This is a genomic window from Leclercia sp. 29361, assembly GCF_011290365.1.
Classification (GTDB): domain Bacteria; phylum Pseudomonadota; class Gammaproteobacteria; order Enterobacterales; family Enterobacteriaceae; genus Enterobacter; species Enterobacter tamurae.
The window spans coordinates 1,612,998-1,728,340 of record NZ_CP049786.1 but is presented as its reverse complement, the minus strand read 5'-3'; the positions used below and the strand labels follow the sequence as shown (position 1 = coordinate 1,728,340).

Annotated in this window: 93 protein-coding genes, 1 tRNA gene and 1 pseudogene (2 of these 95 cut by a window edge); 41 read left to right on the top strand and 54 right to left on the bottom strand. The window is 56.5% G+C overall.

What is annotated here, in order from left to right:
- The 5 genes in view from G7090_RS08080 to G7090_RS08060 are tightly spaced (at most 39 nt apart) and all read left to right on the top strand, a layout consistent with a single transcriptional unit that may run on beyond the window.
- Nucleotides 1-1,419, top strand: the 3' portion of a protein-coding gene (locus tag G7090_RS08080; RefSeq protein WP_166182064.1) for an iron ABC transporter permease. 405 nt of this gene lie to the left of the window's left edge; only the last 1,419 of its 1,824 coding nucleotides appear in the window; its start codon lies off the left edge, out of view; its stop codon occupies nt 1,417-1,419.
- Between the two features lies 1 nt (nt 1,420).
- Nucleotides 1,421-2,500, top strand: a complete 1,080-nt coding sequence (locus G7090_RS08075) for an ABC transporter ATP-binding protein (RefSeq protein ID WP_106992643.1) — start codon at nt 1,421-1,423, stop codon at nt 2,498-2,500.
- Between the two features lie 26 nt (nt 2,501-2,526).
- Nucleotides 2,527-3,630 (top strand): ABC transporter substrate-binding protein, encoded by a 1,104-nt coding sequence (locus G7090_RS08070; protein WP_166182063.1) that lies wholly within the window; start codon nt 2,527-2,529, stop codon nt 3,628-3,630.
- A gap of 39 nt (nt 3,631-3,669) precedes the next feature.
- On the top strand, nt 3,670-5,097 hold the full coding sequence (locus G7090_RS08065) for an inositol monophosphatase family protein (RefSeq protein ID WP_166182062.1): 1,428 nt from the start codon (nt 3,670-3,672) through the stop codon (nt 5,095-5,097).
- On the top strand, nt 5,087-6,139 hold the full coding sequence (locus G7090_RS08060) for a LacI family DNA-binding transcriptional regulator (RefSeq protein ID WP_166182061.1): 1,053 nt from the start codon (nt 5,087-5,089) through the stop codon (nt 6,137-6,139). The genes G7090_RS08065 and G7090_RS08060 overlap by 11 nt, the downstream gene beginning before the upstream one ends.
- A gap of 134 nt (nt 6,140-6,273) precedes the next feature.
- Here the strand turns inward: G7090_RS08060 and G7090_RS08055 are convergent, their stop codons facing one another.
- Nucleotides 6,274-7,653, bottom strand: a complete 1,380-nt coding sequence (locus G7090_RS08055) for a carbohydrate porin (protein ID WP_166182060.1) — start codon at nt 7,651-7,653, stop codon at nt 6,274-6,276.
- Nucleotides 7,654-8,100: 447 nt separating this feature from the next.
- Here G7090_RS08055 and G7090_RS08050 point away from each other — a divergent pair, with 447 nt between their 5' ends.
- Complete coding sequence (locus G7090_RS08050; protein WP_166185153.1) at nt 8,101-9,540, top strand: MFS transporter; 1,440 nt, start codon at nt 8,101-8,103, stop codon at nt 9,538-9,540.
- Nucleotides 9,541-9,603: 63 nt separating this feature from the next.
- A complete protein-coding gene (locus G7090_RS08045) occupies nt 9,604-11,283 on the top strand; it encodes a glycoside hydrolase family 43 protein (RefSeq protein ID WP_166182059.1) in 1,680 nt (559 codons plus the stop codon).
- Between the two features lie 47 nt (nt 11,284-11,330).
- Here G7090_RS08045 and G7090_RS08040 read toward each other — a convergent pair.
- Nucleotides 11,331-11,418: transfer RNA gene (locus G7090_RS08040), tRNA-Ser, on the bottom strand.
- Nucleotides 11,419-11,563: 145 nt separating this feature from the next.
- Nucleotides 11,564-13,192: an ABC transporter substrate-binding protein gene (locus tag G7090_RS08035; RefSeq protein WP_166182058.1), complete on the bottom strand. Its 1,629-nt coding sequence runs from the start codon at nt 13,190-13,192 to the stop codon at nt 11,564-11,566.
- Between the two features lie 267 nt (nt 13,193-13,459).
- Between G7090_RS08035 and yccA the strand changes: the two genes are divergently transcribed.
- Nucleotides 13,460-14,119 carry an FtsH protease modulator YccA gene (gene yccA / locus G7090_RS08030; RefSeq protein ID WP_166182057.1) on the top strand — a complete coding sequence of 220 codons (660 nt, stop codon included), beginning with the start codon at nt 13,460-13,462 and terminating at the stop codon, nt 14,117-14,119.
- 86 nt (nt 14,120-14,205) lie between these two features.
- Complete coding sequence (gene tusE / locus G7090_RS08025) at nt 14,206-14,535, top strand: sulfurtransferase TusE (protein WP_106992820.1); 330 nt, start codon at nt 14,206-14,208, stop codon at nt 14,533-14,535.
- Here tusE and yccX read toward each other — a convergent pair.
- The 3 genes from yccX to G7090_RS08010 form a co-directional block, all read right to left on the bottom strand.
- Nucleotides 14,532-14,813, bottom strand: a complete 282-nt coding sequence (gene yccX / locus G7090_RS08020; RefSeq protein WP_106992634.1) for an acylphosphatase — start codon at nt 14,811-14,813, stop codon at nt 14,532-14,534. The genes tusE and yccX overlap by 4 nt on opposite strands.
- A 61-nt stretch (nt 14,814-14,874) precedes the next feature.
- Nucleotides 14,875-15,603 carry an AraC family transcriptional regulator gene (locus G7090_RS08015; RefSeq protein ID WP_269469101.1) on the bottom strand — a complete coding sequence of 243 codons (729 nt, stop codon included), beginning with the start codon at nt 15,601-15,603 and terminating at the stop codon, nt 14,875-14,877.
- A 70-nt stretch (nt 15,604-15,673) separates the two neighbouring features.
- Entirely contained in the window at nt 15,674-16,231 is a 558-nt protein-coding gene (locus G7090_RS08010; RefSeq protein ID WP_166182055.1) for a kinase inhibitor, read from the bottom strand.
- Between the two features lie 175 nt (nt 16,232-16,406).
- Between G7090_RS08010 and rlmI the strand changes: the two genes are divergently transcribed.
- Entirely contained in the window at nt 16,407-17,597 is a 1,191-nt protein-coding gene (rlmI, locus tag G7090_RS08005) for a 23S rRNA (cytosine(1962)-C(5))-methyltransferase RlmI (RefSeq protein ID WP_166182054.1), read from the top strand.
- A 60-nt stretch (nt 17,598-17,657) separates the two neighbouring features.
- Nucleotides 17,658-17,975 carry a heat shock protein HspQ gene (hspQ, locus tag G7090_RS08000; protein ID WP_106992630.1) on the top strand — a complete coding sequence of 106 codons (318 nt, stop codon included), beginning with the start codon at nt 17,658-17,660 and terminating at the stop codon, nt 17,973-17,975.
- A gap of 37 nt (nt 17,976-18,012) precedes the next feature.
- Here the strand turns inward: hspQ and G7090_RS07995 are convergent, their stop codons facing one another.
- A complete protein-coding gene (locus tag G7090_RS07995; protein WP_106992629.1) occupies nt 18,013-18,426 on the bottom strand; it encodes a CoA-binding protein in 414 nt (137 codons plus the stop codon).
- 171 nt (nt 18,427-18,597) lie between these two features.
- On the opposite strand from G7090_RS07995, the gene G7090_RS07990 reads away from it, so the two are divergent.
- Nucleotides 18,598-19,260, top strand: coding sequence for a DUF2057 family protein (locus G7090_RS07990; protein ID WP_106992628.1), 663 nt, complete (start codon nt 18,598-18,600; stop codon nt 19,258-19,260).
- Between the two features lie 79 nt (nt 19,261-19,339).
- A complete protein-coding gene (gene mgsA / locus G7090_RS07985; protein ID WP_166182053.1) occupies nt 19,340-19,798 on the top strand; it encodes a methylglyoxal synthase in 459 nt (152 codons plus the stop codon).
- Between the two features lie 37 nt (nt 19,799-19,835).
- On the opposite strand, the gene helD is transcribed toward mgsA, so the two are convergent.
- On the bottom strand, nt 19,836-21,890 hold the full coding sequence (gene helD / locus G7090_RS07980) for a DNA helicase IV (protein WP_166182052.1): 2,055 nt from the start codon (nt 21,888-21,890) through the stop codon (nt 19,836-19,838).
- Nucleotides 21,891-22,013: 123 nt separating this feature from the next.
- On the opposite strand from helD, the gene G7090_RS07975 reads away from it, so the two are divergent.
- Nucleotides 22,014-22,460, top strand: a complete 447-nt coding sequence (locus G7090_RS07975; protein WP_106992625.1) for a YccF domain-containing protein — start codon at nt 22,014-22,016, stop codon at nt 22,458-22,460.
- 18 nt (nt 22,461-22,478) lie between these two features.
- Entirely contained in the window at nt 22,479-24,614 is a 2,136-nt protein-coding gene (gene yccS, locus G7090_RS07970) for a YccS family putative transporter (protein ID WP_166182051.1), read from the top strand.
- On the opposite strand, the gene G7090_RS07965 is transcribed toward yccS, so the two are convergent.
- Nucleotides 24,599-25,225: a TfoX/Sxy family DNA transformation protein gene (locus G7090_RS07965; protein ID WP_166182050.1), complete on the bottom strand. Its 627-nt coding sequence runs from the start codon at nt 25,223-25,225 to the stop codon at nt 24,599-24,601. The two genes, yccS and G7090_RS07965, sit on opposite strands and share 16 nt — an antisense overlap.
- 217 nt (nt 25,226-25,442) lie before the next feature.
- Between G7090_RS07965 and sulA the strand changes: the two genes are divergently transcribed.
- Complete coding sequence (gene sulA / locus G7090_RS07960) at nt 25,443-25,952, top strand: SOS-induced cell division inhibitor SulA (RefSeq protein WP_166182049.1); 510 nt, start codon at nt 25,443-25,445, stop codon at nt 25,950-25,952.
- A gap of 354 nt (nt 25,953-26,306) precedes the next feature.
- Complete coding sequence (ompA, locus tag G7090_RS07955; protein WP_166182048.1) at nt 26,307-27,362, top strand: porin OmpA; 1,056 nt, start codon at nt 26,307-26,309, stop codon at nt 27,360-27,362.
- Between the two features lie 66 nt (nt 27,363-27,428).
- Here ompA and matP read toward each other — a convergent pair whose 3' ends face one another.
- Nucleotides 27,429-27,884: a macrodomain Ter protein MatP gene (matP, locus tag G7090_RS07950; protein ID WP_106992620.1), complete on the bottom strand. Its 456-nt coding sequence runs from the start codon at nt 27,882-27,884 to the stop codon at nt 27,429-27,431.
- 186 nt (nt 27,885-28,070) lie between these two features.
- Here matP and G7090_RS07945 point away from each other — a divergent pair, with 186 nt between their 5' ends.
- Together G7090_RS07945 and fabA are read left to right on the top strand one after the other, a co-directional pair.
- Entirely contained in the window at nt 28,071-29,831 is a 1,761-nt protein-coding gene (locus G7090_RS07945; RefSeq protein WP_166182047.1) for a Lon protease family protein, read from the top strand.
- A 68-nt stretch (nt 29,832-29,899) separates the two neighbouring features.
- The gene (gene fabA, locus G7090_RS07940; protein WP_000227926.1) at nt 29,900-30,418 is read left to right on the top strand and encodes a bifunctional 3-hydroxydecanoyl-ACP dehydratase/trans-2-decenoyl-ACP isomerase; all 519 of its coding nucleotides are present in this window, start codon (nt 29,900-29,902) and stop codon (nt 30,416-30,418) included.
- Between the two features lie 73 nt (nt 30,419-30,491).
- Here the strand turns inward: fabA and rmf are convergent, their stop codons facing one another.
- The 6 genes from rmf to rlmKL all read right to left on the bottom strand — a co-directional run bounded on the left by rmf (nt 30,492) and on the right by rlmKL (nt 38,420).
- Nucleotides 30,492-30,659: a ribosome modulation factor gene (rmf, locus tag G7090_RS07935; protein WP_032617397.1), complete on the bottom strand. Its 168-nt coding sequence runs from the start codon at nt 30,657-30,659 to the stop codon at nt 30,492-30,494.
- Nucleotides 30,660-30,914: 255 nt separating this feature from the next.
- Complete coding sequence (pqiC, locus tag G7090_RS07930) at nt 30,915-31,478, bottom strand: membrane integrity-associated transporter subunit PqiC (RefSeq protein ID WP_166182046.1); 564 nt, start codon at nt 31,476-31,478, stop codon at nt 30,915-30,917.
- Entirely contained in the window at nt 31,478-33,115 is a 1,638-nt protein-coding gene (gene pqiB / locus G7090_RS07925) for an intermembrane transport protein PqiB (RefSeq protein WP_166182045.1), read from the bottom strand. Before pqiB ends, pqiC begins: the two co-directional genes overlap by 1 nt.
- A gap of 4 nt (nt 33,116-33,119) precedes the next feature.
- Nucleotides 33,120-34,373 (bottom strand): membrane integrity-associated transporter subunit PqiA, encoded by a 1,254-nt coding sequence (gene pqiA, locus G7090_RS07920; protein WP_166182044.1) that lies wholly within the window; start codon nt 34,371-34,373, stop codon nt 33,120-33,122.
- 18 nt (nt 34,374-34,391) lie between these two features.
- The gene (locus G7090_RS07915) at nt 34,392-36,299 is read right to left on the bottom strand and encodes an ABC transporter ATP-binding protein (protein ID WP_106992614.1); all 1,908 of its coding nucleotides are present in this window, start codon (nt 36,297-36,299) and stop codon (nt 34,392-34,394) included.
- Between the two features lie 12 nt (nt 36,300-36,311).
- The gene (gene rlmKL, locus G7090_RS07910; RefSeq protein WP_166182043.1) at nt 36,312-38,420 is read right to left on the bottom strand and encodes a bifunctional 23S rRNA (guanine(2069)-N(7))-methyltransferase RlmK/23S rRNA (guanine(2445)-N(2))-methyltransferase RlmL; all 2,109 of its coding nucleotides are present in this window, start codon (nt 38,418-38,420) and stop codon (nt 36,312-36,314) included.
- Between the two features lie 99 nt (nt 38,421-38,519).
- Between rlmKL and G7090_RS07905 the strand changes: the two genes are divergently transcribed.
- Nucleotides 38,520-39,629 carry a YcbX family protein gene (locus G7090_RS07905; protein WP_106992612.1) on the top strand — a complete coding sequence of 370 codons (1,110 nt, stop codon included), beginning with the start codon at nt 38,520-38,522 and terminating at the stop codon, nt 39,627-39,629.
- Here G7090_RS07905 and zapC read toward each other — a convergent pair.
- Nucleotides 39,626-40,162: a cell division protein ZapC gene (gene zapC, locus G7090_RS07900; protein ID WP_166182042.1), complete on the bottom strand. Its 537-nt coding sequence runs from the start codon at nt 40,160-40,162 to the stop codon at nt 39,626-39,628. The two genes, G7090_RS07905 and zapC, sit on opposite strands and share 4 nt — an antisense overlap.
- Before the next feature lie 168 nt (nt 40,163-40,330).
- Nucleotides 40,331-41,341, bottom strand: a complete 1,011-nt coding sequence (gene pyrD, locus G7090_RS07895) for a quinone-dependent dihydroorotate dehydrogenase (RefSeq protein WP_166182041.1) — start codon at nt 41,339-41,341, stop codon at nt 40,331-40,333.
- Between the two features lie 248 nt (nt 41,342-41,589).
- On the opposite strand from pyrD, the gene ssuE reads away from it, so the two are divergent.
- The 5 genes from ssuE to ssuB are packed head-to-tail and all read left to right on the top strand — an operon-like array spanning nt 41,590 to nt 45,830.
- Nucleotides 41,590-42,165, top strand: coding sequence for an NADPH-dependent FMN reductase (gene ssuE / locus G7090_RS07890; RefSeq protein WP_106992609.1), 576 nt, complete (start codon nt 41,590-41,592; stop codon nt 42,163-42,165).
- On the top strand, nt 42,158-43,120 hold the full coding sequence (locus G7090_RS07885) for a sulfonate ABC transporter substrate-binding protein (RefSeq protein WP_166182040.1): 963 nt from the start codon (nt 42,158-42,160) through the stop codon (nt 43,118-43,120). The genes ssuE and G7090_RS07885 overlap by 8 nt, the downstream gene beginning before the upstream one ends.
- Complete coding sequence (ssuD, locus tag G7090_RS07880; protein ID WP_106992607.1) at nt 43,117-44,262, top strand: FMNH2-dependent alkanesulfonate monooxygenase; 1,146 nt, start codon at nt 43,117-43,119, stop codon at nt 44,260-44,262. Before G7090_RS07885 ends, ssuD begins: the two co-directional genes overlap by 4 nt.
- Before the next feature lie 9 nt (nt 44,263-44,271).
- Nucleotides 44,272-45,063 carry an aliphatic sulfonate ABC transporter permease SsuC gene (gene ssuC, locus G7090_RS07875; protein ID WP_166182039.1) on the top strand — a complete coding sequence of 264 codons (792 nt, stop codon included), beginning with the start codon at nt 44,272-44,274 and terminating at the stop codon, nt 45,061-45,063.
- Nucleotides 45,060-45,830 carry an aliphatic sulfonates ABC transporter ATP-binding protein gene (ssuB, locus tag G7090_RS07870; protein ID WP_166182038.1) on the top strand — a complete coding sequence of 257 codons (771 nt, stop codon included), beginning with the start codon at nt 45,060-45,062 and terminating at the stop codon, nt 45,828-45,830. Before ssuC ends, ssuB begins: the two co-directional genes overlap by 4 nt.
- Nucleotides 45,831-45,931: 101 nt before the next feature.
- Here ssuB and pepN read toward each other — a convergent pair whose 3' ends face one another.
- Nucleotides 45,932-48,544 (bottom strand): aminopeptidase N, encoded by a 2,613-nt coding sequence (gene pepN, locus G7090_RS07865; protein WP_166182037.1) that lies wholly within the window; start codon nt 48,542-48,544, stop codon nt 45,932-45,934.
- Between the two features lie 264 nt (nt 48,545-48,808).
- Here pepN and pncB point away from each other — a divergent pair, with 264 nt between their 5' ends.
- Nucleotides 48,809-50,011: a nicotinate phosphoribosyltransferase gene (pncB, locus tag G7090_RS07860; RefSeq protein WP_166182036.1), complete on the top strand. Its 1,203-nt coding sequence runs from the start codon at nt 48,809-48,811 to the stop codon at nt 50,009-50,011.
- A gap of 56 nt (nt 50,012-50,067) precedes the next feature.
- Here pncB and G7090_RS07855 read toward each other — a convergent pair whose 3' ends face one another.
- The 4 genes from G7090_RS07855 to dpaL all read right to left on the bottom strand — a co-directional run bounded on the left by G7090_RS07855 (nt 50,068) and on the right by dpaL (nt 55,121).
- Nucleotides 50,068-51,231 carry a M20 aminoacylase family protein gene (locus G7090_RS07855; protein ID WP_166185150.1) on the bottom strand — a complete coding sequence of 388 codons (1,164 nt, stop codon included), beginning with the start codon at nt 51,229-51,231 and terminating at the stop codon, nt 50,068-50,070.
- Between the two features lie 18 nt (nt 51,232-51,249).
- Nucleotides 51,250-52,488 carry a Zn-dependent hydrolase gene (locus G7090_RS07850; RefSeq protein ID WP_166182035.1) on the bottom strand — a complete coding sequence of 413 codons (1,239 nt, stop codon included), beginning with the start codon at nt 52,486-52,488 and terminating at the stop codon, nt 51,250-51,252.
- A gap of 23 nt (nt 52,489-52,511) precedes the next feature.
- A complete protein-coding gene (locus G7090_RS07845) occupies nt 52,512-53,801 on the bottom strand; it encodes an aromatic amino acid transport family protein (RefSeq protein ID WP_166182034.1) in 1,290 nt (429 codons plus the stop codon).
- Between the two features lie 117 nt (nt 53,802-53,918).
- Nucleotides 53,919-55,121 carry a diaminopropionate ammonia-lyase gene (dpaL, locus tag G7090_RS07840; RefSeq protein ID WP_256367594.1) on the bottom strand — a complete coding sequence of 401 codons (1,203 nt, stop codon included), beginning with the start codon at nt 55,119-55,121 and terminating at the stop codon, nt 53,919-53,921.
- A gap of 218 nt (nt 55,122-55,339) precedes the next feature.
- Between dpaL and G7090_RS07835 the strand changes: the two genes are divergently transcribed.
- From G7090_RS07835 to aspC, 4 genes are all read left to right on the top strand, one after another.
- Nucleotides 55,340-55,801: an Lrp/AsnC family transcriptional regulator gene (locus G7090_RS07835; RefSeq protein WP_166182032.1), complete on the top strand. Its 462-nt coding sequence runs from the start codon at nt 55,340-55,342 to the stop codon at nt 55,799-55,801.
- Nucleotides 55,802-55,976: 175 nt separating this feature from the next.
- Nucleotides 55,977-57,377 (top strand): asparagine--tRNA ligase, encoded by a 1,401-nt coding sequence (asnS, locus tag G7090_RS07830; protein ID WP_106992603.1) that lies wholly within the window; start codon nt 55,977-55,979, stop codon nt 57,375-57,377.
- Nucleotides 57,378-57,983: 606 nt separating this feature from the next.
- Nucleotides 57,984-59,063 carry a porin gene (locus G7090_RS07825; protein WP_106992602.1) on the top strand — a complete coding sequence of 360 codons (1,080 nt, stop codon included), beginning with the start codon at nt 57,984-57,986 and terminating at the stop codon, nt 59,061-59,063.
- Nucleotides 59,064-59,247: 184 nt separating this feature from the next.
- Entirely contained in the window at nt 59,248-60,438 is a 1,191-nt protein-coding gene (gene aspC, locus G7090_RS07820; protein WP_106992601.1) for an aspartate transaminase, read from the top strand.
- Between the two features lie 97 nt (nt 60,439-60,535).
- Here aspC and G7090_RS07815 read toward each other — a convergent pair whose 3' ends face one another.
- The 7 genes from G7090_RS07815 to cmoM form a co-directional block, all read right to left on the bottom strand.
- Nucleotides 60,536-61,183 carry an MBL fold metallo-hydrolase gene (locus G7090_RS07815; protein WP_106992600.1) on the bottom strand — a complete coding sequence of 216 codons (648 nt, stop codon included), beginning with the start codon at nt 61,181-61,183 and terminating at the stop codon, nt 60,536-60,538.
- 19 nt (nt 61,184-61,202) lie between these two features.
- Nucleotides 61,203-61,751, bottom strand: coding sequence for a YcbK family protein (locus G7090_RS07810; RefSeq protein ID WP_106992599.1), 549 nt, complete (start codon nt 61,749-61,751; stop codon nt 61,203-61,205).
- Between the two features lie 177 nt (nt 61,752-61,928).
- On the bottom strand, nt 61,929-63,752 hold the full coding sequence (gene ldtD / locus G7090_RS07805) for a L,D-transpeptidase (protein WP_166182031.1): 1,824 nt from the start codon (nt 63,750-63,752) through the stop codon (nt 61,929-61,931).
- Nucleotides 63,753-63,935: 183 nt separating this feature from the next.
- A complete protein-coding gene (mukB, locus tag G7090_RS07800) occupies nt 63,936-68,384 on the bottom strand; it encodes a chromosome partition protein MukB (RefSeq protein WP_166182030.1) in 4,449 nt (1,482 codons plus the stop codon).
- On the bottom strand, nt 68,384-69,088 hold the full coding sequence (mukE, locus tag G7090_RS07795; protein ID WP_106992595.1) for a chromosome partition protein MukE: 705 nt from the start codon (nt 69,086-69,088) through the stop codon (nt 68,384-68,386). Before mukE ends, mukB begins: the two co-directional genes overlap by 1 nt.
- Nucleotides 69,069-70,391 (bottom strand): chromosome partition protein MukF, encoded by a 1,323-nt coding sequence (gene mukF, locus G7090_RS07790; protein ID WP_106992594.1) that lies wholly within the window; start codon nt 70,389-70,391, stop codon nt 69,069-69,071. Before mukF ends, mukE begins: the two co-directional genes overlap by 20 nt.
- On the bottom strand, nt 70,388-71,173 hold the full coding sequence (gene cmoM, locus G7090_RS07785; protein WP_166182029.1) for a tRNA uridine 5-oxyacetic acid(34) methyltransferase CmoM: 786 nt from the start codon (nt 71,171-71,173) through the stop codon (nt 70,388-70,390). The genes mukF and cmoM overlap by 4 nt, the downstream gene beginning before the upstream one ends.
- A gap of 124 nt (nt 71,174-71,297) precedes the next feature.
- Between cmoM and elyC the strand changes: the two genes are divergently transcribed.
- Nucleotides 71,298-72,077 carry an envelope biogenesis factor ElyC gene (elyC, locus tag G7090_RS07780; RefSeq protein ID WP_166182028.1) on the top strand — a complete coding sequence of 260 codons (780 nt, stop codon included), beginning with the start codon at nt 71,298-71,300 and terminating at the stop codon, nt 72,075-72,077.
- On the opposite strand, the gene G7090_RS07775 is transcribed toward elyC, so the two are convergent.
- The 13 genes from G7090_RS07775 to G7090_RS07715 form a co-directional block, all read right to left on the bottom strand.
- Nucleotides 72,054-72,947, bottom strand: coding sequence for a YcbJ family phosphotransferase (locus G7090_RS07775; protein ID WP_166182027.1), 894 nt, complete (start codon nt 72,945-72,947; stop codon nt 72,054-72,056). The two genes, elyC and G7090_RS07775, sit on opposite strands and share 24 nt — an antisense overlap.
- A gap of 131 nt (nt 72,948-73,078) precedes the next feature.
- Nucleotides 73,079-73,825, bottom strand: coding sequence for a 3-deoxy-manno-octulosonate cytidylyltransferase (gene kdsB, locus G7090_RS07770; RefSeq protein ID WP_166182026.1), 747 nt, complete (start codon nt 73,823-73,825; stop codon nt 73,079-73,081).
- On the bottom strand, nt 73,822-74,004 hold the full coding sequence (ycaR, locus tag G7090_RS07765; protein ID WP_106992589.1) for a protein YcaR: 183 nt from the start codon (nt 74,002-74,004) through the stop codon (nt 73,822-73,824). Before ycaR ends, kdsB begins: the two co-directional genes overlap by 4 nt.
- Before the next feature lie 45 nt (nt 74,005-74,049).
- Nucleotides 74,050-75,279 carry a winged helix-turn-helix domain-containing protein gene (locus G7090_RS07760; protein WP_166182025.1) on the bottom strand — a complete coding sequence of 410 codons (1,230 nt, stop codon included), beginning with the start codon at nt 75,277-75,279 and terminating at the stop codon, nt 74,050-74,052.
- A gap of 11 nt (nt 75,280-75,290) precedes the next feature.
- A complete protein-coding gene (lpxK, locus tag G7090_RS07755) occupies nt 75,291-76,289 on the bottom strand; it encodes a tetraacyldisaccharide 4'-kinase (RefSeq protein WP_166182024.1) in 999 nt (332 codons plus the stop codon).
- Nucleotides 76,286-78,034, bottom strand: a complete 1,749-nt coding sequence (gene msbA, locus G7090_RS07750) for a lipid A ABC transporter ATP-binding protein/permease MsbA (RefSeq protein ID WP_106992586.1) — start codon at nt 78,032-78,034, stop codon at nt 76,286-76,288. Before msbA ends, lpxK begins: the two co-directional genes overlap by 4 nt.
- A gap of 36 nt (nt 78,035-78,070) precedes the next feature.
- Nucleotides 78,071-80,335, bottom strand: a complete 2,265-nt coding sequence (locus tag G7090_RS07745; RefSeq protein ID WP_166182023.1) for a ComEC family protein — start codon at nt 80,333-80,335, stop codon at nt 78,071-78,073.
- Between the two features lie 215 nt (nt 80,336-80,550).
- Entirely contained in the window at nt 80,551-80,838 is a 288-nt protein-coding gene (ihfB, locus tag G7090_RS07740) for an integration host factor subunit beta (protein WP_032617358.1), read from the bottom strand.
- Between the two features lie 120 nt (nt 80,839-80,958).
- Nucleotides 80,959-82,632 carry a 30S ribosomal protein S1 gene (gene rpsA / locus G7090_RS07735; RefSeq protein WP_004860074.1) on the bottom strand — a complete coding sequence of 558 codons (1,674 nt, stop codon included), beginning with the start codon at nt 82,630-82,632 and terminating at the stop codon, nt 80,959-80,961.
- Nucleotides 82,633-82,743: 111 nt separating this feature from the next.
- The gene (cmk, locus tag G7090_RS07730; RefSeq protein ID WP_032617356.1) at nt 82,744-83,427 is read right to left on the bottom strand and encodes a (d)CMP kinase; all 684 of its coding nucleotides are present in this window, start codon (nt 83,425-83,427) and stop codon (nt 82,744-82,746) included.
- A 187-nt stretch (nt 83,428-83,614) separates the two neighbouring features.
- Entirely contained in the window at nt 83,615-84,898 is a 1,284-nt protein-coding gene (gene aroA / locus G7090_RS07725; protein ID WP_106992584.1) for a 3-phosphoshikimate 1-carboxyvinyltransferase, read from the bottom strand.
- 68 nt (nt 84,899-84,966) lie between these two features.
- Nucleotides 84,967-86,055 (bottom strand): 3-phosphoserine/phosphohydroxythreonine transaminase, encoded by a 1,089-nt coding sequence (serC, locus tag G7090_RS07720; protein ID WP_106992583.1) that lies wholly within the window; start codon nt 86,053-86,055, stop codon nt 84,967-84,969.
- 162 nt (nt 86,056-86,217) lie between these two features.
- Nucleotides 86,218-86,910 (bottom strand): DUF421 domain-containing protein, encoded by a 693-nt coding sequence (locus G7090_RS07715; protein WP_166182022.1) that lies wholly within the window; start codon nt 86,908-86,910, stop codon nt 86,218-86,220.
- A 139-nt stretch (nt 86,911-87,049) separates the two neighbouring features.
- On the opposite strand from G7090_RS07715, the gene ycaO reads away from it, so the two are divergent.
- From ycaO to pflA, 4 genes are all read left to right on the top strand, one after another.
- Nucleotides 87,050-88,810 carry a 30S ribosomal protein S12 methylthiotransferase accessory factor YcaO gene (gene ycaO, locus G7090_RS07710; RefSeq protein WP_106992581.1) on the top strand — a complete coding sequence of 587 codons (1,761 nt, stop codon included), beginning with the start codon at nt 87,050-87,052 and terminating at the stop codon, nt 88,808-88,810.
- Nucleotides 88,811-89,215: 405 nt separating this feature from the next.
- Nucleotides 89,216-90,073: a formate transporter FocA gene (focA, locus tag G7090_RS07705; protein WP_142488914.1), complete on the top strand. Its 858-nt coding sequence runs from the start codon at nt 89,216-89,218 to the stop codon at nt 90,071-90,073.
- 51 nt (nt 90,074-90,124) lie between these two features.
- Entirely contained in the window at nt 90,125-92,407 is a 2,283-nt protein-coding gene (gene pflB / locus G7090_RS07700) for a formate C-acetyltransferase (RefSeq protein WP_166182021.1), read from the top strand.
- Nucleotides 92,408-92,610: 203 nt separating this feature from the next.
- The gene (gene pflA, locus G7090_RS07695; RefSeq protein ID WP_106992578.1) at nt 92,611-93,351 is read left to right on the top strand and encodes a pyruvate formate lyase 1-activating protein; all 741 of its coding nucleotides are present in this window, start codon (nt 92,611-92,613) and stop codon (nt 93,349-93,351) included.
- Nucleotides 93,352-93,385: 34 nt separating this feature from the next.
- Here pflA and G7090_RS07690 read toward each other — a convergent pair whose 3' ends face one another.
- The 10 genes from G7090_RS07690 to lrp form a co-directional block, all read right to left on the bottom strand.
- Nucleotides 93,386-93,892: an anti-virulence regulator CigR family protein gene (locus G7090_RS07690; protein WP_166182020.1), complete on the bottom strand. Its 507-nt coding sequence runs from the start codon at nt 93,890-93,892 to the stop codon at nt 93,386-93,388.
- 124 nt (nt 93,893-94,016) lie between these two features.
- Complete coding sequence (locus G7090_RS07685; protein WP_166182019.1) at nt 94,017-95,165, bottom strand: MFS transporter; 1,149 nt, start codon at nt 95,163-95,165, stop codon at nt 94,017-94,019.
- Between the two features lie 274 nt (nt 95,166-95,439).
- The gene (locus G7090_RS07680) at nt 95,440-96,303 is read right to left on the bottom strand and encodes a dimethyl sulfoxide reductase anchor subunit family protein (protein WP_166182018.1); all 864 of its coding nucleotides are present in this window, start codon (nt 96,301-96,303) and stop codon (nt 95,440-95,442) included.
- A gap of 1 nt (nt 96,304) precedes the next feature.
- Nucleotides 96,305-96,922, bottom strand: coding sequence for a DMSO/selenate family reductase complex B subunit (locus tag G7090_RS07675; protein WP_166182017.1), 618 nt, complete (start codon nt 96,920-96,922; stop codon nt 96,305-96,307).
- Nucleotides 96,923-96,932: 10 nt separating this feature from the next.
- On the bottom strand, nt 96,933-99,377 hold the full coding sequence (gene dmsA / locus G7090_RS07670; protein WP_166182016.1) for a dimethylsulfoxide reductase subunit A: 2,445 nt from the start codon (nt 99,375-99,377) through the stop codon (nt 96,933-96,935).
- A gap of 209 nt (nt 99,378-99,586) precedes the next feature.
- Nucleotides 99,587-100,879, bottom strand: coding sequence for a serine--tRNA ligase (gene serS / locus G7090_RS07665; RefSeq protein ID WP_166182015.1), 1,293 nt, complete (start codon nt 100,877-100,879; stop codon nt 99,587-99,589).
- Nucleotides 100,880-100,972: 93 nt separating this feature from the next.
- Nucleotides 100,973-102,316, bottom strand: coding sequence for a replication-associated recombination protein RarA (rarA, locus tag G7090_RS07660; protein WP_106992571.1), 1,344 nt, complete (start codon nt 102,314-102,316; stop codon nt 100,973-100,975).
- 9 nt (nt 102,317-102,325) lie between these two features.
- Nucleotides 102,326-102,940 (bottom strand): outer membrane lipoprotein chaperone LolA, encoded by a 615-nt coding sequence (lolA, locus tag G7090_RS07655; RefSeq protein ID WP_106992570.1) that lies wholly within the window; start codon nt 102,938-102,940, stop codon nt 102,326-102,328.
- A 131-nt stretch (nt 102,941-103,071) separates the two neighbouring features.
- Entirely contained in the window at nt 103,072-106,944 is a 3,873-nt protein-coding gene (gene ftsK, locus G7090_RS07650; protein ID WP_166182014.1) for a DNA translocase FtsK, read from the bottom strand.
- A gap of 133 nt (nt 106,945-107,077) precedes the next feature.
- Nucleotides 107,078-107,572 (bottom strand): leucine-responsive transcriptional regulator Lrp, encoded by a 495-nt coding sequence (gene lrp, locus G7090_RS07645; protein ID WP_002439523.1) that lies wholly within the window; start codon nt 107,570-107,572, stop codon nt 107,078-107,080.
- A 550-nt stretch (nt 107,573-108,122) separates the two neighbouring features.
- On the opposite strand from lrp, the gene trxB reads away from it, so the two are divergent.
- The 6 genes and pseudogenes from trxB to infA all read left to right on the top strand — a co-directional run bounded on the left by trxB (nt 108,123) and on the right by infA (nt 113,949).
- Complete coding sequence (trxB, locus tag G7090_RS07640; RefSeq protein WP_106992567.1) at nt 108,123-109,091, top strand: thioredoxin-disulfide reductase; 969 nt, start codon at nt 108,123-108,125, stop codon at nt 109,089-109,091.
- A 113-nt stretch (nt 109,092-109,204) separates the two neighbouring features.
- Nucleotides 109,205-110,971: a cysteine/glutathione ABC transporter permease/ATP-binding protein CydD gene (cydD, locus tag G7090_RS07635; protein ID WP_166182013.1), complete on the top strand. Its 1,767-nt coding sequence runs from the start codon at nt 109,205-109,207 to the stop codon at nt 110,969-110,971.
- A complete protein-coding gene (cydC, locus tag G7090_RS07630) occupies nt 110,971-112,692 on the top strand; it encodes a cysteine/glutathione ABC transporter ATP-binding protein/permease CydC (RefSeq protein WP_166182012.1) in 1,722 nt (573 codons plus the stop codon). Before cydD ends, cydC begins: the two co-directional genes overlap by 1 nt.
- A 47-nt stretch (nt 112,693-112,739) precedes the next feature.
- Nucleotides 112,740-113,444: a leucyl/phenylalanyl-tRNA--protein transferase gene (aat, locus tag G7090_RS07625; RefSeq protein WP_166182011.1), complete on the top strand. Its 705-nt coding sequence runs from the start codon at nt 112,740-112,742 to the stop codon at nt 113,442-113,444.
- 173 nt (nt 113,445-113,617) lie between these two features.
- Nucleotides 113,618-113,803: pseudogene (locus tag G7090_RS07620) on the top strand (hypothetical protein); the annotation flags it as partial.
- Nucleotides 113,731-113,949 (top strand): translation initiation factor IF-1, encoded by a 219-nt coding sequence (gene infA / locus G7090_RS07615; RefSeq protein WP_001040187.1) that lies wholly within the window; start codon nt 113,731-113,733, stop codon nt 113,947-113,949. The pseudogene G7090_RS07620 and the gene infA, both read left to right, overlap by 73 nt.
- A gap of 79 nt (nt 113,950-114,028) precedes the next feature.
- Here the strand turns inward: infA and G7090_RS07610 are convergent, their stop codons facing one another.
- A protein-coding gene (locus G7090_RS07610) for a carbohydrate porin (RefSeq protein WP_166182010.1) crosses the window boundary here: on the bottom strand, nt 114,029-115,343 show its 3' portion. The gene runs 248 nt beyond the window's last position; the window shows 1,315 of its 1,563 coding nt (coding positions 249-1,563); the start codon falls outside the window, past its right edge — the gene reads right to left on this strand; its stop codon occupies nt 114,029-114,031.

Below are 115,343 nucleotides of genomic sequence, written 5' to 3'. Positions count from 1 at the left end.
ATCGTGCCCTTCATGCTGCCCTCCTGGACCTTTGCCCTGGCGTGGAGCACCCTTTTCAAGAACCACGCCATCGGCGGGCAGCCGGGATGGCTGGAGGCGATGGGGATCCAGACCCCGAACTGGATGGCCTACGGCTATTTCCCGATTGTGACCATTATGGTGCTGCACTACGCCCCGCTGGTGATCCTGATTGTCGGTAACGCCCTGAAGCGTATGGACAGCCAGATGGAGGAGTGCGCCCAGGTCCTCGGCGCGTCCCGCCGGGTTATCGCCTTTAAAATTATTATCCCGCTGGTCCGCCCAGCGCTACTCTCCGCCGCCCTGCTGATTTTCGCGGACTGTATCGGCGAGTTCGCCCTGCCCTATATTCTCGGCCTGCCGGTGCATTTCGATACGCTCTCTACCGGGCTGTACCGGGCCATCGGCACGCGCCAGTCCGGCGTGGCGGCGGTGATCGCGGCGGTGATCATGCTGATGGGCATGCTGACCCTGCTGCTGGATATGAAAATGCTGCGCGAGGCGAAACGCTTCGTGACCCTGGGCGGAAAAGGGGTGATGGAGCGCCGTCGCAGCCTGGGACGCTGGCGCAGCGCAGCGACCGCCCTGCCGCTGGTATTCGTCCTGCTGGGGGTGGCGATCCCGCTCCTGACCCTGTTCCTGTCGACGGTGATGATCCTTCCGGGCCGCTTCAGCGCCGATAACTTCACCCTCGATTACTGGATTGGTCGCAACCTCGATACCGTGGCCCTGCACAACGGGATCCTGCTGAGCGGCGAATTCTGGCACACGGTGTGGAACACCCTGGTCATTGTTGGCTCGGCCTCCCTCGCCTGCGGCGTGCTGGGGCTGCTGGTGGGTTACGCGGTGCTGCGCTGCCACTTCCGCTGGGTCGCCGCCTGCCTGCGCCAGCTGACCTTCCTGCCCTATCTGGTGCCGGGTATCGCCTTCGCCGCCGCCTTTCTGTCGCTGTTTGCCGTGGCCCGCGGGCCGGTTCCGGCGCTGTACGGCACCCCGCTGATTCTGATCCTCGCGCTAATTGCCGAAAAAATGCCCTATGCCAGCCGCTCCGGCATCGCGGCGATGACCCAACTCGGGAAAGAGGCCGAAGAAGCCGCGCGGATTGCCGGTGCTGGCTGGTTCGCCCGCCTCCGCCGTATTGTCATCCCGATCCAGGCCGCGCCGCTGGCAACCGGGATCCTGCTGCCGTTTATCTCAGGAATTAAAGGGGTCAGCCTGTTCGTTATCCTCGCCACCCCCGCCACGGACGTGCTGACTACCTGGTCCCTGCGCCTGATTGACTACAACTACCAGCAGGCGGCCAATGCCGTGGTGCTGATGATTGCCCTCATTTCATGGGCCGGAACGGTGATGATCCAGAAGATCACCGGCACCGGTCTGGCTGATGGTCTGGAGAAATAAGATGCCCACTATCCACTTAACGAATCTCAGCAAAACCTACCCTGGCAGCGATGCTCCGGCGGTTAATAACATCAACCTGACGGTGAAAGATGGCGAGTTTATGTGTTTGCTGGGGCCGTCCGGCTGCGGCAAGACCACCATCCTGCGGATGATTGCCGGTATCGAACACGCCAGCGGCGGGGAGATAAGCATTGGCGACAGGGTTGTCGACTCCATCGCCCGGGGCACTTACGTACCGCCGGAAAAACGCGGCATCGGGCTGGTCTTTCAGAGCTATGCGCTCTGGCCGCATATGACCGTCGAGCAGAACGTCGATTTCGGCCTGCGGTTGCAGAAAGTGCCGACCAAAACGCGTATCGCCCGCTGCCAGGACGTGATGGAAAAACTGCGCATCGCCGATTACGCCAAACGCTATCCGGCGCAGCTCTCCGGCGGGCAGCAGCAGCGCGTGGCCCTGGCCCGCATGCTGGCGGTTAATCCTGGCGTACTGCTGCTGGACGAGCCGCTCTCGAACCTCGACGCCACCCTGCGCCTGGAGATGCGCGCCGAGCTGCGTCGCCTGCATGAAACCTTTGGCACCACCATTGTGTTTGTCAGCCACGACCAGTGGGAGGCGATGACCCTTGCCACCACCATTGCGGTGATGAGCGCCGGGCAGATGCAGCAGGTAGGCACCCCGGATGAGATTTACGCCACCCCGGCCAACCGCTTTGTCGCGGAATTTATTGGCACCCCGCGCCTGAACATGATCCCGCTTCATCAGCCCTGTAGCGAGCTGGCGCAGCATCTTCAGCGGCGCTTTACCCTGCACGATCAGACCCAGCTCTGCGGCATTCGCCCGGAAGAGATCGTCCTGAGCGCCGAGTCGTGCAGCAACGCCGTTCCGATGACCATCGATAACATTATGCCCACCGGCGGAAGCTGGGTGATTGAGCTGGTAGCGGGCGAAGACCGGCTGTTCCACTCCACCCAGCTGAGACCGCGCTGGCAGGCGCGTCAGCAGGTGCATTGCCAGCTCCCAACCTCGTCCCTGCACTTTTTTAACCGCAACGGACTGCGTCACGACGTGACCGCGAATTAACCTCAATTGACTCTTAAGGAAATCCCATGAAGCGCAAGTTGTCCGCCGTCCTTATCGCCACAGCCCTGCTGAGCAGCGCCATCGCTCAGGCTGAAACCTTCGATCTGCAGAAGCTGATCGCTGCCGCAAAACAGGAGCAGCCGATTACCGTTTACGCCTCGACCGGTAAAATCGTGCAGCAGGCAAAAGCCTTTAGCGAGCAGTACGGATTACAGGCCGTGGGGGTTAAGGCCGATGCGCCGCAGATCATCGAGATCATGAGCCGGGAAGCGCAGGCCAAAAACGTCCGCGCCGATGTCGCTATTGTTGAAGACGCCCCTGCCGGGATGACGCAGTTACTCAAAAAAGGCTATGTTCAGAGCTGGGTCCCGGACGATCTGAAAGGCGACATTGCCCCCCGCTATCAGGATCCCCTCACCGTCGTGCTGGCCCCGAACGTGTTCGCCTATAACACCGATCATCATGCCACCTGTCCGGTGACCAATCTCTGGCAGTTGACCGAGCCGAAATGGCGGGGCCGCGTCGCGATGCAGGATCCTACCAGCAAACCGGCCTATACCGACTGGTTCAGCCAGATGGAAACCCACTATGACCAGCAGGTTCGCGATGCCTATCAGCAGGCGTTTGGCAAGCCGCTGCACACCGACGAGAAGTCTGCCACTGCGGCCTTTGTGAAGGCGCTGGCGGCCAACGGTGTGCTGCTCACCCACTCCGATAACGATGCCGCATCCGCTATCGGCGCGCCGGACAGCAAAACTGACTTTGTCGGCCTGGTGTCGACCGCCAAGTTCCGCGACAACAAGCAGGGGATGAAGCTGGGTCTGTGCAGCGGCCTGAAGCCGTTTATCGGCTGGAATTACCCGAGCCTCGGCGTGGTGGCGACCGGCAGTAAAAGCCCGAACACCGCGAAGCTCTTTACCCACTATCTGCTGACCGCCGAAGGCATCGCGCCTCAGGGGGTGGACGGCAAAATGTCCACCAACCAGAAGGTGAACCTCCCTGCCGATGAAGCCTCCGGCATTGAAAAGCATCGCGGCGAGCTGATGGAATACCTGACCGCCACCGCCCAGGGGGACTGGGAAAGCCGCCAGGACTGGCAGGACATCTGGAGCCTGAACTACAAAAAGTAGTTTTCAGCGTACATTTTCATTCTGAACAGGCAGCACACTTTGACTACTCATGATATTGAACAGCGGGAAGCCGCCCTGAAGCGCATTATTGTTGATGCCGGGGATACCGCCCTGCGCTTCTTCCAGTCACGGAAAGCGGGCGAGTATGCGCTGAAGGGCCATCAGGATATCCTGACCGAGGCCGATACTTTCGTTGAAAAGCAGATTCTGGAAGCCCTTGCCGGGGCGTTCCCGGGCGATCTGATCCTTGGCGAAGAGTCCGCCAGCCAGCCTGCCAGCGCGGAGAGCCTGTGGGTAGTAGATCCCATCGACGGCACCGCCAACTTCGCCCGGGGTATCCCCCACTTTTGCGTCTGTATGGCGTGGGTTCACCAGGGCGTGACCGAGTTGGGGGCGGTTTACAACCCGGTCAGCCAGGAGCTCTATCTGGCCCGTCGCGGCCATTACGCCCTGAAAAACGATCAGCCGCTGCGCTGCACCGCCATTATCGACCCGCAGCGGGCCGCCGTTGAGCTGGGCTGGTCTGCCCGTCACGGCCAGAATCACTATCTGAAGGTGCTGGGCTCGTTGCTCAGTCTGGGCACCAGCGTGCGCCGGGGCGGCTCCGGGGCGCTGGCGCTGGCCTGGGTGGCGGAGGGTCGTACCGACGGGTATCTCGAAATCCATATGAACGCCTGGGATTGCCTGGCGGGGCTGCTGCTGGTGCGTGAAGCGGGCGGCCTGACGGGGGTGGTGCCTGACAGTGCCGAGGGTATTTTCAACGGCCTGCCGGTGCTGGCCGCCGCGCCAGGCATTGCTGCTGACCTTGCGGCTGCGGCGGGTATTCCCCTGACCATCGAAACAGAGGCGAAGCCCGAGGCAGGCCACTACCCTCGCCCGCCCATCAGCCTGATCGTCGAGGATTTTCCCGGCTGGGACGTGGATATTTATATCGGTGGATCCAGCGGGGTAAGCGATGCGGCCCTGCTGGCTGAACACGATATCGGGATCGTGATTAACTGCGCGGTAAACCTCGATATCGACTGGGTGACGCATCCGGAAGCCAGCGCGCCTGTGCGGCTGCTTGCTCATGGTGCAGGCCCGGTCCGCTACTACAAGCTGGGGCTGGTGGACGGCGAAGGCAATGCTCCCGAGATGCTGCACGCCGGGTATCAGCTGATGCGTTCGGCCCTGCTCCAGCAGATCCCGGATAAAGCCTCTTACCGAAACCGTAAACGCGGCAATATCCTCGTCAACTGTCGCGGCGGACGCAGTCGCTCTGTCGCCCTGGTGGCGCTGTTTATGCATCTGGAGTGCCCGGAACGCTTCCCGACGCTCGATGCGGCCATCGATCTTATCCGCGACCGACGCCAGCTCCACCCGGACGAGTGGTATGAAACGCCGAAGCCGTCGCTGATCCGCCTGGCCGAACATGCCATTATCCGCGAACGGGCCTTCGCCGGAGTGGAACAGCGTCATGAGCAATAACAGCCTGAGGAAAAATCCCGGCTTCGCCAGCGCCACCGAGGTGGCGCGCCTGGCGGGGGTTTCCCGTTCTGCGGTATCGCGAACCTTTACGCCGGGCCGCAGCGTGTCTGAGGATACCCGGCGGAAGGTGCTGGCCGCCGCTGAGGCGCTGAATTATCACGTCAATCATCTGGCGCGGGGGCTCTCCCGGGAGGAGAGCCGCCCGGTCTGTATTCTTGGCGGCAATCTGTCGTACCCCTGGCAGTCGAGCCTGCTTGACCACCTGACCCGCCGCCTGCACCAGGCCGGACGCGCGGTAATGGTGATCAACACCGACGACGACGAAGCGAGCGCCAGAGAGGCACTGCAGCAAACCCTGAACTATCGTTCAACCGCCACCATCGTGCTGTCGGGCAAACCGCCCGCGTCCCTGATAGAGCTGTGCCTGCAGAGCGGACAGCAGGTGATCGCGATTAACCGCATGGGGCAGTTCCCCAGCGCGGACAATATTGATATCGACTATAGCTCGACGATGCAGGAGGCCTGTGACCACCTGATAGCCGCACATTGCCGCCGTCTGGCGGTTGTCTCCTCCTCCACCCGCTCCCCGAGCATGATTACCCGCGAAACGCGCTTTCTGGAGGCCGCTGCCGAAACGGGCACCGAGGTCACGCTAATCCGCCCCGGCAGCGCCAGCTATCAGACCGGCGTTCTCGCCGCCCGGGCGTTGCTCAGCCAGGCCTCACCGCCGGACGGTGTCTTCTGCGTCACTGACTTAATCGCCTGCGGATTTATCGATGCCGCACGCCACGAGTTTGGCCTGCGCATTCCAGAGGAGATCAGTGTTATTGGTTTTGATGACATCGAACAGGCCAACTGGCTGGGGTATCAGCTGACGACTTTCGCCCAGCCGCTGGCAGAGATGGCGGAGGCGGCCTGTGAGATGCTGCTCGCCGCGGATGCCGAACAACCCGCCAGCCGGGTGTTTACGGCGCGTCTGGTGGAACGGAGGACTACGGGTCCTGCCCGGCGGCGCTGCGCTTGCGCGGGCCTACAAAATTAGTAGGCCGGGTCAGCGCAGCGCCACCCGGCGCAGCAAGATGCGGTGCGGTCTGATGCCCTCACCCCGACCCTCTCCCCGTGGGAGAGGGCGCACACACTAAAAACGGCAACGTTGCGTTGCCGTTTTGCTTTTACCTAGAACCACGCCTCCCACATCGCGCCGACGTTGAAGTCGTCGAGCGTTTCATCCTTGGTATTGTTCACGCGGGCGGTGCGCTCGTTATCCACCTTGCCGCCGGTGGCGTAGAAGCGCAGCATCGGACGGAATTCCGGTCCCATGGCGATAGAGATGTTCTGCGACAGGGTCAGCTTCCAGCCCTTGTTATCCCCGCCGTTGTCGTAATCCACATGCTGCCAGCCCGCTTCCAGCCAGGTGGAGTGCACGTCGTTCCACCAGTGCATCGGACGCACGATGGCGTTGTAGTTTTTGCGGTTGTCGGTGCTGTCCCGGCTGTTGTCGTAGTCGTGGAAGGCCAGAATGTACTCCACCTGGGTCGCCTGGGTGAACTTGTGCAGCCCTTCGAAGCTGGCGTACACCGTGGTCAGATCCTCGGTTTTGTTGAACACGCTGTTGTCCGAGTTATCGGAGTAGCGGGCGATCACCTTGTTGACGCCGCTGTCGTTGGTGTGGCTCAGCACCACGCCGCCCTGCCAGGCGTTCATCCGCTCGTCGGTGTCGATGGCTTTCGAGTCAAAGCCGTAGTTGGCGTACAGCTCCAGGTCGATCGGGCCGAGCTTCATGCCGTGAATTTTGGAGGTGGCGGCGTAGTTGCCTTTGTCGCCGGTGCCGGAGCCGCCGGTACAGGTGATGCGCGACGGGTTAGCTTCGTCATCCATCACTTCCGGGCTACAGGATTCCACCGCTGCGACAGTCGCCACGTCAAACTGCACGCCGCCGATGTCGAAGTTCTTCACCCCGGCACCCTGACCGTCGTGGTTCATCCAGAAGTAGTCGTTGATGCCCTGCTGCGGACGCTGGTGGAAGTCACGACCCGCCCAGAGATAGGCGTTCGGATTGGATTCCAGAATGTTGGTCACCCCGGCGTAGGCTTTTTTCAGGTTAACCTCGTCGCCCCAGTGGTCGATCATCACGTTGACGTCCCAGATGGCCCCGTTTTCGCCCCTGAAGGCTTTGGAGAGCTGGAATTCGCCGCCGTTGCTTTCGTTACCCAGACGGCCAATCGCCGAGGCGCCGTTGTAGGAGCCGTCCACGGCGACGTATTTCTGATCGGCGGCCTGGAAGTGCGCGCCGTAGCGGGCATAGCCGGTAAATTTAATCCCGAACGGGATCGCCATATCCGGGGACTGGGCGGCGCTCTGGGGCTCGTTAATGACGTCGGCTTTTTTCGCCACCGCGGCATCCATTTTTGCCTGGCGATCCGCCAGGGCTTTATCCACCGCTTTGGCCACAATGGCGTCGATTTGCTCCTGCGTAAATTCCTGCGCGAGGACAGAAATTGGGCAAAGCGCGGCGAGAACCGCCATTGTTAATGGAAGTTTTTTAATCATATTCATGGTTATCTCAATATATTTAAATTTTATTCAGACAATAACCACCCCGTTCCGGACTGACAGAATATGTCGCTGGCATCAGAACAAGTTGATTTTTATTTTTTAGGGGCCAGAGGATTCACACTATTATCGTAAGGCTTTCTCCTTCTCTTAAATTTATTATTCAAAGCGCGCTTGTACCAAACGCGGAATGCGGCAAATAATCGACTGGGACATACCCTCCATTTTCCAGGCCGCTTGCTCAATTACGTTATTTCACTATCAGAGTAAGATAATGCTCAAACGTGAACCTCGTCGCAAAAATACCCTTATGCCTCGACGATCACAGAAATAAAAAAACATAATTACTTAATTTAAAAACGTAATGGATTCTCCCGTGCCACCTGTGTCAGAAAGAGCCTAACATTCATAAAACAAATCGGAGATCGGATTAGAATGAGTAAAACGATAATGCAAAGCCGGCATGATGAATATCATAAATTATCTCGCGGGGAGCGCATTGGTTACGGGATGGGAGACTTTGCGCAAAACCTGGTGTTTGGCACGATCGGGGGTTTTCTGGCGCTTCACATGCTGACGGTAAATACTATCGGGACAGCCACGGCGGGATTCATATTTCTTTTTGTCCGCATCATCAATGTGTTTTGGGATCCGATGGTAGGAACCTATGTTGACAAAAGAAGTTCAAAGGCCGGAAAGTATCGTCCCTGGATTTTAAGGGCGGGCGTGCCGCTGGTTATTCTTTCCGCTTTACTTTTCGCGCCTATTCCTGGCGTCAAAGGTTCCGTTCCCTTTGCATTTATCGTTTATCTGGCCCTGGATCTCGTTTATTCCGTTGTGAATATTCCTTATGGTTCACTGAATGCCTCCTTAACGAGAGATCCTGAATCTATTGATAAACTGACCAGTACGCGCATGATGCTGGCAAACAGTGCCAATCTTCTGGTCTATACCCTCTTTCCGATGTTTGTCCAGATGGCCTCGCCAAAAGATCGTAGCCTCAAAGATACAGGGTTTTTTGGGCTTGAACTCAATATGGGGAATTACACCGATCCCTCAGCGAATTACGCCTGGTTTGGTGTTTACTCGATTTATATGATAATCGGAGCGGCTGCACTTTTCATTTGCTACAAATTTACCAAAGAACGCGTTGTTGCCTCTGCTGAGCAAACGGCGAACGTTAAAACGACAGATTTATTCCTCGAACTCAAAAATAATCGTCCCCTGGTTATTCTCGGACTCTTTTTCATGCTGGCCTTTACATTCATGTTCTTTATGAACACGGTAAATGGCTTTTTCAATCAATATGTTGTCGGTCATTCTGAATGGATGGGTGCCGTTGGCCTTGTTGCTTCAATTCCGGGCATTCTGTTCCCCATTTTCTGGCCAAAGCTTAAGAAAATTTTTGGCAAAAAAGGGTTCTTCCACATTTTCCTGGGCATGTTTATTGTGGGGGAATTGTTGACTTACGTTTGGTCACGCGAGGGTATGCATGATGCACTCTGGCTGGCTTATATCGCTACGTTTATTAAACAGTGGGGCTTAACCTCGGCGACCGGATTTATGTGGGCACTGGTCCCTGAAGTCATTGCTTATGGTGAACTGAAATCAGGCAAGCGCAATGCTGCCATCATCAATGCCATTATGGGTCTTTTTTTCAAAATTGGTTTTACTATCGGCGGCGCGATTCCACTGTGGTTACTGGCTGTTTATGGCTTTAACGAAACAGGTGCGCAGCAAAGTGCGACTGCTATCGACGGTATAATTATCACCGCGGTCTGGATCCCTATCGTTTTAGCCTTTATCTCGATGATCGTTATCCATCTTTATCCAATCTCAGATAAACATGTCACAGATATTAATCGTCAGCTTGATGAGATCCGCGTCTGATTATATTTTCATTGAAAAGCCTCAGAACACGATAAGTCAGTAAAATTTAAAAGGTAGAATGCTATGTCTCTTATTCAGAACCCTGTACTCCCTGGTTTTAACCCGGACCCAAGCATTATCCGTGTTGAAGACACTTACTATATCGCAAACTCAACATTTGAGTGGTTTCCTGGCGTTCGTTTACATGAATCAAAAGACCTGCAAAACTGGAATCTGCTGCCCAGCCCATTGTCTACAACAGCGCTTTTAGATATGCGTGGCAATCCTTCGTCCGGGGGGATTTGGGCACCGGCACTCTCTTATGCCGACGGTAAATTCTGGTTGGTTTACACCGATGTGAAAATCACAGAAGGTGCTTTTAAGGACATGAAGAATTACCTGACCACCGCCACCGATATTCGTGGCCCCTGGTCAGATCCCATTAAACTTAACGGCGTCGGATTTGATGCGTCGCTCTTCCATGACGACGATGGGCGTAAGTATTTAGTTCAACAAACCTGGGATCATCGCGAATACCATCATCCCTTTAATGGCATCACCTTAACGGAGCTGGATACCCGCACGTTAAAATTAAAACCGGAGACCGCGCGGACTATTTATCGCGGCACTGCCGTTGCCCTTGTTGAGGGGCCGCATCTCTATAAACTGAACGGCTATTACTATCTTTTCGCCGCCCAGGGCGGGACTGTCTTTACCCACCAGGAAGTGGTGGCACGTTCAAAAACCTTAGAGGCCAACAGCTTCAAAACCGAGCCAGGCGACGTATTCTTAACCAATGTCGATACGCCAGATAGCTATATTCAGAAGCAGGGACATGGCGCTTTAGTTTCGACTCCGAGCGGGGAATGGTATTACGCCTCGCTTTGCGCACGTCCGTGGAATCGCCCAGGTGAATCAGTTTATGATCCGCGGGGCTGGTCAACACTTGGCCGGGAAACGTCTATTCAGAAAGTCTACTGGGATAACGATGGCTGGCCACGTATTGAAGGAGGTCATGGCGGTAAAACCTTTGTCGAAGGGCCATCTGATGCCATTTTTACCGAAAGCGCAAAAGATCATAGCCAGCACGACGATTTCAACACTGCGACACTGGATATTAACTGGAATACGCTTCGTGTCCCGTTCACCGAAAAAATGGGGACCACAGGCGATGGAAAGCTGACGTTAAATGGACAAGGTTCTTTGGCCAATACCCATGACCTTTCGTTGATTGCCCGACGCTGGCAGGCCTTTTATTTTGACGCGCAGGTTAAAGTCAAATTTAACCCGTTTAATTATCAACAGATGGCAGGTTTGACGAATTATTATAATGACCGCCACTGGAGTTTCGTATTCATCACCTGGAATGAAATCAATGGTTCTGTGATCGAAATAGGTGAGAATAACCGTGGTAAATACACCTCTTATTTGAAAGATAACGCGATTAAGATCCCCGCAGGGACAGAATACGTCTGGTTCCGCACCAAAGTTCGGAAGGAGAGTTATACCTATGAATACAGCTTTGATGGCGTAACTTTCACTGAGATCCCTGTCAAACTGGATGCCGCGGTTCTCTCAGATGACTATGTCCTGCAAAGCTATGGTGGGTTCTTTACCGGGGCCTTCGTTGGCCTCGCGGTGGTCGATTACTCGGGTTACGATGCCAGCGCAGATTTTTATAACTTCGTCTATCAGGAGCTGGGCGACAGGTTGACGGCGGATGATGCCTGGAGCTGGGAAGCGAGCGAATCGCGCTTTGATTAAATAAAAGAAAAAGCCCTGCGATATTGCTATCGCAGGGCTTTCAAATTTGGCGGAAGCGTAGAGATTCGAACTCTAGAACCCTTTCGGGTCGCCGGTTTTCAAGACCGGTGCCTTCAACCGCTCGGCCACGCTTCCTAAGTGAGGCGAACTATAAACACCTCCGTGTACGCTGTAAAGTATGAGCCCAATCGTTCGCCTGAAAAATAGCCAAAATGCGTTTAATCGGTTGAATAGACAACACTCTGGCCATTTTATCAGCACCAAATCTTACCGCCGACCCTTAGTGCTTTTTGATGTACATCTCTTTGGTGTAGTAGTACCCCAGCTTATCCGGCGTAAAGCCCCCTACCCACGGCTTCACCAGGTGGGTACGAACGTAGTGATAAACCGGGATCGCCGGTACGTCCCGGGCGAGCAGATCTTCAGCCTGCTGGTAGAAGGTGCCGCGCTCGGCGGTAGTCTTCGCTTTTGCCGCATTGACCAGCGCCTCGTCATAGGCGGGGTTGCTGTACTGGCTGGTGTTCTGACTGTCGCCGGTACGGAAGTTATTCAGGAAGGTGGCCGCATCGTCGTAGTCGGCGATCCAGGCATAGCGCACCGCGTCAAAGTTGTGGGTATGCATGGTGTCCAGCATCGTTTTCCACTCCTGGTTTTGCAGCTTCGCCTCCACGCCGAGGTTTTTCTTCCACATCGAGCTGGCGGCGATGGCAATCCGCTGGTGCGATTCCGAGGTGTTATACAGCAGCTTAAAGCTCAGCGGATGGCTGTCGTTATAGCCCGCCTCGTTCAGCAGCTTCTTCGCTTCGGCAATGCGTTTCTCCAGCGGCCAGCTGGCGTAGTCCGGGTTGTGTAGTTTAACACCGCCGATATCGGGCTGGCTGATGACCCACGCAGGACGTTGCCCCTGTCCTAACACTTTCCCGGCGATAATGTCTTTATCCAGCGCCAGATTCAGCGCCTGACGCACGCGCGGGTCGTTAAACGGCGGACGGGTGGTGTTGAATTCGTAGTAGTAGGTTGCCAGTTGCGGAGAGACATCCAGCTCGCTACCCATCGTTTTTTGCAGCTGGGCAAACTGGTTGATCGGCACGGTGTAGACAATATCAATTTCGTCCGCCTTGTAGCGGTTCACGTCGGCGGCTTCGGAGGTGATCGGCAGGTACGTCACCTTGTTGATCACCGTATGGGCGTTATCCCAGTAGCGCGGGTTACGCTCGGCAACGATCCGCTCGTTGACCACCCACTGGCTGAGGGTATAGGCCCCGCTGCTGACAAAGTGTTCCGGCTTGGTCCACTTATCGCCATAGCGGCCAATCAGCACCTTATCGACCGGCACCAGCGACGGGTGCGCCAGCATGGCAAGGAAGGCCGCGTTAGGCTGGGTCAGCGTCACTTCCAGGGTGGTATCGTTCAGGGCTTTAACCCCCAGAGTGTCGGGTTTTTTTTTGCCCTCAGCGATATCGGTGGCGTTCACCAGAAGCATGCTGCCGAGGTAGCTGGCGTACGGCGAGGCGGTTTTTGTATCCACCAGCCGCTGCCAGCTCCAGACGACATCCTGAGCGGTGATGGCGGTCCCGTCGCTCCAGGTAATGCCCGGGCGGAGATGGAACGTCCAGACGGTGTTGTCTTTGTTGTCCCATTTTTCCGCCAGTCGCGGCTGGATCTCGCCATTCGGGGAGACGCTGACCAGCCCGTCGAATAAATCGCTGATAATATTGAATTCGACATCGCTTTCGACTTTATGCGGATCGAGTGACGCCGGTTCATTGCCATTATTCCTGACCAGTTCCTGCTTCTCTGCCAGCTCAGTGCCTGCCGGTACGCTGGCGGCAAAGGCCGTTGCGCTTGCGCAAAGGATGCCTGCCGTCAGCACAGAGAGGGTAAATGTAGCGCGTGATGATGATTTCATGTCCTTCGCCTTATAGTGTAGTTGTGACGATGCAAAATAACTCTTAGCGTTGCGACAGGAATAAGGCAATATATTTCAGTGACCTATAAGAGCTTGATCTGATTAATCCCGACAAACCGCGGTTCGTTCTGCATAGTGGACGTTGTGGAACATTTCATGCTGGCTCTGACCCTAAGACGCTGAGTAAAGATGGGTAAAACCACTTTGTAACCGGCGCGTCGTTTCCTATTCTTGCCGTTAATTACATCTGTCATAAGAGAGTGACTCATGGATCGTATTATTAGTTCTTCACGCGACCGCACATCGCTACTCAGCACCCACAAGGTGCTGCGCAATACTTACTTTATGCTCAGCCTGACGCTGGCCTTCTCCGCGCTGACGGCAACCGCCAGCACCGTGTTGATGCTGCCGTCTCCGGGGCTGATCCTGACGCTGGTCGGTATGTACGGTCTGATGTTCCTGACCTACAAAACTGCTGACAAGCCGGTGGGTATTTTGTCCGCGTTCGCCTTCACCGGCTTCCTGGGCTACATCCTGGGGCCAATGCTTAACACTTACCTGTCTGCCGGGATGGGCGATCTGATCGCTCTGGCGCTGGGCGGCACGGCGCTGGTGTTCTTCTGCTGTTCTGCCTACGTGCTCACTACGCGCAAAGATATGTCTTTCCTCGGCGGTATGCTGATGGCGGGCATCGTGGTGGTACTGGTCGGTATGGTGGCGAACATCTTCCTGCAGCTGCCGGCCCTGCACCTGGCCATCAGCGCAGTGTTCATCCTGATCTCCTCCGGAGCGATCCTGATGGAAACCAGCAACATCATCCACGGCGGTGAGACCAACTACATCCGCGCTACCGTGAGCCTGTATGTGTCGCTGTATAACATCTTCGTCAGCCTGTTGAGCATCCTGGGCTTCGCCAGCCGCGATTAACCGCCAGTGCTGTATAAAAAGCCCCGCTTATGCGGGGCTTTCTTTTTTGGTAAACTGCCGCGGTTTTCGATAAACCTGTGATGATTATGCTGAACTTTGACGGTAAAGAGATTGAGACCGATAGCGAAGGCTATCTGAAAGAGACCAGCCAGTGGAGCGAAGGCCTGGCGGCTATTATTGCCGAAAAAGAGTCGATTGCCCTGACGCCGGAGCACTGGGAAGTGGTGCGGTTTGTGCGCGATTTCTATCTGGAATTTAATACCTCCCCCGCCATCCGCATGCTGGTAAAAGCGATGGCCAATAAGTACGGCGAGGAGAAAGGCAACAGTCGCTACCTGTACCGTCTGTTCCCGAAAGGCCCGGCAAAACAGGCGACCAAGATCGCCGGCCTGCCTAAACCAGTGAAATGTATTTAATAGCGAATACCGAAATTAACGTAGTCCCGGTCGGGTTGATGCGGCTCTGACAGAACCTTTTCAACCCGGGCGATGCGCGGCCCGCCCGCCTTAAGCCAGGCGAGCAGTTTTTCGACCTGTTCCGCCTCACCGCAGGCCACTACCTCGACGCTTCCGTCATCCATATTGCGCGCGTACCCGGTCAACCCCAGATCGGTAGCTTCACGCTGCGTGCTGTAACGAAAGCCAACTCCCTGAACCGTGCCGTGAACCCACGCGATCGTGCAGACTTTTGCCATTTTTCTTCCCCTTATTCGTGCCTGACCCTGAACAAAAGAATAGCAAATTATGGCCGGGCAATTAGCGTAAGGTTTTGGGTAAGCAGCCGTAATGCTGGCGGAAACGGGCGGTAAAGCGCGAACTGGAAAGGTACCCGCACTGCAAGGCAATCTCCCCGACAGGCAGGCGGGTTGACTGTAACTGAGACAGCGCAACTGCCATGCGCACCTCCTCCACAATCTGGCGAAAGCTGTGGGACTCTTCGCGCAGTCGTCGGCGCAGGGTCGGCACGCTGACCGCCAGGCGACTGGCAACGTCCTGCGCGGTCCATGCCCGGGCGGGGGACATCATGATAAACTGCCGCACCTGCTCCGTAAGATTGACGTTGCGCTCAATAAGTAGCGGCCCTGCCACCCCGTCATGCAGTAACGCCAGCAGCAACCCAAAGGCCTGATGCTTTTGCAGTTCATCGGAAAAATTATGCCGCACCGCATGCAACAGATTGCCCCACATAAAGGCCAGCCCTTCGCTGAGCGGCGCACAGAGCGAGTCTGTTTTGCTCCGCGGCCAGGTCTGCAGATAGCGGGTTTTAAACTCCGCAATAATCTCCGGTGACAACAGCAGCAAATCCGAATGAAAAATGCCCTGCGCAGGCTGATTAATGATCTCCATCGGCGTATTCGCCGGGATGATGATTAACGCATCGGGCGTGGCCACCAGACGGCTATCCTCATGAATAATCACCTTGCTGCCGTGCGTAATATGACAGATGGCAGGATAAAAAAGCTTAACCTGATGCAGGCGATGCATTTTGCTGGCACTGACTTCAGCCGCAGTCAGATGTTTATGTTGCAAATGAAAATCCTGCACCGGGCCACCTCTATCTTGCGTATGTAGCGATTAATTGCGCTTTCGCCAGCGCGTGGCTGTTGAGCATGAAGCCGACCAGTGCGCCGCTGGCGCTCTTATCGATGGGCAGCGTATCCACATCCAGCGCCCAGACGGTAATCTGGTACGGGTGAGGCTTGTCCCCTTGCGGTGGACACGCACCGCCAAAGCCAGAGTAACCGAAATCATTACGTCCCTGCACCGCCCCCGCAGGTAATTTCTGGTTATTCTGGTCTCCGGCACCGGCAGGGAGTTCCCGCGTTTGTGATGGAATGTTTACCACCGTCCAGTGCCACCAGCCGCTGCCGGTAGGCGCCGCGGGGTCATACACCGTGACGGCAAAACTTTTGGTGCCCTGTGGCTGATTTTTCCATGTCAGCTGCGGCGATTCGTTGCCGCCATGACAGCCAAACCCGTCGAAGACCTGATTCTGCGTTAATTGTTTTTCGCCAGAGATATCCTGGCTGCTGATACTGAAAGGTAATGCCGCTGAGACCGTAAAACTTATCCCCGCCAGAGTGGCGGCTGCGATTGCCATGTGCTTTTTCATTAGAGTTTCCCTTTGCTGGACTGGAAACACCAATGTAAAACCCGCGGCGAATGCGTAATGTGCCTGAGCGATTTTAATTTGTGCCGAAACGCTCAACAGTGTCCGCAGATGATTGCCCCCGACCATCTGTGCTACTCTACGCGCCATTTCCCTGGAATCGACAGAAAAGTAAATTATGAGTGTACGTTTAGTGTTAACCAAAGGGCGCGAGAAATCTTTGTTGCGCCGCCATCCCTGGGTCTTCTCCGGCGCGGTTGCGCGTATGGAAGGCAAAGCCAACCTCGGTGAAACTATCGATATCGTTGACCATCAGGGTAAATGGTTAGCGCGCGGCGCATACTCGCCGGCGTCCCAGATCCGCGCGCGCGTCTGGACCTTCGATAAAGATGAAATCATCGACATCGATTTCTTCGTTCGTCGTCTGCAGCAGGCGCAGCAGTGGCGCGACTGGCTGGCAAAACGCGACGGGCTGGACAGCTATCGTCTGATCGCCGGTGAATCCGACGGTCTGCCAGGCGTGACCATCGACCGTTTCGGCAACTTCCTGGTGCTGCAGCTGTTAAGCGCAGGTGCAGAGTATCAGCGTGCGGCGTTAATCAGCGCCCTGCAGACCCTGTATCCAGAGTGCGCCATTTACGATCGCAGCGACGTTGCGGTGCGTAAAAAAGAGGGCATGGAACTGACCCAGGGTACAGTGACGGGCGAACTGCCACCTGCCCTGCTGCCGATTGAAGAGCACGGCATGAAATTGCTGGTGGATATTCAGGGTGGCCATAAAACCGGTTACTACCTCGATCAGCGCGACAGCCGTCTGGCGACCCGCCAGTACGTTGCCGATAAACGCGTGCTGAACTGCTTCTCCTACACCGGCGGCTTTGCGGTCTCGGCCCTGATGGGCGGTTGCAGCCAGGTAGTGAGCGTCGATACCTCTCAGGAAGCGTTGGATGTGGCCAGGCAGAACGTTGAGCTGAACAAGCTCGATCTGAGCAAAGCCGAATTTGTTCGCGACGATGTCTTCAAGCTGCTGCGCAAATACCGCGATCAGGGCGAGAAGTTTGATGTGATCGTGATGGACCCGCCGAAGTTCGTCGAAAACAAAAGCCAGCTGATGGGCGCCTGTCGTGGGTATAAAGACATCAATATGCTGGCGATCCAGCTGCTTAACCCCGGCGGCGTGCTGCTGACCTTCTCCTGTTCCGGCCTGATGACTACCGAATTGTTCCAGAAAATTGTCGCAGATGCCGCTGTAGATGCCGGGCGTGATGTACAATTTATAGAGCAGTTCCGTCAGGCGGCCGATCATCCGGTGATCGCTACCTATCCGGAAGGGCTGTATCTGAAAGGATTTGCCTGTCGCATCATGTAACTTGAAAAGTGGAATGTTGCCCACACCTATAGTGTAAGTAACGTTTCCCGGGAGGTGACTATGATTGCCAGCAAATTCGGTATCGGCCAGCAGGTCCGCCACTCCCTGTTAGGATACCTGGGCGTGGTCGTGGATATCGACCCGGAATATTCTCTCGATGAACCGTCAGTGGATGAACTGGCGGTCAACGCAGAACTCCGCGCCGCCCCCTGGTACCACGTGGTGATGGAAGACGACGAAGGCCAGGCCGTGCACACCTATCTTGCCGAAGCCCAGCTAAGTGGCGAGCAGCAGGATGAACACCCTGAACAGCCTTCCATGGATGAACTGGCGCAAACGATCCGCAGACAGTTACAGGCCCCGCGCCTGCGTAACTAACAAGAACCCGGTAGCCGATGGCTGACCGGGTTTTTTATTACTTCGCCATTCCCAGGCGTGGGATCTCAATCGCCGGACAGCGATCCATCACCACATTCATCCCGGCGTCACGCGCCAGCACCGCCGCCTGTTCATTAATCACCCCAAGCTGTAACCACAGGGTTTTCGCCCCAACCGCAATGGCTTCCTGCGCGACACCCCAGGCGGCTTCCGAATTACGGAACACATCCACCATATCGATTTTTTCCGGTACCTCCGCCAGGGTGCCGTACCCCTGCTGACCTAACAAGGTTTTGCCTGCCACTTTTGGCGAGACCGGGATCACGTGATAACCCTGATCGAGCAGATATTTCATGACCCGATAGCTCGGACGATCGGGCTTGTCGCTCGCCCCCACCAGCGCAATGGTTCGGGTGGTGGAAAGGATCTCAGCAATATCATTCTGTTTCATGAATTTCCTCCTGGCGTGTTCAACATCAATACCAATACAGTGAGCGCAATTTGGCATCCCATACGTCTGCATGAGGGCAAATTGCCCAATGATGTCTATATGTTAGTAAATATGATTAAAGAAAAATTTTGATACATTCTTCGTGGCGTGTGTCTTTTAAGAGGGCTTTTTATGAAAACCGGCATTGCCTGGAGTCTGTTTGCGCTGCTCATGCCGGTTTGCGTTTTTGCCACTACGCTGCGGCTCTCTACGGACATCGACCTGCTGGTGCTGGACGGAAAAAAAGTCTCAAGTTCACTGCTGCGCGGTGCGGACAGTATAGAGCTCGACAACGGCCCCCATCAGATTGTATTTCGGGTCGAGAAGACCATTCGCATCGGCAATCATGAAGAACGGGTCTATATCTCCCCTCCGCTGGTCGCCAGCTTTAACACCCAACGTATCAGTCAGGTTAATTTTAGCCTTCCCCGGCTGGAAACAGAAAAAGAGTCGCAACTTTTTGATCATTCACCGCATATTGAACTGCTGGATGGCGATGCGACGCCGATTCCGGTGAAGCTGGATATTCTGGCGATCACCGATACCCCGTCGGGCGTCAACTATGAATACGATACCGAGCGTTATAACAAAGCCGGCCAGAGCGCCTCGATACCGCAATTTTCCACCACCATGGCCGATGACAGCACGCTGTTATCCGGCGTGTCCGAACTGGATATGCCGCCACCGCAGTCGCAGAATCTGACCGAGCAGCGGCTCAAGTACTGGTTTGCCCAGGCCGATCCCGAAACCCGTAACCGTTTTCTGCAGTGGGCGAAGCAACAACCCTCGTCCTGAGCCGCATTTTTTAGCCCTTTCTCTTGCAGCGTCAGGTGCTTCAAGTAATCTGTAACCAGTTAACTAACGGATAGAGATTATGGAACTCACAACTCGCACCCTGCCGGACCGCAAACATATCGCGCTGGTGGCGCACGATCACTGTAAACAGATGCTGCTCAACTGGGTTCAGCGTCACAAATCCCTGCTGGAAAAACACCAACTGTCCGCCACCGGAACCACCGGTAACCTGATCCAGCGCGAAACCGGGCTTGAGGTCAATGCCATGCTGAGCGGCCCACTGGGCGGCGATCAGCAGGTGGGCGCCCAGATTTCGGAAGGGAAGATTGATGTGCTGATCTTCTTCTGGGATCCCCTGAATGCGGTCCCGCACGACCCGGACGTCAAAGCACTGCTGCGCCTGGCGACGGTATGGAATATCCCGGTCGCCACCAACCTGTCTACGGCGGACTTTATAATTGCCTCGCCGCAGTTCAACGACCAGGTGGAGATCCTGATCCCGGATTATCCACGCTATCTGGCTGAGCGTCTTAAGTAAGTGTTTCCTGCCGGGTGGCGGCTTCGCCTTACCCGGCCTACGGTTTCCGCGCTACCGGCACATCGATGTTTTTCAAAATGTCCACAAAGCGCGAAGGCTGCTCTTTATTAAACAGCAGCCAGACGCGGTGACGGGCGCGGGTTATCGCCACATACAGCAAACGGCGCTCCTCGGCATCGGGAAAATCTTCCACCGCAGGCAGCAACGCCTGTTCCATCACCGATTCGCGCGCAGGGGCCGGGAAACCATCGCTTCCTTCCTGCAACCCCACCACGATCACATAATCCGCCTGCTGCCCCTTGCTGGCATGAATGGTCATAAAATCCAGCTGCAGTTTCGGCCAGCGGGTGGCGGCTTTCTCCAGGCTGGCGGGCTTAAGATGGTGATAGCGCGCCAGCACCAGAATGCGCTCCTCCGGTCTGGCATAACCGCTCAGTTTATCCAGCAGAGCATCAAGCTGATCCTCTGCCAGCAGCGTGACCGCTTTTTTGTCACCGGCCGACAGGCTGTTCAACGGTTTTGCCAGCTGATGCGGGTTCTGCTGAATAAACTGGTTGGCGATCTCACCGATCCGGTTATTGAAGCGGTAGGTGGTGTCGAGGTCGCAGCGATCGCCTTCGCCAAAATAGTGGTGGAACGCGGTCGTCAGTGACAGCTGGGCACCGCTAAAGCGGTAGATCGCCTGCCAGTCATCCCCCACCGCAAAGAGAGTAGTATGTTTATTCTGCGCCCGCAGCGCCGCCAGCAGGGCCGCGCGCTGAGGAGAGATATCCTGAAACTCATCCACCAGAATGTGCTTCCACGGGCTGATAAAGCGGCCTTTCTCGAGAATAACGATCGCCTGATGGATCAACCCGGAAAAGTCGACGGCATTTTCGTCCTTGAGGGCGGTTTTCCACGCTTTTAACAGCGGGGCCATCAGCTTTACCCGCTTAGAAAACAGGGCCCGGACCTCTTCGGGCGCCCCGGCAATCATCTCAGCCTGCGCGCCTCCGTGCATCCGCATCAGGCTCACCCAGCGATCGAGCCGCGGAGCCAGTCGGCGGGCCAGCTTTTCGTTTTGCCAGAAACTGCCTTCCGGCACGCTCCAGTCCAGCTCCTCTTCCAGCCACTGACGCCAGCCTTTGGCATGCGCTTTTTTCTCGCTGCACTGCTGTTGCCAGGCCTCGATAAAAATCTGCTGCCGCGCCACGGTGTCATTCTCCAGTTGGCTGACGACCGGCACCTTTTTGCTCCCCTGCTGAATGATGTGCAGGGCCAGGGAGTGGAAGGTTCTGGCGGTAATGTCGCGGGTGTGCAGCCGGACCTCGATTCGCTCATCCATCTCCTGGGCTGCCTTGCGACCAAACGCCAGGAGCAAAATTTGCTCGGGAGCGGCTTCATTGCGGGTGAGAAGCCAACCTGCCCGCGCCACCAGGACTGAGGTTTTGCCGCTACCGGCCCCTGCCAGCACCAGCAGCGACTGCTCGCCGTTTACCACTGCCCGGGCCTGGGCCGGGTTCAGGGGAGATGACTCAATACCGGCAAAAAAGTCGGCGTACTGGCTGAGCATGGCCGTGGTCCAGGCCTGGTTATGCGCCAGCCGGCTCTGGTCAATATCCTCCAGCCAGGCCTGGCACTGACGCCAGGCATCCCGACAGTTATCAAACTCGTCCAGCCGCGAGACCGACAGCGGGAGCGCCTCTAGCGCCTGGGTGATTTTTTGCTGCAGGCCCAGCGTTTTCTCCCGGGTCAGCCAGCTGTTTTGCGCGTTGCTGGTGGCAATATCATTCAGCGCATTTTGCAGCACCTGCGCCGCCACCTCGCTCATTTCAGCACTCCATTGCTGCCAGAGCGTATTCAGATGGTGGTGAAAACGCTGGGTTTCCGCCCACTCCGTCCCGTGCAGGCGCACCACTTTCTCTTCGGGCAGGACAAACTCCAGCTCGCCCCAGACCAGGCCGCGCTTACAGTGAATGGCCAGCAGTTGGTTGAAGGGAATGAGATACTCGTGGCGTTCGCCGGAGACTTTCACCCCGGCGTTAAGCAGAACGACTTTGTCGTACGGATGTTGTGCCAGGCGTTTGCCTAACGAAGTTGCTTTCAGTTCCATGTCCAGCCCGATCCACGACGTGAATAATTGCCTGATAGTTTAACTGCCAGTTTTCAGGTGCTCCAGCGCAAAAAAACGTTACAATCAGCAGGGCTTCAACATTATGGAAAGAATTGAGGTTTTATGCGTACCGTTCTGAATATTTTGAATTTTGTCCTGGGTGGTTTTGCCACCACGCTCTCATGGCTGCTGGCGACGCTGATCAGCGTGGTGCTGATCTTCACCCTGCCGCTGACGCGCTCCTGCTGGGAGATCACCAAACTTTCGCTGGTCCCGTACGGTAATGAAGCGGTTCACGTGGATGAGCTGGAGCCTGGCAGCAAAAACGCGCTGTTGAATACCGGCGGGACGCTGCTCAATATTGTGTGGCTGATCTTCTTCGGCTGGTGGCTGTGTCTGATGCACATTGCGGCGGGGATCGCCCAGTGTCTGACGCTTATCGGGATCCCGGTCGGGCTCGCCAATTTTAAAATTGCCGCCATTGCCTTATGGCCTGTCGGACGCCGGGTCGTCCCGGTGGAAGTGGCCCGCGCCGCGCGGGAAGCTAATGCCCGCCGTCGTTTTCCGTAACAAGGATCCCGAGCGCTCATGCTAAGCCCGCTGCTTCGCCGCTACACTCTCAACAGCGCCTGGCTGTATAACGTCAGGATCTTTATTGCCCTGTGTGGCAGCACCGCCCTGCCCTGGTGGCTGGGCGACGTAAAGCTGACCATTCCGCTGACGCTGGGCGTCGTGGCCGGGGCGCTGGCCGATCTGGATGACCGTCTCGCCGGTCGGCTGCGCAATCTGGTCATCACGCTGATCTGCTTTTTTATCGCCTCGGCGTCGGTGGAGCTGCTCTTCCCGTGGCCGTGGCTTTTCGCCCTCGGGCTGATGCTCTCCACCAGCGTCTTTATCCTGCTGGGCGGACTGGGACAGCGTTACGCCACCATCGCCTTTGGCGCGCTGCTGATTGCTATCTATACCATGCTGGGGGTGTCGCTTTACGACCAGTGGTATCAGCAACCGGTGCTTCTGTTGCTGGGAGCGGTCTGGTATAACCTGCTCACTCTGGCCGGGCACCTGATCTTCCCCATTCGTCCGCTGCAGGACAATCTGGCCCGCAGCTATGGGCAGCTGGCGCATTATCTGGAGCTCAAATCCCGGCTCTTTGACCCGGATATTGAAGATGACGGTCAGGCACCGCTGTACGATCTGGCGCTGGCGAACGGCCAGCTGGTGACTACGCTGAACCAGACCAAAGCCTCGCTGCTCACCCGTTTACGCGGCGATCGCGGGCAGCGCGGCACCCGCCGAACGTTGCACTACTACTTTGTGGCACAGGATATCCACGAGCGCGCCAGCTCCTCGCATATTCAGTACGCCGATCTGCGCGAGAAGTTTCGCTATAGCGACGTGATGTTTCGCTTCCAGCGCCTCCTGTCCATGCAGTCGCAAGCCTGCCAGCAGCTGTCGCGATCCATCCTGCTGCGCACCCCCTATCAGCACGATCCGCGTTTTGAGCGGGCCTTCACGCACCTGGATGCGGCTCTCGATCGTGTCCAGGCCAGTGGGACCTCAGCTGAACAGATGAAAGCGCTGGGTTTTCTGCTGAATAACCTGCGCGCCATTGATGCCCAGCTCGCCACCATCGAATCTGAGCAGGCGCTCGCCATGCCCCGCAATGATGTGGAAAACCAGCTGGCCGACGACAGCCTGCACGGTTTCAGCGATATGTGGTTGCGCTTAAGCCGCAACTTTTCGCCGGAATCGGCCCTGTTCCGCCATGCGGTGCGAATGTCGGTGGTACTCTGCATTGGCTATGCCTTTATACAGATAACCGGGCTTAACCATGGCTACTGGATTTTGCTGACCAGTCTGTTTGTCTGCCAGCCCAACTACAATGCTACTCGCCACCGGCTGGCGCTGCGTATTATCGGCACGCTGGTGGGGGTCGCCATCGGGCTGCCCATCCTCTACTTTGTCCCCTCTCTGGAAGGCCAGCTGATCTTAATTGTGATCACCGGGGTACTGTTTTTTGCGTTTCGCAATGTGCAGTACGCGCACGCCACCATGTTTATTACCCTGCTGGTGTTGCTCTGTTTCAACCTCCTCGGGGAAGGTTTTGAAGTGGCTCTGCCGCGCGTCATCGATACCCTGATCGGCTGTGCCATTGCCTGGGCCGCGGTGAGCTTTATCTGGCCGGACTGGCGCTTCCGTAATCTGCCGCGGGTGCTGGATCAGGCGATGAATGCCAACTGCCGGTATCTGGATGCCATTCTTGAGCAGTATCATCAGGGTCGCGATAACCGTCTGGCGTATCGCATAGCCCGGCGTGACGCTTACAACCGCGATGCGGAGCTGGCGTCGGTGGTCTCGAACATGTCCACGGAGCCGCGGGCGACAGCAGAAACGCGCGAAGCTGCATTTCGCCTGTTGTGCCTGAACCACACCTTTACCAGCTACATATCGGCCCTGGGCGCACACCGCGAGCGGCTGACCAGTCCGGCTATCCTGGCGTTACTTGATGACGCCGTTTGCTATGTCGATGATGCGCTTCATCAACGTCCAGCGGATGAACCTCGTGTTCAGCAGGCCCTGTCCGAACTGGCGCAACGCATTTCGCATATTGAACCGGGTGCCGAGAGCAAAGCTCCGTTAGTGCTGCAGCAAATCGGTCTGCTTATCGCGTTGCTACCAGAAATTTGTCGATTACAGCAGCATGTTAATCAACTGCCGGAGTGAGGGCTGTTCTCCACGGGCAGCCTTTTGTACCACTCCACCAGCTCCTGGCGTCTGATCTCCGGGAGGGCCGCTTCGTGCAGCCCGACGATGGCCCCCTCCAGCGCAAACAGCACCTTGTAGCTCAGATGCCGGTTAAGTTCTCTGATCTTCAGCCAGCACTGCTCGGCGCCGAGGGCGCGTAACGCCTCTTCGTCGGTGATGCCCGCTTCGTTCAGCAGGATCTCAAGCTGAAAGGTGAGATTGGGTAAATCTTTCAGCCTGTCGCGCTTGTACCGCTCGCGGCGCTCCCGTCGTGCGGCTTCGAGGGCAAAGGAGGAGAGCTGCAGAAGCTTATCCTGATCCTGCCAGAGCGCCTCATCCACGCGGTAGTAATTCAGCAAAATCGGGCGCCCCCTCTTAACCAGCGTTAAGTAAGAGGAGGTATTTTTGACGCAATACTGTGCGCTCTCTTCACAGGCGCGCAGGTATAACTCACCGTCAGATACCATCGCAAAGACCGCGTCATCCACCGCCAGGGTATACCCGCCAAACAGCGCGCGATGCTGGACTTCACCAAGGGGTGAAAGATATTTCGTAGATTGATAGATCCGTTCATAAGATAACTTTTTCATGATATTTCCCTTTTAAATCATGTAGTAATAGTGAAGTTATTGGTTAACGGATCCGTTAGTCAAAAAATAGGTAACTTATGATCGAACGGCAAGATGATTTTTCAATCCGCCTGAATAACAACCCAAATTTGCGAGGAGCTTTCCGAAATTGAGGTTGATCTTTAGACGTACAGGGGTTACTGTATATCCATACAGTAACTACAGGGCTGGATTGATTATGTACTCTTCAGGCTATGCAAAGCGTTCCACAACTTTCTCTTCTTCCGCCGGCAAAAGTGCACGGAGTTCCGCTGCTTACATGTCTACCGGGTTGATCAGTGAAGTGCTTTACCGTGAAGACCAGCCCATGATGACGCAGCTGTTATTGCTGCCGCTATTGCAGCAGCTTGGTCAACAGTCTCGCTGGCAGCTGTGGCTCACGCCGCAGCAGAAATTGAGTCGGGAATGGGTGCAATCCGCAGGTTTACCGCTCACTAAAGTGATGCAGGTTAGCCAGATGGATCCCTGCCATACTGTAGAATCTATGGTGAGGGCATTGCGTACCGGCAATTACAGCGTGGTGATTGGCTGGTTTACGGAAGAGTTAACCGAAATGGAACAACATCGCCTGGCCGAAGCGGCAGAAGAAGGTAACGCATTGGGCTTTATTATGCGTCCCGTTCGGATGAATGTTCTGGGCAACGGACACCTATCTGGGCTAAAAATTCACTCAAATTTGTATCACTAAGTAAAAATAAGAGTTTTCCTGGAATTTTTTTTGCAAGCGCTGTACGCCGTTGGTTCCATTTCTAAAAGCCGCGACAAGTCTTGTCTGCCGCGGCTTCCTCCAGTTTAGCACGCCTAAAACTTCGCCCTAAATGTTAAATATTGTGTATACAAAACTTTTTTTTTCATATGCCTGACGGAGTTCACACTTGTAAGTTTTCAGGTACGTTGTAGACTTTACATCGCCAGGGGTGCTCGGCCTAAGCCGAAGATATCGGTAGCTTTACTCTTTGTCCCCGCCCCCCGGTGAAGGATTTAACCGTGACTCTCATTGAGATTCTCATGGCGATTTTTGGATGATAACGAGGCGCAAAAAATGAAAAAGACAGCTATCGCGATTGCAGTGGCACTGGCAGGTTTCGCTACCGTAGCGCAGGCCGCTCCGAAAGATAATACCTGGTATGCAGGTGGCAAACTGGGCTGGTCTCAGTTCCATGACACTGGCTGGTATAACGACGCTCTGAACAACGACGGCCCAACTCACGAAAGCCAGCTGGGCGCAGGCGCGTTCGGTGGTTATCAGGTTAACCCGTACGTTGGTTTCGAAATGGGTTACGACTGGCTGGGCCGCATGCCTTACAAAGGTGACAACGTTAACGGTGCTTTCAAAGCACAGGGCGTTCAGCTGACTGCTAAACTGGGCTACCCAGTAAATGACGCTGTAGACATCTACACCCGTCTGGGCGGCATGGTATGGCGTGCAGACTCCAGCAACAGCATCGCTGGCGACGACCATGACACTGGCGTATCTCCAGTATTCGCAGGTGGCGTTGAGTGGGCAATGACCCGTGACGTTGCTACCCGTCTGGAATACCAGTGGGTTAACAACATCGGCGACGGCAACACCGTTGGTGTTCGTCCAGACAACGGCATGCTGAGCGTAGGTGTTTCTTACCGTTTCGGCCAGCAGGAAGAAGCAGCGCCAATCGTTGCTCCAGCTCCAGCTCCAGCGCCAGAAGTACAGACCAAGCACTTCACTCTGAAGTCTGACGTTCTGTTCAACTTCAACAAATCAACTCTGAAACCAGAAGGCCAGCAGGCTCTGGATCAGCTGTACACCCAGCTGAGCAACCTGGATCCTAAAGACGGTTCCGTAGTTGTTCTGGGTTACACCGACCGTATCGGTTCTGACGCCTACAACCAGGGTCTGTCCGAGAAACGTGCTCAGTCTGTTGTTGATTACCTGATCTCTAAAGGTATCCCAGCTAACAAGATCTCCCCACGTGGTATGGGCGAATCTAACCCAGTTACCGGTGCTACCTGTGACAACGTGAAACCTCGCGCTGCACTGATCGACTGCCTGGCACCAGATCGTCGCGTAGAGATCGAAGTTAAAGGCATCAAAGACGTTGTAACTCAGCCAGCGGCATAAGTTATCGTCTGACAAAAAACCCCGCCGTGTTGCGGGGTTTTTTATTGCCTGAAGGAAAGTAAAACGCTACTTCTTACTGGACAGCAGCGCCTGGAGATCGGTTTTCAGGGTCGACATCTGACTGGCGTACTTCTCTTTATGTTCCGCATCTTCAATGAGCTGGACGATAGTTTCTGACAGGGTTTTTCCGCGGCGCTGGGCCAGTCCGGCCAGACGTTGCCAGACCATAAACTCCAGATCGATCGACTTCTTCCGCGTATGCTGGTGCTCAGCATTGAAATGCCGTTTTCGCCGCGCACGGATAGTCTGCTTCATGCGGTTCAGTAGCGCCGGATTGATGTGTTTATCTATCCAGCCGTTGACCAGAATGGGTTCGTTTTCGAGGGTCAGCAATAAATCTACAGCTTCTTTTGCAGCACTGGCTTCGAGGTAGCACGTGATCAATTCCCCTTCACGGTGTTTTTTGACCAGATACTTCCATTTCCAGCCGCTTTCGAGATTTTCCAGTTGTTGGTATTTCATTGCGATCTCAGTGTGACCGTGTAACTGTGTTCAGAATATCAGTTTTTTGGCAATCTGCTGAAAAGAAATCATATCCTGTGATACGTGGCGATGCATTCATCTCTGGAAACGCCCATTCCCTCATGGGCAGAGCCTGCGCCTTACGGTATACTCCATCGTTTTACTTCTGACTAAAAAACATCAACTTTGACCATTACGAAACTTGCATGGCGTGACCTGGTTCCGGATACCGAAAGCTATCAGGAACTGTTTGCACAGCCAGATCTCGCGAAAGAACACGAATACATCCTCAGTGACACACAGCCCCGTTTGCATTACGCACTGGAGCAGGTGTTGAGCCCGTGGGCAACCTCACCGTTCATGTTGTTGAAAGCGCCAGACGAAGCGGAGTACCTGAATCTTCTGGCGGATGCCATGCGGCAGCTGCAACCAGAAACCGGGACGGTCTTTGGGGGTGAATACCGCATCAGCGGACACACAGTCACCTTTGAACCGGCGACCGTACCCGATGGCCGTTTTGCGGTCACAGGCAACATCGTCCCGGCGGGCTGGACAGAAGCAGAACAACTGTTCGGTTGCCTGCGCCAGTTTAACGGCGAGTTGACCCTGCATCCTGGCCTGGTGCATCAGGCTAACGGCGGCGTGCTGCTCATCTCGCTGCGCACCCTACTGGCCCAGCCTCTGCTGTGGATGCGCCTGAAAAACAGCGTCAGTCAGCAGCGGTTTGACTGGGTGGCGTATGATGAGTCGCGCCCTCTTCCGGTCGCAGTGCCTTCTATGCCGCTCTCCCTGAAAGTGGTGCTGATTGGCGATCGCGAAGCACTGGCCGATTTCCAGGAGATGGAACCCGAGCTGGCCGATCAGGTGGTGTACAGCGAGTTTGAAGACAGCACGCAGATCGCGGATGCCGAAGATATGCTGCAATGGCTCCAGTGGGTGCATGCCGTTTGCGAACGCGCGCAGTTGCCAACCCCGGCAGCCGATGCCTGGCCGGTGCTGATCCGCGAAGCGGTGCGCTACACCGGCGACCAGGAGACCCTGCCGCTTTGTCCTCTCTGGCTTGGCAAGCAGTTGCGTGAAGCCGCAGCCATGACGGAAGACGACACCATTACCGGCGAACAGCTCTCCCAGATGCTGGTGCAGCGAGAGTGGCGCGAGGGCTACCTTGCCGATCGCATGCAGGACGAGATCCTGCTGGAGCAGATCCTGGTCGAAACCGAAGGTGAACGCGTCGGACAGATCAACGCCCTGTCGGTGATTGAGTTCCCGGGTCATCCGCGCGCCTTTGGCGAGCCGTCCCGTATCAGCTGCGTTGTACACATCGGTGACGGTGAATTTATCGATGTGGAACGTAAAGCCGAACTGGGCGGGAACATTCACGCCAAGGGCATGATGATCATGCAGGCTTATCTGATGTCGGAACTGCAGCTTGAGCAGCAGATCCCCTTCACCGCCTCGTTGACCTTCGAGCAGTCCTACAGCGAAGTCGATGGCGACAGCGCCTCGATGGCTGAACTGTGCGCGTTAATCAGTGCCCTGGCCGATGTGCCGGTGAATCAGAGCATTGCCATCACCGGTTCGGTGGATCAGTTTGGTCGCGCGCAGCCGGTCGGCGGTCTGAACGAGAAGATTGAAGGCTTCTTTACCGTTTGCCAGCAGCGCGGACTGAACGGTAAACAGGGCGTTATTATTCCCCTGCCGAACGTGCGTCATCTCAGCCTCAGTCAGGAACTGCTGACCGCGGTAGAAGAGGAACAATTCAGCCTCTGGGCGATCGAAGATATCGCAGATGCGCTACCCTTACTGACAAACCTGGAGTGGGATGCCGAAGGGCAGAACACGCTGATGCACAGCATCCAGGAGCGTATTGCGCAGGCAACACAGCAGGAAGCACGCCATCGTTATCCCTGGCCGTTACGCTGGTTGAACTGGTTCACGCCGAACTGATCGGACTTGTTCAGCGTACACGTGTTAGCTATCCTGCGTCCTTCACTAAAATAAGGCATACTGAGAACATGGTAGATAAACGCGAATCCTATACAAAAGAAGATCTTCTTGCCTCTGGTCGCGGTGAACTGTTTGGTGCTAAAGGCCCGCAGTTACCGGCCCCGAACATGCTGATGATGGACCGTGTCGTTAAGATGACGGAAACCGGCGGCAACTTCGATAAGGGTTACGTAGAAGCAGAGCTCGATATCAACCCGGACCTGTGGTTCTTTGGTTGCCACTTTATTGGCGATCCAGTGATGCCAGGCTGCCTGGGTCTGGACGCGATGTGGCAGCTGGTTGGTTTCTACCTCGGCTGGCTGGGTGGCGAAGGCAAAGGCCGCGCCCTGGGCGTTGGCGAAGTGAAATTCACCGGTCAGGTTCTGCCGACCGCGAAAAAAGTGACCTACCGTATTCACTTCAAACGCATTGTTAACCGTCGCCTGATCATGGGCCTGGCGGATGGCGAAGTGCTGGTCGACGGTCGTCTGATCTACACGGCGAATGACCTGAAAGTGGGTCTGTTCCAGGACACTTCCGCATTCTGATTTTTGCTTTTACCAAAGCATAAAACGGCGAAACCTCCGCACTGCGGAGGTTTCTTTTTTTAAAGAGACGCTATCAAGCAAGTACTGCCCTGTCTCCGATGGCTTCTCGCCAGCCCCCTAACCATTGCGACCTTTGATTGATGGTCTGATAGGGACACATTTCTTTAGAACGTCCGGCGATGCCAGCCTGATAACCACGTTGATGAGCCCTTTCAAGGCGATCTCGTTTCTGTCTCTTCATGCCTCGTTTCCCTCATTATTTGATCTGGTGGAAAAGAAAACAGTGATTACAAAACGTGCAACCACAGATAACGAATACCCTGATTCCCGCTTAGCGTCAATGCGCAAAATTCACGCCAGTGTCATATTTGTGACCTGGTCAGAAGTTCATTTGTACAAAAAGTGTGACGCGGCACAAGTAACGGCCTGAGCATAAAACGAAAAAAAAGCCGCAATTAGCGTGACGCTAACTGCGGCCTGATGCGATGAATTTTACTTATGGCAGACGAGAAATCTCTCTGGCAATACTAGCGGACTCCTGCGCCCACCCCTGTGCCAGCACTTTCACCATCTCATCATAACCATCCTTTTGCTGGGTTAACTCCAGATGGAAAGGCCGCTTTATCAGCTGGCCCTGATGATTCAGCAACCATTCCCCACTGACAATCACCCTGCCATCATAGCGACCATGGAAGTTGGTCACGTTGACGTTGAGCGTATCCTGGTCGCTACCCAGCGGCTGCGACGCCACCACCCATCCCGGCAGCTGGCTGCTGAGATTTGCAACCAGCGTGTTACGCAGCTGCTGATCCAGCGGGCTGGCCCACAGGTTGTTATTGGCGATGACATACTGCACATCGCTGGTTTGATAAACCACACCATTACCGGCCAGGTAATCCGGTACCGCCACCTGCTCTACCCACAGCAGGCGGTTCCCCTGGCTGGCGGTACTTTGCCCGCCCGCCTGCGCGGCCACAGGCAGTTGATAATAGCTCTTGTTCTCTGCTGAGCTACAGGCGGTCAGGAGCGCCACTGCGGTAATCATTAGCCACTTTTTCATTATTTAGCCCCCTTCGGCTCAGGGTCCTTTTTGTCTTTCGCTTCGAATACCAGCGCGTTGCTCTTGGTGTTCAGCGTCTTCAGCACCGGCTGCAGTTCACGCAGAACCTGATCGAGGCGCTGCATATCCGCCACCATCTTGTTGTACGCCGCTGAACCTGGCTGGAAGCCCTGCATACTGCGGTTCAGTTCACGCAGCGTTTTCTGCATGTCCTGAGGCAGCTGCTGCATCGACTGGCTGGCGGTCAGCTTGTTGAGATTATCCAGCGTGGCCTGCAGACGGCGCATCGTCGCCTGGCTCTCGCTAAGCGTATTGGTGGCCTGTTGAATCATCGGATTGAGCGGCAGGCTGTTGATCTTATCCAGCGTCTCCATCAGACGCTGCTGGATCTGTGCCAGTCCACTGCTCACGGTCGGGATGATTTTGTAGCCCGAGAACTCGCGGATCTCTTTCACCGGCGGCTCTTTCGGGAAGAAGTCCATATCCACATACAGCGCCCCGGTCACCAGGTTACCGGTTTTGAGCGAACCGCGCAGGCCGCGCTTCATCAACCCTTCGATATGCTGAGCGATATCAGGCGTATCGCCAACCTGATTAATCAGACGCTCCGGCTCAATGCGGATCAGGACGGGGATACGGTAATCGTCATCCAGCACCTGACGCATGCCCGGTGCGAAGAACGGCACTTTGCCAACGGTGCCGAGACGGATGCCACGGAATTCAACCGGCGCGCCCGGCTGCAGGCCGCGGACAGAATCCTTGAAGAACATCAGGTAGTCGACATGGTCGGTATAGAGCGAATCCTGAATGCTCTTCTGATCGTCATACAGCCTGAACGCGGTTTTTTGTGCGACTGGCTGTCCCTGATCCATCCCTTCCGGCACGTCAAAGCTGACTCCGCCGCCAAACAGCGTGGAGAGCGAGCCCATCTCAACGCGCATTCCCGCTGAGGTTAAGTCGACGGCAATACCGCTGTCTTTCCAGAAGCGGACGTTACCCGTGACCAGACGATCGTTCGGCGCGTTGATAAACAGCTGATAGCTGATGGTGCGTTTTTGCGTGTCAAAGGTACTGGTTTCCACAGAACCGACGCGATAGCCGCGGAACAGCACCGGATCGCCCGGGCTCAGCTGACCGGCTTTTTTACTGTCGAGGATCACGCGGATCCCCTTCGCATCCGGCGGTGCCAGCGGCGGAGAATCCAGCAGTTGATACTGCTCCGGTTGAGATCCCTGTTTCCCCGGCTGCAGTTCAATATAAGCCCCGGATAACAGCGTCCCCAGGCCGCTAATACCTTCGCGACCCACCTGCGGTTTCACCACCCAAAACACCGAGTCGCCATGCAGCAGCTTCTCCATACCGGCGTTGAGGCGGGCGGTAATTTCTACGTGGGTCAGGTCGTCGGTCAGGGTTGCGCTCTCGACTACCCCCACATCCACGCTGCGGCTCTTGATGGTCGTTTTACCGCCCTCAATCCCCTCGGCGTTAGTGGTGATCAGCGTCACGACCGGGCCCTGATGGCTATAATGATAAAACAGGATCCAGGCACCGATCAGCGCGGTCACGATGGGGAAGATCCACACCGGCGACCAGTTTTTGACCTTCTGCACTTTCGCCTCTCCACTCTTATTTTCCATGCTTTTATTCATCCTCATGGCTCGACTCTGGCTCACGATCCCACGATAAACGCGGATCGAAGGTCATGGCCGCAAACATGGTCATAATAACGACCAATGCAAACATTAGCGCCCCAATGGCTGGGTAAATACTCATTAGCCCCCCTATCCGCACCAGGGCAGACAGAACGGCAATCACGAATACGTCAATCATTGACCAGCGTCCAACAAACTCAACGACTTCATAAATAAAATGCATTCGCTCGCTATCCCGCTTGCCGTGTCCTTTGGCATCCCAGCAGAGCCAGGCAATGGCAATCATTTTGAGCGTAGGGACCATGATACTGGCGATAAAAATGACTAAGGCTACCGGGTAGGACCCTTCCCCCCACAGCAGGACCACCCCGGCCATGATGGTCGAGGGCATCTCATCCCCCAGCAGATTCGTGATCATAATCGGCAGGATGTTGGCAGGGAGATAAAGCATGATCGAGGTGATGAGCAGCGCCATCGTCCACTGAAGACTGTTTTTACGCCGCACGTGCCCTTTGCTTTCGCAACGCGGACAGACTTCCTGGTCGACCGGGAGGATCGCCGTACAGCAGGAACAGAGGCGCAGATTCTGGTGGATCCCCGGAACGCCGACCTTCAGCTTTTGCGCCAGCACCGGCGCCGGGGCGATATCGTCCCATGCCCAGCGGCGGTCCACACACTGGAACGCGCGCAGCTGCAATACGCAATAGAGACACCAGGGAATAAAGCTGCTGCCAACGCCCACGTCGCCGTAGGCCATCAGCTTGACAAAGCTCACCAGGATCCCGGCAAGAAAAATCTCCGCCATTCCCCAGCTTTTTAACTGGAACAGGATCCGCGCCAGCCTGATTTTCAGTGCCCTGGGCATCTGCACGCGGTTCACGAGCAGCAGGATAACCACCAGACAAAACGCCGGCACGATCTGGACGAAGAGCATAAAGAAGGTGCCCAGACTGGCGTAATCTTCCGAGAACATCACGCCGGGTATCTCCAGCAAATGCACTTCGCTGGTGATACCCCCCACTTTCATATAGATAAAGGGAAACAGGTTGGAGAGGATCAGCATGAACAGCGCAGCAATAGCATAAGCAGTGGGACGCTGCCGCGGCGCATCCCACTTCGTTGTCAGCGTTGTCCCGCATCGCGGGCATGCCGCTTTGTGTCCATGCTCGAGCGCGGGTAGCGCCACGAGCATATCGCACTGGGAGCATAAAATATGCCGATCGGCATGGTGATGTTCACACATACTGGCTCCATGTTTAACTTATGCGCCGTTTTTCAGAGCCTCAAGATATTCCCAGCGTTCAAATGCCTCTTCCAGCGCCCGCTCAGCCTGGGCCATATCGGCCAGCACTTTTTGCGTATGGTCATGCGGCTGGCTAAAGAATGACGCGTCGGCCACCTGAGCCTGCAAACTTTCCAGACTCGCTTCCAGCTCTTCCAGACGCTGCGGCAAGCTTTCCAGTTCGCGTTGGAGGTTATAGCTTAGTTTGTTACTGCCGCGTTTGACCGTTTCTGCTTTGGTTACAGCAACTTCCGCTTCGCTCTTCGCTTTTGACTGCTTTGTCGCCAGCGACTGCGCCTGCTGTCCGCGGGCATCGTGGTAGCCGCCCACATAGCGTCCGATACGGCCCTGACCTTCGAAGATCCAGCATTCGGTCACGGTATTGTCCACGAACTGACGATCGTGGCTCACCAGCATCACCGTTCCCTGATAACTATCAATCAGTTCTTCAAGAAGTTCCAGCGTTTCCACATCAAGATCGTTCGTTGGTTCATCGAGAATCAGCAGGTTGCTGGGTTTCAGGAACAAACGTGCCAGTAACAGGCGGTTACGCTCCCCTCCGGAGAGGGCTCGAACCGGGGTCATGGCCCGTTTTGGATGGAACAGGAAGTCCTGCAGATAGCCCAGCACATGGCGCGGTTTCCCGTTCACCATCACTTCCTGCTTACCTTCTGCGAGGTTGTCCATCACCGTTCTGTCCGGGTCCAGTTCGGCACGGTGCTGGTCGAAGTAGGCCACTTCCAGCTTGGTCCCGCAATGGATGCGACCGCTGTCGGCTTTCAGTTGATCCAGCATCAGCTTCAGCAGCGTGGTTTTACCGCAGCCATTCGGGCCGATAAGGGCAATTTTATCCCCGCGCTGCACCTGGGCAGAGAAATCTCTCACCAGCACTTTGCCGTCAACCTGGTAGTTAACGTTTTCCATCTCAAAGACGATTTTGCCGGAGCGGCTCGCCTCTTCGACCTGCATCTTCGCGCTGCCCATCACTTCACGGCGCTCGCTACGCTCACGACGCATCGCTTTCAGGGCACGGACGCGGCCTTCGTTACGGGTACGGCGGGCTTTGATGCCCTGACGGATCCACACCTCTTCCTGGGCCAGCTTGCGGTCGAACTCGGCGTTTTGCAGCTCTTCTACGCGCAGGTTTTCCTCTTTTTCCAGCAGGTAGGTGTCGTAATCGCCCGGATAGGTCACCAGCTTGCCGCGGTCGAGATCGACAATGCGGGTCGCCATATTGCGAATAAACGAACGGTCATGCGAGATAAAGATAATGGTACCGCCGAAGGTTTTCAGGAACCCTTCCAGCCAGTCGATGGTTTCGATATCCAGGTGGTTCGTCGGTTCATCGAGCAGCAGCACTTTCGGCCCGCTGACCAGTGCCCGGCCCAGGGCAGCTTTACGCAGCCAGCCACCGGAGAGGGAGGCCAGCGGCATGTCAGCTTCCAGACCTAACTGCGCCAGCACTTCGTTGATGCGGTTTTCCAGCTGCCACAGGCCGTGGTGGTCCAGCAGCTCCTGCAGACGCGCCATCTCGTTGAGGTTTTTGGTGCTCGGGTCGGTCATCACCAGGTGCGAGATCTCGTGGTAACCCTTCAGGTACTCCGCCTGCTCGGCGATCCCTTCGGCCACAAAATCATAGACGCTGCCCTGCACGTTACGCGGCGGATCCTGTTGCAAACGCGCCACCACCAGGTCCTGCTCGTAAACGATACGCCCGTCATCCAGCCCCTGCTCGCGGTTGAGGATCTTCATCAGGGTCGATTTACCGGCGCCATTACGGCCTACCAGACAGACACGTTCGTTATCTTCGATATGCAGTTCTGCGTTATCGAGAAGGGGTGAGTCGCTGAATGACAGCCACGCGCCATGCATACTAATTAATGACATTTATTTTTCCTTTCAGGCGGCGGTGATGAGCCAGCAGTTGTGGATCTGACGGTTACGGGCAAAATCCTGGGACAAGGTTTTTTGACTGATCTCTTGTGCTTTCAGCCCCAGTTCAGCTAACCCGTCATGATCCATGCGGAAACCGCGCTTGTTGTTCGAGAACATGATGGTGCCGCCTTTACGCAGCATCCGTTTGAGGTCTTTCATCAGCGCCAGATGGTCGCGCTGCACATCAAAAGACTCTTCCATACGTTTGGAGTTGGAGAAGGTCGGCGGATCGATAAAGATCAGATCGAACTGTTCATCCGATTCGCGCAGCCAGCCCAGCACGTCGGCCTGCAGCAGACGGTGCGCCCGGCCGGTCAGGCCGTTGAGACGCAGGTTGCGCTCTGCCCACTCCAGATAGGTGCGGGACATATCCACGGTGGTGGTGGTACGTGCGCCACCCAGACCCGCATGGACGCTGGCGCTGCCGGTATAGGAGAAGAGGTTCAGGAAGTCTTTACCTTTGCTCATCTGGCCCAGCATACGACGGGCAATACGGTGGTCAAGGAACAGGCCGGTATCGAGGTAGTCGGTCAGGTTAACCCACAGGCGCGCGTTGTATTCGCCCACTTCGATAAACTCGCCCTTGCTGTTCATCTTCTCGTACTGATTTTTACCCTTCTGACGCTCACGGGTCTTGAGGATCAGCTTGTTTGGAGCGATGTTCAGCACGTTGATGGTGGCGGCGATGATATCCAGCATACGCTGGCGCGCTTTCTGCGGATCGACGGTTTTTGGCGGAGCATACTCCTGCACCACCACCCACTCGCCGTAGCGGTCGACCGCCACGTTGTATTCCGGCAGATCGGCGTCATACAGGCGATAGCACTCAATACCCTCCTGCTTCGCCCATTTTTCAAATTTCTTCAGGTTCTTACGCAGACGGTTGGCATAATCTTCCGCGATGCTGGCCGGTTTGCTGTCGGCTTCTTTCTCGGCCAGGTGATAGTTTTTCTGCACACAGTCCAGCGGGCCGTTTTTGGCCTTGAACTGACGCTCGGCGCGCAGCTGCAGGCAGCTCAGCAGCTCCGGCGAGGCGCTGAACAGGGAGAGATTCCAGCCGCCAAACAGATCTTTCATGGTGCGGCCCAGCAGGCTGTGCAGAGCAATCAGCGCCGGCTCGCTGTCCAGACGTTCGCCGTAAGGCGGGTTGCTGATCACCGTCCCGTACGGGCCTTTCGGCAACGGGTTGGTGAGCCGGGAGACGTCTTTTACCTCAAAGGTGACCAGATCGCCAATCCCGGCGCGACGGGCGTTGCTGCGTGCGCGTTCAATCACGCGGCTATCGCTGTCAGAGCCGTAGAAATGGGATTCATAGGCCGCCAGCCCTGCGCGGGCGCGGGTCTGGGCTTCGGCTTTCACCTCCTGCCAGACCGCCTCGTCGTGCTGAGCCCAGCCCTTAAAGCCCCACTGGCCGCGATGCAGTCCCGGTGCACGGTCGGTCGCCAGCATAGCCGCTTCAATCAGCAGCGTGCCGGAACCGCACATTGGATCGAGCATTGGCGTACCCGGCTGCCAGCCGGAACGCATCACAATGGCTGCGGCCAGGTTCTCTTTGATCGGGGCGATACCCGCCCGATCGCGGTAGCCGCGCTGGTGCAGGCCCTCACCACACAGATCCAGTGCGATGCTGGCGATCTCTTTATTCAGACGCACGTTGATACGCAGATCCGGGTTTTCGCGATCGACGTTCGGGCGTTCCAGATTTTTACGGGTAAAGCTGTCGACGATGGCATCTTTGACCTTCAACGCGCCGTACTGGCTGTTGCGGATCTCATCGTTCAGGCCGCTGAAGTGCACCGCAAAGGTGGCACCCGGGGCAAAAATCTCTGTCCAGTTAATCGTCTGCACGCCCAGATAAAGATCGAGATCGCTGTAAACCTTGCACTCTCTCATCGGCAACATGATGCGTGAGGCCAGGCGACTCCACATCAGGCTCTGGTAAATAAGCCGCGTGTCGCCCTGAAAATGGACACCACCCTGAACCACCTGGCACTCTTGTGCGCCCAGGCTTTCCAGTTCAGTTTTTAACAGCTCTTCCAGCCCACGGGCCGTACTGGCAAACAGAGAATTCATATCGTCACTTTTACTCTAAGAAAATTGCTGCGCATTATAGCCAATCTGGGCTCTATGTCATAAAGTTGAGGGCTTATTTTCATTTGAGGGGACGGTGCCGTGGCAACGTTATCCAGGCTTTTCATTCATCCGGTCAAATCCATGCGCGGTATTGGGCTGACGCATGCCTTCGCAGACGTCAGCGGTTTTGCCTACGATCGCATTTTTATGGTCACTGAACCGGATGGCACCTTCATCACCGCCCGCCAGTTCCCACAGATGGTTCGCTTCACCCCGGCCCCGGTTCAGGATGGTCTGCATCTCACCGCGCCGGACGGTTCCAGTAGTATCGTTCGCTTCAGCGATTTTGCGCCAGCGGATGCGCCTACCGAAGTGTGGGGCAACCACTTTACCGCCCGTATCGCCCCGGACGCGATCAACCGCTGGATGAGCGAATTCTTTTCGCGCCCGGTGCAGCTCCGCTGGGTCGGGCCCGAACTGACGCGACGCGTCAAAGATTTCGCCGCGGTGCCACTGTCATTTGCCGACGGCTTCCCGTTTCTGCTCACCAACGACGCTTCGCTGCGCGACCTGCAAAAGCGCTGCCCGGCGAGCGTACAGATGGAGCAGTTCCGCCCGAATCTGGTGGTCACCGGCGCAACGGCCTGGGAAGAAGATACCTGGAAAGTGATCCGCATCGGCGACGTGATCTTTGACGTGGTGAAACCCTGCAGCCGCTGCATCTTTACCACCGTCAGCCCGGAAAAGGGGCAGAAGCACCCTGCCGGTGAGCCACTCAAAACCCTGCAATCTTTCCGCACCGCGCAGGATAACGGCGATGTGGATTTCGGTCAGAACCTGATCCCACGCACCAGCGGCGTGATCCGCGTGGGCGACGAGGTGGAAATCCTCTCCACCGGGCCAGGCCGGATCTACGGCGCAGGCGCTGAGGAAGAGGCGACAGAGGTGGAGACACAACCCGCCACGGCGGTCACTATCCAGTGGCAGGGTCAGACGATCCGCGGAAACAATCAGCAGGTGTTACTGGAACAGCTTGAACAGGCCGGTATTCGCGTGCCCTATTCCTGTCGGGCGGGGATCTGCGGATGCTGTCGCATCACGCTGGTAGAAGGCGAAGTGAGTGCGCTGAAGAAATCGGCTATCGGCAGTGACGGCACAATTCTGTGCTGCAGCTGCGTACCGAAAACCTCGTTACAGCTGGAAGCCTAAACGGCCTGCTCGAGGCTGAAGGTGACCGGCTGTGGTTTCAGTCGGTCATTCATCACTTTAATCGGGTCGCCCAACTGCATGGTGCGCCCGGCAATGGTCACCGTCGGCTGCGCCAGTAAACAGAGCGCGGCATTATCGCCCGGCTCCACCACCAGCAAATTCACCTGCTCTGCACTCTCGCTCAGGCTGACGCACGCCGCATCACCGGTAACCGGCGACCAGCGCTCATTGTGGGCAAGAAAGTGCCAGCTTTTCGGCATCTGAGGTTTGAGGAAGCGGATCGCCACCAGCGCATTGAGCACCAGCTCGGCGCGTTGTTCTTTCGACAGGTCGAGGTCGCGGCATTTTTCTTCAAAGGAGAAGTAGAGTGCGGCATCATCGACGCAAAAACCGGTATCGGCAAAGGCGTCCGGGGTTAACATCCGGCGGGCAAAACGCGAACGAAACAACATACCATTGGCCAGATCGAGCATCATGCGATCGTGCTCGTCACAGAAATACCAGCGCCAGTTATCGTCAGGTTTAATTCGCATCTGTCTCTCCCGTTCCCGAAACGTCCTGTCCTAAGAAAGTCCTTATTGCCGCTTCGCTTTTTTTAACTGCAATAATCAAAGACTACAATGTCTAATAAAGCAACAGTCCGGGAATATAAAACAACCAGAGCTGGAAATAAAGCCCTGGTTGCCAGTCATGCTAAAAGATTAGATATGATTAACGATTTCTTTAATCAGCGGCGGGCCTTTGAAAATAAAGCCTGAATATATCTGCACCAGCGAAGCGCCAGCCGCCATTTTCTCGCGCGCGGCCATGACTGAATCTATACCGCCTACGCCAATGATCGGCAGGCGACCCTTTAATTCTTCTGACAGACGACGAATAATTTCGGTGCTTTTTAACTGCACCGGACGCCCGCTCAGGCCCCCCATTTCGTCGCAATATTTCATTCCCTGAACCAGAGAGCGATCGAGGGTGGTATTGGTGGCAATAACGCCATCAATATTATGACGAACTAAACTGTCGGCGACCTGCACCAGCTCTTCTACGGTCAGATCCGGAGCAATTTTAACGGCCACCGGCACATATTTATGATGCTTCGCCTGGAGTTCATTTTGCTTATTCTTGATGGCGAGTAATAAATCGTCGAGCGCTTCACCGTATTGCAGGGTGCGCAGGCCCGGGGTGTTAGGTGAAGAGATATTCACCGCAATATACCCGGCGTAGGCGTAAACTTTTTCCATACAAATCAGGTAGTCATCTTTGCCCTGCTCGACCGGCGTGTCTTTATTTTTACCGATATTAATGCCCAGAACCCCATCGAAATGGGCTTTCTTCACATTCTCAACCAGATGATCGACGCCGAGGTTATTAAAGCCCATGCGATTGATCAGCCCTTCGGCCTCCACCAGGCGGAACAGGCGCGGCTTGTCGTTACCCGGCTGCGGACGTGGCGTGACGGTGCCAATTTCGATAGAGCCAAAGCCCATCGCACCCAGTGCATCGATGCACTCGCCGTTTTTATCCAGCCCTGCTGCCAGACCCAGTGAGTTCTTAAAGGTTAAACCCATGCAGGTGACCGGCTTCTCCATCACTCTCTGGCGCACCAGCGCTTCAAGCGGGGTTCCCGTAATACGGCGTAACTGCTGGAATGTAAATTCATGAGCGCGCTCAGGATCGAGCTGGAAAAGGGCTTTACGAACGAAGGGGTAGTACATGAACTCTCCTGGATTCCCGGTGTGCAAACCGGGGCCGAATTATCAGCGATCGCAGCCGGAAAGGGAATTGACCTGCGGCAAAAAAAACCTCACCAGAAGCAATCGTTTACTTTTCACCCCTCCTTTATTCATTTTTTGGCATTTATTCTGCGTATAAATCATTTAGTGGAATAAGCCAGCGATGCCACACTGCCAACAAATGTTATCAATGTTAGATAAAAGCAAATAATTGGTTATAAGGAGCATCTATGCGCGTCATTACGTTGGCCGGCAGTCCGCGATTTCCTTCCCGCTCCAGCGCGCTGCTGGAGTATGCCCGGGAGCAGCTCACCTCTCTGGATGTCGAAGTGTTCCACTGGAATCTGCATAACTTCGCTCCGGAAGATCTTCTCTATGCCCGCTTCGACAGTCCGGCGCTGAAAACCCTTAATGAGCAGCTTAAAGACGCCGACGGGCTGATCGTCGCCACGCCGGTGTATAAGGCCTCGTTTTCCGGTGCCCTGAAAACCCTGCTCGATCTGCTGCCGGAGCGCGCGCTGGAGAACAAAATCGTACTGCCGCTGGCGACCGGCGGCACCGTCGCTCACCTGCTGGCGGTGGATTATGCCCTGAAGCCGGTGCTCAGCGCCCTGAAGGCTCAGGAGATTCTGCACGGCGTGTTTGCCGACGACTCGCAGGTGATTGACTACCAGCACAAGCCGCACTTTACCCCTAACCTGCAAACCCGCCTCGACAGCGCCCTGGAGACCTTCTGGCAGGCGCTGCATCGCCGCGACGTTCAGGTTCCTGCCTTTGGTCTTCAGAAAGGAGTCGCCCATGTTTAAATCCCTTGCACGCCTGAGCCTGGCCGGTCTGGTGGCCCTCTCCGGCCTGGCGCATGCCGCCGATCCCGCCCCCGAGAGCCTGCGTATTGGCTACCAGAAAGGCAGCGTCAGCATGGTGCTGGCGAAAAGCCATCAGCTGCTGGAAAAACGCTACCCGGACACCAAATTCTCCTGGGTAGAGTTCCCGGCAGGCCCGCAGATGCTGGAGGCGCTGAACGTCGGCAGTATCGATCTCGGCAGCACCGGCGATATCCCGCCTATCTTCGCCCAGGCCGCCGGGGCAGACCTGGTTTACGTCGGCGTGGAGCCGCCTAAACCGAAAGCCGAAGTGATTCTGGTCCCTGAAAACAGCCCGATCAAAACCGTGGCGGATCTCAAAGGCCATAAGGTGGCTTTCCAGAAAGGGTCCAGCTCCCACAATCTGCTATTGCGCGCCCTACAGCAGGCGGGTCTGACTTTTAAAGATATTCAGCCAGTTTATCTTTCCCCGGCAGATGCCCGCGCCGCCTTCCAGCAAAACAACGTCGATGCCTGGGCAATCTGGGACCCCTACTACTCCGCGGCCCTGCTGCAGGGTGGCGTAAAGGTGCTGAAAGATGGTGAAAGCCTGAAACAGACCGGCTCCTTCTACCTTGCCGCTCGCCCTTATGCAGAGAAAAACGGTGAATTCGTTCAGGGCGTACTGAATACCTTTAGCGAGGCGGATGCCCTTACCCAGAGTCAGCGTCAGGCCAGTATCGCCCTGCTGGCCAAAACGATGGGGCTTCCGGAGCCGGTCATTGCCACCTACCTTGACCATCGCCCGCCAACCGTCATCAAACCAGTGGATGCCCATACCGCCGTGTTACAGCAGCAAACCGCTGATCTCTTCTATGACAACCGCCTGGTGCCGAAAAAAATCGATATTCGCGACCGTATCTGGCAACCGACCGCGCAAAAAGGAGCTAAATCATGAGTCTGAATCTGTTCTGGTTTTTACCTACCCACGGTGATGGACACTATCTGGGCACCGACGAGGGTGCCCGCCCGGTGGATCACGCTTATCTCCAGCAGATTGCCCAGGCCGCCGATCGAATTGGCTTTACCGGGGTGTTAATCCCGACCGGACGCTCCTGCGAAGATGCATGGCTGGTGGCGGCGTCGATGATCCCGGTGACCCAGCGCCTGAAGTTCCTCGTGGCCCTGCGCCCGAGCGTGACCTCTCCGACAGTGGCCGCCCGCCAGGCCGCGACCCTTGACCGTCTGTCGAACGGACGCGCGCTGTTTAACCTGGTGACCGGTAGCGATCCGCAGGAGCTGGCCGGGGACGGCGTCTTCCTGGATCACACCGAGCGTTATGAAGCCTCCTCTGAGTTCACCCACGTCTGGCGTCGTCTGCTGGAGGGCGAGAATGTGACCTTCGAGGGCAAACATATTCATGTTCGTGATGCCAAACTCTTCTTCCCGCCGATCCAGCAGCCGCGTCCGCCGCTCTATTTTGGCGGTTCGTCGGACGTCGCCCAGGATCTGGCCGCCGAGCAGGTGGATTTGTATCTCACCTGGGGCGAGCCGCCGGAACTGGTGAAAGAGAAGATCGAGCAGGTGCGTGCCAAAGCCGCGGCCCACGGTCGTAAGGTGCGCTTCGGGATCCGTCTGCACGTGATTGTGCGCGAGACCACTGAAGAGGCGTGGCAGGCCGCCGACCGCCTGATCGCCCATCTGGACGATGACACTATTGCCAAAGCCCAGGCCGCCTTCGCCCGCACCGACTCCGTCGGGCAGCACCGGATGGCCTCCCTGCACAACGGCAAGCGGGAGAATCTGGAGATCAGCCCGAACCTGTGGGCTGGCGTGGGGCTGGTGCGCGGCGGGGCGGGTACGGCGTTAGTGGGTGATGGCCCGACCGTGGCGGCGCGGATTAATGAATACGCCGACCTCGGCATCGACAGCTTTATTCTATCCGGTTATCCGCATCTGGAAGAGGCGTACAAGGTGGGTGAGCTGCTGTTCCCGCATCTGGATGTGGCTATTCCGCAGATCCCGCAGCCGCAGCCTCTGCTGCAGCAGGGTGAAGCGGTCGCCAACGAATTTATCCCGCGTAAAGTCGCCCAGAGCTAAGGAGATCGCATGGCTAACCCATCCCAAAAATGGCTGCTGCGCATTGCGCCCTGGCTGCTCCCTGTGGGGATTGTCCTGATCTGGCAGCTGGCATCCTCCGTGGGTTGGCTGTCGAGCCGCATTCTGCCCTCTCCGGAGGGCGTGGTGGAGGCCTTCTGGTCCCTGAGCGCCAGCGGTGAGCTGTGGCAGCATCTGGCCATCAGCTCCTGGCGCGCGGTGATTGGTTTTTCAATTGGCGGGTCGATTGGCCTGACGCTGGGTCTGATCAGCGGCCTGTCCCGCTGGGGCGAGCGTCTGCTGGACACCTCCATCCAGATGCTGCGCAACGTGCCGCACCTGGCGCTGATCCCGCTGGTGATCCTGTGGTTTGGTATCGACGAGACGGCGAAGATTTTCCTCGTCGCTCTCGGGACGCTGTTCCCCATCTACATCAACACCTGGCACGGCATTCGTAACATCGACCGCGGGCTGGTGGAGATGGCGCGGAGCTACGGTTTGTCCGGCTTCGCTCTGTTTACGCATGTCATTCTGCCGGGCGCCCTGCCCTCGATTATGGTCGGCGTGCGTTTCGCTCTTGGCCTGATGTGGTTGACGCTGATCGTGGCGGAAACTATCTCCGCTAACTCCGGGATTGGCTACCTGGCGATGAACGCCCGCGAATTCCTGCAGACCGACGTGGTAGTGGTGGCGATCGTTCTCTACGCCCTGCTCGGCAAACTGGCGGATGTCAGCGCCCAGTGGCTTGAACGCCGCTGGCTGCGCTGGAATCCGGCCTACGCGATAAAGGAGGCACACGCATGAATACCGCTCGCTTAAATCAGGGGACGCCGCTGCTGCTTAACGGCGTGACCAAACGCTACGGCGAAAACACCATTCTGAACGAACTGGAACTGCACATCCCGGCCGGGCAATTCGTGGCGGTGGTGGGCCGCAGCGGCGGCGGTAAAAGCACCCTGCTGCGCCTGCTGGCCGGACTGGAAGCACCTAACGGCGGTGAGCTGCTGGCCGGGAACACCCCGCTGGCGGATATCCAGGACGATACCAGGATGATGTTCCAGGATGCACGTCTGCTACCGTGGAAAACGGTGATTGATAACGTTGGTCTGGGGCTGAAAGGCAACTGGAAAGCGCAGGCGTTACAAGCCCTGGCCGCCGTCGGACTGGACAATCGCGCAGGTGAGTGGCCTGCCGCCCTTTCCGGCGGACAAAAACAGCGTGTGGCGCTGGCCAGAGCGCTGATCCATCGCCCGGGCCTGTTGCTGCTGGATGAACCCCTGGGGGCGCTGGATGCGCTGACGCGGATTGAGATGCAGGATCTGATCGTCTCGCTATGGCAGGAGCACGGCTTTACGGTGCTGCTGGTCACTCACGATGTGAGTGAAGCCGTGGCCATGGCGGACCGGGTGCTGCTGATTGAGGAGGGCAAGATTGGGCTGGATCTGACGGTGGACCTTCCACGTCCTCGTCGGGTGGGTTCAGCGCGGCTGGCGGAGCTGGAAGCGGAGGTGTTGGATCGGGTGATGAAGCGTGGGGTAACGGAGCGGCAGTTAATTACGGCTAATGCCTGATGCCCTCACCCTGGCCCTCTCCCACGGGGAGAGGGTACAAACAATAAAAACGGCAACCTCTGGTTGCCGTTTTGCCTTTACCTTGCCACCGGGCATTTCTTTTAGGCTAAAGCCTTACTGATCTTCTCGTACAGATCCCCGGACAGATTCTCCAGCCCTTTCAACTGCTCCAGCGCCGCACGCATCTTCGCCTGACGCGTGGCATCGTAGCGTTTCAGACGGATCAGCGGCTCAATCAGACGTGACGCCACCTGCGGGTTACGGCTGTTAAGCTCGGTCAGCATCTCCACCATAAACTGGTAGCCGCTGCCATCTTCCGCATGGAAGGCGGCCGGGTTGCTGCTGGCGAAGGCACCGATCAGGGAGCGGACGCGGTTCGGGTTGCTCAGGGTGAATGAGCGGTGCTCAAGCAGGCTGCGCACCTTGTTCACCACGTCGGCGGCCGGGCTGGTGGACTGCAGAATGAACCACTTGTCCATCACCAGACCGTCCTGATGCCACTTGTCGTCATACTCCTGCATCAGGGCATCACGGCACGGCAGCTCTGCGGCTACGCTTGCAGCCAGCGCGGCCAGCGCGTCGGTCATGTTGTCGGCAGTGTGATACTGCTGGCTGACCAGCTCGTTGGCGAGCGCGGTTTCGCCAAACGCCAGATAGCGCAGGCAGGTGTTACGCAGCGCGCGCTTGCCGATATCGGCATGCTCAACCCGGTAAGCATCCAGCTTGTGGTGGTTGTAGATAGCGAGGAACTCATCTGCCAGCTCGGTCGCCAGGGTACGGGTCAGGGCTTCACGTACGGCCACGATCGCAATCGGGTCGATAATCTCAAACAGCTCGGCGATTTCAGTCGCGGACGGCAGGGTCAGAATTTCAGCCGCCAGCGCCGGGTCGATCGTTTCATCCAGCAGGATCGCACGGAAGGCGTCGGCCACGTGGACCGGCAGAGAGAGCGGCTGGCCCTGCTGATGACGATTTACGTTGAGCTTGATATAGGTTGCCAGCAGGCTCTGCGCGGCATCCCAGCGGGAGAAGTCGTTACGCGCGTGACGCATCAGGAAGGTCAGCTGCTGATCGCTCCACTTGTACTCCAGCTTAACTGGCGCGGAGAATTCGCACAGCAGCGCAGGCACCGGCTGGAACCAGACGTTGTCAAAGACGAAGGTCTGCTCGGCCTGAGTCACGTTCAGCACGTTATGCACCGGATGACCGCCCTTCTGCAGCGGGATCACTTTGCCTTCGTTATCGTACAGCTCAATGGCGAACGGGATATGCAGCGGGTGCTTCTCTTCCTGCTCGGCCGTCGGCGGCGTGCGCTGGCTGATGGTCAGGGTGTACTGCTCGGTTTCCGGGTTGTAGTCGTCTTTGACGGTCACAATCGGCGTACCGGCCTGGCTGTACCAGCGGCGGAAGTGGGACAGATCGACGTTAGAGGCATCTTCCATCGCCTGCACGAAATCGTCGCAGGTGGCCGCGCTGCCATCGTGACGCTCGAAATAGAGCTGCATCCCTTTCTGGAAATTCACTTCACCCAGCAGAGTGTGGATCATGCGGATGATTTCAGAACCCTTCTCATACACCGTCAGGGTGTAGAAGTTGTTCATCTCGATCACTTTATCCGGACGGATCGGGTGCGCCATCGGGCTGGCGTCTTCGGCAAACTGCAGGCCGCGCATGGTGCGCACATTGTTGATGCGGTTAACCGCGCGCGAGCCGAGGTCAGAGCTGAACTCCTGATCGCGGAAGACGGTTAAGCCCTCTTTCAGGCTCAGCTGGAACCAGTCGCGGCAGGTCACACGGTTACCGGTCCAGTTATGGAAATATTCGTGGCCGATAACGCGCTCGATATCGAGGTAGTCTTTATCGGTAGCGGTGTCGGTACGCGCCAGCACATATTTGGAGTTAAAGACGTTGAGGCCTTTGTTCTCCATCGCGCCCATATTAAAGAAGTCGACAGCGACGATCATATAGATGTCGAGGTCATACTCAAGGCCGAAACGCTCTTCGTCCCACTTCATGGAGTTGATGAGCGAGGTCATCGCCCACGGCGCGCGATCGAGGTTGCCGCGATCGACAAACAGCTCCAGCGCCACTTCACGGCCGGAACGGGTAGTGAAAGTGTCACGCAGGACGTCAAAATCACCCGCCACCAGCGCAAACAGGTAACAGGGTTTCGGGAACGGATCCTGCCACTGCACCCAGTGACGACCGTTTTCCAGATCGCCTTCACCGACGCGGTTGCCGTTGGAGAGCAGGAACGGATAGGTGGCTTTATCGGCAATGATTTTGGTGGTGAAGCGGGCCAGTACATCCGGGCGATCCAGGTACCAGGTAATGTGACGGAAACCTTCCGCTTCACACTGGGTACAGAGCGCGACACCCGACTGGTATAACCCCTCCAGCGCGGTGTTGGACGCCGGGCTGATTTCGTTGACGATGCGTAAGGTAAAACGCTCCGGCAGGTTGTCGAGCACCAGCTGGTTGTTTTCTTCTTTATAGTCAGTCCATGCGGTGTCGTTAACGTGCACCGACACCAGGGTCAGATCTTCGCCGTCAAGACGCAGCGGCACCGCCGTGGTGTTATGGCGTGTTACCTGGCTGACCGCCGTGACAACGGTTTTGGTGGCATCCAGGTCAAAAGTCAGGTCGATATCGCTAATCAGGTAATCGGGCGCACGGTAGTCGTGGCGGTATTTGGCTTGAGGCTGTTGTGTCATAGAAAACCTTTTGCATCGTTTGTCGAATAACGAACCAGTCTATTCCTGTTGTGTAAAACGCGCTATGCAGAATGTTCATCTTTTCAGTCACAAACACTCTATTTGCTACATTTATATAACATGCGGCACGAAATGCACTCGACCCTGGTTCAGGCTTATGGTGTGATCGGGGTTCAATAAATCGCTAAACAGGGTATACTCCAGCGGTTTCAATAGTTGTTTATTGTACTAAACGCTCCCGTGAGAGGATGCTATTGCGCGCCTATGACTCGATTCGCTTCACCTGTTCTGCATACGCTGCTGGATACCGACGCGTATAAACTGCATATGCAGCAAGCCGTATTTCACCACTACCACGACGTACAGGTCGCGGCCGAGTTTCGCTGCCGTGGTGATGATTTGCTTGGGATCTACGCCGATGCCATTCGTGAGCAAGTCGACGCTATGCAGCATCTTCATCTGCAGGATGATGAATTCCAGTGGCTCTCCGGCCTGCCCTTCTTTAAAGAAGACTACCTCCAGTGGCTGCGGAATTTCCGCTACGATCCGACCCAGGTGCAGATCAGCAATGATAACGGCAAGCTGCATATTCGCCTTGAAGGTCCGTGGCGGGAAGTGATCATGTGGGAAGTACCGCTGCTGGCGGTGATCAGCGAGCTGGTGCACCGCTTCCGTTCCCCGGAGGCCAGCGTTGAGCAGGCATTGGCCACCCTGGAAAACAAGCTGGTTGATTTTGCCGGGCTTACCGAATCGCTGGATATGTCGCGTTTCCGCCTGATGGATTTTGGTACCCGCCGCCGTTTCTCCCGCGAGGTGCAGCAGGCCATCGTTGAGCGACTGCAGCAGGAGCCGTGGTTTGTTGGCACCAGCAATTACGATCTGGCCCGCCGTCTGAACCTCACCCCGATGGGTACCCAGGCCCATGAGTGGTTCCAGGCGCACCAGCAGATCAGCCCGGAACTGGCGACAAGCCAGCGTGCGGCGCTGGCGGCCTGGCTTGACGAGTATCCAGACCAGCTTGGGATCGCCTTAACCGACTGTATTACCATGGACGCCTTCCTGCGCGATTTCGGCCCGGAGTTTGCCACGGCCTATCAGGGGTTGCGCCATGACTCCGGCGATCCGCTGGAGTGGGGTGAGAAAGCGATCGCCCATTATCAAAAGCTGGGCATCGACCCAATGAGTAAAGTGCTGGTCTTCTCCGATAATCTCGACATGCCAAAAGCGGTAGGCCTGTACCGGCACTTCTCCTCGCGCATCAATCTGGGCTTTGGCATTGGTACCCGTTTAACCTGCGATATTCCCCAGGTAAAACCGCTGAATATCGTCATTAAACTGGTGGAATGTAACGGCAAGCCGGTGGCGAAACTCTCCGACAGCCCGGGCAAAACCATTTGCCATGACAAAGCCTTTGTCCGTGCCCTGCGTAAAGCGTTCGACCTGCCGCAGGTTAAAATCGCCAGCTGATTTCCAAAACAAAGGGCCCCTGCAGCGATGCAGAGGCCCTTTTTCTTTCCCTCGCGCTACAGTGGCAGACGGGTTCTGACGATCTCCGCGAAATACTCCGCCCCGGTCAGTAAAATTTCATCGTTAAAGTCATAGCAGGCATTGTGCAGCGGCGTATTGCCCTGCGGGTCCGATGCATCGCCATTACCTAAAAAAACAAAGCAGCCGGGTACCTGCTGCAGGAAAGCACCGAAATCTTCCGAGATCATCATCGGCGCAACGTTGCCCTCCACCCGCTCTGCGCCCACCACATTTACCGCCGCGTTCACGGCCACATCCACGCACTGCTGCCAGTTTACGGTCGGCGCGAACTCATGGGTGTAGCTGAACTCGCACTGCGCCCCGTGCATTGCGCAAATCGCTTGGCTGAGAGTGCGCATCCGCTCCTCGAGTAGGGCCTGCACCGCCGGGGAGTCGCTGCGGGTATCGCCTTTGATTTCGACATGGGTTGGAATAGCATTGCGGATGCCATCGGTGTGCAACTCCGTGCAGGAGATCACCGCCGGTACGTTCGGATCGAGGTTACGCGAGACGATGGTTTGTAGCGCCAGAATAATCTCTGCGGCAATCACCAGCGGATCTTTGGCCATATGTGGTCTTGCGGCATGCGCCCCCTGGCCGGTAATACGGATAATAAAGTTATCTTCGCTGGCCATAATGCCGCCAACCCGGGTGGCGATCGTCCCGGCCTTCATCCCCGGCATATTGTGCAGGCCATAGATCTCTTCAATGCCAAAACGCTCAATGACCCCATCCGCCATCATCGCCTTCGCACCGTAACCCGGCTCCTCGGCTGGCTGGAAAACAAAGCAGACGGTGCCATTAAAGTTCTGGCGCTGTAATAACAACTGCGCCGCCCCCAGCGCAATGCAGGTATGGCCGTCATGACCGCAGCCGTGCATGCGTTCAGGGATGTCCGAGCGATAAGGCATCTCGCCCTTTTCCGTCAGTTGAATGGCGTCGATATCGGCGCGGATCGCGATAACACCCTTACCCTCCCCGCATTTCAGCATCCCCACCAACCCGGTTTTGCCAATGCCACGATGCACCTCCATCCCCATACTCTCGAGTTTTTCAGCAATAAACTGCGCGGTTTTGACCTCTTCAAAGGCGCTTTCCGGGTTGGCATGAAGATGGTGACGCCATGCGATAAGCTGCTGCTTAAGCTGTTCCTGATTCATCATACTCTCCAGTTAAGGTTAAGCCGGGCGCTGAGCGCGCTGTAAAACTACCTGCAGCAGCACGTTGGCACCGGCAATCAGGTCTTTGGGGTCGCTGTGTTCGTTGATGTTATGGCTGATGCCGTCGACGCAGGGGACGAAGATCATCCCGGACGGGCATAGTGAGGCCATAAACTGCGCATCGTGGCCCGCGCCGCTCGGCAGCCTCCGGAAGCTCAGGCCCTGACGCTGCGCCTCGTCTTCCACGGCGTTGACGATGTCATCGGCAAAAATGACCGGATCGAAGCGCACCAGCGACCGGCTGGTAATTTCCACTCCTTCGTCCTGTGCCGTGGTGGCGATAAAATCCGCCAGCCGCTGTTCCGCCAGTTTCAGGATCGCGTTATTGGTATTGCGCAGATCCACCGACATCACCACCTGGTTGGGAATGACGTTAATCAGATTGGGTTTGACGCTGATGTGCCCTACCGTGGCGACCTGATCGCCGCCGAGAGTCATTGCCAGTTCACGGGCAAAAACGGCGATTCTGGCTGCCGCCAGACCGGCGTCGTGACGCATCGACATCGGCGTGGTTCCGGCGTGGTTGGAGACGCCGGTCAGGGTCAGCTCTTGCCATGAGATCCCCTGGACGCCGGTGACTACCCCGATATCGGTTCCCTCTTTATCGAGGATCGGCCCCTGCTCAATATGCAGTTCAACGTAGCTGTCCACCGACATATCGCCAGGCCTGCGTTCGCCTTTATAGCCAATCGCCTGCAGCGCCTCGTCAAGGGTAATACCATCGCGATCTTTCGCCGCCAGCGCCGTCTCCAGAGGATACTCCCCGGCAAACACCACGCTGCCCATCATATCGGGCTGGAAGCGGACCCCCTCTTCATTGGTAAAGAAGGTGACCGCCAGTGGACGCCGGGGGCGGATCCCCGCCTCCTGTAGCGTGGCAATCACCTCAAGCCCGGCCATGACGCCGTAGTTGCCGTCATACAGGCCACCGGTGCCGACGGTATCGATATGCGATCCCATCATCACCATGGGCAGCGCCTCTTCGCCGGCATAGACGCCGGTGACGTTGCCAATCGCATCAATACTGATATCCAGCCCCAGGGCCTTCATTCTGGCGACAACGAAATCCCGGCCTGCTTTATCCTCGGCGGTGGCCGCCAGGCGACAGACGCCCCCGCCCTCCAGCGCGCCGCATTCGCCGAGAGCGAAGAGAGAATCGATAAGCCGCTGGCCGTTAATCTGTAGATAGTGACGCATAAAAGTCTCGCTATTGATCGTGGTTACTGGAACATGCCGTAAAAAATGGCGGATACGGTAATCAACCCAATCAGGGTGACAAAAACGTTGCTGGCTTTGCCGCGGTACGGCGCCAGCGCGGGTAATTTATGGATGGCGTACATGGGTAACAGCAGGAGGATCACCGCCCCGGTGGGGCCGCTGATGTACTCAATGATCCCGAGGATGCTGGGATTTTTGTAGGCGGCGAACCAGCAGGTCAGAACCATAAAAATCAGGATCGCCGCATCAACCGAGCGGATGGCCGGTTTTTTCCCCCGCGCGGCTGCGGCTTCAACGATCAGATCGCGCAGCGATTCATAGGCACCGATATAGTGGCCCAGGAAGGATTTGGTTATGGCGACAAAGGCGATCATCGGTGATAGCCAGGCGATAACCGGAGTATCAAACTGGTTAGCGAGGTACGAGAGGATGGAGAGATTCTGTACCTTCGCCTCCGCCAGCTGCTGTGGCGACAGGCTCAACACGCAGCTGAGCACGAAAAACAGCACCACCAGGGTCATCAACAGGATGCCGTAGCGCTGGATTTGGCCGCATTTACGCTCGGCCAGCGCCAGCCCGTAGCGCTGCTTCTGGCGCACCACCATCGGGGAGATAATCGGGTAGTGGTTAAAGGACATCACCAGCACCGGAAACGTCATCCACAGCGTCACTAACATGCCGTGTCCGTCACCCACCGTACTGAGATTCAGGGTATGCAGGATCGCTCCGTTCCAGTGTGGGATCAGAAACAGCGCCATAAAAATAAGCGAGAGAATGAAGGGGTAAACCAATGCGCTCATCACCCGCATGATCAACCGCTGCCCGAGTCGGACGATAAACATCAGTCCAAGGATCAGCACGATGGCCACTAGCGCCCGCGGCGGTTCCCCTATCCCCAACTGGTGAGTGATAAAACTCTGGGCGGTATTGGTTATCGCCACCGCATACATAATCAGAATGGTGTAAACGGCGAAGAAATAGATGATGGTAAAGACCTTTCCCGCCAGCGCGCCGAAATGCTCCCCTATCGCATCGGTAATGGTGCTTTCCGGAGTATTTGACGAGTAAATAAATCGCGCCAGCCCGCGGTGTGCCAGATACGTAATGGGAAACGCGAGGAGGAAAACAATCAGCAGAGGCCAGAAGCCGCCAATCCCGGCGTTTATCGGCAGAAACAGCACTCCTGCGCCAATTGCCGTCCCGAAGAGGCCAAGTACCCAGACGGTATCTTCGCTATGCCATTTTGCGGGATTGCAACACCCTCTTTCTGTAACAGCATTTTCACTATTCATCGGTCATGTTCTCTCTGTGCATTACGCGATGCCGCGTATGTTTTATTTTCAGAACGCGTGCCATACCGAGGGCCTGTAGGGTAGGTAAGATGGCCCCCTTGTGATTACTGTGGGCGATTAACCGTTACGGCCAAACCAGACTATCTCTTCATAGATATCCGGGGAGGTGTCTCCTTCTGTGCTGATTAACATGACGTGGGCACCGGCGTTGAGGCGCAGTGATTCAGCGAGTTCGCGGTATTCCGGTTGCGTCATCAGGGCATGAAGCACCCCGGCGCCGATAGCGCCAGACTCACCGGAAATAAAAGGCTCATCGGTACCGGGGCGCGGCGCGGCAAGAAGACGCATACCGTTGGCGGCAAGATGGTCATCGGCAGAGATAAAGCAGGTGGCGTGGTCGCGCAGCATCGGCCAGCTGGTAATATTCGGTTCGCCACAGGCCAGCCCGGCCATCAGGGTAGCCATATCGCCCCCCACGCTATGCGGTTGCCCGTCATTGATGACCGCCGAGCGATACAGACAGTTGGCTTTATGCGGTTCCACAATGACGATCGTCGGTGCCTGGTGCTGCATCTTCTCGACAAAATAGCCCATGATGCTGCCCGCGAATGACCCCACTCCGGCCTGTAAAAAGAGATGGGTCGGTAATGGCGCGCCGCTTTGCCGCAGCTGTTCCCAGGCCTCGACGGCAAGGGTCATATAGCCCTGCATAATCCAGGTGGGGATCTGCTCATAGCCCTGCCAGGCCGTATCCTGCAGCAACACCCAGCCCTGCTCGCGGGCCATTTTGTCAGCCAACCGAACGGTATCGTCGTAGTTAAGATCGGTGATGGTGCACTCGGCACCGTGCTGGCGAATATTCTGCGCCCGCACCGACGAGGAGCCTTTCGGCATATAGACCACTGCCCGCAGTCCGAGCTGATCTGCCGCCCAGGCAACGCCGCGTCCGTGATTGCCATCGGTGGCGGTGACAAAAACAATATCTTTTATGCGCGCTTTAATTTCCGCTGAATTAAGGTCGTTAAAACTGAGGCTATTAATGTCGCGTTCGAGCAGGCTGGCGAGATATTTCCCCATGGCATAGGAGCCTCCGAGCCCTTTAAAAGCATTGAGGCCGAATCGCTGGGCTTCATCTTTGATATGCAGCGACCCCAGCCCGAGACGCTGGCTTAAGTGGTTGAGTCTGCGCAGCGGCGTCACCCGGTATTCCGGGAATTTTTGATGAAAAGCCAGCACCTCGCCGCCGACCTGTTCACTGAGCAGGCTGAGGCTCATCCCCTGACCATATCCTTTGCGCCGGGTGTTAAATTGATAATTCATCCTGTCCGTCATATGTGCACCTTTATCGTGTGAATCGCGTGGACTGACTATGTGAAGCGTTCTAACGTTTTCCTGATGCTTGTGATGGTACACTTCGCCCAATGCGTAAATGGCGCAATATTGACCACCAATACGCAACGCTCATCCTCATTTACCTCATTAACGCAACAAAATTGCATTAGTGAGACGGAACACACTGTTTTAAGGCTGTCGACATAATGAAACTGGATACGTGGGATAAAAAAATCCTCACACTTTTGCAGCAGACGAACCGCCTCTCACAGCGGGAAATTGCCGATCGCGTCAGCCTGTCTGCCTCGGCGGTTAATCGCCGGATCGCTGCGCTGGAGGAGGCGGGTATTATCAAGGGCAGCGTCAGCGTGGTGGACGCCAGTAAGGTGGGTCGCCCGATCACCATCATGGTTCAGGTCACTATTGAGAACGAACGTCTGGACCTGCTGGAGGAAGATAAGCAGCGGTTCGTGAATTGTCCGCAAGTGCAGCAGGTCTATTACGTCACCGGAGATTTCGATTTTCTGCTGATGATTAACGTGCGCGATATGGCGGAATACGAGGCGCTGACCCGCGAACTGTTCTTCGCTTCGGGAAATATTAAATCCTTCCGCACCATTGTCTCGATGCAAAATGCTAAGCAGGAGATGACAGTGATGATTGAGTAGTCCACACGAAAGGCAATGACAGAGGGTAAGGAAAGTGTCTGCACTATTATTATTTCCGAAATCCGCGCTTTCATATGCGAATTCTACTTGTCTGATGGAAGATGACAGGTAACATAGATATCCCCCCATTGAAGGGGATACAGATTTTATTATTGGACTACATAGAGAGATTATTATGAGCGTTGTGCCTGTAGCCGACGTACTCCAGGGCCGCGTAGCCGTTGACAGCGAAGTCACCGTGCGCGGATGGGTGCGTACCCGCCGAGATTCAAAAGCTGGCTTTTCTTTCCTCGCCGTTTATGACGGTTCCTGCTTTGATCCTGTACAGGCCGTTATTAATAATTCTCTGCCCAATTACAATCAGGAAGTGCTGCGTCTGACCACCGGTTGTTCCGTAGTGGTCACCGGTAAAATCGTGGCCTCTCAGGGTCAGGGTCAGAGCTATGAACTGCAGGCCACCTCGATTGAAGTGACCGGCTGGGTTGAAGATCCGGATACCTACCCGATGGCGGCAAAACGCCACAGCATCGAATATCTTCGCGAAGTGGCTCACCTGCGCCCGCGTACCAACATGATTGGTGCCGTGGCCCGTGTTCGTCACACTCTGGCGCAGGCGCTGCACCGTTTCTTTGACGAGCAGGGCTACTTCTGGGTCTCCACCCCGCTGATCACCGCCTCCGACACCGAAGGCGCTGGCGAGATGTTCCGCGTCTCCACCCTGGACATGGAAAACCTGCCGCGCACGCCGGAAGGCAAAGTGGACTACGACAAAGATTTCTTTGGCAAAGAGTCCTTCCTGACCGTATCTGGCCAGCTGAACGGCGAAACCTACGCCTGTGCACTGTCTAAAATCTACACCTTCGGCCCAACCTTCCGTGCTGAAAACTCCAACACCAGCCGCCACCTGGCGGAGTTCTGGATGCTGGAGCCGGAAGTGGCCTTCGCCAACCTCGACGACGTGGCTGGCCTGGCGGAAGCAATGCTGAAGTACGTCTTTAACGCGGTGCTCACCGAGCGTGCAGATGACATGAAGTTCTTCGCCGAGCGCGTGGACAGCGATGCGATCTCCCGTCTGGAGCGTTTCGTCTCTGCTGACTTCGCACAGGTGGATTACACTGATGCGGTGACCATCCTCGAAAACTGCGGTCAGAAGTTTGAAAACCCGGTGTACTGGGGTGTTGATCTCTCCTCCGAACACGAACGCTACCTCGCCGAGAAACACTTCAAAGCGCCGGTGGTCGTGAAAAACTATCCGAAAGACATCAAGGCGTTCTATATGCGCCTTAACGAAGACGGTAAAACCGTCGCCGCGATGGACGTTCTTGCCCCAGGCATCGGTGAAATCATCGGTGGTTCACAGCGTGAAGAGCGTCTGGATGTGCTGGATGCGCGTATGGCTGAGATGGGCCTCAACAAAGAGGACTACTGGTGGTACCGCGATTTACGCCGTTACGGCACCGTGCCGCACTCCGGTTTCGGTCTCGGCTTCGAGCGCCTGATCGCTTACGTGACCGGTGTTCAGAACGTCCGTGATGTGATTCCATTCCCGCGTACTCCGCGCAGCGCCACATTCTGATTCAATAACACTCAATGGCCAGCCTCTGCTGGCCATTATTTTATTCTGCACTGTCAACTTTTGTCAGTTGAAAGTCATTCTCCTTAAAGAGCAACCCCGCCGGATCCTCTGCACTGTTACGCTTTATTTCCATGAAACATCTTTGCACACAAAATAAACCGTAGTCTTATTGCGCCTAATACTTATCTCAAGCATTAGCACACTTTTCGTGCAAAAAGTCGGCTATCCAGACGTCCATCATTAGGGATAAGAAAAATAGTTTGCTAATGCTTCGGATCATAAAAAAAGTCATTATCTAAAATTAAGATAAGCAATTCATATAGATAGAATTAGTGAAGCTTTATTTTTCGCCACTCAACTCTGAACTTTGAGATGCCTCACAAAGTTCCTTAAAATACACGTTTTGTTACACATATTTTCTTATTGTAACTGATTCTTTAGGTTTGTAGCACTTTCAGGCTAGCGAAACGTTTATTTGAATGGAAAGATGCCTGTCAGACACATAAAGACACCAAACTCTCATCAATAGTTCCGGAAATATTTATTGACAGAATTTATTGACGGCAGTGGCGAGTGTCATAAAAAAACCAATGAGGGTAATAAATAATGATGAAGCGCAATATCCTGGCAGTGGTTATCCCTGCCCTGCTGGCAGCCGGTGCAGCTAACGCAGCAGAAATCTATAACAAAAACGCTAACAAGCTGGACTTCTACGGCAAAGCAGTTGGTGAGCATATCTGGACCACCAACGGTGACACCAACAACGGTGATACCACCTATGCGCGTATCGGCTTTAAAGGCGAAACTCAGATTAATGACCAGCTGGCCGGTTACGGTCAGTGGGAATACAACATGGACGCCTCTTCTCAGGAAGGTGCTCAGGGTACTAAAACCCGTTTGGCATTCGCAGGCCTGAAAACCGGTGATTACGGTTCATTCGATTACGGTCGTAACTACGGCGTGTTCTACGATGCGCTGGCTTCTACCGATATGTTCGTCATCTGGGGCGGCGACTCCCTGGCTGCTACTGACAACTTCATGACTGCACGTAGCACCGGTCTGGCTACCTACCGTAACTCTGACTTCTTCGGTCTGGTTGACGGCCTGTCACTGGGTCTGCAGTACCAGGGCAAAAACGAATCTGGCCACACCACCTCACGTCAGAACGGCGACGGCGGCAGCTACTCTCTGGGTTATGACTTCGCTGAAGGCTTCAACGTAACCGCAGCCTACTCCAACTCTGACCGCTCTACTGCGCAGAGTGTTGACGGTAAAGGCGAACGTGCTGAAGGCTGGGCAACCTCCGTTAAATATGACGCAAACAACCTGTACGCAGCGGTAATGTACGGCGAATCTCAGAACATGACTCGTGAAAGCGACGACCAGTTCGCTAACAAAACCCAGAACGTTGAAGCTGTGGTTCAGTACCAGTTCGACTTCGGTCTGCGTCCGTCCGTGGGCTACGTTCAGTCCAAAGGTAAAGATCTGACCGCGCGTAACGGTTTCTCCGGTGGCGATGCTGACCTGGTGAAATACGTAGAAGTGGGTACCTGGTACTACTTCAACAAGAACATGAACGTGTACGCTGCGTACCGCTTCAACCTGCTGGATGACAACAACTACACCGAAGCAACTGGCCTGTCTACCGACGACCAGGCGGGCGTGGGTATCGTTTACCAGTTCTAATCAGTACACCACTTTGTTATATGTCTAAAAAACAGGGCTTCGGCCCTGTTTTTTTATGCCCGAAAGCTAAAAATGGCGACTTTTGAAAAGCCGCACGCTTTTTGTAGCAAACGGTTGGCATTTTGTAGAACTATCGTTAACCTGATAGCGGATTTCACTTCCGTAACCACAATGGAACTTCGTCATGTTTGAGAACATTACCGCCGCCCCTGCCGACCCGATTCTGGGCCTGGCCGATCTGTTTCGTGCCGATGACCGCCCTGGAAAAATCAACCTGGGTATTGGTGTCTATAAAGATGAGACCGGCAAGACCCCGGTACTGACCAGCGTTAAAAAAGCTGAGCAGTATCTGCTGGAGAACGAAAATACCAAAAACTACCTCGGCATCGACGGTATTCCGGAATTTGGTCGTTGCACTCAGGAGCTGCTGTTCGGCAAAGGCAACGCGATTATCAGTGATAAGCGCGCCCGCACCGCACAGACCCCTGGCGGTACTGGCGCCCTGCGCGTGGCAGCGGATTTCCTCGCCAAAAATACCAGCGTAAAAACCGTCTGGGTGAGCAACCCGAGCTGGCCGAACCATAAGAGCGTCTTCAACTCTGCGGGCCTGGAAGTGCGTGAATATGCTTACTATGACGCGGCCAACCACACTCTCGACTTTGACGGTCTGCTGGCCAGCCTGAGCGAAGCGCAGGCGGGTGATGTGGTGCTGTTCCACGGCTGCTGCCATAACCCAACCGGCATCGATCCAACGCTGGAGCAGTGGGAACAGCTGGCGAAACTGTCGGTTGAAAAAGGCTGGCTGCCGCTGTTCGACTTCGCTTATCAGGGCTTTGCCCGTGGTCTGGAAGAAGATGCTGAAGGCCTGCGTGCGTTCGCTGCGCTGCATAAAGAGCTGATTGTTGCCAGCTCCTATTCCAAGAACTTCGGTCTGTACAATGAGCGCGTAGGTGCCTGTACGCTGGTGGCTGCCGATGAGCAGACCGTCGATCGTGCGTTCAGCCAGATGAAATCCGTTATTCGTGCTAACTACTCCAACCCACCGGCTCACGGTGCGTCAGTCGTTGCGACTATTCTCAGCAATGACGCCCTGCGCGCTATCTGGGAACAGGAACTGAACGACATGCGTCAGCGTATTCAGCGCATGCGTCTGCTGTTCGTGAACACCCTGGCGGAAAAAGGCGCGGATCGCGACTTCAGCTTCATCATTAAGCAGAATGGCATGTTCTCCTTCAGCGGCCTGACCAAAGAGCAGGTCCTGCGTCTGCGTGAAGAATTTGGCGTGTACGCAGTGGCTTCAGGTCGTGTCAACGTGGCGGGTATGACGCCGGATAACATGGCTCCGCTGTGCGAAGCGATTGTGGCTGTGCTGTAAAACGTTAAGCCGGGCGGCACTGCGTTTGCCCGGCCTACAAAAGCCCGGTCGCCGGGCAAAAAAAAGCCTGCTTAAAGCAGGCTTTTTTAATTCGTCATTACCAGACAGGCATTTCATCCTGCAGGAACGGGTTGTGCAGCCGTTCGTAGCCCAGCGTCGACATCGGGCCGTGGCCGGAGATAAAGGTCACATCATCCCCCAGCGGCAATAACTTCTCTTTAATTGAGCGAATCAGCTGACCGTGATCGCCACGTGGGAAATCACTGCGCCCTACTCCGCCTTTAAAGATCACGTCGCCGGAAATCAGCAGACGCGACTGATCATCAAAGAAGACAATGTGGCCTGGCGTATGGCCCGGGCAATGCAACACCTGTAAAGTCACATTGCCGACGCTGACGCTCTCACCTTCGTTCAGCCAGCGATCTGGCGTCAACGGCAGACACTCATCCAGACCGAACATCCGGCTCTGTGACGGCAAGCCCTGCAGCCAGAACTCATCTTCTTTTTCCGGACCCACAATCGGCACACCGTAGTGTTGCGCCAGCTCGGCCGCAGCGCCCACGTGATCGAGATGACCGTGGGTGAGTAAAATCTGCATTAAGGTCACGCCAGCGGCAGCGACTTCCTGTTTGATCTTCTCTGCATCACCACCGGGATCGACCAGGGCGGCCAGTTTGGTTTGTTCGCACCAGATAATCGAACAGTTCTGGGAGAACGCGGTGACCGGAATAATACGATAGTTCATACTGCTCCTGATTTCGTTATTACCAGTGCCGCAGTGGCCCGGTATCAATATGCACAAAGTTGCTACGTGGGTAATATCCTACACCACCTGCGCGCATAGATAACGCAGCTTTGCGAACATTGGCTAACGAAACGCCTTCAATATGAAAATCCATCGCCTGCCCTTTGGTATGATAACTTTTTTTAGCGACCCCACGGCTGCGGGCGCGTAGTTCGTTATTGGTATCAAGGGAGCGGTAACCAGAGATGAGCTGGACCGGTTTGCGGGTGCCCAGCAGGCCCTGCAGGCGGAAAAGCTGATCGAATAATCCCGGATCGATGGCTTTAATCTTATTTGCGCGGAAATCCCGGAAAAAATGATTAAGCTTTGCTAATTCATCCTGAATATAGCCCCGGCCATCAAAAAACTCGGCTTTTATTGACTCACCTGTATGCAGGTTATTAAGCGTCAAAATGCGTGGTCGAGGGGTAGAGAGCGTAGCAAATGATGGCGTCGGTAAGATGGCAGCGCCCAGCGCAATGCCCCCTAACGCCAGCAACTTACGGCGATTAGCGTCGAATTTATCCATGGTAATCAGGTCTACAGGTCAGTGTTATCGTATAAATGCAATACAGCGCACGAAGGGCACATTACCGGGCAAACCTGTCAGCGTCAAGGCAGCAAAACCAGGAAATACGGGGCTTGCAGCCGCAAACCCCGTATCTTTTCCTGACTCAGGCTACCAGAATTTTCCGAACTTCTTCATTTACCTGATCAATTGCTCTGCCTTGGGCAGAATCTGAGTGTTCGATCGGGCAATCTCATCATAATTGTAAATATCTGTACGATACTGGGTGCGACCATCCTTGCCGACAAACGCGGTCAGATAGTACAGATTAACCGGAATATTTTGGCGGATATTCACATAACGCGTGTCGCCCTGCTTCAGCGCGTCGGAGATTCGTGTGTCGTTCCAGCCTGCATCCTGTAACAGCATGTTAGCCAGTTCTGACGCCTTGTTTACACGCACGCAGCCGGAGCTGAGCGCCCGAGCGTCTTTCTGGAACAGGTTGTGGTTAGGCGTATCGTGCAGATAGATAGCGTCCGAGCTTGGCATATTGAACTTATAGCGCCCAAGCGAGTTATGCGCTCCAGGAGCCTGCTGGAAGCGGAACGGCAGATTAGAAGGCGTGATGGTCGCCCAGTCTACCCGCCACGGATCGATAGCCTCTTTACTGTTCCAGCCCCGCAGAACGGTATAGTTGTGGCGTTCGAGGTATCCCGGGTCATTCCAGAGTTTCGGCAGAATATCATTGCGTGCCAGCGTCGGTGGCACATTCCACGGCGGGTTGACCACCACGTTATTCAGGGCGCTGCTCATCATCGGCGTTTTACGATCCGGACGGCCAACAATGACTCGCGATGCCAGTACCTCATTACCGTTCTGATAATAAACCAGCGAGAAAGCCGGAATATTCACCATAATTCCGGTGGAGAGTGTGGCCGGCAGCAGGCGCAGACGCTGAATATTCAGCGCCAGCACGCCGGCACGCTGGGCTGGTGTGAGATTCAGCGCGTCACGCGTTCCCTGGCCAATCACGCCGTCGGCGCCCAGACCCTGGGTGGTCTGGAAGGCTTTGACCGCTTCAACAAGGCTGCGGTCATAGGAGGCCGGCTTGCTGGAGGCTGGCTTCTTTTTCTTCTCAACCGGTGGGGCTGACGGACTGACAACCACGCTTTGCGGATCGTCACCCGGCAGGGCAATTTTTGGCCCGCCGTCGATCACGCCGGAGCGTTTCAAAATTTCACGCAGGGCCGGAACATCGCTGCTCCACTGCCCCGGGCTCAGTTTGGTGGTGCTCTGCAGCTGCGGCCAGGGTTGCGTATCGGCCACCAGCTCCAGCAGCGACTGATGCATCACCGAATACTGCGGATGCGTCGGCGCAAGTCCGGCAATGAAATGCGGCACCGTCCCGTTATCCAGCGCCAGCTGCCACTGGTTAATCACCGACAGCGGCGGTGTCGCCATCTTGTAAGGTTTGGTGCTATAGAGCCAGCGGTTACCGTTGACCGGGATCCCTGCCACAAACTGCAGATAGCCCATCATCGCATCCGACAGGATCACATCCCGCGCCATTCCGGTTATCTCAGGCTGGGTCAGCAGTTCCACCCAGGCGGTAAATTGCGGCTGGAAACCGGCGATAGCGACTTCGGCAAGCTGTTGCTGGAACGCCCGCACACCATCGCGATCGTCCCACATGGGTTTCATGTCACGTGCGGCATACAGCAGCGTAAGCTGATTAAGATAGACCGGGGAGTAACCCGCAGGCAGAGCCGAGAGCAGCTGCTCGCGACGTTGTTCCGCACTGACATCGGCAGGCAGCGGACGGATACCGGCCATCATGGCGGTGGCTGGCGATTGCTCCAGCGGTTGTGACAGCGACGTAGGCTGCGCGCCCATCGTGGCGGAGCTATCGACCGGAACCAGTTCGGGCTCATCGGCCCGGGCAGAAAACAGTGGAGCCACTACTACCGTCAGGCACAAACTGAGTGCTGACAGCTGACGACCGTACATTTTATTCAGCAACATCCCTTGCCCCCTGTTTGCTTTACGTCGCGCCCTCATCACCGGGGCTTCAATTCATTATAGGAAGACAGACCGGCACCAGCCTTGCCTTATGTAAAGAAGTTTAAAGTTAACGCAGCCGCCAGTACAAGCTCAAGGAATAAAAAAAGGCGGCCAGGAGGCCGCCATGGGTAACTTTCAGAATCGTCAGGAGGCGTCAGCCGTTCCTGGAAGCGATTCCGGCGGTTGCGGGGCAAAGCCGCGCAGGCCGACAACGTGAACGTGCTCGCTGTTCTGGTAGACCTTACGCACCAGTTTATAGGTGGTGCCTTTCTCCGGACTGATGTTCTCCGGCGCCGCGATAATCAGCTGCATATCCAGACGGTCGCACAGTTCAAACAGCGTGGCGATGGAACGGGCATCCAGACGCGCGGCTTCATCGAGGAACAGCAGGCGGCATGGCGAGATATCCTTGCCACGCAGGCGACGGGATTCATCTTCCCAGCTCTGCACCACCATCACCAGAATCGACATCCCGGTACCGATCGCTTCCCCGGTCGACAGGGCGCCGGATTCCGCACGCAGCCAGCCGTCGGAGCCACGGTTAACTTCCACTTCCATCTCGAGATAGTTGCGGTAGTCCAGCAGCTCCTCGCCGATGGTTTGCGGCGTGCGCTGGCCCATATCAATCTGCGGGTTCAGACGCTGATACAGCTTCGCCAGCGCTTCGGAGAAGGTCAGGCGGTTGCTGTTGAACAGATCCTGATGCTGCTCGTGCTGTTCAGCCAGCACGTCCAGCAACGTGGCGTGGGCTTCACGCACGTTGACGTTCAGTCGCACGCTGTTGACCTGGCCGAAGGAGACGCTCTGCAGGCCCTGGTTCAGCTGACGAATACGGTTCTGCTCGCGCTGGATCGTTTTACGGATGATGTTGGCCACGCTGCGGGAGCTGATCGCCAGCTTCTGCTCGCGGGAGGTGAGCTCTTCCGTCAGACGGCCCAGCTCGATCTCCATCTGTTCAATGGCTTCAACCGGGTCATCGGTACGGATAATGTCCTGGCGAATACGCTCGCGCAGGTGCTGATACACCGCTACGAAGAACTGAATTTTGCGTTCAGGGCGTTTTGGATCTTCCGACATGCGCAGCACATCGCGCAGGTGTTCGTTATCCGCCACCGCCAGACGCAGCGCACCGAGCGCCTTATCCGACATAGAGCGCAGCTCATCCCCGGAGAGATAGGCCAGCTCGCGGCGGTGCAGACGACGTTCAACGCCGTTGTCTTTCACCATCCGCATCACAGCACACCAGCCCGCTTTGGCAGTAACGACCTGCTCGCGCTTCTCGTGGTAATCGCGTTCCAGCTTGCGCAGACGACGGGTGAGGTTATCCATCTCCGCCTCGCAGAAGGTCAGCGCTTTTTCCAGCTGATTGCGGCGGGCACGGTTGTTGCTGAGCTGGGCATGCAGTTCGTCACGACGAATACGCGCCCGCTCCTCTGCCCCGTTGTCGGCCCGAACACCGATATCCTGCAGCTCTTTGTGCAGGTCAGTCAGCAACTCTTTCTTGGTATCAAAGGAGCTTTTCAGCGACGCCAGCACCTGGCTGTACTGGCTCAGCTGCGCGGCGTGGCTACGCATCGCCTCACGGGCGCGAGTACGTTCCGTTTCCGCCTGCTCCAGACGGTGGCGCAGCTTCTCGTTCAGATCGCTGTTGCCGTTCAGCATTTCCGCCGAATCGGAGTAGCTGAAGTGCGCCCGACGCTGGGCCACTTCGGTCAGGGCAAACGCCTGCTGACGGGCTTCACGCTGAACCTGCTGGGACCAGGCGTAATCTTCTTTCAGCTGTTCAAACTGTTCCGGATCGCTCTGCAGAACGGAGAGCATCGGCTCCAGCTTCGCCAGCTGGTTGCCGTGCTGCTGCACAAAGCGCGCGGCTTCCTGCGCGTCGTCGAGGCGCTCCTGGATCTCATCCACGCGATCGGCGAGGGTGTCATCCGCCAGCAGGTTGAGGCGCGGCAGGATGCGGTTAAGCGCCGCGACGCCCTCTTTGGCCTGTTCGAACTGCACCCGGCTTTGCTGGTTGTCATTCTCGTGGTTAGAGATGGCGCGTTCCAGTTCACCACGGCGGGTGGTGAGTTTGCGGATCTCCGCTTCCGGATCGGCATCAAAGGCTACTGCCAGATGGCTGCCGATAAAGCGGCTGAACGCCTGGTGCAGACGCTGGGTTTTTTGCACATCAAACGACAGCGTGGCAAAACGTTCTGACAGCGTTTCGCGCTCGGCGTGCAGGCTCTCAATGCGGCTTTCACGCGCGGCGCGGCCAAACAGCGGCAGCGTCGGGAAGCGCGAATAACGCCACTGTCGATCGGCGATTTTCACCACCACCGCTTTTTCCAGCTCGTCGACGCCAAAGACGCTGTCATCGAACGACTGCGGATCCCCTTCGATCAGATAGAGATCTTCCGGGCAATCTTCCAGACCTTCGAGCTGGTCGGCGATCAGCGAAAGATCCGGCACCACGATAGCGTGGCGGGACGGGCCATACAGCGCCGAGTAGTACGGTGCATCTTCGAGGCTGACGTCGTCGTAGATTTCGGACAGCAGCACGCCGCCAAAACGTTCTGCCAGGGTGTTCAGGCGTGCATCTTCTGCCCCGCCCGGCTGGCTCAGGCGCTCAATTTCTTCGTCGACGGCACGTTTGCGCGCGCCCACTTCATCACGCTCAACGATGGCTTCGCGTTCACGCTCCAGCAGCTGCTGAAGGTACTCTGTCACCTCCTGACTGGATTCGAACTCCTCGCCGCACTGCTCGCTGAGCTGGCTCAGGCTGCTCTGGGCTGCCAGCCAGATCGGGGCGCGCTGCATCAGGTTCTGAATGCGTGACTGTAGCTGTTCCAGCTCCTGGCGCAGCTGCATGCGCTGCTCGCTGGCGCTGGAGACGCTGTCAGACAGCGACGCGATACGGGCTTCCAGCTCCTGATGCAGGGCTTCCAGATCCTCGATATCAATCCGTTTGCCCTGGCGCTTACAGAATTCAGCCAGCAGACGTTCCGCCTCCTGCTGTTCCCGCAGACGCTGTTCCAGTTCGTTCAGACGCATACGCAGCGGCTGAACCTGTTCCGCCTGATGACGCTGGTTGACGCCATCACGCAGCAGCTCGCGGGCCACGCTCCAGGCTTCACTGCGCGCCAGCGGGCCGTTAATCGCCGCCACCAGCTGATACGCCTGTTCAAACTGGCTGTGCGCGGTTTGCGCCACGCTCATTTTCTGGTCGAGATTCAGCAGCTTCTCGGTAGCTTCCTGCTCTTTCGCCTGGAAGGTTTCCAGCCACTGATCGGCGCTCTCCGGAGTCAGATCCGGCAGATGGCAGAGATCTTTCGCGCGCTGCAGGGCCTGCAGGGCCTGGTTGTACTGAATGGCGCGGGTTTGCTGAACGTCCAGCGCCTGCTGATAGTCGGCAAGCTGGCTTTTCAGCTCATCCACTTCCAGCTCGGCGGCTTCGGCGCGGCCTTCGTTCTCTTCCTGCTTGTCGGCGGCTTCGGCCACCACTTCGTTCTGCTCTTCCAGACGAATTTGCAGTTCATCGAGATCCGCTTCGTAGCGCTCAATTTTTTCCTGCTGACGCAGCGCGGTTTGCACCAGGTTCAGATGATCGCTGGCAGCCTGATAATCGGCCTCCAGATCCCCTTCTGCCCCGTTATGCTCGGACAGCTCGCGGGCCATCTCGACGTGCTTGTACTGCTCGGACGCCAGCTGCTGGCGCGAGGTAAACAGCTCGCGGCGATACTCAAGGGCCTGATCCAGATGAATGCGTCGCTCGTTGGCATGGCGCATATAGTCAGCAGCCACATAGTTGGTGGCTTCGCTGATCAGATGCTTGAACAGGTCGCGGTCCGACTGGGTGACGCGAATGGCTTCCAGCGTCATGCGGTTTTCACGCAGCGCCGCTTCCATATCCTGGAAGGCTTTGCGCACGCCGCTGTTCTCCGGCAACAGGTAGTCGCGCAGGGAGCGGGTAATGGCGCTGGAGATCCCGCCGTACAGCGAGGCCTCAATTAGGCGATAGTATTTACTACGATCCGAGGCCGAACGCAGACGACGCGCCACTACGCCCAGATCGAACATCAGGGAGTGGTATTCGGTGATCGAGTTGAACTGCTTAAACTGCACGCCTTCGATGGCTTCCAGCTTGTCTTTCAGCTCCTGAAGCGTCAGCACGCGCGCCTGGCGGTCGTTCAGGGTTTCCGTTAACAGCGAAGTCGGCTGAACGGACGTTGGCAGACCCTGAATGGCGAACGGCTTGATGTCCACCTTACGGTCGCGCCCGGCGACCTGCTGCAGACGTACGCCGACGACCACGCGCTGGTGACGGGAGTTGATCACGTCCAGCACCGAATAACAGACACCCGCCTTCAGCTTACCGTGCAGACCCTTATCGCGGGAGCCGCTGGTCGCACCGGCTTCGGTGGTGTTACGGAAGTGCAGCAGCGTCAGATCCGGGATCAGGGCGGTGACGAACGCCGCCATGGTGGTGGATTTTCCGGCCCCGTTCCCGCCCGAGAGCGTGGTTACCAGCTCATCGAGATCAAAGGTGCGGGCAAAGAAACCGTTCCAGTTAATCAGCGTCAGTGAGCGAAATTTACCGCGTTCAATCATTACTCTTCCTCCCCGCTATCCGGCTGATTGTCTTCATGCTCATCATTGAGCTGCAGGTGGTTTTCCACCGGCATCGCTTCGCCATCGCGGATCATGCGCAGCTGCGCTTCACGGGCGTCATCGCCCACGCGCACGTCGGCGCCGAAGCGGAATACCGATTCCGTGATGCGGAATTTACTGCTGTCGTGGCCCATAAACCACACCATCCCCAGACGGCGCAGACGGTTCAGGGAGGAGCGAACTTTTTCCTGTAACTTCTGACGGTCAACGTCGGAACCGGTGGAGCGGTTGTTCACCAGCTTCAGCAGTTTGCCTTCGTCTGCCAGCGTCATCAGCTCGTCATAGAGCTCCTGCTGGGTGAAGATGCCTTCATTAGCCAGACGCTCCGGGCTGAGATAGAGGTAGCAGAGAATTTTGCCGACCATCATGTCCAGCTCGGACAGCACCGAACGCGGAATAAGCGTGGTGGAGCGCGGGCGCAGGTAGAAGAAACCTTCCGGGGCGCGGATCAGCTCCACGTTATAGCGGGCATAAAACTCTTCCAGATATTCCTGGAAATCCATCAAAAAGGCGTGATTATCCAGCTCGTCGAGACCAATGTGACGACCGGCACGCAGCTGGCTGTCCAGCGCCGGAAAGATCGGATTTGCCAGCGCCAGTGCCAGCTTAGCGGGCATCACGTGTTCAATATTTGTCAATGACATGCGCCTGTACCTTGGCTCCGTAATCGTTAATCGGCTGCCACTTCGGCGGCAGGCCGGTGAAATCTGCTTGCGCGACGCCCAGGCGTACCGCCTGATCGACCACGATGCGGGCGATATCAAAATGGCGCGCACGTGGGTATTGTGCGAGGTAGTCGCGCACCACCAGACCGAGATCCAGCGGGGTATTTTTGGCTTTGAAGATCGCCAACTGCTCCTCGATCATCGCGGCAAGCTGTTCCCGTATTTCGTTAAACTCTTCATATTCCAGGTCTGCCGGCAGTTCACCGGTCACCTCTTCGTCCCGCAGGCTCATCTCTTCGTCACGCATATCGAGCAGACGGTCGGCGCTGGCGTAGGTCAGCGCCCATGGCGCATCGAAGTAGGTCTGGACCGACTGGCGCAGACGCTGGGCAAAGACGCGGTTTTTATCCATATCGATGGCGGTACGGATAAATTTATGCACATGGCGGTCGTAGCCGATCCACAGGTCAATGGCCTGCTGGCCCCAGCTGATAATGCGGTCGAGTTTGCTCTGCAGGTCGAAGACCAGCCGATCGACAAAATGCAGGTTGTCATGGGCCAGGGTGGCATCCTGGATGCGCAGCAGGTTGGCCTGCAGCTTGTCGCCCGCGGCTTCCAGCGTATCCTGCAGTTCACGCAGGGTGCCGGAGGTTTCTGACAGCAACATTTCACAGCTGGAGATCGCCGCCCGCCAGTCTTTGTTCAGCAGCTGGGCGATGTCGTCTTTCACCAGCTGCTGCTGCTCATCCATAATGCGCTGGGTCAGATCGATGCTGTCGAAAATTTCGGCCACCGAGTATTTCAGCGGCGCGTAGACGTTGCGGTGCCAGTGGAACTCGTCGCCGTTTTCATCAGCGGCATCCGCCGCACGCTTCAGTTCGCCCGCCACAATGGAGAGCTGCATCGAGAGGCGCAGGGTCGAGAATTCACGCTGGCGAATGTAATAGTCGGTGATGCCAATGCCCAGTGGCGTCAGGCGATAGATGGCGTTCCCTTCCGCCAGTTCGCTGGTAAAGCGGTTCAGCAGACGTTGACGCACCATATCGTTAATCGCGTTATTGGCACGCACATTAATGGTTTCGCTGGTTTGCTCAAACGCATCACTGACATGGCGGAACGCATCCACCAGTTCGCCCTCGCTCATTTCTCCATCCAGCCGTTCGCCGTTCAGCGTGGCAACCGCCAGCAGAAAAGAGAGTCTGTCTACCGGCAGCGAGAGGGAGAAATCGTTTTTTCGGGCCCAGGCAACCAGCTCGGGGACTGTCTGGGAAAATTCACTCATAAGTTATCCTTGCTCTGCGGCTTGTGCGCGGTGACGTGTATGTAGCGGCCAAGGCTGATCCAGGGCTCCTGGCGACAGTACCGCGTCTCTAATTCTGTCAGGGCGTCAAAACACTCATGCTGCTTTTGTTTATCACGCAAATAGTCGTGAAACACCCTGATGCCGGTTTTCCCGGCGATCTCCCAGCCCATCGCTTCCAGCCAGCCGTAGACCTGCTGCGGATCGCGCGGAAAGTCCGGTGAAAGCGTGCGCCGTTTCTTTTTGTACATGCCCTGCTGCACATAGCCAAAATTACCCACCAGCACGTTACGCATCAGCAGGCCGTTGGCATTGTAAAACATCAGCGACAACGCGCCGCCGGGGTGCAGTATCGACCATAGCGTCTGCAACAGCGCCTGGGGGTCGGCCACCCACTCCAGCACCGCATGAGACAATATCAGATCAACCGGGCTTTCCAAATGTTGAGCGATGTCCTGAGCGGCGCAATGTATAAATTGCATGTTATCGCTCACACCTTTCTCCATCGCCGCGCTTTCAGCCCGGGCGATCATCTCTGCTGACAGGTCGCAGAGGATGACGTGGTGTCCACGCTCGGCCATTTTTATCGCCGTCTGACCTTCACCGCCGCCGGCGTCAAGGACGCGCAATTTTTTCGGCCCAAAGCGGGCGAGCAGGATGTCCAGATCCTGCCAGAGGATCGTTTGACGCAACTGGCCCTTGGTCGTGCCATAAATATTGCGGGCAAACTTTTCCGCGATGTCATCAAAATTGCGATCCCGCATTGGGAGAACTCCACCCGCTCACTGCAAAACCGCTATTTTGTCACAGCCGGGCGGAGAATGAACCTCTCTGGTGTAATATCGCTAACAATCCTCAGCTGTATGGTCAAAAAAGGAGCCAGAAAGGATGCTTTTTACCCTAAAAAAATATATTGGCGGCATGATGCTTCCCCTCCCTCTTATTCTGCTGTGTATCGCGCTGGGCCTGGGGTTGCTGTGGTTTAGCCGCTTTCAGAGAACCGGTAAAATTATTACCACGGCAGGCTGGCTGGTGCTCCTGCTGCTGAGCCTGCAGCCGGTGGCGGACGGGTTGTTACGTCCGGTGGAAAATAAGTACCCGACCTGGCAGGGAAATCAAAAAGTTGAGTACATCGTGGTACTCGGCGGGGGTTACACCTGGGATCCTGACTGGGCGCCCAGCTCTAATCTGATTAACAACAGCCTGCCGCGACTCAATGAAGGGATGCGCCTGTGGCTGGCGAATCCCGGCTCGAAGATGATCTTCACCGGGGCGGCAGCGCAAAACAACCCGGTGAGTACCGCTGAAGCCGGGGCGCGCGTGGCGCAGTCGCTGGGGGTACCGCGCGAGGAGATCATCACCCTCGACAGCCCGAAAGATACCGAAGAGGAAGCCGCAGCGGTGAAGCAGGCGATCGGCGATGCCCCGTTCCTGCTGGTGACCTCCGCCTCGCATCTTCCGCGGGCGATGATCTTTTTTGAACAGCAGGGATTACATCCCCTGCCCGCCCCAGCTAACCAACTGGCAATTAGCGCGCCGCTCAACCTCTGGGAACGGATTATTCCGTCCCCGGTCTGGCTGATGCACAGCGATCGCGTGGGTTACGAGACGCTCGGACGCGTCTGGCAGTGGCTTAAAGCCCCGTCAGGCGAGCCAGGGGAGCAGTGATTTCGACGCCAGGTCGAAGTTGGCGCGGTTAAAACGCCCGGTATTGACCAGCTGCGCCACTTCGTCCCACAGCAGATACAGCCAGCGCCGCCAGAGGAATGACTCTGAGACCGGCGCGCGCTGCAGATAGTGCCAGAGCAGATCTTCTGCCTGCCCGCCCTCACTCAGCCGAAACAGTTCAAACTCCCGCGGGGCCCACAGCATCACCCCCGGCCCGACCATCGCCAGCAGCTGATCGCTGCGCGGATCCTTAAGCATACTGCGCAGGGTAAAGTTGCCGTGGCTCAGCACGCTGTTGTCGTTGAAGCCTTTAAACAGGCCGGGCAGGCATTCCCGGGTCCGAAACAGGATCCGTTTGTCCTGCATGGTCAGGCCGGTGTTGCGGTACTGGTTTAACGTTCCCCACAGGACCTCAACCCGCTGGCGATACCAGAGCGGCCAGAGGTTCTCTTGGGTGCTGTCCACCGCCCCCACCAGCCCCCCGCTGTCCATCCGGTGCCAGGCCAGCAGCGCCTCGACAATCTGATCCTTAAGCTGTTCCCAGCGTTCCGGGGTGCGGGCCGGCGCTTCGACCGGCACGCCGCGCAGGCGCTCGAGCAGCAACACATCAGGCCCCGGGTGTTCTTCGTGGGTCATCACGCCATAGACGGTCGGCATTCTGACCGTACCGCTGCGGGCCAGCATGGAGATTTTCCACGCCAGCTGTCGGGCAACATCCGGTGAAGAGAAGCTTCGCGCCAGTAACGGCATGGGGTTTCCCTGACTGTCATACAACGACCACAGCGTGGTATCCGCCTTTTCATGCACGCATTCCACACGGCTCAGTTTTTCACCCAGCAGATGGCTGAGTTCGGCACGTAGCTGTTCCATTTGAGATTACCCCCCATTAAGACTACTGCTTTTATAATGAGCGTCTGACGGGCGGATGTCACTCTTATGAGGCGATTCTGAGAAGAAATAGAGAAGATAAAACATCCCCTCAGGCGAGGGGATGGCGGGGATTAACGCATCTCAGCGCGAACGCGGGCGAGATCCTCTGGCGTATCAACGCCTGTACCCGGAACTTCCTGCGCCACGGCAACATGGATCTTCTCGCCGTACCACAGCACGCGCAGCTGCTCGAGCATTTCGATGTTTTCCAGCGGGCTCGGCTGCCAGGTCACGTAACGGCGAATAAAGCCGGCGCGATAGCCATAAATGCCCAGATGACGCAGGATGTTGTCGCCAATTGCTTCCCGGGACTCAGCAAAACGGTCGCGATCCCAGGGAATAGTCGCCCGGGAGAAATAGAGCGCATAGCCTTCGGCGTCCAGCACCACTTTCACGGCGTTCGGGTTGAACGCCTCTTCGGCACTGTGCACCGGCACGGCCAGCGTCGCCATACCCACCTGACGCTGGGCGAGGTTTTCTGCCACCTGGCGAATAATGACCGCCGGGATCATTGGCTCATCGCCCTGCACGTTAACAATCACCGTGTCGTCGCTGAAGCCGCATTTTTCCACCACTTCCGCCAGACGTTCGGTACCGGACTGGTGATCGGCGCGAGTCATGCACACTTCGCCGCCCGCCGCTTCAACCGCACGCGCCACCTCTTCGTGATCGGTGGCGACAATAATGCGGTCTGCGCCGGACTCACGCGCACGTTCCAGCACGTGGACAATCATCGGCTTACCGTTGATGTCGACCAGCGGTTTGCCCGGCAGGCGCGTGGAGGCGAAACGCGCCGGGATAATGACAACAAAACTCATGGTTTGCTCTCTTCTGCCGCCAGCGAACGGGCTTCGGTCTCCAGCAGGACGGGAATGCCGTCGCGCAGGGGGAAGGCAAGGTTGTCCAGTTTGCAGATTAACTCTTGCTTATCCTGGCTGTAGTAAAGTTTGCCGTTGCACACCGGGCAGGCAATAATTTCCAGTAAACGGTGATCCATAGTTCCTCCGTATCAATGATCGGTAAAGCTTACCATATTCCTTTTTCAGACCGCGTCTATTTCCCAGCCACGTCGACAGGCAGCAAAAAGTCCGTCAGGAAGATGGCCCAGCGCGATCCGTGTTGCCCCCTGCCAGCCCGCAAAGTCGCTGATTGCGGCAGTGAGCCCCTTTTCCAGCCCGGCACTGACCCGGACACCCTCTTCCAGAAAGAGAGCGATAATCTGCAGCTCGCCGGTTTTGCGGTGCATTTTGGCATCCATCCGCCCCACCAGTTGCCCTTTGTGCAGCAGTGGCAGGACGAAATAGCCGTACTGACGTTTCGGGGCCGGGGTGTAGCACTCCAGACGGTAACTGAAGTTAAACAGCTGCTCCGCACGCTTGCGATCCCAGACGACAGGATCAAAGGGCGACAGGACGGCGCTGTGGGTGGCGGTGAGCTTGCCTTCCTCTGCAAGAGGAAGCAGCGGCAGCAGATCGGCATGCAGCCACATCTCTCCCAGCGTCTCTACCTCGACACGCACTACCTGCTGCTGCGCCTGCCAGCGCTCAAGCAGCGGAGCCAGCACCGGCTGACGCAGGCGATAATAATCGGCCAACCACCGGGCGTGGAAAATGCCTAAGCTGCGGGCGCTGTTTTCCAGCATTACAGCTTCGGCCGCCGCCTGGGTCAGCATATCCCGGCTGTCATCCCACTCCGGCATCACCCGGTGCGTGAGATCGTAGACGCGCTGGAAGTTTCGCCTTTCAACCACCATCACCTTTCCGGCGGTAAACAACCCCTCAAGATGACGTTTATGCGGCTTCCACTCCCACCATCCGCTGGTGCCTTTGCGGGGATGTTCGAAATCAGCGGAACGCACCGGGCCCTTCTCCTGAATAAGGCCGATCAGCTGCTCAATCTCCTCCGCGTGCTCCTGCATCCATGCCTGACGGTATTTCCAGCCCATTTTGTCGGGGGAGAGCATCCGGTGACGCACCAGCGCAAAATCGCTGCGCGGCAGAAAGCATGCTTCGTGCGCCCAGTACTCCATCAGCTCGCCCTGACGCAGGGCGTTATCCAGCCATGCGGGCTGATAGTGGCCGAGACGGCTGAACAGCACCAGATACGGGCTGCGGGCAACGATATTGATGGTGTCGATTTGCAGAAGCGACATGCGCTGGATGGTAGTAAGAATATCGGCGGGCTGCGCGCCGCGCAGGGGCTTTTTCAAAAGCCCCTGCGCGGCGAGATGAAGATGACGTGCGGCTGAAAGCGTAAGTTGCGGTAAAGCCATGCCATCTCCTGTTAATGAGTGCGCGGGGAAACCTCTTCTGCCAGCGCAATCAGCGCCTGCAGGAGTTGTTCGGGCTGTTCGCCCTGCAGTTCAGCGTCAACCGGCAAATACCACCAGTTATCGCGGGCAAATGCCCGGCATTTCACCGCATCTTTTTCGGTCATGATCAGCGTCTGACCGGGAGCGGTAAAGCCGGCAACCTGTTCGAGGCTTAGCGCCTGGTGGTCGGCCAGCGGCACCGTATTAAGGAGCCGGGCGCCACAGGCTTCGAGGGTCGCGAAAAAGCGTGGAGGATGACCGATACCGGCCATGGCCACCAGATCAGGGAGTTCAGCGACGTCACGCCGTTCGCCGGTCAGCAGATTTACTGCCAGGCCTGGGCGCAGCTGCATCGGGATTTCCCCCGCCTGTGCCGTACCACCGTTGACGATGACCGCATCCACAGAACGCAGGCGAGAAGCGCGCTCGCGCATCGGCCCGGCGGGTAACCACCAGCCGTTACCAAAGCGGCGCACACCGTCAATCACCACGATCTCTTTATCCCGGGCCAGAGCGTAGTGCTGCAGCCCGTCGTCGGTAATCACCATCTGCACATCAGCATGGGCTAGCAGGGCCTGAACCGCCTCACTACGTACCGGCGAGACTGCCACCGGCGCACCGGTGCGCTGAAAGATCAGCACCGGTTCATCACCCGCTTCCGCGGTGGTGGTTTGCGCGGTCAGCAGCAGCGGATAGCGCTCCGCCTTGCCGCCGTATCCCCGGGAGACGACCCCCACGCGGATCCCGCGTTGGGTCAGCTGTTCCACCAGCCAGATCACCACCGGCGTTTTACCGTTGCCGCCAGCGGTGAGGTTCCCCACCACCACCACCGGTACGGGTGCACGCCAGGCCCGTTTGAGCCCCACTTTATAGCTGAGGCGGATCAGGCCGCTGACCAGGCCATACAGCCAGGAGAGCGGCAACAGCAGCAGCCAGAGCGGAGACTCACCGGACCAGATGCGGGCAATCATGCGCCAAACTGCATCTTATGAAGTTGCGCATACACGCCCTGATGCGCCAGCAGGTCGGTATGGCTGCCGCGTTCGACGATGTAACCATCTTCCACCACCACGATTTCATCGGCTTTTTCGATGGTCGACAGGCGGTGTGCGATCACCAGCGAGGTACGGTTCTTTTGCAGCTCATCCAGCGCAGACTGGATAGCACGTTCAGACTCGGTATCCAGCGCCGAAGTGGCTTCATCAAGGATCAGGATCGGACTGTCACGCAGCAGCGCGCGCGCAATGGCGATACGCTGGCGCTGACCGCCGGAGAGCAGCACGCCATTTTCACCGATAATGGTATCCAGGCCGTTATCCATCTTATTGATGAAGTCCATGGCGTAGGCCATCCGCGCCGCCGCTTCAATCTGCTCACGGCTGTACTCTTCGTTACGGGCATATGCAATGTTATTGGCGACGGTGTCGTTAAACAGATGCACATTCTGGGAAACCAGGGCGACCTGGTTACGCAGCGACCGCAGGGTATACTCGCGCAGATCGTGACCATCGATCAGGATCTCGCCTTCATCGATATCATAGAAGCGGGTGATCAGGCTGGCGATGGTCGATTTACCGGATCCTGAACGGCCCACCAGCGCCACGGTCTTGCCTGCCGGGATTTTCAGATTGATGTTACGCAGAGCAGGCGTGTCGCGACCCGGATAGGTGAAAGTCACGTTGCGGAACTCCACATCGCCGGTTGAGCGCTCGATGACGCGCTTACCTTCGTCTTTTTCCTGTTCGGAATCGAGAATAGCGAACAGCGTCTGACAGGCTGCCATCCCGCGCTGGAACTGGGCGTTAACGTTGGTTAACGATTTCAGCGGGCGCATCAGGGCAATCATCGACGAGAAGACCACGGTAATGGTACCGGCGGTTAAGGTTTCCATCACGCTCGGGAAGCTGGCAGCATACAGCACAAACGCCAGCGCCAGAGAGGCGATAAGCTGAATGATCGGGTCGGAGATGGAAGAGGCGGAAACCATCTTCATCCCCTGCAGACGCATCTTATTGCTGACCTTATCGAAGCGCTTGGTTTCCACTTCCTGGCCGCCAAAAATCAGCACCTCTTTATGCCCTTTCAGCATCTGCTCGGCGCTGGTGGTCACCTGCCCCATCGTGTTCTGCATGTTCTTACTGATGCTGCGGAAACGTTTGGAGACGACGCGGATCGCGATCGACACAATTGGTGCCAGCACGATCAGGATCAGCGACAGCTGCCAGCTGTACCAGAACATCAGGATGAACAGGCCAATGATCGAGGCCCCTTCACGCACCACGGTAATCAGTGCGCTGGAGGAGGAGGAAGCTACCTGCTCGGAGTCGTAGGTAATACGCGACAGCAAGGTGCCCGTCGACTGCTTGTCGAAGAACGCCACCGGCATGCCCATCATGTGACTGAACAGGCGACGGCGCATGGTCATTACCACTTTGCCGGATACCCACGAGAGGCAGTAGCTGGAGATATAGCTGGTGATGCCGCGTAAAATCATCAGGCCGATAACCACCAGTGGCATCCAGAGCAACACTGAGCGATCCGTTTTACCAAAACCGTCGTCCAGTAACGGTTTGAGGAGCGATAACATGAAGGTATCGCTGGCTGCGTTGAGGATTAACGCTACGCCCGCCACGATAAGGCCCGTTCTGAAGGGTGCAATCACCGGCCAGAGTCGGCGGAAGGTCTGCCACGTGGAGAGATCTTTGTCGTTATGCATTCAAAAAACCAGCATTTGTTGAAATAGCCGCATATTCTACCCGTTATCTCCGGGCGCGCCAAACCACTGATGATACCAACGGGGGAAAATTTGATCCCGTAAGCGTTGGATTTGCCAGCCATGTTGCGAAAACGACACAGTGATTTGTCCAGATCGGGGCGTGGCTAACCAGAGATACCCCTCCTTTCTGTAACGGCGAGCCACCTTGTTCGAGGGCAGTCGCCACGCGTTATAGCGGGATGCAGACACCAGGGCGATGCGCCCACCCACGCGCTGCACCAGAGGGAGTGACGAAGAGGTATTACTGCCATGGTGCGGCACCTGGATAAGTGTAGACGCAAGATATTGCCAGTGATGACTGAGCATCGCTTTTTCTCCCTGCGCCTCAATATCCCCGGTTAACAACAGGCTATAGGTGCCGTCCTCAATTTTTACAACGCAGGAGCCGTTGTTGCCGCGCTGCGGTGCGGTGGCGAGAGGCCAGTGCGCGCTGAAGGTCAGCCCCTGCCACTGCCAGCGCTCACCGCGAAAACAGGCTCTATGTCCCTTCTGGCGCAGCGGGCTGCGTATCCACATCTTCGGCCACGCCTGACGTAGCGACGCCAGCCCACCAATATGGTCCAGATGATCATGGCTGACAATCACCCCCTCCGGGCGTAGGTGGTGCCAGCGCAGCCAGGGAATAATTAGCTGTTGGGCGCTGTCCCCGCCCGGCCATGCAGGCCCGGTGTCATATAAAATCGCTTTTCCCTGCCGCTCGATTACCACTGCCAGCCCCTGCCCGACATCCAGCATATGCACCGCCCACCCTTCCGTTTTGTTAGCCCGCCATAACGGACTGGCTGCCAGCACCAGTGCCGACACACAGACCACCGGGTAAGTTCGTGCGCCGCGCATCCGCCAGGCGATAATGACGACCCAGGGCAGCAGGGTCAGCCACAGCCAGCGCTTATCGACCGGGATCCAACCGTCAGGCAGCGTGGTCAGGAAGCCAAACAGCAGCGACAGTGAGCCATCCGCCAGTGTCCAGACCCCGTTTTCCGCCAGCGGCCATATCCCGAGATGCAGCCACATCCCCAGCAGAATGAGCGGCACCGAGATAAAGGTCACCAGCGGTACTGCCACCAGGTTCGCAACCAGTGATGACAGGCTGAACCCGTGAAAGACCATCACCTGCACCGGCAGCAACAGCAACAGCATGCCGAGCTGGAGATGCAGCAGATTAACCACCGCCTGGATCGCCCATGGCCCGGTTAAACGGGGCCTGGGCACCCACTGATACCAGAAAATGAGCACCGCCACCGCAAAGGCCGACAGTAAAAGACTATGGGATAACACCGCCAACGGGTCGACCAGCAGAATGGCGGCGATGCAAACCCGCCATATCTGCCATGGCGACCAGAGACGGCCGCTCAACTGTAGCGCCAGATACGCACCCAGCGAGACGACGGTGCGCAGCGCGGGTGGCTGCAATCCGGTGAGCCAGGCGTAAAAAGCGGCAAAACAGAATCCCGCCACCAGCGGAGCACGCCAGCCTACCCAGCGCGCCGGAACGAAAAATTGTATGCTGCGTACCAGCAGCCAGATAACCGACGCCGCCAGCGCAATATGCAATCCTGAAATTGCCATCAGATGCGCGGTGCCCGTTTCCCGCATCAGATTTTTGATGTCGGGCGTCACCGCCAGACGCTCCCCCATGCCAAGGCCCAGCAGAACCGGCCCCCAGGTATACGACGAGAGCATATTCGTCAGCGTGGCAAGATACCGGGCGCGTAAGCTGCAGCGGGCATCCAGTACCTCTGCATGGGTAAAACGCCCGGTCAGCGGCTGGTGCTGCGCCAGAGCATAGCGCTGGGCATCGAATCCCCCGTCGTTAAGCTGACCGTGCACGGGCCGCAGCGTCAGGGTCATCTTCCAGCGTTGCCCGGCACAGCCCGGCTGCGGCAGCGTATTGCCATATAACGTGACGCCTGGTGCGGGCAGCATCGCCCTGCCGTTAAGCCGGATGATGCGGGCCTGGTACATCCTGTCGCTTCCGGTCGCCACAATCTCCAGCTCAGCCTTCTGCGGGCTGGAGGTCAGATGCTGCATCGGCCAGACTGCGCTCAGCGCTGCCAGCCCGCCCCAGGCAAAAAAGAGCAGACAGAAGCCCAGATAGCGCGCAATCTGATGGCGAATTAAGGCCAGCAGGACGCCGGCAACGATCGTGGCCTGGATAACCGGCAGCGCCGGCAGCACGGGCAACCAGAGCAGCGGTAAGATGGCCAGGATTAGACATGTCGCGAGCGTTGACAGACACATTTACACCTCCCTGTATCAGAGCAGTGTGCGCCGGGTCGTTTAGCATGTCAGGTATGGAAGTGTGAGGTTGCAGCCAGGGCTGGCGAGAAATGATCGGTTTGCAGCAACCGGTCGAAAAACGTGCGGTGCCGGTTCAGGATCGGGGAATACAGAAACAAAAAAAGCACCCGCAGGTGCTTTTCTTTTGATGACTCAGTTTCGCCCGCAGGCCAGACTCAGTCGCCGTAAATATTGGCGCGATCGCGCAGTTCTTTACCCGGCTTAAAGTGCGGAACGTATTTACCTTCCAGCTCTACTTTGTCGCCAGTCTTCGGGTTACGCCCGGTGCGTGGAGCACGATAGTGCAGAGAAAAACTACCGAAACCGCGGATTTCAATGCGCTCGCCCTGTGCAAGAGTGGTCGCCATATGCTCCAGCATCTCTTTTACGGCATCTTCCACTGCTTTCGCAGGAATGTGCGATTGCTGGCTGGCAAGTCTTTCAATCAATTCTGACTTGGTCATGATTCCTCCGGTTCCTTCAAACCCATTAGCTAATCAGCTTAAACAAGGGCGGCCGTAGCCGCCCTTTGTTATTGATTACAGGACGAATCCTGCAATCTGTCAAGTTACTCTACGAGTAACTTATTCGCCTTTAGCTGCTTTGAAAGCTTCAGCCATTGCGTTGTTAGAGAAGTTTGCATCTTCCTGTTTGTTAACAGTTGCGATTGCATCTTTCTCATCAGCTTCGTCTTTAGCACGAACAGACAGGCTGATTGCACGGTTTTTGCGGTCAACGCCGGTGAATTTAGCTTCAACGTCGTCGCCTACGCTCAGAACCAGAGTTGCATCTTCAACGCGGTCACGTGAAGCTTCAGAAGCGCGCAGGTAGCCTTCAACGCCGTCAGCCAGTTCTACGGTTGCGCCTTTCGCGTCAACTGCAGTCACTTTACCGTTTACGATTGCGCCTTTCTTGTTCAGTGCAACCCAGTTGTTGAACGGATCTTCTGCGAGCTGTTTAACGCCCAGAGAGATACGCTCACGCTCTGCGTCAACCTGCAGAACAACTGCTGCGATTTCGTCGCCTTTTTTGTATTCACGTACTGCTTCTTCGCCTGCAACGTTCCAGGAGATGTCAGACAGGTGAACCAGGCCGTCGATGCCGCCGTCCAGGCCGATGAAGATACCGAAGTCAGTGATAGACTTGATTTTACCTTCAACACGGTCGCCCTTGTTGTGGGTTTCCGCGAACTGCTGCCATGGGTTGTTTTTGCACTGCTTCAGGCCCAGGGAGATACGACGACGTTCTTCGTCGATATCCAGAACCATAACTTCCACTACATCACCAACGTTAACAACTTTGGATGGGTGGATGTTTTTGTTGGTCCAGTCCATTTCGGAAACGTGCACCAGGCCTTCAACGCCTTCTTCGATTTCAACGAAGCAGCCGTAGTCGGTCAGGTTGGTAACGCGACCAGTCAGTTTAGTACCTTCTGGGTAACGTTTAGCGATAGCAACCCATGGATCTTCGCCCAGCTGTTTCAGGCCGAGGGATACACGAGTACGCTCGCGGTCGAACTTCAGCACTTTAACAGTGATTTCGTCGCCCACGTTCACGATTTCGCTTGGGTGCTTAACGCGTTTCCACGCCATGTCGGTGATGTGCAGCAGGCCATCAACGCCGCCCAGGTCAACGAATGCGCCGTAGTCAGTGAGGTTCTTAACGATACCTTTGACTTCCATGCCTTCCTGCAGGTTTTCCAGCAGCTGATCGCGTTCTGCGCTGTTTTCGGATTCGATAACGGCACGACGGGAAACAACAACGTTGTTACGCTTCTGGTCAAGCTTGATTACTTTGAACTCAAGCTCTTTGCCTTCCAGGTGCAGGGTGTCACGAACTGGACGAACGTCTACCAGTGAACCTGGCAGGAACGCACGAATACCATTCAGCTCAACAGTGAAGCCACCTTTAACTTTGCCGTTGATAACACCGACTACAGTTTCAGCTTCTTCGTAAGCTTTTTCCAGCGTGATCCAAGCTTCGTGACGTTTAGCTTTCTCACGGGACAGCAGGGTTTCACCGAAGCCGTCTTCTACTGCATCCAGAGCAACGTCAACTTCGTCACCAACCTGGATTTCCAGCTCGCCCTGGGCGTTTTTGAACTGCTCTGCCGGAATGGCGGACTCAGATTTCAGACCGGCGTCAACCAGTACGATATCTTTGTCGATAGCAACAACAACACCACGAACGATGGAACCCGGACGGGTTTCGATTGTTTTTAAGGATTCTTCAAATAGTTGAGCAAAAGATTCAGTCATGTTTAATCTTCAGGTTAATATTAACGTCCACCTGGCTCCATGCCGGATGGGGTTGTTTCACATACCCGCCGTCAATCCATTGCAGCGGGGGTACTGCTAAATCTGTCGCGATTACGCGATTGCCAGTTTTTGGCGCGCATATTGTAGCGCTTTTTCAATCACTTGCTCAATAGTTAAACTGGTAGAATCCAGAACTAATGCATCATCTGCGGGAACAAGCGGCGCAACGGCGCGATTACGGTCGCGGTCGTCGCGTTCTTTTATCTCGGACAAAAGACGTTCAAAGTTAACACTAAAGCCCTTTTCCTGCAACTGTAGCATGCGGCGCTGCGCGCGCTCTTCCGAGGACGCGTCGAGGAAAATTTTGACCGGCGCATCCGGGAAAACCACGGTGCCCATGTCGCGTCCGTCGGCGATCAGGCCCGGTGCATCGCGGAAGGCGCGCTGGCGGCGTAAAAGCGCCTCGCGAACGCGCGGGAACGCAGCGACCTGGGAGGCGGCATTCGCCACGTCCTGGGTGCGGATCTCACCGCTGACGTCTTCCCCTTCCAGAATCACTTCCAGGTTGCCGTTGGTAGAGACAAAACGCACGTCCAGATGAGCGGCCAGCGGCACCAGCGCCTCTTCAGAAGCCACATCAACATGGTGATGCAGAGCAGCCAGCGCCAGCACACGATAGATTGCGCCCGAATCTAAAAGATGCCATTGCAATGCTTCCGCCATTGCTTTGCACAGGGTACCTTTCCCTGCACCACTCGGCCCGTCAATGGTGATAACCGGGGCAATTGCCGTCATCTTTTTCTCCTTAAAGTAGGCATACCGTTGTGTAAACGCCGCGCATTATACGCATCAACGTGCACAACTGTTACCTTTGCGTGCAAATTACGGAATGATTGAAGCTGAGTGTAGAAGAATTGGACGATGACAGCGTCATGAAGTGTAAGTAATTAAGTGCCGCACCGGGCGGTGCGGCAGGGGATCGTCAGGCAAGCGTACTGATACGCGCCAGCTGGTCGAAATAGTCCGGGAAGGTTTTCGCGGTGCATTTCGGATCGAGAATGGTAACCGGGGTATCCGACAGCGCCACCAGCGAGAAGCACATCGCCATCCGGTGGTCGTTGTAGGTGCCAATTTCCGCCGCCTGCAGCTGGGCCGGTGGCGTCACGCGGATGTAGTCCTCGCCCTCTTCCACTTCGGCACCCACTTTGCGCAGCTCAGTGGCCATCGCGAACAGGCGATCGGTCTCTTTAACGCGCCAGTTATAGATGTTACGCATCGTGGTGGTGCCTTTGGCAAACAGTGCCGCCGTGGCAATGGTCATCGCCGCATCCGGGATATGGTTCATGTCCATATCGATAGCGTTCAGTTCACCGCGGGTACAGGAGATGAAGTCATCGCCCCAGGTGACCACCGCGCCCATCTTCTCCAGCACATCGGCAAAGCGAATGTCGCCCTGCACGCTGTTGCGGCCGATACCGGTCACTTTGACAGTGCCGCCTTTAATGGCGCCTGCGGCCAGGAAGTAGGAGGCCGATGAGGCATCGCCTTCTACCAGGTAGTTACCTGGTGTCTGGTACTGCTGCCCACCGCGCACCACGAAACGCTGGTAGCTGTGGTTTTCAACTTCTACGCCAAAGGTCTTCATCAGATGCAGAGTGATATCGATGTAAGGTTTGGAAACCAGCTCACCTTTGATGGTGATAGTGGTGTCCTGCGGCGCCAGCGGTGCGGTCATCAGCAGCGCGGTCAGGAACTGGCTGGAGACGCTACCGTCCACCGCCACTTCGCCACCGGTAAAGCCACCGCGCAGACGCAGCGGCGGATAGTTTTCCTGTTCCAGATACTCAATCTGCGCGCCGCCCTGACGCAGCGCATCCACCAGGTGGCCAATCGGGCGCTCTTTCATGCGCGGCTCGCCGGTCAGTACGATGTCGTTGCTGCCCAGGCACAGGGCCGCCGCCAGCGGACGCATTGCCGTACCGGCATTACCGAGGAACAGCTCCAGCGCCTCAGCGGAGTGCAGGGCCCCGGCATTGCCGGTCACTTCGCAGCGGGTGCGATCGGCGGACAGGGTATAGTGGACTCCCAACGCTTTCAGCGCATTGAGCATATGGCGAACGTCATCGCTGTCCAGCAGGTTAGTGAGAACAGTGGTGCCGTTGGCCAGCGCTGCCAGCAGCAAGGCGCGGTTCGAGACACTTTTTGAACCAGGCAGATTAATGGTGCCATCTACCCGCGCGATAGGTTGTAACGTCAGGGATTCCATGAAACTTAACTCTCAATTCAACATAATAAAAACCCCGCAGCCTGGCCGCGGGGTAAACAGGGGCGCAATTAACCGTGGCGACGTTCGAAGTCAGTCATGAAGTCGGTCAGGGCCTGAACGCCTTCGAACGGCATGGCGTTATAAATAGATGCACGCATTCCGCCCACCACACGGTGGCCTTTCAGCGCGTGCAGACCTGCGGCGAAGGACTCTTCCAGGAACAGTTTATCGAGATTGCTGTCGGCCAGCTGGAACGGGATGTTCATGCGGGAGCGGTTAGCTTTGGCGACGTCATTGCGGTAGAAATCGCTGCCGTCGATCACACTGTACAGCAGCTCAGATTTCTGCTGGTTGATCTTGTTCATCTGCGCCACGCCGCCGTTATTTCGCAGCCATTTAAAGACCAGGCCAGAGAGGTACCAGGCAAAGGTCGGCGGAGTGTTGAACATGGAGTCGTTATCGTTCAGCACGGTGTAATCGAGAATTGACGGGCAGGATTTGTGGGCTTTACCCAGCAGATCTTCACGCACGATCACCAGGGTCAGACCGGCCGGGCCGATGTTTTTCTGCGCGCCGGCGTAGATCACGCCATAGCGGCTGACATCCAGCGGGGCAGAGAGAATGGTAGAGGAGAAGTCCGCCGTCACCACTACGTTCTCGCCAAAGTTGGGCTCTTCATGGATGGCGATGCCGTCAATGGTTTCATTCGGGCAGTAGTGCAGGTAGGCTGCATCCCGGGAGAGCTGCCATTCGCTCATCGGCTTCACCGCGCGTAAACCGTCGACGGTGACTTTGGCATCGATCACATTCGGAGAGCAATATTTGTGCGCTTCTTTTACTGCGCTGGCCGCCCAGTAACCGGCATCAACGTAGTCCGCGGTGGTTTTGTCACCCAGCAGGTTCAACGGAATGCCCGCGAACTGACCGCGTCCGCCGCCGTGGCAGAATAATACTTTGTAATTTGAGGGGATATTTAGCAGGAAGCGAAAATCTGCTTCTGCCTCTTCTGCCACTTGAATAAACTCTTTACCACGGTGGCTGACTTCCATCACCGAGGTGCCAAGACCGTTCCAGTCGCACAGCTCCTGTTGAGCCTGTTTGAGTACATCCGCCGGTAACATTGCCGGACCTGAACTAAAATTAAAGACCTGAGCCATTTCCCCTCACCACGCTAAAAGCCATAAGTTATAACTGTGGATATCGGTTTTATCATTCAGTGACACGCGCCGCAATGTCTAAAACTTATGACCCAGGAAATGTGCCCGCCGTCACACAATACATTCTGCCAGCGGGTTGTCACAAAACCGACAAAATGGCTGTCAGGTGATGCGTTTGGCCCGGCTAACCTTCGTCCATTCCGGATTCGTGCAGCGTGGACATAATTGATGCGCCCCGGCCTGTAGCATCTCAACATGGCCGCAACGTCGGCAGGCATAGTCGCCGACTTCAGGTATTGTCATAAAACGTTCCACAAATTCATCCGGCAATATGCACAGCCCGGGCTTAACCTGGTCATCGTCGTAAAAATAGACGCTTATCTGCCCGTTGGTCTCCATAATGGCCAGCTTCACCTGTCCAAGCTGCTCGACGCTGCTCACCCGCAGTTCCATAAAGAACTCAAACTCGGTCATGTTGGCGCGCTTAACTTTTTCCCAGGCCAGCTTGCCCTCTTCGACAATGGCGACCGGTTTACCCTCAAGCAGATCTTCCAGCTTTTCACTTTTCGACATCAGCCACATCACCAGCCGATAGAGCAACGCCAGGGTGACAAAAACGATAAAGACGGGGATCATCGGTACGTCGTCATAAAAGGCCACGTCACCCGCCGCCGACCCCAGCGTCAGAATGATTAACACTTCGAAGAGCGACATCTGACGCACGCCGCGCCGCCCTGTAAGTTTGAGGAACAGGAAAACCAGTACAAAGGTATAGAGACTTCGCAGCGCGACCTCGCCTAAAAACTCAACGGGTACTTTATCAAAGGCCATTCGTTGAAGATCGAATGCTTTCATTTTTTATATTCCTTTACAGTAGGTTACTGAATATAAGCATAGCCCAGCCTTTTATTTTCGCCGAAACCGCTGGGGAGATAGCGCCTGCCATGTAAAACCCGTATCATTGCGCGCTTTCCGTACGATATAAGTGATCGCCATGACTCAAACGTTTATCCCCGGCAAAGACGCCGCCCTGGAAGATTCCATCGCTCGCTTCCAGCAAAAACTGACCGACCTGGGCTTTAATATCGAAGAAGCCTCCTGGCTTAACCCGGTCCCTCACGTCTGGTCTGTGCATATTCGCGATAAAGAGTGCGCGCTGTGCTTTACCAACGGTAAAGGTGCCACCAAAAAAGCGGCACTGGCCTCTGCGCTGGGTGAGTATTTTGAGCGTCTGTCCACCAACTATTTCTTTGCCGATTTCTGGCTGGGCGACACCGTGGCGAATGGCCCGTTTGTTCACTATCCAAATGAAAAATGGTTCCCGCTGACGGAAGACGACGAACTGCCGGAAGGGATCCTCGACGATCGCCTGCGCGCGTTTTACGATCTGGACAATCAGCTGACCGCCAGCATGCTGATCGACCTGCAGTCAGGTAATGAAGATCGCGGTATCTGCGCCCTGCCGTTTACCCGTCAGTCTGATGAGCAAACCGTCTATATTCCGATGAACATCATCGGTAACCTGTATGTCTCCAACGGCATGTCCGCCGGTAACACCCGCAACGAAGCGCGTGTTCAGGGCCTGTCCGAGGTGTTTGAGCGTCATATTAAGAACCGCATTATCGCGGAATCCATCAGCCTGCCGGAGATCCCGGCTGACGTGCTGGCCCGCTACCCGGGCGTGGTGGAGTCTATCGCCAAACTGGAAGCCGAAGGTTTCCCAATCTTTGCCTATGACGGCTCCCTGGGCGGTAAGTACCCGGTGATCTGCGTGGTACTGTTCAACCCGGCGAACGGCACCTGCTTCGCCTCCTTCGGCGCGCACCCGGACTTTGGCGTAGCGCTGGAGCGTACCGTCACCGAGCTGCTGCAGGGTCGTAGCCTGAAAGATCTCGACGTGTTCACCCCGCCGACCTTCGATGACGAAGAAGTGGCTGAGCACGCCAACCTGGAGACGCACTTCATCGACTCCAGCGGCTCTATCTCCTGGGATATGTTCAAGCAGGACGCGGATTATCCGTTTGTTGACTGGAGCTTCGCCGGCACCACGGAAGAAGAGTTTGCCACCCTGATGGCGATCTTCACTGCCGAAGGCCAGGAAGTGTACATCGCGGATTACGAGCACCTCAGCGTCTATGCCTGCCGTATTCTGGTCCCGGGCATGTCCGATATCTATCCGGTGGAAGATTTGTGGCTGGCGAATAACAGCATGGGTGCGCACCTGCGCGAAACCCTGCTGGCCCTGCCGGAGAGCGCATGGGAGAAAGAGGATTACCTGAACCTCATCACCCAGCTGGACGACGAAGGCCACGACGACTTTACCCGCGTGCGCGAGCTGCTGGGCCTGGCGACGGGCAAAGACAACGGCTGGTACACTCTGCGTATCGGTGAGCTGAAGGCGATGCTGGCACTGGCGGGCGGCGACCTGGAGCAGGCGCTGATCTGGACCGAGTGGACTATCGAGTTCAACGCCTCGGTATTCAGCGCAGAGCGTGCGAACTACTACCGTTGCCTGCAGACGCTGCTGTTGCTGTCCCAGGAAGAGGATCGTCAGCCGCTGCAGTATCTGAACGCCTTCACCCGCATGTACGGTGCCGAAGCGGTAGAAAACGCCAGCGCGGCCCTGAGCGGCGAAGCGCCATTCCACGGCCTCCAGGCGGTGGATAGCGATCTGAAAGCCTTCCCCGCTCACCAGTCGTTGCTGAAGGCCTATGAGAAATTGCAGAAGGCCAAAAGCGCTTTTTGGGCTAAATAACGTTACATAACATTACAGATAGTAGGCGTATACAGTCGCCTACGTTATATTACGGGGCAATTTTATTGCCCCGTTTTTTATTTCTACGGCAATAAAATTTAATTGTAATAATAAGGTTAAATATTGGTAGCTATAATAATGGCGACCTGACGGTTATTGTTACTTTTTATATGAAATACTCCATTATAATTAACTGTCCGGGAGAGCGTCGGAAGAAAAAAATCAAATCATTTTGTAAGTTTTAAAATTTATTTTTATACGGATAATCAAATACTTACTCCGCATTTGCCGAAAAACCACGCACTTTGCGGGCCTATAAGCCAGGCGAGATATGATCTACATCAATTTCTCTTCTATAATGCTTTGTTAGTATCTCGTCGCCGACTTAATAAAGAGAGAGTTAGTGTGAAAGCTGACAACCCTTTTGATCTTTTACTCCCAGCTGCCATGGCGAAAGTTGCCGAAGAAGCGGGTGTCTATAAAGCAACGAAACAACCGATGACGACGTTCTTCCTGGCCATCACTGCCGGGGTGTTCATCTCCATTGCCTTTGTTTTCTATATCACCGCCACCACCGGTACTGCCGGGATGCCTTTTGGTATCGCCAAGCTTATCGGCGGCATCTGTTTCTCACTGGGTTTGATCCTGTGCGTTATCTGCGGCGCTGACCTCTTTACCTCTACGGTGCTTATCGTCGTCGCGAAAGCCAGCGGTAAGATTACCTGGGGCCAACTGGCAAAAAACTGGCTCAACGTTTACGTTGGAAACCTGATTGGTTGCCTGCTGTTTGTCCTGCTGATGTGGTTGTCGGGTGAATATATGACCGCCAACGGCGCGTGGGGGCTTAATGTCCTGCAGACCGCCGACCACAAAGTACATCACACATTTATTGAAGCCGTTGCGCTTGGCATTCTCGCCAACCTGATGGTCTGCCTGGCTGTCTGGATGAGCTACTCCGGACGCAGCCTGATGGACAAAGCCATGATCATGGTTCTGCCTGTCGCCATGTTCGTTGCCAGCGGCTTTGAACACAGTATTGCAAACATGTTTATGATCCCTCTGGGTATTGTAATCCGTGATTTTGCCAGCCCGGAGTTCTGGACCGCAGTAGGTTCCAGCCCGGAAAGTTTCTCTCACCTGACCGTTATGAACTTCATTACTGATAACCTGATCCCAGTCACAATCGGGAACATTATTGGCGGTGGTCTGCTGGTTGGGTTGACATACTGGGTCATTTACCTGCGTGGCGATAACCATCATTAATGGTTTTCTCAGGCAGTAAATAAAAAATCCACTTAAGAAGGTAGGTGTTACATGTCCGAACTTAATGAAAAGTTAGCCACAGCATGGGAAGGTTTTGCCAAAGGTGATTGGCAGAATGAAGTCAACGTTCGTGACTTCATCCAGAAAAACTACACTCCATATGAAGGTGACGAATCCTTCCTGGCCGGTGCTACCGACGCTACCACTGCCCTGTGGGACAGCGTTATGGAAGGCGTTAAGCAGGAAAACCGCACTCACGCGCCTGTTGATTTCGACACCTCCATCGCGTCTACCATTACTTCTCACGACGCGGGTTATATCAACAAATCCCTCGAGAAGATCGTTGGTCTGCAAACTGAAGCGCCACTGAAACGTGCGATTATCCCGTTCGGTGGTATCAAAATGGTTGAAGGTTCCTGCAAAGCGTACGATCGCGAGCTGGACCCGATGCTGAAGAAAATCTTCACCGAATACCGCAAAACCCACAACCAGGGCGTGTTTGACGTTTACACCAAAGACATCCTGAACTGCCGTAAATCAGGCGTCCTGACCGGTCTGCCAGATGCATATGGCCGTGGCCGTATCATCGGTGACTACCGTCGCGTTGCGCTGTACGGTATCGACTTCCTGATGAAAGACAAATACGCCCAGTTCCTGTCCCTGCAGTCTGACATGGAAAATGGCGTAAACCTGGAAGCGACTATCCGTCTGCGTGAAGAGATCTCCGAACAGCACCGTGCGCTGGGTCAGATCAAAGAGATGGCGGCTAAATACGGCTACGACATCTCCGGTCCTGCGACCAACGCTCAGGAAGCTATCCAGTGGACCTACTTCGGTTACCTGGCAGCGGTTAAATCTCAGAACGGCGCAGCAATGTCCTTCGGTCGTGTGTCCACCTTCCTGGATGCTTACATCGAACGTGACCTGAAAGCAGGCAAAATCACCGAGCTCGACGCACAGGAAATGATTGACCACCTGGTCATGAAACTGCGTATGGTTCGCTTCCTGCGTACCCCTGAGTATGATGAACTGTTCTCCGGTGACCCAATCTGGGCAACTGAATCTATCGCCGGTATGGGCGTAGATGGCCGTACCCTGGTGACCAAAAGCAGCTTCCGTTTCCTGAACACCCTGTACACCATGGGGCCGTCTCCGGAGCCGAACATCACTATTCTGTGGTCTGAAAAACTGCCACTGAACTTCAAAAAATTTGCCGCTAAAGTATCCATCGACACCTCTTCTCTTCAGTATGAGAACGATGACCTGATGCGTCCTGACTTCAACAACGACGACTACGCGATCGCTTGCTGCGTAAGCCCAATGGTTGTTGGTAAGCAAATGCAGTTCTTCGGTGCTCGCGCTAACCTCGCGAAAACCATGCTGTATGCTATCAACGGCGGCGTTGATGAAAAACTGAAAATCCAGGTTGGTCCTAAATCTGAACCAATCAAAGGCGATCTGCTGAACTTCGACGAAGTGATGGACCGTATGGATCACTTCATGGACTGGCTGGCTAAACAGTACGTTACCGCACTGAACGTCATCCACTACATGCACGACAAGTACAGCTACGAAGCCTCTCTGATGGCGCTGCACGACCGTGACGTTGTTCGCACCATGGCATGTGGTATCGCAGGTCTGTCCGTTGCTGCTGACTCCCTGTCCGCTATCAAATATGCGAAAGTTAAACCAATTCGTGACGAAGACGGCCTGGCTGTAGACTTCGAAATCGACGGCGAATATCCGCAGTTTGGTAACAACGACGCTCGCGTTGATGACATGGCGGTTGACCTGGTAGAACGTTTCATGAAGAAAATTCAGAAACTGACCACCTACCGTAACGCTATCCCGACTCAGTCTGTTCTGACCATCACCTCTAACGTGGTTTATGGTAAGAAAACCGGTAACACCCCAGACGGTCGCCGTGCTGGCGCGCCATTCGGACCAGGTGCTAACCCAATGCACGGCCGTGACCAGAAAGGTGCTGTTGCCTCTCTGACCTCCGTTGCTAAACTGCCGTTTGCTTACGCGAAAGATGGTATCTCTTATACCTTCTCTATCGTGCCAAATGCGCTGGGTAAAGACGACGAAGTGCGTAAAACCAACCTCGCGGGTCTGATGGATGGTTACTTCCACCACGAAGCGTCCATCGAAGGTGGTCAGCACCTGAACGTGAACGTCATGAACCGTGAAATGCTGCTCGATGCGATGGAACACCCTGAGAAATATCCTCAGCTGACCATCCGTGTATCTGGCTACGCAGTACGTTTCAACTCGCTGACTAAAGAACAGCAGAAAGACGTTATTACCCGTACTTTCACTCAGTCCATGTAAGTGGATTTGACTGAAATGACGCCGTAAAACGCGTACAATAAAGGCTCCACGCAAGTGGGGCCTTTTTAACACCTCCCGTACCGCAGTCTCTTTTGCCCGCTATCTATAATGAATGGATAACAGCCAAAACAGACTCGACACAGCCGCTTGAGTTGTGCGTATACACAGGCCCCGGACGGGCCGAATCTGGAGATATCACCGCAATGTCAACTATTGGTCGCATTCACTCCTTTGAGTCCTGTGGCACCGTCGATGGCCCGGGCATCCGCTTTATTACCTTCTTCCAGGGCTGCCTGATGCGCTGCCTGTACTGCCATAACCGCGACACCTGGGATACCCACGGTGGCAAAGAAGTCACCGTTGATGAATTAATGAAAGAGGTGGTGACCTATCGCCACTTTATGAATGCCTCTGGCGGCGGCGTGACTGCTTCCGGCGGAGAAGCGATCCTGCAGGCTGAGTTTGTTCGCGACTGGTTCCGCGCCTGTCATAAAGAGAGTATTCATACCTGCCTGGATACCAACGGCTTTGTCCGCCGCTACGATCCGGTGATTGATGAGCTGCTGGAAGTCACCGACCTGGTGATGCTGGATCTTAAGCAGATGAACGACGAAATTCACCAGAATCTGGTCGGTGTCTCTAACCATCGCACCCTGGAGTTCGCGAAATACATTTCGGGCAAAGGGATTAAAACCTGGATCCGTTATGTGGTGGTGCCGGGCTGGTCAGATGATGACGATTCTGCTCACCGCCTGGGTGAGTTCACGCGTGATATGGGCAACGTTGAAAAAATTGAATTACTGCCGTATCACGAGCTGGGCAAACATAAATGGGTGGCGATGGGCGAAGAGTATAAGCTCGATGGCGTTAAGCCGCCGAAGAAAGAGACCATGGAACGCGTCAAAGGCATTCTCGAGCAGTACGGTCACAAAGTCATGTATTAATAAAACGCCCGGTAAAAGCCGGGCGTTTTGTTGTCTAGTTAAAGACGCCATTAATAATGGTGGTCACAATTGCAGTACTCAACGCAATTAAGACCAGATCTTTTCCGACCACCCGCCATTCATAGCCCGGATACGAAGGTAATTGACCTAACATCGATGCCGGAACGGTCTTCTTCGCGATGCCCGGAGGCAGCGGTTTACCACGTGCCAGGTTTTTCGCAATGCCCGGCGGCAGCGAATCATACCCCGTTAAGCCGTAATTCAACGCCAGGTGCCGGGCATGGTCGTAACTGACGCGTGCATCGACATCGTCTTTAACGCTCTTATTTGATTTGCCTGAATTCGGGTGACCATTATTTTGTTTATGGTCCTGGTTACCGGCATTACCTTTACCGGAATTGCCGTTACCATGACTGCCGCTATTACCTTGCCCACCGCCATTGCCATTTCCGTTACCCGGATTAGCCATAGCAGGTGCAGTTGCAAAGGTTAAAGATAATACTACTGCCAGCGCTGTAGGGATAAAACGACGAGTAGCCATGATCGCTGCCTTTTTAGTGATAAAACACATCCGAATTATCACCCGGCGCGATAAACAAACAATGCGTAAAACTCTTAGATGTGACAGAGACAAAAAAGCCTGTCAGCGACAGGCTTTTATTTAATCAGGCATGCGCCACCGGCGTTGGATGTTCGCCCACTTTACGCAGAAGCATTAACAGATAAATAAATGACACGCTGGCAATCATGATAAACAGCAGATTGTCGGAAAAGTTCTGCATCAGCATCGCGGTAAAGGTCGGCCCCAGCAAGCTGCCGATGGTATAACTCAGCAACAGCGCCTGGTTCATCGCCACCAGCTGATGGTGCTCGACTTTCTCACAGGCCCAGGCCATCGCCACCGGATAGAGGGTAAAGCCCGCCGCACCCAGAATAAACAGCGCCGGCGCCATCGCGGCATTACTCAGCATGGCGAGACAGCCCATGATCACTACAAAGACCTGAACGCGCAGCACCAGCAGGCGTCCAAAGCGGTCGGCAAGACGGCCAACCGGCCACTGCCCGACAATCCCGGCGCTGACCATCACCGCCATCCAGAAACCGATCCCGGAATCACTGACTCCCTGATGGTTCAGATAGAGCGGCATCAGGCCATACAGCGAGCCCAGCACAATCCCGGAAATAATGCAGCCGTTCACTCCCAGACGCGCCTGACGCAGTCTGAGCATCGGCCAGATGTGGGTCGCCTCCTGATGCTCGCTGCTCTGGTTCACAATACGCGTAAAGAGCAGTGGCAGAATGGCAGCCAGCACCATGCCGGTCACCCACGGCAGGACGCTCATCAGGTCGGTTGGCAGTTTGCTGACCATCAGCTGGCCCAGCACGGTGCCGACGTAATAGACCATCATATAGGCCGCCAGCAGACGCCCCCGGTTGCGGGAGGTACCGCTGCACATCAGGGCGCTTTCCACCACCACCCAGATCATGGCGCAGCCGACGCCGGCGATAAAGCGCCAGACCATCCAGCTCCAGAAACCGACCATCAGCCCTAACCCGGCACAGCCGACGGCAAAAATAAGCGAGGCCAGATAATAGCTGCGATTAAAACCAAAACGTTTAATCAGGCTTCCCGTCATCAGGGTGCCCAGCAGATTACCGGTAAAAAAGGACGAGCTGACCATACCCACCTGCCAGGTAGGTAAGTTTTCATGGGCGAGCCACAGCGGAACGAGTGTATTTAACACCGCGATCGCGAGGGTCAGCAAAAGCAGGCCACAGAGCAACAGGAGCACTGGCCGGGTATAGGTCGACATGGATTAAAAACCGTGAGGAAGTTCAGATTTCGTGCGCATCATGCCACTGGCAAAAACAAAGTCAATCCACCCTATTGTGCCGCACGCACAATATGTTCCCTGTCGATTGAAAAAACTCATCCTGCTAATGCAAAGTCCGCTATCAATATAATTTATGTGTTTGTTTTTGTTTATTTAGCTCCAAAATTACAACCAGACGACAGTTGAAAAATTTCATGATTGAAAAAAGAAAAGCCGGGCTCTAAGTCCCGGCTTTATATAACAATCATCAGTGTTAACTGGCGACAGCCATTCCAACCGTCATATGCAGACCGTAAAACACCCCGCGGCCAATCAACTCACCCGCCAGCACCAGCACAAATGCCAGCGACAGCAGCGGGAGCGCAGGCTGATAACCTTTCAGCTGCGGCACAATCCAGCACACCAGCGTCGCCGCCAGCAGCACCACACGCCAGGCCATCAGCGAGCCATAATCGGGCACCAGGGCCGAGGCCTGCTGAATGGAACTGTGAATGGTCGCCAGCTCCGCGCCCTGCACCAGGGCCACGACCGTACTCACCGCCAGCGCCAGCAGCGTCACGGCCGGCAGTAAACGCATTGCCCAGCCGTCAACGCCCGCCACGCGCAGGAGCAGGAAGCCCAGCAGCGGGCCGCCGATAAACAGGGTCAGGAAGAAGCTCATCGGCGTCCAGACGCTGTACCAGGTCGGGACCGTGTCGATGGTGTTATAGACCCGCACCATCATCCAGACGAACACCACCCCCAGCACCATGGTCACAATCAGCCACAGAGTGCGTAAGCCTGCCGGCAGTTTTTTCAGTACCGCCAGCAGCCAGCCCAGGCCCCCGACCGCAAAGAAGATCGCCCCGCTGGCGATCTCGTTGCTGAGGGAAGACGCCCCTACACGATTCAGAGAGTTGAACGCGCGCATAGGCGAACCGAGGTGCAGCGTGGAGGCAATAAAGCCGATCCCCATCAGCACCCACAGACCAAACATGCTCAACACCAGCCGCTGCTGTTGCTCCCTGTTCAGATCGCCTTTTAATAACGCCAGGGCGAGAACGATAAAACCGCCCGCCACACACTGTCCGAAAACCGTAAAAATCATCAACGGCCATTCATGCCATCCGCTTCCCATCTCACACCTCCTTCGGATTGGCCAGATAGCCGGTGGTATCACCCGTGGGGCGGCTGTTGGCATTGGGTTTAATGACGATACTCGGCTTCGTGAAGTGCGCTGACGGCAGCGGGGCGACGGCGGCCAGCTTGCCGTGTTTCTGACGCAACTCCTCAATCGGGCCGAAGTCCAGGGCCCGCAGCGGGCAGGACTCGACGCAGATTGGTTTTTTACCGTCCGCGACACGCTCATGGCAGCCGTCACACTTGGTCATATGGCCTTTGGCGGCGTTGTACTGCGGGGCGCCGTACGGGCAGGCCATATGGCAGTAGCGACACCCGATGCAGACATCCTCATTCACCACCACAAAGCCGTCGTCGCGCTTGTGCATCGCCCCGCTGGGGCAGACTTTGGTGCAGGCCGGATCCTCGCAGTGGTTGCAGGCGATGGAGAGGTAGTAGGCAAACACGTTCTGCTGCCAGACCCCGTTGTCCTCCTGCCAGTCGCCGCCCGCGTACTCGTAGATGCGGCGGAAGCTGACGTCCGGGGTCAGGTCCTTGTAATCCTTGCACGCCAGTTCGCAGGTTTTGCACCCGGTGCAGCGGCTGGAATCAATAAAAAATCCATACTGAGTGGTCATCGGCTACTCCTTACGCCTTTTCAACCTGAACCAGGTTACTGTGAGACGGGTTGCCTTTCGCCAGCGGCGACGGGCGTTGGGTGGTCAGCACGTTAATGCAGCCTGCCTGATCGACGCGGTTCGCGTCCGGGTTGTACCAGGCCCCTTCGCCTAACGCCACCACACCCGGCAGGATGCGCGGCGTCACTTTGGCTTCGATATGCACTTCGCCGCGCCCGTTGAAGATCCGCACCCGGTCGCCGTTGGCGATCCCGCGGCGTTGCGCGTCCAGCGGGTTGAGCCAGATCTCCTGCCGACAGGCCGCCTTCAGCACGTCAACGTTGCCGTAGGTGGAGTGCGTGCGCGCTTTGTAGTGGAAGCCGGTGAGCTGTAGCGGGAAGTCTTTGCTCTGCGGATCGTCGTAGTTCTCAAAGCCTGGGCTGTAGACCGGGAGTGGATCGATCACATCGCCCTGCTCCAGCTCCCAGGTTGCGGCGATCTGCGCCAGCTCGGCGGAGTAGATCTCAATTTTACCTGATGGCGTGGTGAGAGGATTCGCGGCGGGATCGGCGCGGAAGGCTTTATAGGCCACGTGATGCCCTTCCGGGTCACGCTGCTTGAACATGCCCTGCTGACGGAACTCATCAAACGGCAGCAACGCCGGAATAGCCTGGCGCGACTGCTCATACAGGTGACGCATCCACCCTTCCTGGGTGCGGCCTTCGGTGAACTGCTGCTCAACGCCCATGCGTTTTGCCAGTTCAGTGGTCATCTCATAGATGGTTTTGCACTCAAAACGCGGTTTAATCGCCTGATCGGCAAAAATCACGTACGACATGTTGCCGCAGGAGGCATCCAGGGCGAAGTCCATCTGTTCAGAGGCGGTGCAGTCCGGCAGCAGGATATCGGCATATTTCGCCGACGAGGTCATATGGCAATCCACCACCACAATCAGCTCGCATTTTTTGTCGTCCTGCAGAATATCGTGGGTGCGGTTGATCTGTGAGTGCTGGTTGATCAGACAGTTTCCGGCGTAGTTCCAGATCATCTTGATCGGTACGTCGAGCTTCTCTTTGCCGCGCACCCCATCGCGAGTGGCGGTCATCTCCGGGCCGCGCTCGATGGCATCGGTCCACATAAACATTGAGATACTGGTCTGAACTGGATTTTCCAGGGTTGGCATGCGCACAAACGGCAGGGAGTACGAGCCTTCACGCGCCCCGCTGTTGCCGCCGTTGATCCCCACGTTGCCGGTCAGAATCGCCAGCATGGCGATAGCACGCGACACCAGCTCGCCATTGGCATGACGCTGCGGACCCCAGCCCTGGGAGATAAAGGCCGGTTTCGCCCCGGCGATTTCACGCGCCAGCTTCACGATACGCGCTTCAGGAATACCGGTAATGGCCGCAGCCCAGGCCGGGGTTTTGGCGATCCCGTCATTGCCCTGACCAAGAATATAGGCTTTGTAGTGGCCGTTCGCCGGCGCGCCTTCCGGCAGCGTTTTCTCATCGTAGCCGACGCAGTATTTATCGAGGAATGGTTGATCGACGAGATTCTCCTCGATCATCACCCAGGCCAGGGCCGAGATCAGCGCCGCATCGGTTCCCGGACGGATCGGGATCCACTCATCCTCGCGCCCTGCCCCGGTGTCGGTGTAGCGTGGGTCGATGACGATCATCCGGGCATTCGATTTTTGTCGTGCCTGTTCGACGTAGTAGGTCACCCCGCCGCCGCTCATTCGCGTTTCGCCGGGGTTGTTGCCGAACAGCACCACCAGTTGGCTGTTTTCGATATCCGACGGGCTGTTGCCATCGGCCCAGCCGCCGTAGGTGTAGTTGAGGCCTGCAGCAATCTGCGCGGTAGAGTAGTCACCGTAATGGTTGAGGTAGCCCCCGCAGCAGTTCATCAGGCGGGCAATCAGGGTTTTGCCCGGCGGCCAGGAGCGGGTCAGGGTTCCGCCGAGGGTGCCGGTGCCGTAGTTAAGGTAGATAGACTCGTTGCCGTAGTCTTTAATCAGGCGCTGCATATTGCTGGCAATGGTATCGAAGGCCTCGTCCCAGCTGATACGCTCGAATTTGCCCTCCCCGCGCTTGCCGACACGTTTCATCGGATATTTCAGGCGATCCGGGTTATAGACGCGACGGCGCATCGAACGGCCGCGCAGACAGGCGCGCACCTGGTGTAACCCCTCGTAGTTATCATCCCCGGTATTGTCGGTCTCAACGTATTTGATCTCACCGTCGATGACATGCATTCGCAACGGGCAGCGACTGCCACAGTTCACCGTACAGGCGCTCCAGACCACCTTTTCATCCGGCTTCACGGCAGCAACGGCTTCCGCCGCGGACGTCAGGCGTGAAAAAGGCAAAGACAATGCGCTACTGGCAACTGCCAGGCCGCCAATCGCGGTGGTTTTCATCAGCCCGCGACGGCTAACCTCGGCAGCCAGCAAGGCATCAGGCGTTTTTATTTTCATAGACTCTCACTTTGATTGCTCACAAAGATCCCTGTGCGGCAGCAACCGCTATATAGTTATTTATATAAAGGAGTGATTGCATTAGCAGAGGTTTATGCTAACCAACTGCCCGGAGAGTATTACCCCTTTGGAGGGAGGGGGTATTGCCTGATGTCAAAAGCGGGGCATAAAAAAAGCGCCCGCAGGCGCTTTTTTTATGTTAAGGCAGATTAGCCGATGTACTGCTGGCCTTTCATGTAAGGGCGCAGAACTTCAGGAATTTCGATACGACCGTCAGCCTGCTGGTAGTTTTCCAGCACTGCCACCAGGGTACGACCCACTGCCAGGCCGGAGCCGTTCAGGGTGTGCACCAGGCGGGTTTGCTTAGCAGACTTGCTGCGGCAGCGTGCCTGCATACGACGCGCCTGGAAATCGCCCACGTTAGAGCAGGAGGAGATTTCACGATAGGTGCCCTGCGCCGGAACCCACACTTCCAGATCGAAGGTTTTGCAGGCGCCAAAGCCCATATCGCCGGTGCACAGCGCCATGCGGCGGTACGGCAGACCCAGCAGCTCAAGCACTTTTTCCGCGTGACCGGTCATCTCTTCCAGCGCATCCATAGAGGTTTCCGGACGCACAATCTGTACCATCTCAACTTTGTCGAACTGGTGCATACGGATCAGACCACGGGTATCACGGCCATAAGAGCCAGCTTCAGAACGGAAGCACGGTGAGTGTGCGGTCAGTTTGATCGGCAGGTCGTCTTCGTCGATGATCTCATCACGTACGAGGTTGGTCAGCGGCACTTCTGCGGTTGGGATCAGCGCATAGTTGCTGCTGTCGGCCTCTTCGTCCAGCGGACGGGTATGGAACAGATCGCCGGCAAATTTCGGCAGCTGGCCAGTACCGTACAGCGTATCGTGGTTAACCAGATACGGAACGTAGGTTTCGCTGTAGCCGTGCTGCTCGGTGTGCAGATCCAGCATAAACTGGGCCAGCGCACGGTGCAGATGGGCAATCTGGCCTTTCATGACCACGAAACGGGAACCGGTCAGCTTAACGGCCGCTGCAAAATCGAGCCCCGCGTGCATTTCGCCCAGCGTGACGTGATCGCGAACCTCGAAATCGAACTCGCGTGGGGTGCCCCAGCGTTTCACTTCGACGTTGTCGTTTTCGTCTTTACCGACAGGGACGCTGTCGTCAGGGGTGTTCGGGATCGCCAGCGCGATATCACGAATTTCGGCCTGAAGAACGTCCAGATCCGCTTTCGCCTGATCCAGTTCTTCACCGAGTTTGTTCACTTCCAGGCGTAATGGCTCAATGTCTTCCCCGCGCGCTTTCGCCTGGCCGATGGATTTCGATCGAGAGTTACGCTCTGCCTGCAAGTTTTCGGTTTGTACCTGCAGAACTTTACGACGCTCTTCAAGAGCGCGCAGCTTATCTACATCCAGTTTAAAGCCCCGGCGTGCCAGTTTTTCAGCGACTGCGTCTGGCTCGTTACGCAGCAGATTGGGATCGAGCATGCTTATCCTGTGCTTATCGAATTAAAAAATAGGAGGAAATGACCGCAGCCTGCGGTCATCAGATACATTGCCAACATTACCGCAACGATAGCCCTAACGGTAGCGTTTTATAGGGCTATTTTGATCCTGTCCGGCAAGCCAGGTGAGCTTTTCACCAATCTTGCCCTCAAGGCCTCTGTTTGTCGGGCGATAATAGCGTGTTTGTGCCATTTCCTGCGGGAAATACTCCTCCCCGGCGGCGTAGGCGTTGGGCTCGTCGTGGGCGTAGCGATATTGCTGACCATAGCCCATCTCTTTCATCAGCTTGGTCGGGGCATTACGTAAGTGGTCAGGAACATCGTAATCAGGGCGTTCACGGGCATCGGACATCGCCGCTTTGAATGCGGTGTAGACCGCATTGCTTTTCGGGGCGCAGGCCAGATAGACAATCGCCTGGGCGATGGCGCGCTCGCCTTCGGCGGGGCCGACGCGGGTGAAACAGTCCCAGGCCGATAGCGCCACCTGCATGGCACGCGGGTCGGCATTGCCGACATCTTCCGAGGCAATCGCCAGACAGCGACGGGCCACGTACAGCGGATCGCCTCCGGCGGTGATAATGCGTGCATACCAGTAGAGCGCGGCATCGGGCGCGCTGCCGCGCACCGATTTATGCAGCGCCGAGATCAGGTCGTAGAAACGGTCGCCTTTGTTATCAAAGCGCGCACTGCGTTCCCCGGCGATTTCGGTCAGCAGCGCCGGGAGCAGCACCCGCTTGCCGCTGTCGTCGGCTTCGGCCATATCGGCCATCATCTCCAGGGTATTCAGCGCCCGGCGCGCATCCCCGTTCACCAGCTCAGCAATGGCGCGACGGGTATCGTCTGGCAGCACAATATTCTGGCTGCCGTAGCCCCGGGCCTTATCGTCCATCGCCTGGGTCAGCACCTGCTCAATGTCTTCGGTGGTTAACGATTTCAGGAGATAGACGCGGGCGCGGGACAACAGTGCAGAGTTGAGTTCAAACGAGGGGTTTTCAGTGGTCGCACCGATAAAGGTGATGGTGCCGTCTTCAATGTGCGGCAGGAAAGCATCCTGCTGGCTCTTGTTGAAGCGGTGGACCTCATCGACAAACAGGATGGTGCGGCGACCGGCGTTACGGTTCTGGCGGGCACGCTCGATGGCTTCGCGGATCTCCTTCACCCCGGAGGTGACGGCGGAGATACGCTCGACGTCGGCATCGGCATAGCGGGCAATCACTTCCGCCAGCGTCGTTTTACCGGTGCCTGGCGGCCCCCAGAGGATCATGGAGTGCAGATGCCCGGCCTCAATGGCGCGTGGCAAGGGTTTGCCCGCAGCCAGCAGGTGCTGCTGGCCAATATACTGTGCTAAATTTTCTGGCCGCATACGGGCGGCCAGAGGTTGAAACGCATTATCTGAAAAATCGAGCGACAGGTTGCTCACGCACGCCTCTTACTTATTACGTTGATCATCCACCGTCACGCCCTTCGGCGGGGTAAAGGTGAATTTGGATGCATCAACCGCCCCGTTCTGCTGGGATTTCAGCTGATAGCTGCTGCGCTGATCGTCCTGCTCAACCGCACCGAATTGATTGATGGTCCCATTAGTGCTCACGTTAATAGTGAACTGCTTCAGGTTGCCGCTGCTGCCTTTCGGGGTCAGCACGAAGTCGTCGCCGTTCTGTTTAATGTTGTACTGCTGCCAGTCGCTGGACTGGTTACGGGCAATCAGCATAAACGGCGTGTTGCTGGCGGCATCTTTCAGCCAGGTCGCCGTAGCCTGCTCAACAAACGGGTTGAAGAACCACAGGGTTTTCCCGTCGGACACCAGGATGCTTTCGTCCGGCTGGGTCATGTGCCAGTTGAACAGATTTGGACGTTTCACCCAAAGGTCACCCTGACCTTCCTGCACCGCATTGCCGCTGCCGTCAGTCACTTTCTGGGTGAAGCTGGCGTGGAAGCTGCTCACTTTATCCAGACGGTTTTTCAGGTCGCTGGCGGCGTCAGCCCAGACGCTGCTCGCCACAACGCTGGTCAGTAGTGCACAGGTGATTGCAATTTTTTTCATTGGTAGTCCTTACAAAGCGTCATCCCGAAATGGGGGTTTTCTGTCAACTATTCTGGACCTGCCCGCAGGCAGGCGACAGAAGAAAATGCTTAATTATTGCTGATTTACCCATCTTTGCAATCGAGGGGGCATTATTCAAACGGCGGCGGGGCCAGTACTTCACGGTTGCCGTTGTGCCCCTGCTCGCTGACGATGCCCTGCGCTTCCATCTGCTCAATGATACGCGCCGCGCGGTTGTAGCCGATACGGAACTGGCGCTGAACCCCGGAGATGGAGGCTTTGCGTTTCTCGGTGACGAAGTTAACGGCCTGATCGAACAGTGGATCGAGCTCTTCACCGCTATCCGCGCCGCCACCACCGCCGCCTTCGCTTTCGCTGTCAGAGGTGATGCCATCGACATATTGCGGACGACCGCGCGCTTTCCAGTCCTGCACCACGGCATGCACTTCCTGGTCACGCACAAAGGCACCATGGACGCGCACCGGAGAGGTGGAGTTCGGGCCGGAGTAAAGCATATCCCCCATACCGAGCAGCGATTCCGCGCCCCCCTGGTCGAGAATGGTACGGGAGTCGATTTTGCTCGACACGGTAAAGGCGATACGGGTCGGGATGTTGGCCTTAATCAGGCCGGTGATCACATCCACCGACGGACGCTGGGTCGCCAGCACCAGGTGGATGCCCGCTGCACGCGCTTTCTGCGCCAGGCGGGCGATCAGCTCTTCCACCTTCTTACCGACGGTCATCATCAGGTCGGCAAACTCGTCCACCAGCACCACGATGTACGGCAGTTTTTCCAGCACCGGATGCTCGGCATCCATGCTGTCGCCCGGCTTCCAGTACGGATCCGGGATTGGGCGTCCCATCTTCGCCGCTTCGGCGATGATTTCGTTATAACCGGCGAGGTTACGCACGCCCAGCGCGGACATCAGCTTGTAGCGGCGCTCCATCTCGTTGACGCTCCAGCGCAGGGCGTTGGCGGCATCTTTCATGTCGGTCACGACTTCGGTCAGCAGATGCGGAATACCTTCGTATACCGACAGTTCAAGCATTTTCGGGTCGATCATGATGAAGCGCACATCTTCCGGCTGCGCTTTATAGAGGATGCTGAGGATCATGGCGTTCACGCCGACAGACTTACCGGAGCCTGTGGTACCTGCCACCAGCAGGTGCGGCATTTTCGCCAGATCGGCCACCACCGGTTCGCCGGCGATGTCTTTACCCAGCACCACGCTCAGCGGCGACGGGTTATCGCGGAATTTAGCGTGATCCAGCACTTCGCGCAGGTAAACGGTCTGACGTTTTTTGTTCGGCAGCTCCAGGCCAACATAAGGTTTGCCCGGAATAACCTCGACCACGCGTACGGCCACGGTGGACAGCGAACGCGCCAGGTCGCGGGAGAGGTTTGAAATACGCGCGGCTTTCACACCCGGGGCCAGATTCAGCTCAAAACGGGTGATCACCGGGCCCGGTGAATAATTCACCACATCCGCTTTAATACGGAAGTCGGCCAGGCGGAGTTCAACCAGGCGCGCCATCTGATCCAGGGCGAAGGTATCAACCGGCTCGACTTCCGTTGGCGGCGGTGTTAGCAGGTCAAATGACGGCAGCGGCGTGGTCGGTCTCTGCAGCGGACGGCTGTCACCGTTACGCATCAGCAACGGATGGATCAGGCTCTGCTGCTGCGGCGGAGGCTGAACCGCAGGCTGCTGCTGTACAGGTTGCTGAGGTTGCGAGTATTGCTGCGGCTGTGCAGGCTGCTGAGGTTGCGCATATTGCTGCGGCTGTGCAGGCTGTTGAGGCTGCGCATACTGCTGCGGCTGTGCAGGTTGCTGTGGCTGCGCATACTGCTGCGGCTGTGCAGGCTGCGGCGGCGTGAACGCCTGGCGCGGCGGCTCGGCTTCCGGCATTACCCCTGGCGTGAACAGCGGTTCACTCGGCGTATCATCCACCAGATCTTTCATCGGAGAGAATTCAAAATCCGCCAGCGAGAACGGGTTCGCCCCTGTCGGTTGTTCCCCGGCGTAGCGCTGCTGCTGCGTGGCAGCAAACTGGCGAGCCAGCTCCGCCTCGGCGGCATCATCTTCGTTGTCCTGGGCCTGATATTGCTGTGGCTCAGGCTGGTATTCCTCGCCATAACGCTGCTGTTGTTGCTGGGCGAACTGGCGAGCCAGCTCATCCTGCTGCATTTCATCGGCATCATCGTCGTACTGGTCGTCATCATACTGCTGACTCCCGGCTTTACGTGCTTCCTCTTCCGCCATTCGCTGAGAAGGCAGCTTGATGCCATACGAGGCCAGTTCACGGCGAGTTGGAACGCGTACGCGGTTAGGACGCGGCAGCTGTGGACCAATGCCCTCTTTTACCTGTGGACGCGGTGCGCCACTGGTCGCCAGGCTGAATAATGGTGCTGCAGCGCTGGCCGCAGCGGCTCCTGCGGCTGTTGCCTGCTGCACGCTTGCCGCCACCGGTGCGACAACGGATGCAGGCTCTACGGCCGGGACAGGAATAGATGGGATCTCAGCAGCTTTTACCGGTGCAGGCTCTTGTACCGCCTCGGGCACTGGCTGATACCAGGCCGCAAGCTGCTCGCGCTCACGGGCACGTTTCTCTTCCACTTCTTCGAAGTAGTAAAGCGGCGGACGGGTCGGTTTCACCTCTTCAACCGGCGGCGCCTCGACGACCGGCTCAGGCTGATAGACGGCCTGCTGCGGTTCATACTGCTGCGGTTGCTCGTAATGAGGCTGCTCGTATTGAGGCTGCTCGTACTGCGGTTGCACATGCTGCGGTTGCACATGCTGCGGTTGTTCGTACTGCGGCTGCGCGTACACCGGTTCAGGTTGATAAGGCGGCTGCCACTGCTCCTGCGGCGCGACGGCGGCATAAGGTTGTGGCTCCGCATAGACCGGCGCGGCTGGCGCTGCGGGTTCCGCTTGCCATTCGACCGCAGGCGGCTGCAGATGGGCATCCGGCATCGATGGCGTTGGCGGGGTCACCGGATCAACCGGGGCAGCAAAAGCCTGGGTTGCGGTGGTAGCCGCCGCGGCAGCCGCAAGCGGCTCAGCCACCGAGTGTCCGTTGAGCAGCGGATCGTACTCATCATAGTCGGAGGCCAGCGCGCGATTGCCGGAGAACAGGACATCATCCGGATCGGCGGCCACGCCGCGGGCGCTGTATGCCACCTCTTCGTCGTCCATCCGTTTCCCGGAGAACAAGGCTGCATCCGTCTTGCGACCTAATGGATTCGCGAACTTCTCGGCCATGCGCTTACGGCGCGCCAGCGCGCCACGCATAATGCGTGCGCGACGGGATTCACGACGCTCGGGGCTAGGCTCAACGTCGTCGTAGTCATCGTCTTCGTACTCTTCGTCGACCCAGGTGTCATCGCGACGGGTACGGTTGCTGGCAAAGGTCAGGATATTCAGGATCACGCTGCCAATTTTTTCAGCAATGCTGACCCATGACCAGCCGGTAAACAGCGTCAGCCCTGCGCCCCAGACGCAGAGCAGCGCGATGGTGCCACCGCTGCTGTGCAGCATCGGCTGCAGCGCGGTACTCAGCAGGCTGCCAATCACCCCGCCGGAGGCAAAGTACCAGATATCATCGGCGTTAATGGACGCCAGACCGCAGGAGGTGAGGATCAGCGCCAGCGCACCAATCAGGCGCAGCGAAACGGCAAAATAGTCGATGTAGTCATCGTTCTGGCGATGGCGCCAGGCAAACCAACAGCCACCAATAATGATGACGGGAAGGGTGTAGGCCATCACGCCAAAGATAAAGAACAGCGTATCCGCCAGCCAGGCGCCCGGTACGCCGCCTAAATTATGGATAGGCTCGTGCCATGCGGTCTGTGACCAGCTGGGATCGGAGGGATTGAAACTGAGTAAGGCTGCCATCAACCAGACGGCAAAAAGAGCAACAAGGATCAGTAACGCCTCAAGGAGTCGGCGCCCACTGCTGAGCTTGGTTAAATTGACTTCTTTGTCTTCGGTATATTCCTGGCTCAAAACAGGCTCTCCAGGTATCAGGCAATTCCTGCCTGAGTGCTAAACGGACAACAGTGCCGGGAGGCCCGACACTGTTGCTGTATGGATTACCAGGAGTGTAATCAAAGTACGCTGATAATGCACCTGTTCCGTGTTAGCGCGTCTTAATAACCAGACGATTGCTCTGTTTGACTTCTTCCATTACCACGTAGGTACGGGTGTCGTTCACGCCAGGCAGTCGCAGCAGGGTTTCGCCCAGCAGCTTACGGTATGCAGACATATCAGGTACGCGGGTTTTCAACAGGTAGTCGAAATCACCGGAAACCAGATGACACTCTTGAATTTCTTCCAGTTTTTGTACGGCGGAATTGAACTGCTCAAACACATCCGGCGCACCACGATTCAGAGTAATCTCAACAAATACCAGAAGTGAGGCATCCAGATAATGCGGGTTCAGCAGCGCTGTATAGCCCTGAATAAAACCCTGTCTTTCCAGTCGGCGCACACGCTCGAGGCATGGCGTCGGGGAAAGTCCCACACGTTTTGAAAGCTCGACGTTGGAAATACGCCCATCCTTTTGCAATTCATTAAGAATGTTACGATCGATACGGTCGAGATCTTTGCCAGGGCGCTTCTTGCTATCTACCATTATTATTGTCTCTCTGTATTCCTTCCCTAACTCCTGCCAGGACCCTGTGCACTTCACTGTTCAGAGTCTTTCCCCGCGGTTAATCGCATCGCCTGTTTTATAGTTTGCGCGATTCGATTGGGGTTTATGTGGTATGAAGACCGTTGCCCAGAGGCGGCCATCAACATCACGTATGGCATCTGTCCACACCATGCGTAGATTTCGCTGACCCGGTAAAAATGGTGATTTTGTGCATGACTATGCGTTACACAAAGACCGTTTTTTTTCTTCCTTGAATGTTTTCGCAAAAGCGCAGGGGATTGTCAAAGCAAAACATCGATTTTTAGTACAACATGCCGGATATTCATTACGTCCGGCGATTAATCCTCATTTTATCGCCGTCGTTTCGAGCGATTAGCCATGATTATTGTTATACAATCACTTTCCCTGCCCCGCCGTTGATTGGCGATTTCTATTACACATATCGTTAACAAAATCGCTGCGCCCTTTTTTTACGGCCATAAATTCCCTACAATCCGGGAAAATGTCTGCCAACAACAATGGGGTTCTCATGGGCACGGCCAAACACAGTAAACTTCTCATCCTTGGTTCCGGACCTGCGGGATACACCGCTGCGGTCTACGCTGCTCGCGCTAACCTGCAACCGGTACTGATTACGGGCATGGAAAAAGGCGGTCAGCTGACCACCACTACCGAAGTGGAAAACTGGCCTGGCGATCCTGAAGGCTTGACCGGACCGCTGCTGATGGAGCGCATGCACGAGCATGCCACCAAATTTGATACTGAAATCATTTTTGACCACATCAATAAGGTCGATCTGCAAAACCGTCCGTTCCGTCTTACCGGTGACAACGCGGAATATACCTGCGACGCGCTAATCATTGCGACCGGCGCCTCTGCCCGTTATCTGGGCCTACCGTCTGAAGAAGCCTTCAAAGGCCGCGGCGTTTCCGCCTGCGCCACCTGCGACGGTTTCTTCTATCGCAACCAGAAGGTCGCGGTCATCGGCGGCGGCAACACCGCTGTGGAAGAGGCACTGTACCTGGCGAATATCGCCTCTGAAGTGCACCTCATTCACCGCCGTGATACCTTCCGCGCGGAAAAAATCCTGATCAAGCGTCTGATGGACAAAGTGGCCAGCGGCAATATTGTGCTGCACACCCACCGCACCCTGGAAGAAGTGACCGGCGATCAGATGGGCGTGGCCGGTCTGCGTATCCGCGATACCCGCAACACTGACAACGTCGAAACCCTCGAAGTGGCGGGTCTGTTTGTGGCTATCGGCCACAGCCCGAACACCGCGATCTTCGACGGTCAGCTGGAACTGGAGAACGGCTACATCAAAGTGCAGTCCGGGATCCACGGCAATGCCACCCAGACCAGCATCCCGGGCGTGTTCGCTGCGGGCGACGTGATGGACCACATTTATCGTCAGGCGATCACCTCTGCAGGCACCGGTTGTATGGCGGCGCTGGATGCAGAACGTTATCTCGACGGACTGGCCGATCAGAGTAAATAATTTTTACAAATCAGCAACAAACGTAAAAAAGGCGGCGATAAGTCGCCTTTATTGTCTCTGCGATGTAACATTGCCGTGCCCAATACCTAATAACATCACCTGCAAAGCACGCAATGGAAAAAACCCGTCAACAAGAGTTAACACGCTGGCTTAAACAGCAAAGCGTTCTTTCCCGCCGCTGGCTGAATATTTCCCGTCTTTTAGGGTTTATCAGCGGCGTGTTGATTGTCGGTCAGGCATGGCTGCTGGCCCGCATTCTTAACCATATGATCATGGAAAACATCCCACGCGAGGCGTTGTTGCTGCCTTTCATTGTGCTGATTCTGGTCTTTATTCTGCGTGCCTGGGTCGTCTGGCTGCGTGAGCGCGTGGGTTTTCACGCCGGGCAGAATATTCGCTACGAAATTCGCCGTCAGGTACTCGACAGATTGCAGGAAGCCGGCCCCGCCTGGATTCAGGGCAAACCCGCCGGCAGTTGGGCAACGCTTATCCTCGAGCAAATCGACGATATGCATGACTACTACGCCCGCTATCTGCCGCAGATGGCGCTGGCCGTATTCGTTCCCGTGCTGATCGTGCTCGCGATTTTCCCGTATAACTGGGTTGCGGCGCTGATCCTGCTGGGCACCGCCCCGCTGATCCCGCTATTTATGGCGATGGTCGGTATGGGTGCCGCCGATGCCAACCGCCGTAACTTCCTGGCCCTGGGTCGTCTCAGCGGTCACTTCCTCGACCGCCTGCGCGGCATGGAAACGCTGCGTATTTTTGGTCGCGGTGAAGCCGAAACCGACAACATCCGCCACGCCTCCCAGGACTTCCGTCAGCGCACCATGGAGGTGTTACGCCTGGCGTTCTTATCCTCCGGGGTGCTGGAGTTCTTTACCTCCCTGTCGATTGCGCTGGTCGCCGTCTATTTTGGTTTCTCGTACCTAGGCGCCCTCGATTTTGGACATTACGGCACCGCCGTGACCCTCTCAGCGGGCTTCCTGACATTGATTCTGGCGCCGGAGTTCTTCCAGCCGCTGCGCGATCTGGGCACCTTCTATCATGCGAAGGCCCAGGCCGTGGGCGCGGCAGATAGCCTGAAAACGTTCCTCGAAACACCGCTGGCCCATCCGCAGCGCGGGGACGTGACCCTGAACACCAGTAAACCGGTTAGCATTGACGCAGAAGATTTCTGCGTGCTGTCGCCGGAGGGCAAGGTGCTGGCGGGGCCATTAAACTTCAGCCTCGCGGCTGGTCAGCGGGTGGTGCTGGTGGGCACCAGCGGCTCGGGCAAGAGCTCGCTCCTGAATGCCCTATCCGGTTTTATGGCCTACAGCGGTTCGCTGCGTATCAACCAGGCCGAACTCTCTGCGCTCGATCCTGATGAATGGCGCACCCATTTAAGTTGGGTGGGTCAGAACCCGCAGCTTCCGGCGGCCACGCTGCGAGAAAACGTGCTGCTGGCGCGCCCGGATGCCAGCGACGAAGAGCTGCAGTCGGTGCTCGATCGCGCCTGGGTGAGTGAATTCCTGCCCCTGCTGCCAAACGGGGTAGATACGATTGTCGGCGATCAGTCGGCGGGGCTGTCCGTCGGTCAGGCACAGCGTATCGCCGTGGCCCGCGCCCTGCTCAACCCCTGCCAGCTTTTACTCCTGGATGAACCCGCTGCCAGCCTGGATGCGCACAGCGAACAGCGCGTGATGCTGGCCCTGGATGCCGCCTCGCAGCAGCAAACTACGCTGATGGTGACCCACCAGCTGGAGGGCATTGCCCACTGGGATCAGATCTGGGTCATGGACAACGGACAGCTTGTCGAGCAGGGCGATTACGCCACGCTCGCAGCGGCACAGGGGCCGTTTGCGGCTCTGCTGGCGAACCGTCAGGAGGAGATCTGATGCGCGCTTTACTGCCTTATCTGGCGCTCTATATGCGACACAAATGGATGCTGATCCTTGGCGTGGTGCTGGCGATCGTTACCCTGCTGGCCAGTATCGGCCTGTTAACCCTTTCGGGCTGGTTCCTCTCTGCCTCCGCGGTCGCCGGGTTTGCCGGGCTGTATAGCTTCAACTATATGCTGCCTGCTGCGGGGGTGCGCGGCACGGCCATCACCCGCACCGCCGGGCGCTACTTCGAGCGTCTGGTCAGCCATGACGCCACCTTCCGCGTGCTGCAGCACCTGCGCGTCACCACCTTCAGCAAGCTGCTGCCCCTCTCCCCTGCCGGGCTGGCGCGCTATCGCCAGGGTGAACTGCTGAACCGCGTCGTCGCGGATGTCGATACCCTCGATCATCTTTACCTGCGCGTTATCTCCCCGCTGGTAGGGGCGCTGGTGGTGATAGTGGTTGTTACGCTCGGGCTGAGCCTGCTGGACGTCAACATCGCCCTGGTGCTCGGCGGGATCATGCTTCTGACGCTGTTTCTGCTGCCGCCGCTGTTTTACCGCGCCGGGAAGCCGACCGGTGAAAACCTGACCCGTCTGCGCGGCGAATATCGCCAGCAGCTGACGGGCTGGCTGCAGGGTCAGGCAGAGCTGACGATTTTTGGCGCCAGCCGTCGCTACCGCGCGCAGATGGAAAATACCGAGCTGAACTGGCACGAAGCCCAGCGCAAACAGTCGGAGCTGACGGCCCTGTCCCAGGCGTTGATGCTGTTGATTGGCGGGATCGCCGTGATGGCGATGCTGTGGTTGGCGTCCGGCGGCGTGGGCGGTAACACCCAGCCAGGCCCGCTCATTGCGCTGTTTGTCTTCTGTGCGCTGGCGGCGTTTGAAGCGCTGGCGCCGGTGACCGGAGCCTTTCAGCATCTGGGCCAGGTGGTGGCCTCCGCGCTGCGCATCACCCAGATCACCGGTCAGCAACCGGAAGTAACGTTCAGCACCACCCTGTCCGAGGTGCCTGAGCACCTGGCCCTCCGCCTGGCGGATGTCAGCTTTGCGTATGAAGGCCAGGCGCAACCGGCGCTGGACCACATTAACCTGACCATCCCCGCAGGCGCGCACGTTGCGGTGCTGGGTCGCACCGGCTGCGGGAAGTCGACCCTGCTGCAACTCCTGACCCGGGCCTGGGATCCGGCTCAGGGCCAAATCCTGTTCAACGACACCCCTGTGTCAGAGATGAGCGAGCCCGCGCTGCGTAAAACGGTGAGCATGGTGCCGCAGCGGGTCCACCTTTTCAGCGCCACCCTGCGGGATAACCTGCTGTTAGCCGCCCCCGGCACTGGCGATGATCTATTAGCCGCGATGCTGGAAAAGGTGGGTCTGCACAAGCTGCTGGAAGACGAGGGGCTGAACAGCTGGCTCGGTGAAGGGGGTCGTCAGCTCTCCGGCGGGGAACTGCGTCGCCTGGCGATTGCGCGCGCGCTGCTGCACGATGCGCCCCTGATGTTACTGGACGAACCTACCGAGGGGCTTGATGCCACAACAGAGCGGCAAATCCTTGATTTACTGGAAAAAGAGATGCAGGGCAAAACGGTGCTGATGGTGACGCATCGCCTGCGCGGTCTGGTGGATTTCGATCAAATTATTGTGATGGACAACGGACAGATTATTGAGCAAGGTAGTCACGCAGAACTGTTGGCAAAACAGGGTCGCTACTACCAGTTCAAACAGCGTCTGTAGTCTATATTTGAACCGATCCCCACTTCGCGTACTGGAGTTTTGTTGTCATGCGCCTGGTCCAGCTCTCACGTCATTCTCTTGCGTTCCCTTCTCCGGAAGGGGCGCTGCGCGAACCTAATGGTTTGCTGGCCCTGGGCGGCGATCTGAGCCCGTCGCGTCTGTTAATGGCCTACCAGCGGGGGATTTTTCCGTGGTTTTCACCCGGCGATCCAATCTTATGGTGGTCTCCCGACCCCCGCGCCGTTCTGTGGCCCGCGCAGTTTCATATCAGCCGCAGCATGAAACGCTTTCACGCCCGCTCCCCCTATCGCGTCACCCTCAATCACGCGTTTGGTCAGGTGATCGAGGGGTGCGCCGTCGACCGCTTTGAAGGGACCTGGATCACCCCTGAGGTGATCACCGCCTATCACCGCCTGCACGAGCTGGGTTATGCCCACTCGATTGAGGTGTGGGATAAGGATGAACTGGTGGGCGGAATGTACGGCGTGGCGCAGGGTACCCTGTTTTGCGGCGAGTCGATGTTCAGCCGCGCGGTGAATGCCTCCAAAACCGCGCTGCTGGTTTTCTGCGATCGCTTTACCCGCAGCGGCGGCCAGCTGATGGATTGTCAGGTGCTGAATGAGCATACAGCCTCGCTGGGTGCGGTTGAGATCTCCCGCCATGAATATCTGGCGCAGCTGGCAACGCTGCGCATGCAGAAATTACCGCAGAATTTCTGGGTCCCCGGCACGTTATTTACGCCCCAGAGATAAATGTTTTCCGCATATTTTTCCTCAAGGTGCTATAATTCTGCCGCAGAGTAGGTTCTGCCTGTTGCCCCGCCGCCGTTTGGGAATAGTTCGCATCCGATAACGCCCTATCGTTTATCCTGCCACCTCCCCTTTACGTATGCGCTTTTCGTACGGTCGAACCGTGACGTCCGGGTAATACGCTGAAACTGCTTTGCTGCGTTTTAAACGCACAAATCTTTACTTAATTGATGAATTTCGGCATTATCTTGCCGGTTCAAAACTTGGTAGTGATACCCCAGAGGATTAGATGGCCAAAGAAGACAATATTGAAATGCAGGGTACCGTTCTTGAAACGTTGCCTAACACCATGTTTCGCGTAGAACTGGAAAACGGTCACGTCGTTACCGCGCATATCTCCGGTAAAATGCGTAAGAACTATATCCGTATTCTGACGGGCGACAAAGTGACTGTCGAGCTGACCCCGTACGACCTGAGCAAAGGCCGCATTGTCTTCCGTAGTCGCTAAGAGTTTTTCGCCGCGAATGGCGTAGAGAGAATACTAAAGGCCGGGTTATCCCGGCCTTTTTGTTTTCTGTTACGCAGCGTTAAAACCAGATTTCGGTCTGCACGCCAAAATTCCATGTCCCGCCCGCAGTGAACCCTGCACTGCCAAAGTCGTCGTTGATGGCATAGCGATCCAGCTCTCTGTCCCAGTTCATATAAGTGGCAAAAAGACGGATTTCCGGACGCGCTTTGATATCAAACACGTTGCCCACTTTGAATGTCGGGGCAAAGGTCAGCTTGTAAAAATCCCCTTTTACCGCCTGGTACTGGTTCACGTTACCGTCCGACCGGTAGGTGCGCCCGTTAGGATCCAGATCCATATACTGCCAGGATGCCTCATACAGCAGGGCAAAATGCGGAGTCAATGCCTGTGAGGCGCGAAGGTTAAAGGTCGCCCAGTCATAGCGGTCGCCCTCACGATAACGATCTTCGCTGTGCTGGGCGATCACCGACGGCGCAATTTCCCAGTTTTTCGCCACCGGCAAAATGCCGTAAGAGGCAAAGCGCAGAGAGGTGGCATTGTCCGTCAGATCACCGTCGCTGCCCGGCTGACGCGCTTCGGCCCCCAGCCCGCCGCCAAATTGTAACGCGGTTTCCGATACTCCCTTCGTCAGGCCATAAAACTGCTGTTTATCATGATAAGCAAGCATCGCGTAGTAGCCGTTTTGCGCGGTGTTGTCGCTGCGCAGGGCATAGCTTCCGGTCGAGGAGGTGTTGTCCTTAAGATCGTCATTGCCCTGGGCCGTCATCCCGGTCAGCATCAGTTGCCAGTTACCGTAGAAGTGGTTGGCGGTGAGCATCAGGTTCTGGATGTCGTTGTCTTCATAGTGCGAGCTGCCAAGATCGCCGAAATTGCGGCCATACAGGGAGTAGTCGCCTTTCAGGTTATTGGTCCACTGCACGTCGTAGATCCCGGCCCCGGTGCCGCCGAGGAACATGATGTCGCTGTCGGTAAAGTGAATATCAAAGTTATCGCGGTCGAAACGCTTCCCGGCCCACAGATAAGCATTTTTCGCCGGGCCGGAAAACTCGGCGAAGTTGCCCATCTCGACGTACATCTGGCGCACGTTGATATGGTGGCTGTCGTTATCCTGCACCCAGGGATCGGGGTTGGTGGCGCCATCGGCAATCATGGTTTTGAAGTGCGCCCAGGAACCGTCATCGAAGGTCATGCGCTTGCCGAAGCTGAGCTCGATGTAGTTATCCTCCTCGTTACCCAGACGCCCGACGTGCGCATCGCCATTCAGGGAACTGGCCGGTGAGACACCCGGACCACCGCGCGCACCTTTGCCGTGATTATTGATCAACAGCCCTGAGCGAGCATAAGCATTAAATTCAAACCCGTCGCTGAGCGCG

Bases quoted from the DNA above. Each gene is read 5' to 3' on its own strand.
- G7090_RS08075 (WP_106992643.1), top strand. From the start codon at position 1,421: ATGCCCACTATCCACTTAACGAATCTCAGCAAAACCTACCCTGGCAGC.
- G7090_RS08070 (WP_166182063.1), top strand. From the start codon at position 2,527: ATGAAGCGCAAGTTGTCCGCCGTCCTTATCGCCACAGCCCTGCTGAGC.
- G7090_RS08060 (WP_166182061.1), top strand. From the start codon at position 5,087: ATGAGCAATAACAGCCTGAGGAAAAATCCCGGCTTCGCCAGCGCCACC.
- G7090_RS08055 (WP_166182060.1), bottom strand. From the start codon at position 7,653: ATGAATATGATTAAAAAACTTCCATTAACAATGGCGGTTCTCGCCGCG.
- G7090_RS08050 (WP_166185153.1), top strand. From the start codon at position 8,101: ATGCAAAGCCGGCATGATGAATATCATAAATTATCTCGCGGGGAGCGC.
- G7090_RS08045 (WP_166182059.1), top strand. From the start codon at position 9,604: ATGTCTCTTATTCAGAACCCTGTACTCCCTGGTTTTAACCCGGACCCA.
- G7090_RS08035 (WP_166182058.1), bottom strand. From the start codon at position 13,192: ATGAAATCATCATCACGCGCTACATTTACCCTCTCTGTGCTGACGGCA.
- yccA (WP_166182057.1), top strand. From the start codon at position 13,460: ATGGATCGTATTATTAGTTCTTCACGCGACCGCACATCGCTACTCAGC.
- tusE (WP_106992820.1), top strand. From the start codon at position 14,206: ATGCTGAACTTTGACGGTAAAGAGATTGAGACCGATAGCGAAGGCTAT.
- yccX (WP_106992634.1), bottom strand. From the start codon at position 14,813: ATGGCAAAAGTCTGCACGATCGCGTGGGTTCACGGCACGGTTCAGGGA.
- G7090_RS08015 (WP_269469101.1), bottom strand. From the start codon at position 15,603: ATGCATCGCCTGCATCAGGTTAAGCTTTTTTATCCTGCCATCTGTCAT.
- G7090_RS08010 (WP_166182055.1), bottom strand. From the start codon at position 16,231: ATGAAAAAGCACATGGCAATCGCAGCCGCCACTCTGGCGGGGATAAGT.
- rlmI (WP_166182054.1), top strand. From the start codon at position 16,407: ATGAGTGTACGTTTAGTGTTAACCAAAGGGCGCGAGAAATCTTTGTTG.
- hspQ (WP_106992630.1), top strand. From the start codon at position 17,658: ATGATTGCCAGCAAATTCGGTATCGGCCAGCAGGTCCGCCACTCCCTG.
- G7090_RS07995 (WP_106992629.1), bottom strand. From the start codon at position 18,426: ATGAAACAGAATGATATTGCTGAGATCCTTTCCACCACCCGAACCATT.
- G7090_RS07990 (WP_106992628.1), top strand. From the start codon at position 18,598: ATGAAAACCGGCATTGCCTGGAGTCTGTTTGCGCTGCTCATGCCGGTT.
- mgsA (WP_166182053.1), top strand. From the start codon at position 19,340: ATGGAACTCACAACTCGCACCCTGCCGGACCGCAAACATATCGCGCTG.
- helD (WP_166182052.1), bottom strand. From the start codon at position 21,890: ATGGAACTGAAAGCAACTTCGTTAGGCAAACGCCTGGCACAACATCCG.
- G7090_RS07975 (WP_106992625.1), top strand. From the start codon at position 22,014: ATGCGTACCGTTCTGAATATTTTGAATTTTGTCCTGGGTGGTTTTGCC.
- yccS (WP_166182051.1), top strand. From the start codon at position 22,479: ATGCTAAGCCCGCTGCTTCGCCGCTACACTCTCAACAGCGCCTGGCTG.
- G7090_RS07965 (WP_166182050.1), bottom strand. From the start codon at position 25,225: ATGAAAAAGTTATCTTATGAACGGATCTATCAATCTACGAAATATCTT.
- sulA (WP_166182049.1), top strand. From the start codon at position 25,443: ATGTACTCTTCAGGCTATGCAAAGCGTTCCACAACTTTCTCTTCTTCC.
- ompA (WP_166182048.1), top strand. From the start codon at position 26,307: ATGAAAAAGACAGCTATCGCGATTGCAGTGGCACTGGCAGGTTTCGCT.
- matP (WP_106992620.1), bottom strand. From the start codon at position 27,884: ATGAAATACCAACAACTGGAAAATCTCGAAAGCGGCTGGAAATGGAAG.
- fabA (WP_000227926.1), top strand. From the start codon at position 29,900: ATGGTAGATAAACGCGAATCCTATACAAAAGAAGATCTTCTTGCCTCT.
- rmf (WP_032617397.1), bottom strand. From the start codon at position 30,659: ATGAAGAGACAGAAACGAGATCGCCTTGAAAGGGCTCATCAACGTGGT.
- pqiC (WP_166182046.1), bottom strand. From the start codon at position 31,478: ATGAAAAAGTGGCTAATGATTACCGCAGTGGCGCTCCTGACCGCCTGT.
- pqiB (WP_166182045.1), bottom strand. From the start codon at position 33,115: ATGGAAAATAAGAGTGGAGAGGCGAAAGTGCAGAAGGTCAAAAACTGG.
- pqiA (WP_166182044.1), bottom strand. From the start codon at position 34,373: ATGTGTGAACATCACCATGCCGATCGGCATATTTTATGCTCCCAGTGC.
- G7090_RS07915 (WP_106992614.1), bottom strand. From the start codon at position 36,299: ATGTCATTAATTAGTATGCATGGCGCGTGGCTGTCATTCAGCGACTCA.
- rlmKL (WP_166182043.1), bottom strand. From the start codon at position 38,420: ATGAATTCTCTGTTTGCCAGTACGGCCCGTGGGCTGGAAGAGCTGTTA.
- zapC (WP_166182042.1), bottom strand. From the start codon at position 40,162: ATGCGAATTAAACCTGACGATAACTGGCGCTGGTATTTCTGTGACGAG.
- pyrD (WP_166182041.1), bottom strand. From the start codon at position 41,341: ATGTACTACCCCTTCGTTCGTAAAGCCCTTTTCCAGCTCGATCCTGAG.
- ssuE (WP_106992609.1), top strand. From the start codon at position 41,590: ATGCGCGTCATTACGTTGGCCGGCAGTCCGCGATTTCCTTCCCGCTCC.
- G7090_RS07885 (WP_166182040.1), top strand. From the start codon at position 42,158: ATGTTTAAATCCCTTGCACGCCTGAGCCTGGCCGGTCTGGTGGCCCTC.
- ssuD (WP_106992607.1), top strand. From the start codon at position 43,117: ATGAGTCTGAATCTGTTCTGGTTTTTACCTACCCACGGTGATGGACAC.
- ssuC (WP_166182039.1), top strand. From the start codon at position 44,272: ATGGCTAACCCATCCCAAAAATGGCTGCTGCGCATTGCGCCCTGGCTG.
- ssuB (WP_166182038.1), top strand. From the start codon at position 45,060: ATGAATACCGCTCGCTTAAATCAGGGGACGCCGCTGCTGCTTAACGGC.
- pepN (WP_166182037.1), bottom strand. From the start codon at position 48,544: ATGACACAACAGCCTCAAGCCAAATACCGCCACGACTACCGTGCGCCC.
- pncB (WP_166182036.1), top strand. From the start codon at position 48,809: ATGACTCGATTCGCTTCACCTGTTCTGCATACGCTGCTGGATACCGAC.
- G7090_RS07855 (WP_166185150.1), bottom strand. From the start codon at position 51,231: ATGAATCAGGAACAGCTTAAGCAGCAGCTTATCGCATGGCGTCACCAT.
- G7090_RS07850 (WP_166182035.1), bottom strand. From the start codon at position 52,488: ATGCGTCACTATCTACAGATTAACGGCCAGCGGCTTATCGATTCTCTC.
- G7090_RS07845 (WP_166182034.1), bottom strand. From the start codon at position 53,801: ATGAATAGTGAAAATGCTGTTACAGAAAGAGGGTGTTGCAATCCCGCA.
- dpaL (WP_256367594.1), bottom strand. From the start codon at position 55,121: ATGAATTATCAATTTAACACCCGGCGCAAAGGATATGGTCAGGGGATG.
- G7090_RS07835 (WP_166182032.1), top strand. From the start codon at position 55,340: ATGAAACTGGATACGTGGGATAAAAAAATCCTCACACTTTTGCAGCAG.
- asnS (WP_106992603.1), top strand. From the start codon at position 55,977: ATGAGCGTTGTGCCTGTAGCCGACGTACTCCAGGGCCGCGTAGCCGTT.
- G7090_RS07825 (WP_106992602.1), top strand. From the start codon at position 57,984: ATGATGAAGCGCAATATCCTGGCAGTGGTTATCCCTGCCCTGCTGGCA.
- aspC (WP_106992601.1), top strand. From the start codon at position 59,248: ATGTTTGAGAACATTACCGCCGCCCCTGCCGACCCGATTCTGGGCCTG.
- G7090_RS07815 (WP_106992600.1), bottom strand. From the start codon at position 61,183: ATGAACTATCGTATTATTCCGGTCACCGCGTTCTCCCAGAACTGTTCG.
- G7090_RS07810 (WP_106992599.1), bottom strand. From the start codon at position 61,751: ATGGATAAATTCGACGCTAATCGCCGTAAGTTGCTGGCGTTAGGGGGC.
- ldtD (WP_166182031.1), bottom strand. From the start codon at position 63,752: ATGTTGCTGAATAAAATGTACGGTCGTCAGCTGTCAGCACTCAGTTTG.
- mukB (WP_166182030.1), bottom strand. From the start codon at position 68,384: ATGATTGAACGCGGTAAATTTCGCTCACTGACGCTGATTAACTGGAAC.
- mukE (WP_106992595.1), bottom strand. From the start codon at position 69,088: ATGTCATTGACAAATATTGAACACGTGATGCCCGCTAAGCTGGCACTG.
- mukF (WP_106992594.1), bottom strand. From the start codon at position 70,391: ATGAGTGAATTTTCCCAGACAGTCCCCGAGCTGGTTGCCTGGGCCCGA.
- cmoM (WP_166182029.1), bottom strand. From the start codon at position 71,173: ATGCGGGATCGCAATTTTGATGACATCGCGGAAAAGTTTGCCCGCAAT.
- elyC (WP_166182028.1), top strand. From the start codon at position 71,298: ATGCTTTTTACCCTAAAAAAATATATTGGCGGCATGATGCTTCCCCTC.
- G7090_RS07775 (WP_166182027.1), bottom strand. From the start codon at position 72,947: ATGGAACAGCTACGTGCCGAACTCAGCCATCTGCTGGGTGAAAAACTG.
- kdsB (WP_166182026.1), bottom strand. From the start codon at position 73,825: ATGAGTTTTGTTGTCATTATCCCGGCGCGTTTCGCCTCCACGCGCCTG.
- ycaR (WP_106992589.1), bottom strand. From the start codon at position 74,004: ATGGATCACCGTTTACTGGAAATTATTGCCTGCCCGGTGTGCAACGGC.
- G7090_RS07760 (WP_166182025.1), bottom strand. From the start codon at position 75,279: ATGGCTTTACCGCAACTTACGCTTTCAGCCGCACGTCATCTTCATCTC.
- lpxK (WP_166182024.1), bottom strand. From the start codon at position 76,289: ATGATTGCCCGCATCTGGTCCGGTGAGTCTCCGCTCTGGCTGCTGCTG.
- msbA (WP_106992586.1), bottom strand. From the start codon at position 78,034: ATGCATAACGACAAAGATCTCTCCACGTGGCAGACCTTCCGCCGACTC.
- G7090_RS07745 (WP_166182023.1), bottom strand. From the start codon at position 80,335: ATGTGTCTGTCAACGCTCGCGACATGTCTAATCCTGGCCATCTTACCG.
- ihfB (WP_032617358.1), bottom strand. From the start codon at position 80,838: ATGACCAAGTCAGAATTGATTGAAAGACTTGCCAGCCAGCAATCGCAC.
- rpsA (WP_004860074.1), bottom strand. From the start codon at position 82,632: ATGACTGAATCTTTTGCTCAACTATTTGAAGAATCCTTAAAAACAATC.
- cmk (WP_032617356.1), bottom strand. From the start codon at position 83,427: ATGACGGCAATTGCCCCGGTTATCACCATTGACGGGCCGAGTGGTGCA.
- aroA (WP_106992584.1), bottom strand. From the start codon at position 84,898: ATGGAATCCCTGACGTTACAACCTATCGCGCGGGTAGATGGCACCATT.
- serC (WP_106992583.1), bottom strand. From the start codon at position 86,055: ATGGCTCAGGTCTTTAATTTTAGTTCAGGTCCGGCAATGTTACCGGCG.
- G7090_RS07715 (WP_166182022.1), bottom strand. From the start codon at position 86,910: ATGAAAGCATTCGATCTTCAACGAATGGCCTTTGATAAAGTACCCGTT.
- ycaO (WP_106992581.1), top strand. From the start codon at position 87,050: ATGACTCAAACGTTTATCCCCGGCAAAGACGCCGCCCTGGAAGATTCC.
- pflB (WP_166182021.1), top strand. From the start codon at position 90,125: ATGTCCGAACTTAATGAAAAGTTAGCCACAGCATGGGAAGGTTTTGCC.
- pflA (WP_106992578.1), top strand. From the start codon at position 92,611: ATGTCAACTATTGGTCGCATTCACTCCTTTGAGTCCTGTGGCACCGTC.
- G7090_RS07690 (WP_166182020.1), bottom strand. From the start codon at position 93,892: ATGGCTACTCGTCGTTTTATCCCTACAGCGCTGGCAGTAGTATTATCT.
- G7090_RS07685 (WP_166182019.1), bottom strand. From the start codon at position 95,165: ATGTCGACCTATACCCGGCCAGTGCTCCTGTTGCTCTGTGGCCTGCTT.
- G7090_RS07680 (WP_166182018.1), bottom strand. From the start codon at position 96,303: ATGGGAAGCGGATGGCATGAATGGCCGTTGATGATTTTTACGGTTTTC.
- G7090_RS07675 (WP_166182017.1), bottom strand. From the start codon at position 96,922: ATGACCACTCAGTATGGATTTTTTATTGATTCCAGCCGCTGCACCGGG.
- dmsA (WP_166182016.1), bottom strand. From the start codon at position 99,377: ATGAAAATAAAAACGCCTGATGCCTTGCTGGCTGCCGAGGTTAGCCGT.
- serS (WP_166182015.1), bottom strand. From the start codon at position 100,879: ATGCTCGATCCCAATCTGCTGCGTAACGAGCCAGACGCAGTCGCTGAA.
- lolA (WP_106992570.1), bottom strand. From the start codon at position 102,940: ATGAAAAAAATTGCAATCACCTGTGCACTACTGACCAGCGTTGTGGCG.
- lrp (WP_002439523.1), bottom strand. From the start codon at position 107,572: ATGGTAGATAGCAAGAAGCGCCCTGGCAAAGATCTCGACCGTATCGAT.
- trxB (WP_106992567.1), top strand. From the start codon at position 108,123: ATGGGCACGGCCAAACACAGTAAACTTCTCATCCTTGGTTCCGGACCT.
- cydD (WP_166182013.1), top strand. From the start codon at position 109,205: ATGGAAAAAACCCGTCAACAAGAGTTAACACGCTGGCTTAAACAGCAA.
- cydC (WP_166182012.1), top strand. From the start codon at position 110,971: ATGCGCGCTTTACTGCCTTATCTGGCGCTCTATATGCGACACAAATGG.
- aat (WP_166182011.1), top strand. From the start codon at position 112,740: ATGCGCCTGGTCCAGCTCTCACGTCATTCTCTTGCGTTCCCTTCTCCG.
- infA (WP_001040187.1), top strand. From the start codon at position 113,731: ATGGCCAAAGAAGACAATATTGAAATGCAGGGTACCGTTCTTGAAACG.